At 66.3% G+C, this 113,871-nt stretch carries 105 protein-coding genes, 2 tRNA genes and 1 pseudogene (1 of these 108 cut by a window edge); 68 read left to right on the top strand and 40 right to left on the bottom strand.

The window, feature by feature from the left end; all coding sequences use genetic code 11:
• The first annotated feature begins 494 nt into the window (after positions 1 to 494).
• From LGM56_RS24690 to LGM56_RS24680, 3 genes are read left to right on the top strand one after another with little or no spacing between them, the layout of a single operon-like run.
• The gene (locus LGM56_RS24690) at positions 495 to 1,301 is read left to right on the top strand and encodes a gamma-glutamyl-gamma-aminobutyrate hydrolase family protein (protein WP_226207016.1); all 807 of its coding nucleotides are present in this window, start codon (positions 495 to 497) and stop codon (positions 1,299 to 1,301) included.
• Positions 1,302 to 1,313: 12 nt separating this feature from the next.
• The gene (locus LGM56_RS24685; RefSeq protein ID WP_089431274.1) at positions 1,314 to 2,651 is read left to right on the top strand and encodes a glutamine synthetase family protein; all 1,338 of its coding nucleotides are present in this window, start codon (positions 1,314 to 1,316) and stop codon (positions 2,649 to 2,651) included.
• Between the two features lie 28 nt (positions 2,652 to 2,679).
• The gene (locus LGM56_RS24680) at positions 2,680 to 4,074 is read left to right on the top strand and encodes an aspartate aminotransferase family protein (protein ID WP_089495179.1); all 1,395 of its coding nucleotides are present in this window, start codon (positions 2,680 to 2,682) and stop codon (positions 4,072 to 4,074) included.
• 95 nt (positions 4,075 to 4,169) lie between these two features.
• Here LGM56_RS24680 and LGM56_RS24675 read toward each other — a convergent pair.
• Both LGM56_RS24675 and LGM56_RS24670 read right to left on the bottom strand, forming a co-directional pair.
• Positions 4,170 to 4,244 (bottom strand) — tRNA-Val (locus LGM56_RS24675).
• A gap of 98 nt (positions 4,245 to 4,342) precedes the next feature.
• Complete coding sequence (locus LGM56_RS24670) at positions 4,343 to 5,245, bottom strand: LysR family transcriptional regulator (RefSeq protein ID WP_226207015.1); 903 nt, start codon at positions 5,243 to 5,245, stop codon at positions 4,343 to 4,345.
• A 173-nt stretch (positions 5,246 to 5,418) separates the two neighbouring features.
• On the opposite strand from LGM56_RS24670, the gene LGM56_RS24665 reads away from it, so the two are divergent.
• The 3 genes from LGM56_RS24665 (at position 5,419) to LGM56_RS24655 (ending at position 9,881) form a co-directional block, all read left to right on the top strand.
• Positions 5,419 to 7,170: an acyl-CoA dehydrogenase family protein gene (locus tag LGM56_RS24665; RefSeq protein WP_226207014.1), complete on the top strand. Its 1,752-nt coding sequence runs from the start codon at positions 5,419 to 5,421 to the stop codon at positions 7,168 to 7,170.
• Complete coding sequence (locus LGM56_RS24660; RefSeq protein WP_226207013.1) at positions 7,167 to 8,363, top strand: CaiB/BaiF CoA transferase family protein; 1,197 nt, start codon at positions 7,167 to 7,169, stop codon at positions 8,361 to 8,363. The genes LGM56_RS24665 and LGM56_RS24660 overlap by 4 nt, the downstream gene beginning before the upstream one ends.
• Before the next feature lie 102 nt (positions 8,364 to 8,465).
• Positions 8,466 to 9,881, top strand: coding sequence for an MFS transporter (locus tag LGM56_RS24655; protein ID WP_226207012.1), 1,416 nt, complete (start codon positions 8,466 to 8,468; stop codon positions 9,879 to 9,881).
• Positions 9,882 to 10,045: 164 nt separating this feature from the next.
• Here the strand turns inward: LGM56_RS24655 and LGM56_RS24650 are convergent, their stop codons facing one another.
• Together LGM56_RS24650 and argA are read right to left on the bottom strand one after the other, a co-directional pair.
• Positions 10,046 to 10,321, bottom strand: a complete 276-nt coding sequence (locus LGM56_RS24650) for an oxidative damage protection protein (RefSeq protein WP_006478357.1) — start codon at positions 10,319 to 10,321, stop codon at positions 10,046 to 10,048.
• A 49-nt stretch (positions 10,322 to 10,370) separates the two neighbouring features.
• Positions 10,371 to 11,750, bottom strand: a complete 1,380-nt coding sequence (gene argA / locus LGM56_RS24645; protein WP_089440565.1) for an amino-acid N-acetyltransferase — start codon at positions 11,748 to 11,750, stop codon at positions 10,371 to 10,373.
• Between the two features lie 23 nt (positions 11,751 to 11,773).
• Between argA and hrpA the strand changes: the two genes are divergently transcribed.
• The 5 genes from hrpA (at position 11,774) to LGM56_RS24620 (ending at position 19,891) form a co-directional block, all read left to right on the top strand.
• Positions 11,774 to 15,979, top strand: a complete 4,206-nt coding sequence (gene hrpA, locus LGM56_RS24640; protein ID WP_226207011.1) for an ATP-dependent RNA helicase HrpA — start codon at positions 11,774 to 11,776, stop codon at positions 15,977 to 15,979.
• Positions 15,980 to 16,159: 180 nt separating this feature from the next.
• Positions 16,160 to 17,149, top strand: a complete 990-nt coding sequence (locus LGM56_RS24635; RefSeq protein WP_226207010.1) for a beta-propeller fold lactonase family protein — start codon at positions 16,160 to 16,162, stop codon at positions 17,147 to 17,149.
• Between the two features lie 16 nt (positions 17,150 to 17,165).
• A complete protein-coding gene (locus tag LGM56_RS24630; protein WP_043190403.1) occupies positions 17,166 to 18,140 on the top strand; it encodes a sterol desaturase family protein in 975 nt (324 codons plus the stop codon).
• 111 nt (positions 18,141 to 18,251) lie between these two features.
• Positions 18,252 to 19,079: an EI24 domain-containing protein gene (locus LGM56_RS24625; RefSeq protein ID WP_089461276.1), complete on the top strand. Its 828-nt coding sequence runs from the start codon at positions 18,252 to 18,254 to the stop codon at positions 19,077 to 19,079.
• Positions 19,076 to 19,891, top strand: coding sequence for a competence/damage-inducible protein A (locus tag LGM56_RS24620; RefSeq protein ID WP_089495171.1), 816 nt, complete (start codon positions 19,076 to 19,078; stop codon positions 19,889 to 19,891). Before LGM56_RS24625 ends, LGM56_RS24620 begins: the two co-directional genes overlap by 4 nt.
• 115 nt (positions 19,892 to 20,006) lie before the next feature.
• Here the strand turns inward: LGM56_RS24620 and LGM56_RS24615 are convergent, their stop codons facing one another.
• Positions 20,007 to 20,471 carry a rhodanese-like domain-containing protein gene (locus tag LGM56_RS24615; protein ID WP_226207009.1) on the bottom strand — a complete coding sequence of 155 codons (465 nt, stop codon included), beginning with the start codon at positions 20,469 to 20,471 and terminating at the stop codon, positions 20,007 to 20,009.
• 404 nt (positions 20,472 to 20,875) lie between these two features.
• Here LGM56_RS24615 and glnA point away from each other — a divergent pair, with 404 nt between their 5' ends.
• From glnA to LGM56_RS24595, 4 genes are all read left to right on the top strand, one after another.
• Entirely contained in the window at positions 20,876 to 22,291 is a 1,416-nt protein-coding gene (glnA, locus tag LGM56_RS24610; protein WP_226207008.1) for a type I glutamate--ammonia ligase, read from the top strand.
• A 161-nt stretch (positions 22,292 to 22,452) separates the two neighbouring features.
• Positions 22,453 to 23,595, top strand: a complete 1,143-nt coding sequence (gene glnL, locus LGM56_RS24605) for a nitrogen regulation protein NR(II) (RefSeq protein ID WP_226207007.1) — start codon at positions 22,453 to 22,455, stop codon at positions 23,593 to 23,595.
• Positions 23,596 to 23,641: 46 nt separating this feature from the next.
• Positions 23,642 to 25,159 carry a nitrogen regulation protein NR(I) gene (ntrC, locus tag LGM56_RS24600; RefSeq protein ID WP_226207006.1) on the top strand — a complete coding sequence of 506 codons (1,518 nt, stop codon included), beginning with the start codon at positions 23,642 to 23,644 and terminating at the stop codon, positions 25,157 to 25,159.
• A gap of 89 nt (positions 25,160 to 25,248) precedes the next feature.
• On the top strand, positions 25,249 to 27,363 hold the full coding sequence (locus LGM56_RS24595; RefSeq protein ID WP_226207005.1) for a prolyl oligopeptidase family serine peptidase: 2,115 nt from the start codon (positions 25,249 to 25,251) through the stop codon (positions 27,361 to 27,363).
• A 23-nt stretch (positions 27,364 to 27,386) separates the two neighbouring features.
• Here LGM56_RS24595 and xth read toward each other — a convergent pair whose 3' ends face one another.
• From xth to LGM56_RS24575, 4 genes are all read right to left on the bottom strand, one after another.
• Complete coding sequence (gene xth, locus LGM56_RS24590; protein WP_226207004.1) at positions 27,387 to 28,163, bottom strand: exodeoxyribonuclease III; 777 nt, start codon at positions 28,161 to 28,163, stop codon at positions 27,387 to 27,389.
• Between the two features lie 85 nt (positions 28,164 to 28,248).
• A complete protein-coding gene (locus LGM56_RS24585; RefSeq protein ID WP_226207003.1) occupies positions 28,249 to 28,464 on the bottom strand; it encodes a helix-turn-helix transcriptional regulator in 216 nt (71 codons plus the stop codon).
• 23 nt (positions 28,465 to 28,487) lie between these two features.
• A complete protein-coding gene (locus tag LGM56_RS24580) occupies positions 28,488 to 29,945 on the bottom strand; it encodes a DEAD/DEAH box helicase (protein ID WP_226207002.1) in 1,458 nt (485 codons plus the stop codon).
• Complete coding sequence (locus LGM56_RS24575; protein WP_226207001.1) at positions 29,942 to 30,097, bottom strand: hypothetical protein; 156 nt, start codon at positions 30,095 to 30,097, stop codon at positions 29,942 to 29,944. The genes LGM56_RS24580 and LGM56_RS24575 overlap by 4 nt, the downstream gene beginning before the upstream one ends.
• A 59-nt stretch (positions 30,098 to 30,156) precedes the next feature.
• On the opposite strand from LGM56_RS24575, the gene LGM56_RS37035 reads away from it, so the two are divergent.
• Positions 30,157 to 30,441, top strand: a complete 285-nt coding sequence (locus tag LGM56_RS37035) for a TilS substrate-binding domain-containing protein (RefSeq protein WP_226207061.1) — start codon at positions 30,157 to 30,159, stop codon at positions 30,439 to 30,441.
• Here LGM56_RS37035 and LGM56_RS24565 read toward each other — a convergent pair.
• The 17 genes and pseudogenes from LGM56_RS24565 to LGM56_RS24485 form a co-directional block, all read right to left on the bottom strand.
• A pseudogene (locus LGM56_RS24565) lies at positions 30,339 to 30,578 on the bottom strand (DUF4031 domain-containing protein); the annotation flags it as partial. The gene LGM56_RS37035 and the pseudogene LGM56_RS24565 sit on opposite strands and share 103 nt — an antisense overlap.
• A complete protein-coding gene (locus LGM56_RS24560) occupies positions 30,575 to 31,189 on the bottom strand; it encodes a hypothetical protein (protein ID WP_226207000.1) in 615 nt (204 codons plus the stop codon). The pseudogene LGM56_RS24565 and the gene LGM56_RS24560, both read right to left, overlap by 4 nt.
• A 7-nt stretch (positions 31,190 to 31,196) precedes the next feature.
• Complete coding sequence (locus tag LGM56_RS24555) at positions 31,197 to 31,511, bottom strand: hypothetical protein (RefSeq protein ID WP_226206999.1); 315 nt, start codon at positions 31,509 to 31,511, stop codon at positions 31,197 to 31,199.
• Positions 31,512 to 31,574: 63 nt separating this feature from the next.
• A complete protein-coding gene (locus LGM56_RS24550) occupies positions 31,575 to 31,853 on the bottom strand; it encodes a hypothetical protein (protein WP_226206998.1) in 279 nt (92 codons plus the stop codon).
• 2 nt (positions 31,854 to 31,855) lie between these two features.
• Positions 31,856 to 33,985: a DNA polymerase I gene (locus LGM56_RS24545; RefSeq protein WP_226206997.1), complete on the bottom strand. Its 2,130-nt coding sequence runs from the start codon at positions 33,983 to 33,985 to the stop codon at positions 31,856 to 31,858.
• Complete coding sequence (locus tag LGM56_RS24540; protein WP_413226798.1) at positions 33,982 to 34,230, bottom strand: DNA methyltransferase; 249 nt, start codon at positions 34,228 to 34,230, stop codon at positions 33,982 to 33,984. Before LGM56_RS24540 ends, LGM56_RS24545 begins: the two co-directional genes overlap by 4 nt.
• Positions 34,231 to 34,241: 11 nt before the next feature.
• Positions 34,242 to 34,718 (bottom strand): DNA methyltransferase, encoded by a 477-nt coding sequence (locus LGM56_RS24535; protein WP_226206996.1) that lies wholly within the window; start codon positions 34,716 to 34,718, stop codon positions 34,242 to 34,244.
• A gap of 56 nt (positions 34,719 to 34,774) precedes the next feature.
• A complete protein-coding gene (locus LGM56_RS24530) occupies positions 34,775 to 35,155 on the bottom strand; it encodes a hypothetical protein (RefSeq protein WP_226206995.1) in 381 nt (126 codons plus the stop codon).
• Entirely contained in the window at positions 35,152 to 35,328 is a 177-nt protein-coding gene (locus tag LGM56_RS24525; RefSeq protein ID WP_175813332.1) for a hypothetical protein, read from the bottom strand. The genes LGM56_RS24530 and LGM56_RS24525 overlap by 4 nt, the downstream gene beginning before the upstream one ends.
• Positions 35,325 to 35,672, bottom strand: coding sequence for a hypothetical protein (locus LGM56_RS24520; RefSeq protein ID WP_226206994.1), 348 nt, complete (start codon positions 35,670 to 35,672; stop codon positions 35,325 to 35,327). The genes LGM56_RS24525 and LGM56_RS24520 overlap by 4 nt, the downstream gene beginning before the upstream one ends.
• On the bottom strand, positions 35,669 to 36,040 hold the full coding sequence (locus LGM56_RS24515) for a hypothetical protein (RefSeq protein ID WP_226206993.1): 372 nt from the start codon (positions 36,038 to 36,040) through the stop codon (positions 35,669 to 35,671). Before LGM56_RS24515 ends, LGM56_RS24520 begins: the two co-directional genes overlap by 4 nt.
• Before the next feature lie 214 nt (positions 36,041 to 36,254).
• Positions 36,255 to 36,857 (bottom strand): ssDNA-binding protein, encoded by a 603-nt coding sequence (locus tag LGM56_RS24510; protein WP_226206992.1) that lies wholly within the window; start codon positions 36,855 to 36,857, stop codon positions 36,255 to 36,257.
• 28 nt (positions 36,858 to 36,885) lie between these two features.
• Complete coding sequence (locus LGM56_RS24505) at positions 36,886 to 37,161, bottom strand: hypothetical protein (RefSeq protein ID WP_226206991.1); 276 nt, start codon at positions 37,159 to 37,161, stop codon at positions 36,886 to 36,888.
• On the bottom strand, positions 37,158 to 38,540 hold the full coding sequence (locus LGM56_RS24500) for a DUF2800 domain-containing protein (RefSeq protein WP_226206990.1): 1,383 nt from the start codon (positions 38,538 to 38,540) through the stop codon (positions 37,158 to 37,160). The genes LGM56_RS24505 and LGM56_RS24500 overlap by 4 nt, the downstream gene beginning before the upstream one ends.
• A complete protein-coding gene (locus LGM56_RS24495) occupies positions 38,537 to 39,550 on the bottom strand; it encodes an endonuclease domain-containing protein (protein ID WP_226206989.1) in 1,014 nt (337 codons plus the stop codon). The genes LGM56_RS24500 and LGM56_RS24495 overlap by 4 nt, the downstream gene beginning before the upstream one ends.
• Positions 39,551 to 39,717: 167 nt before the next feature.
• Positions 39,718 to 39,909, bottom strand: coding sequence for a hypothetical protein (locus LGM56_RS24490; protein WP_107313988.1), 192 nt, complete (start codon positions 39,907 to 39,909; stop codon positions 39,718 to 39,720).
• A 150-nt stretch (positions 39,910 to 40,059) separates the two neighbouring features.
• On the bottom strand, positions 40,060 to 40,833 hold the full coding sequence (locus LGM56_RS24485; protein WP_226206988.1) for a LexA family protein: 774 nt from the start codon (positions 40,831 to 40,833) through the stop codon (positions 40,060 to 40,062).
• An 83-nt stretch (positions 40,834 to 40,916) separates the two neighbouring features.
• Here LGM56_RS24485 and LGM56_RS24480 point away from each other — a divergent pair, with 83 nt between their 5' ends.
• The 21 genes from LGM56_RS24480 (at position 40,917) to LGM56_RS24380 (ending at position 63,118) form a co-directional block, all read left to right on the top strand.
• Complete coding sequence (locus LGM56_RS24480; protein ID WP_226206987.1) at positions 40,917 to 41,165, top strand: YdaS family helix-turn-helix protein; 249 nt, start codon at positions 40,917 to 40,919, stop codon at positions 41,163 to 41,165.
• A 161-nt stretch (positions 41,166 to 41,326) separates the two neighbouring features.
• On the top strand, positions 41,327 to 43,882 hold the full coding sequence (locus LGM56_RS24475) for a phage/plasmid primase, P4 family (protein WP_226206986.1): 2,556 nt from the start codon (positions 41,327 to 41,329) through the stop codon (positions 43,880 to 43,882).
• 260 nt (positions 43,883 to 44,142) lie between these two features.
• On the top strand, positions 44,143 to 44,412 hold the full coding sequence (locus LGM56_RS24470) for a hypothetical protein (protein WP_226206985.1): 270 nt from the start codon (positions 44,143 to 44,145) through the stop codon (positions 44,410 to 44,412).
• Positions 44,409 to 45,122, top strand: coding sequence for a terminase small subunit (locus LGM56_RS24465; RefSeq protein WP_226206984.1), 714 nt, complete (start codon positions 44,409 to 44,411; stop codon positions 45,120 to 45,122). Before LGM56_RS24470 ends, LGM56_RS24465 begins: the two co-directional genes overlap by 4 nt.
• Positions 45,123 to 45,254: 132 nt before the next feature.
• Positions 45,255 to 46,676, top strand: a complete 1,422-nt coding sequence (locus LGM56_RS24460) for a TerL (protein ID WP_226206983.1) — start codon at positions 45,255 to 45,257, stop codon at positions 46,674 to 46,676.
• Positions 46,677 to 46,737: 61 nt separating this feature from the next.
• Entirely contained in the window at positions 46,738 to 46,962 is a 225-nt protein-coding gene (locus LGM56_RS24455) for a hypothetical protein (RefSeq protein WP_226206982.1), read from the top strand.
• The gene (locus LGM56_RS24450) at positions 46,959 to 48,608 is read left to right on the top strand and encodes a portal protein (protein WP_226206981.1); all 1,650 of its coding nucleotides are present in this window, start codon (positions 46,959 to 46,961) and stop codon (positions 48,606 to 48,608) included. Before LGM56_RS24455 ends, LGM56_RS24450 begins: the two co-directional genes overlap by 4 nt.
• A complete protein-coding gene (locus tag LGM56_RS24445) occupies positions 48,608 to 48,895 on the top strand; it encodes a hypothetical protein (protein WP_226206980.1) in 288 nt (95 codons plus the stop codon). Before LGM56_RS24450 ends, LGM56_RS24445 begins: the two co-directional genes overlap by 1 nt.
• Positions 48,892 to 49,236, top strand: coding sequence for a capsid staple protein (gene gp10, locus LGM56_RS24440; RefSeq protein WP_226206979.1), 345 nt, complete (start codon positions 48,892 to 48,894; stop codon positions 49,234 to 49,236). Before LGM56_RS24445 ends, gp10 begins: the two co-directional genes overlap by 4 nt.
• A gap of 11 nt (positions 49,237 to 49,247) precedes the next feature.
• Positions 49,248 to 49,592, top strand: coding sequence for a hypothetical protein (locus LGM56_RS24435; RefSeq protein WP_226206978.1), 345 nt, complete (start codon positions 49,248 to 49,250; stop codon positions 49,590 to 49,592).
• Positions 49,593 to 49,626: 34 nt separating this feature from the next.
• On the top strand, positions 49,627 to 50,376 hold the full coding sequence (locus LGM56_RS24430) for a hypothetical protein (protein ID WP_226206977.1): 750 nt from the start codon (positions 49,627 to 49,629) through the stop codon (positions 50,374 to 50,376).
• A 9-nt stretch (positions 50,377 to 50,385) separates the two neighbouring features.
• A complete protein-coding gene (locus LGM56_RS24425; RefSeq protein ID WP_226206976.1) occupies positions 50,386 to 51,378 on the top strand; it encodes a major capsid protein in 993 nt (330 codons plus the stop codon).
• Between the two features lie 62 nt (positions 51,379 to 51,440).
• On the top strand, positions 51,441 to 51,851 hold the full coding sequence (locus tag LGM56_RS24420; protein ID WP_226206975.1) for a Bbp16 family capsid cement protein: 411 nt from the start codon (positions 51,441 to 51,443) through the stop codon (positions 51,849 to 51,851).
• A gap of 63 nt (positions 51,852 to 51,914) precedes the next feature.
• Positions 51,915 to 52,139 (top strand): hypothetical protein, encoded by a 225-nt coding sequence (locus LGM56_RS24415; RefSeq protein ID WP_226206974.1) that lies wholly within the window; start codon positions 51,915 to 51,917, stop codon positions 52,137 to 52,139.
• Positions 52,140 to 52,150: 11 nt separating this feature from the next.
• On the top strand, positions 52,151 to 52,774 hold the full coding sequence (locus LGM56_RS24410; protein WP_226206973.1) for a hypothetical protein: 624 nt from the start codon (positions 52,151 to 52,153) through the stop codon (positions 52,772 to 52,774).
• Positions 52,775 to 52,782: 8 nt separating this feature from the next.
• Complete coding sequence (locus tag LGM56_RS24405) at positions 52,783 to 55,086, top strand: hypothetical protein (protein ID WP_226206972.1); 2,304 nt, start codon at positions 52,783 to 52,785, stop codon at positions 55,084 to 55,086.
• Positions 55,076 to 55,501 carry a GNAT family acetyltransferase gene (locus LGM56_RS24400; RefSeq protein ID WP_226206971.1) on the top strand — a complete coding sequence of 142 codons (426 nt, stop codon included), beginning with the start codon at positions 55,076 to 55,078 and terminating at the stop codon, positions 55,499 to 55,501. The genes LGM56_RS24405 and LGM56_RS24400 overlap by 11 nt, the downstream gene beginning before the upstream one ends.
• Complete coding sequence (locus tag LGM56_RS24395) at positions 55,501 to 56,163, top strand: hypothetical protein (RefSeq protein WP_226206970.1); 663 nt, start codon at positions 55,501 to 55,503, stop codon at positions 56,161 to 56,163. The genes LGM56_RS24400 and LGM56_RS24395 overlap by 1 nt, the downstream gene beginning before the upstream one ends.
• A complete protein-coding gene (locus LGM56_RS24390) occupies positions 56,163 to 58,271 on the top strand; it encodes a hypothetical protein (RefSeq protein ID WP_226206969.1) in 2,109 nt (702 codons plus the stop codon). The genes LGM56_RS24395 and LGM56_RS24390 overlap by 1 nt, the downstream gene beginning before the upstream one ends.
• The gene (locus tag LGM56_RS24385) at positions 58,271 to 60,529 is read left to right on the top strand and encodes a lytic transglycosylase domain-containing protein (RefSeq protein ID WP_226206968.1); all 2,259 of its coding nucleotides are present in this window, start codon (positions 58,271 to 58,273) and stop codon (positions 60,527 to 60,529) included. Before LGM56_RS24390 ends, LGM56_RS24385 begins: the two co-directional genes overlap by 1 nt.
• The gene (locus LGM56_RS24380) at positions 60,530 to 63,118 is read left to right on the top strand and encodes a hypothetical protein (protein WP_226206967.1); all 2,589 of its coding nucleotides are present in this window, start codon (positions 60,530 to 60,532) and stop codon (positions 63,116 to 63,118) included.
• Here the strand turns inward: LGM56_RS24380 and LGM56_RS24375 are convergent.
• Positions 63,115 to 63,552, bottom strand: coding sequence for a hypothetical protein (locus tag LGM56_RS24375; protein WP_226206966.1), 438 nt, complete (start codon positions 63,550 to 63,552; stop codon positions 63,115 to 63,117). The two genes, LGM56_RS24380 and LGM56_RS24375, sit on opposite strands and share 4 nt — an antisense overlap.
• Before the next feature lie 106 nt (positions 63,553 to 63,658).
• Between LGM56_RS24375 and LGM56_RS24370 the strand changes: the two genes are divergently transcribed.
• From LGM56_RS24370 to LGM56_RS24345, 6 genes are all read left to right on the top strand, one after another.
• Positions 63,659 to 65,545 carry an SGNH/GDSL hydrolase family protein gene (locus tag LGM56_RS24370; RefSeq protein WP_226206965.1) on the top strand — a complete coding sequence of 629 codons (1,887 nt, stop codon included), beginning with the start codon at positions 63,659 to 63,661 and terminating at the stop codon, positions 65,543 to 65,545.
• Between the two features lies 1 nt (position 65,546).
• Complete coding sequence (locus LGM56_RS24365; protein ID WP_226206964.1) at positions 65,547 to 65,882, top strand: holin; 336 nt, start codon at positions 65,547 to 65,549, stop codon at positions 65,880 to 65,882.
• Complete coding sequence (locus LGM56_RS24360) at positions 65,882 to 66,160, top strand: holin (RefSeq protein ID WP_226206963.1); 279 nt, start codon at positions 65,882 to 65,884, stop codon at positions 66,158 to 66,160. Before LGM56_RS24365 ends, LGM56_RS24360 begins: the two co-directional genes overlap by 1 nt.
• Entirely contained in the window at positions 66,147 to 66,641 is a 495-nt protein-coding gene (locus tag LGM56_RS24355) for a glycoside hydrolase family protein (RefSeq protein WP_226206962.1), read from the top strand. The genes LGM56_RS24360 and LGM56_RS24355 overlap by 14 nt, the downstream gene beginning before the upstream one ends.
• Positions 66,638 to 67,117 carry a DUF2514 family protein gene (locus LGM56_RS24350; RefSeq protein WP_226206961.1) on the top strand — a complete coding sequence of 160 codons (480 nt, stop codon included), beginning with the start codon at positions 66,638 to 66,640 and terminating at the stop codon, positions 67,115 to 67,117. Before LGM56_RS24355 ends, LGM56_RS24350 begins: the two co-directional genes overlap by 4 nt.
• 314 nt (positions 67,118 to 67,431) lie before the next feature.
• Complete coding sequence (locus LGM56_RS24345; protein WP_226206960.1) at positions 67,432 to 68,106, top strand: SOS response-associated peptidase; 675 nt, start codon at positions 67,432 to 67,434, stop codon at positions 68,104 to 68,106.
• On the opposite strand, the gene LGM56_RS24340 is transcribed toward LGM56_RS24345, so the two are convergent.
• Positions 68,069 to 69,352: a tyrosine-type recombinase/integrase gene (locus tag LGM56_RS24340; protein ID WP_226206959.1), complete on the bottom strand. Its 1,284-nt coding sequence runs from the start codon at positions 69,350 to 69,352 to the stop codon at positions 68,069 to 68,071. The two genes, LGM56_RS24345 and LGM56_RS24340, sit on opposite strands and share 38 nt — an antisense overlap.
• Positions 69,353 to 69,734: 382 nt before the next feature.
• Here LGM56_RS24340 and LGM56_RS24335 point away from each other — a divergent pair.
• Positions 69,735 to 69,811 (top strand) — tRNA-Met (locus tag LGM56_RS24335).
• A gap of 97 nt (positions 69,812 to 69,908) precedes the next feature.
• Here the strand turns inward: LGM56_RS24335 and LGM56_RS24330 are convergent.
• Positions 69,909 to 70,601 carry an aspartate/glutamate racemase family protein gene (locus tag LGM56_RS24330; protein WP_226206958.1) on the bottom strand — a complete coding sequence of 231 codons (693 nt, stop codon included), beginning with the start codon at positions 70,599 to 70,601 and terminating at the stop codon, positions 69,909 to 69,911.
• A gap of 137 nt (positions 70,602 to 70,738) precedes the next feature.
• Here LGM56_RS24330 and dinB point away from each other — a divergent pair, with 137 nt between their 5' ends.
• Complete coding sequence (gene dinB, locus LGM56_RS24325) at positions 70,739 to 71,902, top strand: DNA polymerase IV (protein WP_226206957.1); 1,164 nt, start codon at positions 70,739 to 70,741, stop codon at positions 71,900 to 71,902.
• 61 nt (positions 71,903 to 71,963) lie between these two features.
• On the opposite strand, the gene LGM56_RS24320 is transcribed toward dinB, so the two are convergent.
• From LGM56_RS24320 to fixL, 4 genes are all read right to left on the bottom strand, one after another.
• Complete coding sequence (locus tag LGM56_RS24320; protein WP_226206956.1) at positions 71,964 to 74,051, bottom strand: M3 family metallopeptidase; 2,088 nt, start codon at positions 74,049 to 74,051, stop codon at positions 71,964 to 71,966.
• Between the two features lie 247 nt (positions 74,052 to 74,298).
• Positions 74,299 to 75,159, bottom strand: a complete 861-nt coding sequence (gene folD, locus LGM56_RS24315) for a bifunctional methylenetetrahydrofolate dehydrogenase/methenyltetrahydrofolate cyclohydrolase FolD (protein ID WP_089425766.1) — start codon at positions 75,157 to 75,159, stop codon at positions 74,299 to 74,301.
• A 238-nt stretch (positions 75,160 to 75,397) separates the two neighbouring features.
• Positions 75,398 to 76,036: an oxygen response regulator transcription factor FixJ gene (fixJ, locus tag LGM56_RS24310; protein ID WP_006493245.1), complete on the bottom strand. Its 639-nt coding sequence runs from the start codon at positions 76,034 to 76,036 to the stop codon at positions 75,398 to 75,400.
• Positions 76,033 to 78,549 carry an oxygen sensor histidine kinase FixL gene (fixL, locus tag LGM56_RS24305; protein WP_226206955.1) on the bottom strand — a complete coding sequence of 839 codons (2,517 nt, stop codon included), beginning with the start codon at positions 78,547 to 78,549 and terminating at the stop codon, positions 76,033 to 76,035. Before fixL ends, fixJ begins: the two co-directional genes overlap by 4 nt.
• A gap of 273 nt (positions 78,550 to 78,822) precedes the next feature.
• Here fixL and aceE point away from each other — a divergent pair, with 273 nt between their 5' ends.
• The 3 genes from aceE to lpdA all read left to right on the top strand — a co-directional run bounded on the left by aceE (position 78,823) and on the right by lpdA (position 85,282).
• A complete protein-coding gene (gene aceE / locus LGM56_RS24300; RefSeq protein ID WP_089425765.1) occupies positions 78,823 to 81,519 on the top strand; it encodes a pyruvate dehydrogenase (acetyl-transferring), homodimeric type in 2,697 nt (898 codons plus the stop codon).
• A gap of 68 nt (positions 81,520 to 81,587) precedes the next feature.
• The gene (aceF, locus tag LGM56_RS24295; RefSeq protein WP_226206954.1) at positions 81,588 to 83,237 is read left to right on the top strand and encodes a dihydrolipoyllysine-residue acetyltransferase; all 1,650 of its coding nucleotides are present in this window, start codon (positions 81,588 to 81,590) and stop codon (positions 83,235 to 83,237) included.
• A gap of 278 nt (positions 83,238 to 83,515) precedes the next feature.
• Positions 83,516 to 85,282 carry a dihydrolipoyl dehydrogenase gene (lpdA, locus tag LGM56_RS24290; RefSeq protein WP_226206953.1) on the top strand — a complete coding sequence of 589 codons (1,767 nt, stop codon included), beginning with the start codon at positions 83,516 to 83,518 and terminating at the stop codon, positions 85,280 to 85,282.
• A 202-nt stretch (positions 85,283 to 85,484) separates the two neighbouring features.
• Here the strand turns inward: lpdA and LGM56_RS24285 are convergent, their stop codons facing one another.
• Positions 85,485 to 86,051: a phasin family protein gene (locus LGM56_RS24285; RefSeq protein WP_039364780.1), complete on the bottom strand. Its 567-nt coding sequence runs from the start codon at positions 86,049 to 86,051 to the stop codon at positions 85,485 to 85,487.
• Positions 86,052 to 86,704: 653 nt separating this feature from the next.
• Here LGM56_RS24285 and pbpG point away from each other — a divergent pair.
• On the top strand, positions 86,705 to 87,871 hold the full coding sequence (gene pbpG, locus LGM56_RS24280; protein ID WP_089440510.1) for a D-alanyl-D-alanine endopeptidase: 1,167 nt from the start codon (positions 86,705 to 86,707) through the stop codon (positions 87,869 to 87,871).
• Between the two features lie 92 nt (positions 87,872 to 87,963).
• Here pbpG and LGM56_RS24275 read toward each other — a convergent pair whose 3' ends face one another.
• Positions 87,964 to 88,773, bottom strand: coding sequence for an IclR family transcriptional regulator (locus LGM56_RS24275; RefSeq protein ID WP_034183553.1), 810 nt, complete (start codon positions 88,771 to 88,773; stop codon positions 87,964 to 87,966).
• A gap of 185 nt (positions 88,774 to 88,958) precedes the next feature.
• Between LGM56_RS24275 and LGM56_RS24270 the strand changes: the two genes are divergently transcribed.
• From LGM56_RS24270 to iscX, 12 genes are all read left to right on the top strand, one after another.
• Positions 88,959 to 89,681, top strand: a complete 723-nt coding sequence (locus LGM56_RS24270) for a (Fe-S)-binding protein (RefSeq protein WP_226206952.1) — start codon at positions 88,959 to 88,961, stop codon at positions 89,679 to 89,681.
• Between the two features lie 34 nt (positions 89,682 to 89,715).
• Positions 89,716 to 91,128 carry a lactate utilization protein B gene (locus LGM56_RS24265; protein WP_089440509.1) on the top strand — a complete coding sequence of 471 codons (1,413 nt, stop codon included), beginning with the start codon at positions 89,716 to 89,718 and terminating at the stop codon, positions 91,126 to 91,128.
• A gap of 129 nt (positions 91,129 to 91,257) precedes the next feature.
• Positions 91,258 to 91,485 (top strand): hypothetical protein, encoded by a 228-nt coding sequence (locus LGM56_RS24260; protein WP_089495160.1) that lies wholly within the window; start codon positions 91,258 to 91,260, stop codon positions 91,483 to 91,485.
• A gap of 101 nt (positions 91,486 to 91,586) precedes the next feature.
• Positions 91,587 to 92,069, top strand: a complete 483-nt coding sequence (locus LGM56_RS24255) for a low molecular weight protein-tyrosine-phosphatase (RefSeq protein WP_226206951.1) — start codon at positions 91,587 to 91,589, stop codon at positions 92,067 to 92,069.
• Between the two features lie 114 nt (positions 92,070 to 92,183).
• Positions 92,184 to 92,723, top strand: coding sequence for a Fe-S cluster assembly transcriptional regulator IscR (gene iscR / locus LGM56_RS24250; protein ID WP_009691731.1), 540 nt, complete (start codon positions 92,184 to 92,186; stop codon positions 92,721 to 92,723).
• Positions 92,724 to 92,787: 64 nt separating this feature from the next.
• Positions 92,788 to 94,011 (top strand): IscS subfamily cysteine desulfurase, encoded by a 1,224-nt coding sequence (locus LGM56_RS24245; protein WP_046546057.1) that lies wholly within the window; start codon positions 92,788 to 92,790, stop codon positions 94,009 to 94,011.
• Positions 94,012 to 94,079: 68 nt separating this feature from the next.
• On the top strand, positions 94,080 to 94,487 hold the full coding sequence (gene iscU / locus LGM56_RS24240; RefSeq protein WP_089425757.1) for a Fe-S cluster assembly scaffold IscU: 408 nt from the start codon (positions 94,080 to 94,082) through the stop codon (positions 94,485 to 94,487).
• A gap of 64 nt (positions 94,488 to 94,551) precedes the next feature.
• Positions 94,552 to 94,875: an iron-sulfur cluster assembly protein IscA gene (gene iscA, locus LGM56_RS24235; protein WP_012492710.1), complete on the top strand. Its 324-nt coding sequence runs from the start codon at positions 94,552 to 94,554 to the stop codon at positions 94,873 to 94,875.
• A 97-nt stretch (positions 94,876 to 94,972) separates the two neighbouring features.
• A complete protein-coding gene (gene hscB / locus LGM56_RS24230; RefSeq protein ID WP_089495314.1) occupies positions 94,973 to 95,500 on the top strand; it encodes a Fe-S protein assembly co-chaperone HscB in 528 nt (175 codons plus the stop codon).
• Between the two features lie 54 nt (positions 95,501 to 95,554).
• Positions 95,555 to 97,423: a Fe-S protein assembly chaperone HscA gene (gene hscA / locus LGM56_RS24225; RefSeq protein ID WP_226206950.1), complete on the top strand. Its 1,869-nt coding sequence runs from the start codon at positions 95,555 to 95,557 to the stop codon at positions 97,421 to 97,423.
• 88 nt (positions 97,424 to 97,511) lie between these two features.
• Positions 97,512 to 97,853, top strand: coding sequence for an ISC system 2Fe-2S type ferredoxin (gene fdx, locus LGM56_RS24220; RefSeq protein ID WP_011352558.1), 342 nt, complete (start codon positions 97,512 to 97,514; stop codon positions 97,851 to 97,853).
• 19 nt (positions 97,854 to 97,872) lie between these two features.
• Entirely contained in the window at positions 97,873 to 98,082 is a 210-nt protein-coding gene (iscX, locus tag LGM56_RS24215) for a Fe-S cluster assembly protein IscX (protein ID WP_069621826.1), read from the top strand.
• Between the two features lie 142 nt (positions 98,083 to 98,224).
• On the opposite strand, the gene LGM56_RS24210 is transcribed toward iscX, so the two are convergent.
• The 5 genes from LGM56_RS24210 to LGM56_RS24190 all read right to left on the bottom strand — a co-directional run bounded on the left by LGM56_RS24210 (position 98,225) and on the right by LGM56_RS24190 (position 104,958).
• Positions 98,225 to 98,968, bottom strand: coding sequence for a glycine zipper 2TM domain-containing protein (locus tag LGM56_RS24210; RefSeq protein WP_226206949.1), 744 nt, complete (start codon positions 98,966 to 98,968; stop codon positions 98,225 to 98,227).
• A 347-nt stretch (positions 98,969 to 99,315) separates the two neighbouring features.
• The gene (gene lysS, locus LGM56_RS24205) at positions 99,316 to 100,842 is read right to left on the bottom strand and encodes a lysine--tRNA ligase (protein ID WP_043190322.1); all 1,527 of its coding nucleotides are present in this window, start codon (positions 100,840 to 100,842) and stop codon (positions 99,316 to 99,318) included.
• Positions 100,843 to 100,924: 82 nt separating this feature from the next.
• Positions 100,925 to 102,029 (bottom strand): peptide chain release factor 2 gene (prfB, locus tag LGM56_RS24200; RefSeq protein ID WP_226206948.1). Its coding sequence is split into 2 segments (ribosomal slippage): positions 100,925 to 101,947 and positions 101,949 to 102,029, totalling 1,104 coding nucleotides; the frame shifts between segments, so codons are not numbered across the junction.
• Positions 102,030 to 102,181: 152 nt separating this feature from the next.
• Positions 102,182 to 103,879 carry a single-stranded-DNA-specific exonuclease RecJ gene (recJ, locus tag LGM56_RS24195; protein WP_226206947.1) on the bottom strand — a complete coding sequence of 566 codons (1,698 nt, stop codon included), beginning with the start codon at positions 103,877 to 103,879 and terminating at the stop codon, positions 102,182 to 102,184.
• 14 nt (positions 103,880 to 103,893) lie between these two features.
• A complete protein-coding gene (locus tag LGM56_RS24190) occupies positions 103,894 to 104,958 on the bottom strand; it encodes a regulator (protein ID WP_226206946.1) in 1,065 nt (354 codons plus the stop codon).
• A 162-nt stretch (positions 104,959 to 105,120) separates the two neighbouring features.
• Here LGM56_RS24190 and LGM56_RS24185 point away from each other — a divergent pair, with 162 nt between their 5' ends.
• From LGM56_RS24185 to kdsA, 7 genes are all read left to right on the top strand, one after another.
• Positions 105,121 to 106,374, top strand: a complete 1,254-nt coding sequence (locus LGM56_RS24185; RefSeq protein WP_226206945.1) for a lipoprotein-releasing ABC transporter permease subunit — start codon at positions 105,121 to 105,123, stop codon at positions 106,372 to 106,374.
• On the top strand, positions 106,367 to 107,125 hold the full coding sequence (lolD, locus tag LGM56_RS24180; protein ID WP_372684011.1) for a lipoprotein-releasing ABC transporter ATP-binding protein LolD: 759 nt from the start codon (positions 106,367 to 106,369) through the stop codon (positions 107,123 to 107,125). Before LGM56_RS24185 ends, lolD begins: the two co-directional genes overlap by 8 nt.
• 67 nt (positions 107,126 to 107,192) lie before the next feature.
• A complete protein-coding gene (locus LGM56_RS24175; protein ID WP_226206944.1) occupies positions 107,193 to 107,981 on the top strand; it encodes a TatD family hydrolase in 789 nt (262 codons plus the stop codon).
• A 57-nt stretch (positions 107,982 to 108,038) separates the two neighbouring features.
• Positions 108,039 to 110,522: a DNA internalization-related competence protein ComEC/Rec2 gene (locus LGM56_RS24170; RefSeq protein ID WP_226206943.1), complete on the top strand. Its 2,484-nt coding sequence runs from the start codon at positions 108,039 to 108,041 to the stop codon at positions 110,520 to 110,522.
• A 229-nt stretch (positions 110,523 to 110,751) separates the two neighbouring features.
• Positions 110,752 to 111,597, top strand: coding sequence for an alpha/beta fold hydrolase (locus LGM56_RS24165; protein WP_089495152.1), 846 nt, complete (start codon positions 110,752 to 110,754; stop codon positions 111,595 to 111,597).
• Between the two features lie 181 nt (positions 111,598 to 111,778).
• Positions 111,779 to 113,431, top strand: coding sequence for a CTP synthase (locus LGM56_RS24160; protein WP_046546046.1), 1,653 nt, complete (start codon positions 111,779 to 111,781; stop codon positions 113,429 to 113,431).
• Positions 113,432 to 113,433: 2 nt separating this feature from the next.
• Positions 113,434 to 113,871: the 5' portion of a 3-deoxy-8-phosphooctulonate synthase gene (kdsA, locus tag LGM56_RS24155; protein WP_046546045.1), read on the top strand. It continues 417 nt past the right edge of the window; only the first 438 of its 855 coding nucleotides appear in the window; it begins with the start codon at positions 113,434 to 113,436; its stop codon lies beyond the right edge, outside the window.

Genomic DNA, 113,871 nt, shown 5'->3' with positions numbered 1-113,871 from the left:
ATGTGCGGCGAGACACCTTGCCGACGTGTCGCCGCGCGGCATTGCCGCATGCGCTTGATCGCGACACGTGTCCTGCCTTCATCCGTCAGTCGAGTACGATCGTGAAAGCCGCCAGCCCTTCGATACGCCGGACGCGAAGTCCGTCGGCGGGCGCGCCGCCTCAGGCCGGGCCGTCCCGGCATGCTGATCGCGGCACGTGTGCCGCCTTTTTACGCGAGCCTCGTTTCTTCGCCCTTTCCCATCGCGGCCTGCGCCGCTTCAATCTCGTGTCCGCGCATGTGTTCAGCGCGGTGCAGTGCGACGGCAGCGCATCGTTGTTGCCCTAGCGTCGTTTTCCGTTTCCGTTCCGGGTCGCACCGCCTGTTGCCGCATCGTCCGCGCGGCAGGATCGCGCATGGACATGCGCCGCGTCATGGTGCGCGCGTGCGGCGCCGGCGCGAACCTTCAACGTCCCGCGTGCGAACGAGTCGCGCGCGATTACCGGAGAGCCGCCCATGCATGCGCGCCCGATCGTAGCCGTCACCGCCGACCGCATCCTGCGCGGTGTGCATCCGAACCATACGGCGGGGGAGAAGTACCTGGCCGCGCTCGTCGACGGCGCCGGTGCGCTTGCGTTCGTGCTGCCCGCGCTCGGCGCGCGCCAGCCGGCCGACGCGATCGTCGCGGCAGTCGACGGGTTGCTGTTCACCGGCAGCTATTCGAACGTCGAGCCGCATCATTACGGCGGCGCCGCGAGCGCGCCCGACACGCTGCATGACCCCGCGCGCGATGCGACCGCGCTGCCGCTGATCCGTGCGGCGATCGACGCGGGCGTGCCCGTGCTGGCGATCTGTCGCGGCATGCAGGAGCTGAACGTCGCTTACGGCGGCACGTTGCATCAGCGGCTGCACGCGACGACCGGCTTCGACGATCACCGCGAGCGGCCCGCCGATCCGCTCGAACGGCAGTACGGCCCGGCGCACGTCGTGCGGTTCGCGCCGGGCGGCCTGCTGCAGCGGGTCGCGCGCGGCGCGCACGAAGCGACGGTCAATTCGCTGCACGACCAGGGCATCGCGCAACTCGGCGCGGGGCTCGTCGTCGAAGCCAGTGCGCCCGACGGACTGGTCGAGGCCGTCAGCGTGCGCGGCGCGCGCGCGTTCGCGCTCGGCGTGCAGTGGCATCCCGAATGGCGCTACGCGGAGCAGCCGCTGTCGCGCGACATCTTCGCGGCATTCGGCGCGGCGTGCCGCGCGCGCATGACGCATCGCATTCATGCGGCCGGCGGCGCGATGCCGTCGCCGGCCGCATCCGACGTCGACTGATAGAGGCCGATCATGCAACCCGAACTGAGCGAATTCCTGCGACAGCACCGCATCACCGAGGTCGAGGCGATCATTCCCGACATGGCCGGCATTGCGCGCGGCAAGATCATTCCGCGCAACAAGTTCGAATCCGGCGAATCGATGCGCCTGCCGCAGGCCGTGATGGTGCAGACCGTCACCGGCGACTATCCGGAGGACGGGACGCTCACCGGCGTGACCGACCCCGACATGGTGTGCGTGCCCGATCCGTCGACGATCTGCCTGATTCCGTGGGCCGTCGACCCGACCGCGCAAGTGATCCACGACTGCGTGCACTTCGACGGCTCGCCGGTCGAGATCTCGCCGCGCTATGTGCTGCGACGCGTGCTCGACCTGTACAAGGCGAAGGGCTGGCAGCCGGTCGTTGCACCCGAGCTCGAGTTCTATCTCGTCGACATGAACGCCGATCCCGACTTGCCGCTGCGTCCGCCCGTCGGCCGCACCGGGCGTGCGGAGACCGGCCGGCAGTCGTATTCGATCGAGGCCGTGAACGAGTTCGATTCGCTGTTCGAGGACATCTACGAATACTGCGAGATGCAGGGGCTCGATATCGAGACGCTGATTCACGAGGTCGGTGCCGCGCAGATGGAAATCAACTTCGTGCATGGCGATGCGCTGTCGCTTGCCGACCAGGTGTTCCTGTTCAAGCGCACCGTGCGCGAGGCGGCGCTGCGTCACAACATGTACGCGACCTTCATGGCCAAGCCGATGCAGGACGAGCCGGGCTCGGCGATGCACATCCACCAGAGCCTGGCCGACGCGCGCACGGGGCGCAACCTGTTCTCCAACGAGGACGGTACGGTGTCGCCGATGTTCCACAGCTATCTCGCGGGGCTGCAGAAGTACACGCCCGCACTGATGCCGATCTTCGCGCCGTACATCAACTCGTATCGCCGCCTGTCGCGCTTCATGGCCGCGCCGATCAACGTGCAGTGGGGCTACGACAACCGCACGGTCGGTTTCCGCATTCCGCAGTCAGGCGCGTCGGCGCGCCGCATCGAGAACCGGATCCCCGGCGTCGACTGCAATCCGTACCTCGCGTTCGCCGCGACGCTCGCAGCCGGCTATCTCGGCTTGACCCAGCAGCTCGCGCCGACCGAGCCGATCGCGTCGGACGGCTACAACCTGCCGTACCAGCTGCCGCGCAATCTCGAGGAGGGCATCTCGCTGATGGCGGCCTGCACGCCGCTGGCCGGCATTCTCGGCGACAAGTTCGTGAAAGCGTACCTGGCGCTGAAGGACACCGAATACGAAGCGTTCTTCCGCGTGATCAGCTCGTGGGAGCGCAGGCATTTGCTGCTGCACGTCTGAGCGTGCGGCACGGTTTTCCGGAGGAAACATGACCGATAGAAATGACGCTGTATCGCCGCAATCGACCGCGGATTATCGTGCGCTCGACGCCGCGCACCACATCCACCCGTTCTCCGACATGGGTGCGCTGAACCGCGCCGGCAGCCGCGTGATCGTGAAGGCCGACGGCGTCTACCTGTGGGACTCGGACGGCAACAAGGTGATCGACGGGATGGCCGGCCTCTGGTGCGTGAACGTCGGCTACGGCCGCAAGGAACTCGCCGACGCCGCGTATCGCCAGATCCAGGAACTGCCGTTCTACAACACGTTCTTCAAGACCACGCACCCGCCGGTGATCGAGCTCTCCGCGATGCTCGCGGAAGTCACGCCTGCAGGGTTCAACCACTTCTTCTACTGCAACAGCGGCTCGGAAGGCAACGACACCGTGCTGCGCCTCGTGCACCAGTACTGGCGCGTGCAGGGTCAGCCGCAGAAGAAGTATGTGATCTCGCGCAAGAACGGCTATCACGGCTCGACGATCGCCGGCGGCACGCTCGGCGGGATGGGCTACATGCACGAGCAGATGCCGTCGAAGGTCGAGCACATCGTGCACATCGACCAGCCGTATTTCTTCGGCGAAGCAGCGGCCGGCGAAACGCCGGAAGCATTCGGCCTGGCGCGCGCGCAGCAGCTCGAAGCGAAGATCCTCGAACTCGGCGCGGAGAACGTCGCGGCGTTCATCGGCGAGCCGTTCCAGGGCGCAGGCGGCGTGATCTTCCCGCCGTCGACGTACTGGCCGGAAATCCAGCGGATCTGCCGCAAGTACGACATCCTGCTGGTGGCCGACGAAGTGATCGGCGGCTTCGGCCGCACCGGCGAATGGTTCGCACACCAACACTTCGGTTTCGAACCCGACCTCATCACGATGGCCAAGGGCCTCACGTCGGGCTACGTGCCGATGGGGGCCGTCGGCATTCACGAACGCGTGGCGCGACCGATCATCGACAACGGCGAATTCAACCACGGCCTCACGTACTCGGGCCATCCGGTGGCGGCGGCCGTCGCGGTCGCGAACCTGAAGCTGCTGCGCGACGAAGGGATCGTCGAGCGCGTGAAGAACGATATCGGGCCGTATTTCCAGCGCCGGCTGCGCGATGCGCTGGGCGACCATCCGATCGTCGGGGAGATTGCGGGAGCAGGGCTGGTCGCGGGCGTTCAGCTTGCGCGCGACCGGGAGCGGCGTGAGCGGTTCGGTGCGAACGTCGATATCGGCACGATCTGCCGTGACTTCTGCTTCAACGGCAACCTGATCATGCGTGCGACCGGCGACCGGATGCTGCTGTCGCCGCCGCTCGTGATTCGCGAAGCGGAGGTCGACGAGATCGTCGACAAGGCAAAGCGCGCGTTCGATGCAACGGCGGAGCGGGTGGCGCGCGCGGGGTAAGTAAGCCGGCGCAGCATCGCGTGCTGCGCCGAGGAGCAAGCGCGACGCCAAAACGAAAAGGCCCTGCGTCGTGAGACGCAGGGCCTTGAATTCTTTGGTGGGCGGTACTGGGATCGAACCAGTGACCCCTGCCGTGTGAAGGCAGTGCTCTACCGCTGAGCTAACCGCCCAAAGAAGCTGAAATTATGTCAGGGCTTTGAGGGTCTGTAAAGCACTTTCTGCAAATATTTTTCAGATACCCACGCATACCTGCCAACCGGCCGTGCGCTCAGCCCGCGAGCGCGGGCAGCGCGTCGATCGACGCGCGCACGTAATCCGCGAAGCGCAGCGCAACCGGCTCGATGGTGCCGCTGCGCTTCAGCGCGAGCGTGCGCGATTCGAGCGACGCATCCTTCAGCGGCCGGAACGCGAGCCGCTCGCTCTTTACCTGCTGCAGCACGCGCGGCACGAGCGCGATGCCCATCTCGAACTCGATCATCGACAGGATCGTCTGCCACAGCCGTGCCTCGTGGCGGATCAGTGGACTGAAGCCGGCATTCACGCACTGCGCGATGATCAGGTCGTGGTAGTGCGGCGCCGCTTCGCGCGGGAACAGGATGAACGGTTCCGCGGCCAGTGCGGCGAGCGCGACCTGCTTGCGCTTTGCGAGCGGATGCGCGGCCGGCAGGCAGCACACGAACGGTTCCGCATAAACGGGCGTCGATTCGACCTCGGGCGGGAAGTGGCCCCAGTGCGCGTAGCCGAGATCGATCTGGCCGCGCTGGATCGCCTGCACCTGCGCCTGCGTGTTCATTTCGCTCAGCACGACTTCGACGCCGGGATAGTCGGCCTCGAAGCGTCGCACGGCATCGGGCAGCCCGCGATACAGCATCGAATGAACGAAGCCGATCCGCAGCCGGCCCGCGAGCCCCGACGCGGAGCGCACCGTCAGGCGTTCGGCCTCGGCCGCCTGCAGCAGCAGCCGGCGCGCTTCGCCGAGCAGCACCTCGCCCGCGTTGGTCAGCGCGACGGTCTTGTTGGTGCGCGAGAACAACTGCACGCCGAGCGCATCCTCGAACTTGCGGATGTCGAAACTCAGCGCCGGCTGCGAGATGAACAGGCGCTTCGCCGCGCGCCCGAAATGTAGCTCCTCGGCGACCGCCACGAAGTAGCGCAACTGCCTCAGTTCCATGGTGTCTCCTCGCGGCGTCGGCATCGATAAGCGATATCTATCGTACCGGATAAATCCTGTATTGGACGCTTATCGATCGCACGCCTACGCTCTGCGGAAGGCTTTGCACGGGACTGGCCGGGCGCCGCGGCGCCGCGCCCAGCCGACGTGCAGGTAACCCAGGAGACACACGCATGCACGACACCGCTCGCACGCCGGACACCGGCGCAGCCAATATCCCCGACAGCCGGGGCATCAATTTCTTCACCATCGATCCCGATCTCGGCGCGTTGCTGAAGCTGCATCTCGGCGAGGCCCGCTATGCCGAGCTCGAGCCGCAACTGCGCGCGCTCGGCGCACGCGTGTCGGGCGAACTCGACGAATGGGCGTCGCGCGCGGACAAGCACCCGCCCGTGCTCGAGCATCGCAACCGGCGCGGTGAGGCCGTGCAGCGGATCGACAAGGATCCCGCGTATGTCGCGCTCGAACGCGTCGCGTATGCCGAGCTCGGGCTTGCGTCGCTGAGCCACGGGGCCGAATCGGTGCCGCCGCTCGTCAAGTACGCGCTGACGTTCCTGTTCGTGCAGGCGGAATTCGGGCTGTGCTGCCCGGTCAGCATGACCGATTCGCTGACGCGCACGCTGCGCCGTTTCGGCGATCCGGCGCTCGTCGCGCGTTACATGCCGATGCTCGCGTCACGCGATTTCGACACGCTGTACCAGGGCGCGATGTTCATGACCGAACAGGCGGCGGGCTCCGACGTCGGCCGGATCGCGACGCGGGCGACGCCCGAGACCGGCGCGCACGGCGAGACCGTCTGGCGCCTGACCGGCGACAAATGGTTCTGCTCGAACGCGGATGCCGAACTCGCGATGGTGCTCGCGCGGCCCGACGGCGCGCCGGACGGCATCAAGGGCCTGGCGCTGTTCCTGCTGCCGAAGACGCTGCCGGACGGCACGCGCAACCGCTACCGGATCGTGCGCCTGAAGGACAAGCTCGGCAGCCGTTCGATGGCGAGCGGCGAGATCGCGCTCGAAGGCGCGCAGGCGTACCTGATCGGCGAGATCGGCCGCGGCTTTCACCAGATGGCCGACATGATCAACATGTCGCGGCTGTCGAACGGCGTGCGCGCGGCGGGGCTGATGCGGCGCGCGCTGAACGAGGCGCTGCACGTCGCCGCGCACCGCGAGGCCTTCGGCCGCAAGCTGATCGAGATGCCGCTGATGCAGCGCCAGTTGCTGAAGATGCTGCTGCCGGCCGAGGCCGCGCGCGCGATGTTCATGCAGATCGCGCTGCTGCTGCCGCAGGCCGATGCGGGCGACGAGCAGGCCGCGCGCTGCGTGCGGATCCTGACGCCGCTGATCAAGTTCCGCGCGTGCCGCGATGCACGGCGCGTGACGGGCGATGCGATGGAAGTGCGCGGCGGCACCGGCTACATCGAGGAGTGGAGCGACGCGCGCATCGTGCGCGATGCGCATCTCGGCTCGATCTGGGAAGGTACGAGCAACATCGTCGCGCTCGACGTCGCGCGGGCCGCGCAGCGCGAGCACGCGCTTGATGCGCTGCGCGCGTTCCTCGGCGACCGCCTCGGCGCGGCGCCGCTGCCCGATGCGAGCCGCGCGGCGCTGCGGCGCATCCTCGCGCGCGCCTGCGACGCGCTCGCGCGGGTCGCTGGCGAAGGCGACGACGCGCGCGTGCGGCAGGCCGCGTCCGCGCTGTACTACGCGAGCGCGGCCGTGCTGATGGCGTGCGAGGGCGTGCGGCTCGCGCCGGATTTCCGGCGGCTCGCGCTCGCGCATCTGGTCGTGCGCCACAAGCTGCTGCCAGTCGATCCGCTCGCGCCGGCATCGCGCGACGACGAATCGGCCGCGTACGACGCACTGCTGCGCGGCACGCCGATCGCGCTCGATACCGCGCTCGACCTGCTGCCGGAGGTCGAACGATGAGCACGACGCGTGGTGCACTGGACGGCCTGAAGGTCGTCGACCTGAGCCGCGTGCTCGGCGGCCCGTACTGCACGCAGGCGCTCGCCGACCACGGCGCGACGGTGGTCAAGATCGAGCCGCCGGACGGCGACGAGACGCGCGGCTGGGGGCCGCCGTTCCTCGGCGATACCGCGTGGTATTTCATGGGCGTGAACCGCAACAAGGAAGGGCTCGCGCTCGACCTGTCGCGCGACGAGGGGCGCGAGATCCTGTGGCGCCTGCTTGAAGAGGCCGACGTGCTCGTCGAGAACTTCAAGCCCGGCACGCTCGCGCGCTGGGGGATGGATTACGCGCGCGACCTGCAGCCGCGCTTCCCGCGCCTGATCCACTGCGCGGTGACGGGCTTCGGCGAAGGCGGCCCGCTCGGCGGGCTGCCCGGCTACGACGCGGTGATCCAGGCGATGGCGGGGCTGATGAGCGTCAACGGCGAGCGCGACGGCGACGCCACGCGCATCGGTCTGCCGATCGTCGACATGGTCACGGGCCTCAACGCGTTGGCCGGCATCCTGCTGGCGCTCGCGGAGCGCGAGAAGAGCGGGCAAGGGCAGTCGATCGACATCGCGCTGTACGACTGCGGCGTGTCGCTGCTGCATCCGCACCTGCCGAACTTCTTCGGTTCCGGGCGCGTGCCGGCGCGCAGCGGCAACGCGCATCCGAACATCGCGCCGTACGACAGCTATCGCACCGCGACCGTGCCGATCTTCCTCGCGATCGGCAACGACCGGCAATTCGCGCGGCTCGTCGCGCATCTCGGCGTGCCGGCGCTCGCCGGCGATCCGCGTTTCGTCGACAACCGCAGCCGCTGCGCACACCGTCCCGAGCTGAAGGCCGAACTGGAAGCACGGCTTGCCGAGCACGCCTGCGAGCCGCTCGCGCGCGACCTGATGGCGGCCGGCGTGCCGTGCGGGCCGGTGCGCACGGTGGCCGACGTCGCGCACGATCCGCATGCGCTGCACCGGAACCTGTTCGTCGAGATCGGTGCGTATCGCGGCACGGCGTCGCCGGTGAAGCTGTCGCGCACGCCGGCCACCTATCGTTCGCCGCCGCCCGCACTCGGCGGCGACACGCGCGCGGTGCTCGATCGCCTCGGCGTCGATCCCGCGCTCCAGCAGCAACTGCTCGATGCCGGCGTGCTGCGGGAGGCTCCCGGCTAGGCGCCCCGACTGACACGACGCCGCCGGCCGGCGGCGCGATGCCGGCCACCCGGGAAAGGCGCGCGACAGTCGCGCCCCCGACACACCAACATGGAGACATCGATGAGCCGCCAGCAATCCCCGACCGCCGCGCCGCAACTGCGGCCCGGCCGCGCCGCCTTCGCGGCGTTCGTCGGCACCACGATCGAGTGGTACGACTTCTACATCTACGGCACGGCCGCTGCGCTCGTGTTCGGCAAGGTGTTCTTTGCGAGCACGATGGATCCCGGCGTCGCGACGCTGCTGGCGTTCGTCACGTTCTGGGCCGGCTTCGCCGCGCGGCCGCTCGGCGGCATCGTGTTCGGACATCTCGGCGATCGCGTCGGCCGCAAGACCGCGCTCGTGATCACGCTGGTGATGATGGGGCTGGCGACGACCGGCATCGGCCTGTTGCCCGGCTATGCGCAGATCGGCGTCTGGGCGCCGGCCGGCCTCGTCGTGCTGCGCGTGCTGCAGGGCATCGCGGTCGGCGGCGAGTGGGGCGGCGCGGTGCTGATCGCGAGCGAGAACGCGCCGAAGCATCGCAGCATCCTGTATGCGGCGTTCGCGCAGCAGGGCTCGCCCACCGGCAACCTGCTGGCCACGGCCGCGTTCTTCGCGCTGAGCGCGCTGCCCACCCCGTCGTTCCTGATGTGGGGCTGGCGCATTCCGTTCCTGCTGTCGGCCGTGCTCGTGATCATCGGCATGGTGATCCGGCTGAAGCTCGAAGAGTCGGCCGACATGCAGCGCGTGCTCGCGCGCAAGCGCACCGTGAAGCTGCCGCTGCGCGACGTCGTGCGCGATCACTGGGTCGTCGTGCTGCTCGCGGCCGGCACGCTGCCGGTGATCAACGTCACGTACTTCCGCAGCACGTTCGCGCTGTCGTGGGCGACCAAGGAACTCGGTTACGCGCAGGGCACGTTCCTCGGCATCCTGTCGATCTCGCTCGTCGTGCAGTTCCTGATGCAGCCGGTCGGCGCATGGTTCGTGTCGAAGGTCGACATGCGCCGCGCGATGTGCTGGATCCTGATTCCGGAAATCGTGCTGATGCCCGTGATGTTCCATGCGCTCGCGACGCGGTCGTACTGGGTGGCCGTCGCGGGCATGTGCATCTCGACGATTCCGTCGGCGATGTTCTATGGCGCGGTCGGCGGCGTGCTCGCGCGCGTGTTTCCGGCCAACATCCGCTACACGGGCCTGTCGCTTGCGTACCAGTTGAGCGCGCTCGTCGTCGGCGGCGGCACGCCGGTGCTCGCGCAGGCGATCCTCAATTCGACCGGCAGCATCGTCGGCGTCGCGGTCGCATCGGGGCTTTACGCGCTCGTGTCGCTCGTGTGCATGCTGGCGCTGCTGAATCGCACCGGGTATCGCGCGGACGAACTGTCGACGGCCGAACGCAGCGACGCGGCCGAATGGGGTATGGAAGGCGCCGCCGCCGACACCCCGGCCGGTGCGGTCCCGCCGCCGGACGATCGCGGCACGCTGAAGCCGGTGGGTTGAATCGGGCGGTCGGTGTGACCCAGCGGCCCGGCGGTATCGCAAGCACCGGCTGTGTCGCATCGGTTCGGGTGCGCCAAAAGCAAACGGCACCGTGCGATGACACGGTGCCGTTTGTCGTTTCCCGCGAGGCGACCAGCGCGGCCGGCCGTCGCGAATGATGCCGGTCAGCCTTCCGTCGGCGGCACGTAGCCGGACGCCTGATCCGCGCCGTCGCCGAAGAAGTACTTCTCGGTCTGCTTCATCAGGTACTGGCGCGCGCGCGGGTCGGCCATGTTCAGGCGGTTTTCGTTGATCAGCATCGTCTGCTGCTTCAGCCAGCCTTGCCACGCTTCCTTCGAGACGCTCTCGTAAATGCGCTTGCCGAGTTCGCCCGGCAGCGGCGGGAAATCGAGGCCTTCGGCTTCCTTGCCGAGCTTCGCGCATTGGATCATTCGAGCCATCGTGTACTTCTCCTGTAATCGGACTGGGGGAGGGCAGTCGTGCCTGCGCTCAGAGCTGTTTCATCAGCACGAGCGACTTGCGCTGCCAGTTATAGAGTTTGCGGCGGTCTTCCGGCAGGTCGTCGACGCTGACCTTGACGAAGCCGCGCTTGAGGAACCAGTGCTCGGTGCGCGTCGTGAGCACGAAGATATGCGTGAGGCCGCGCGCGCGGGCACGCTGCTCGATGCGCTTGAGCAGGCGTTCGCCGTCGCCCGAGCCCTGCGCTTCCGGCGCGACCGTCAGGCACGCCATCTCGCCGATCTTCTCCTGCTGGTACGGATACAGCGCCGCGCAACCGAACAGCACGCCATCGTGCTCGATCACCGAGAAGTGGTCGATGTCGCGTTCGATCTGGTGGCGGCCGCGCCGCACCAGCGTGCCGTCCGACTCGAGCGGCTCGATCAGCGACAGGATGCCGCCGACGTCGTCCGGCGTCGCTTCGCGCAGGCTCTCGAGGTTCTCGTACGAGATCATCGTGCCGACGCCGTCGTGCAGGAACAGTTCGAGCAGCATGCTGCCGTCGAGCGATTGCGGGATCAGGTGCGCCCGGGTCACGCCGCCGCGGCACGCGCGGATCGAATGCTTCAGGAAGAATGCGTCGTCGCCCTGGACGTTGCCGGAATCGAGCAGCTCGGCCGCCGCGTCGAGCGACATTTCTCGCACCAGCTCGCCTTCGTCGTCGACGATGCCGGGCGCTTCGGTCAGGAAGATGATCTTGTCGGCGCGCAGCGCGATCGCGGCGGCCGACGCGACATCTTCCATCGACAGGTTGAACGCTTCGCCGGTCGGCGAGAAGCCGAGCGGCGACAGCAGCACGAGCTTGCGGCTCGCGAGCGAATGACGGATCGATTCGGCGTCGATCTTGCGCACGATGCCCGTATGCGCGAAATCGACCCCGTCGAGAATCCCCACCGGCCGCGCGGTCACGAAGTTGCCCGACACGACGCTAATGTGTGCGTGCGCCATCGGCGAGTTCGGCAGACCCTGGCTGATCGCGGCCTCGATGTCGAGACGCACTTCACCGGCCGCCTCCTTCGCGGATTCGAGCGCGCGCGCATCGGTGATGCGCAGCCCGTGCGAAAACTCGGATTCGACACCGTGCAGGCTCAGCTGCTCCTCGACCTGCGGCCGCGAGCCGTGCACCAGCACGATCTGGATACCCATCGCCTGCAGCAGCGCGATGTCGGACACGAGCGCATTCAGCAGCCCCTGCTGCACCACCTCGCCGCCAAACCCCACGACGAACGTGCTGTTGCGGAACTTGTGGATATAGGGCGCGACGGAGCGCATCCAGTCGACGAACTGCGCGTGACTGGCGGCCGAGTCGTCGGCAACCGGCGGCGTCGTGGCGCCGGTCTGGGCGGGAGGGAGGTCGGTTTGGGAATTCATGGGCGGGATTATAATGCGCCCCCATGTCGAATGTACCTAAAAGTCCCGCGCCGACGCGGGCCAAAGCGCCGTCGGCCCGGCACCCAAATGGTGCGGCCGATGCACGCCAGCAGCAGGGCCAGCCGCCGCGCCGGCCGCAGGAACAGCAGGCGGGCAAACCTGCACACGGGCCGCGCGGGCCGCGTGGCGACGCATCGCGCGACGCGCGCCAGCCGGCCGCGAAGGATGCGTCCGCTGCGACGGGCGAGCGCGCGCCGCGCCGCGAGCGTCCGCTGCGCGCGGTCGTCGCGCCGAACCCGGTCCCGCCGATCACGTATCCCGAAAGCCTGCCCGTGTCGGGCAAGCGCGACGAAATCGCGCGCGCGATCGCCGGTCATCAGGTCGTCATCGTCTGCGGCGAAACCGGCTCCGGCAAGACCACGCAGTTGCCGAAGATCTGTCTCGATCTCGGCCGCGGCCTCGGCGCCGGCGGCACGGGCCTGATCGGCCATACGCAGCCGCGCCGCCTCGCCGCGTCGTCCACCGGCCGCCGGATCGCCGAGGAACTCGGCACGCCGTTCGGCGAAGTGGTCGGTTACAAGGTGCGCTTTACCGACAATCTCGCGCCGGGCGCGTCCGTGAAGCTGATGACGGACGGGATCCTGCTCGCCGAGACGCAGACCGACCCGTTGCTGAAGGCGTACGACACGCTGATCATCGACGAGGCACACGAGCGCAGCCTGAACATCGACTTCCTGCTCGGCTACCTGAAGGAAATCCTGCCGAGGCGGCCGGACCTGAAGCTGATCGTCACGTCCGCGACGATCGACGCCGATCGCTTCGCGCGCCATTTCGGCACCGACGCGCATCCCGCGCCCGTGATCGAGGTGAGCGGGCGGCTGTATCCGGTCGAGATGCGCTACCGGCCGGTGGCCGAGGATCGCCCGGCCGTCAAGCACGCCGAAGGCACGGGCGGCCGCGACCGCGTGAAGACCGCGCGCGAAGCCGAGCGCGACCTGATGGACGCGATCGTCGACGCGGTCGACGAGCTGTGCCGCGAAGGCCCCGGCGACGTGCTGGTGTTCCTGCCCGGCGAGCGCGAGATCCGCGAAGCGGCCGAGGCGCTGCGCAAGCACCATCCGCCGCACACCGAGATCCTGCCGCTGTTCGCGCGGCTCTCGGCGGCCGACCAGGACAAGGTGTTCAAGGCGTCGAACGCGCGCCGGATCGTGCTCGCGACCAACGTGGCCGAAACCTCGCTGACGGTGCCGGGCATCCGTTACGTGGTCGATACGGGCCTTGCGCGCGTGAAGCGCTATTCGTACCGGAACAAGGTCGAGCAGCTGCAGGTCGAGTCGATCTCGCAGGCGGCCGCGAACCAGCGCGCAGGCCGTTGCGGCCGCGTGGCCGACGGTGTCTGCATCCGCTTGTACGAGGAAAGCGACTACCAGGCGCGTGCGCGCTTCACCGATCCGGAAATCCTGCGCTCGTCGCTCGCGTCGGTGATCCTGCGGATGAAGTCGCTGCATCTCACCGCGATCGAATCGTTCCCGTTCCTCGAGCCGCCGCCCGGCCGCGCGATCGCGGACGGCTACCAACTGCTCAACGAACTCGGCGCGGTCGACGACGACAACGCGCTGACGCCGCTCGGCCGCGAACTCGCGCGGCTGCCGCTCGACCCGCGCGTCGGCCGGATGATTCTTGCCGCGCGCGACCAGCAGTCGCTGCGCGAAGTGCTGATCATTGCGAGCGCGCTGTCCGTGCAGGATCCGCGCGACCGTCCGATCGAAGCGCAGGAGCAGGCCGACCAGGCGCACCGCCGGTTCGCCGACGAGCGTTCCGAGTTCCTGCAGTGGCTGAAGATCTGGGCGTGGTTCGAAGAGGCGGTCGCGCACAAGAAGTCGAACCGCCAGCTGATCGACGCGTGCCGGCAGAACTTCCTGTCGCACCTGCGGCTGCGCGAGTGGCGCGACGTCCATTCGCAGCTGCTGACCGTCGTGCGCGAGCACGGCTGGCGGCTGAACGAAGTCGAGGCGACCTACGAACAGGTCCATCTGGCCCTGTTGACGGGCCTGCTCGGCAACCTCGGCCTGAAGGCCGACGACGATCCGCACTATCTCGGCGCGCGCGGGATCAAGTTCTACCTGTGGCCGGGCTCCGCGCTCGCGAAGAAGGCCGGCCGCTGGGTGATGGCCGCCGAGCTCGTCGAGACGAGCCGGCTGTACGCACGCTGCCTCGCGAAGATCGAGCCCGAATGGGTCGAGAAGATCGGCGCGCATTTGCTGAAGAAATCGCTGTCGGAGCCGCACTGGGAAAAGCGCCCGGCGCAGGTCAGCGCGTACGAGCGCGCGACGCTGTACGGGCTGCCGATCTACCACCGCCGGCGCGTCGCGTTCGGCAAGCAGGATCCGTCGAGGGCGCGCGAGCTGTTCATCCGCGGCGCGCTGGTCGAGGGCGAGTTCGACACGAAGCTCGCGTTCTTCGCGCACAACCGCAAGCTGCTCGCCGACATCGAGCAGCTCGAGCACAAGTCGCGCCGGCAGGACGTGCTGGTCGACGACGAGCTGATCTACGCGTACTACGACCAGGCGATTCCGGAAGGGATTCACACGGGCGCCGCGTTCGAGCGCTGGTATCGCGACGAGGTGAAGAAGGGCGGCCAGCCCGAGGACAAGCTGCGGCTGCTGTACCTGTCGCGCGACGACCTGATGCGCCACGAGGCGGCCGGCGTGACGACCGAGCTGTTCCCGAAGCGCGCGACGATGGCCGGCGTCGAGATGGCGCTCACGTATCACTTCGAGCCCGGCACGCCGCGCGACGGTGTCACGCTCGCGGTGCCGCTGTATGCGCTGAACCAGGTCGACGCGCGCCGCTGCGAGTGGCTCGTGCCCGGGATGCTGAAGGAAAAGGTGCAACTGCTGCTGAAGTCGCTGCCGCAGAAGCTGCGCCGGCATTGCGTGCCGCTGCCCGAGTACGCGGCCGGCTTCGTCGAGCGGATGGGCCGCGAGCGCTTCGGCGCGGGCGGGCTCGTCGAGGCGCTGATCGCCGACGTGCGGGGTGAAACGCAAATCGCGATGAAAACGGCCGACTTCAAGCTGGAAACGCTCCCCGCGCACCTGTTCATGAACTTCAAGGTGATCGACGAGCACGGTCGCCAGCTCGCGATGGGGCGTAATCTCGCGCAGCTTCGTCAGGAGCTGGGCGCGCAGGCGCAGCAGCAGTTCCAGAAGATCGCGGCGGCGTCGACGATCGCGGCCGGCGGCGATGGCGACGCTGGCGAGCCGATCGGCCAGGCGCCTGCCACGGTCGCGACGACTGGCACCGCCGGTCGTGGCGCGAAGGCCGGCAAGGGCGCGGCGCCGCAGACGGCCGCGCCGGCGGAAGCCGGTGCGACCGCGCTGTACGAGAACCTGACGACGTGGAATTTCGGCAAGCTGCCCGAGCTGCTGGAGATCCGCCGGCGCGGCCAGACGCTTTACGGCTACCCGGCGCTCGTCGATCGCGGCACGCATTGCGACGTCGAGGTGTTCGATTCGCCGGAGGAGGCCGCGCGCATCCACCGGGCCGGCCTGCGGCGGCTGTTCGCGCTGCAGCTGAAGGAGCCGATCAAGTTCCTCGAGAAGAACCTGCCGGGCCTGCGCGAGATGGCGATGCAGTACATGTCGCTCGGCACGCAGGACGAGCTGCGCGACCAGCTGATCGACACGGCGCTCGACCGCGCGTGCCTGCTGGATCCGCTGCCCGACGACGACGCGAGCTTCCACGCGCGCCGCGACGAGGGCCGGAGCCGCCTGAACCTGCTCGCGCAGGAAATCGCGCGGCTGGTCGGGCAGATCCTGGCCGAATACGCGGGGCTCGTGAAGAAGCTCGCGCAGGCGAAGCCGTTCGCACAGGCGCATGCGGACCTGCAGCAGCAGCTCGCCGCGCTGGTCGGCAAACGCTTCGTGATCGACACGCCGTACGCGCAACTCGCGCACTTCCCGCGCTACCTGAAGGGCATCGCGCTGCGGATCGACAAGCTGAAGGCCGACCCGGCGCGCGACGCGAAGCAGTCGGCCGACCTGTTGCCGCTTGCCCAGCAGTACCAGCGCGCGGTGTCGCAGCGCGGCGGCGTCGCCGATGCGCGGCTCGCGGAATTCCGCTGGCTGCTCGAGGAACTGCGGATTTCGCTGTTCGCGCAGGAACTGCGCACGCCGATGCCTGTCTCTGTCAAGCGTCTGCACAAGGTCTGGGAGTCGATGCAGCGCTAGCGCAACATCGGTTTCCCGGGCCGGCACCGGCGGCCGGCCCCGGCCGGCCGCGCGGCGCCTGCCGCGCCGGCCGACCGGGCCGCCGCGGCGTGCGTCGAAGTGGCGCAATGCCGGCTTCGGTCAACCGGCCGGCCCGGTTGAACGTTTTACAATGACGGTTGTTCCTCGACGTGAGTCTTCATGCGCACTTTCCTTTCCCTCGGCCGCACGCTCGCGCTGGCCGCCGCCGTGCTGGCGCCCGCCGCACACGCGAATAACGTGATCATCCTCAATTCGGCCGAAGCGACGCTGTCCCTGATCGACCAGCAGACCCGCGAAGTCGTCAGCACGATGCCGACCGGCAAGGAACCACATCACCTGATGGCGACGCCCGACAATTCGTCGCTGATCGTTGCAAATTCGGTCTCGAACAGCCTGATGTTCCTCGATCCGAAGACGGGCAAGCTGCAGCGCACCGTCGAAGGGATCGACGATCCGTACCAGCTCGGCTTCTCGCCCGACCGCAAATGGTTCGCGGCGGCCGGCCTGCGGCTCGACCGCGTCGACATCTACGGCTACGACGGCCGCGACCTGAAGCTCGTGAAGCGCGTGCCGCTCGCGGTGATGCCGAGCCACCTCGCGTTCACGAAGGACAGCAAGACGCTGCTCGTGTCGCTGCAGGTCTCCGGTGAGATCGCGGCGATCGACCTGCCGACGCAGACGGTCAAGTGGAAGATGAAGGTCGGCAAGGTGCCGGCCGGCCTGTGGCTCACGCCGGACGACAAGTACCTGCTCGTCGGGATGACCGGCGCGGATTACGTCGCGGTGGTCGACTGGCGCACCCAGAAGGTCGTCAAGCAGATCTACACCGGCAAGGGCGCGCACAACTTCCGCTCGCTCGCCGACGGCACGCACGTCGCGGTGACGAACCGGGTCGCGAACACGATCAGCATCATCGACGAGAACACGCTCACCAACGTCGGCGATATCACCGGCCTGCTGCCGGGCCCGGACGACATGGAGCTGTCCGCCGACAAGAAGACGCTGTGGGTGACGTTCCGCTTCGCGAAGAAGGTCGGGATCATCGACCTGGCGTCGCGCAAGCTGGTGCAGACGATCGCCGTCGGCCGCTCGCCGCACGGCATCTATTTCTACGACCGCGCGCCGTGGCGCGCCGCGAACGGCGCGTGACGGGCAGGGGAGAACGATGCTGCACCTGATCGATGCATTCGTCTCGGACATCCAGACCTGGCTGTACGTCGACGTCGTGCAGCCGCTCCTCTTCAAGTTCAACCTGATGGACTATGACGAGGACACCTACGACGCGCTGTACTGGGTGATCGTCGGGGCGCTGCAGATGGTGCTGATGTTCGTGCTGCTGCGCCCGCTCGAGGCGCTGCTGCCCGTCGAGCGCTGGACGAACCGCCGGGCCGTGCGGGTCGACGTGATCTACACGGCGATCGCGAAGCTCGGCATCTACTCGCTGTTCTTCTTCTTCGCGCTGCAGCCGCTGTTCGACAACTTTCAGGCGTGGCTGCGCCTGCACGGCGTCGCGAACCTGAACCTCGACTATCTGTGGCCGGGCGTGACCTCGAAGCCGATCGTCACGTTCGCGATCTATCTCGTCGTGCTCGATTTCGCCGGCTACTGGTATCACCGCTGGCAGCACAAGTTCGGCATCTGGTGGGAGCTGCACGCCGTGCATCACAGCCAGCGCCAGATGTCGTTGTGGTGCGATGACCGCAACCACGTGCTCGACGACGTGATCCAGTCGTGCTTCTTCGCGGCGATCGCGCTCGTGATCGGGGTGACGCCGTCGCAGTTCGTCGTGCTGACCGCGTTCACGAACTTCATGCAGAGCATTCAGCACACGAATGCGCGGCTGCCGTTCGGCTGGCTCGGCGAGCGCCTGCTCGTGAGCCCGATCTTCCATCGCCGCCACCACGCGGTCGGCTACGGCCACGAAGGCACGAAGTACGGCTGCAACTTCGGCGTGCTGTTTCCGTGGTGGGACATGATGTTCGGCACCGCGTCGTGGAACCGCACGGTCGAGCCGACCGGCATCCGCGACCAGGTCGAGGGCGTGTCCTACGGCGAAGGCTTCTGGGCGCAGCACGGCCTCGCGTTCGTGCGGATCTTCCGGCGCCTGTTCCCCGCCAAGCGCGGCGCGGCATCGGCCTGATCCGGCCGTTCCCACGTTGAGCGGCTCTCCCACGCGGCCCGCATGTGCTTTGGCGCATGCGGGCCGCGTGGTTTATCCTTTCCCCGTTTTTCTCCGTCGATACAGGCTCGCATGAACGACTTGCTGCGTTCCTTCGTCCGCGCATTGGCGAGCGCACTGCATCCGCGCATGCTGTGGCTCACCCTGATGCCGTTTCTCGTCTCGGCCGTCCTGTGGGGCGTCGTGCTGTGGTTCTCGTGGCAGTCGCTGCTGGACCTCGCACGCGGCGCGCTCGACGGCTTCGTGCTGACGGCCATGCTGTATCGTGCGTTCGACGCGATCGGCATGTCGCAGTTGCATGCGGTCGTCGCACCGTTCGTGGTCGTGTCGCTCGCGATTCCGCTGATCGTGCTGACCGTGCTGCTGCTGATCGCGACGATTTCGATGCCGGTCGTGATCAAGCACCTCGCGAACCGGCAGTTCGCGGCGCTCGAGGCGAAGCGGGGCGGCACCTTCTTCGGCAGCGTGTTCAATTCGCTGGGGGCGGCGCTGGCCGGCGTCGTCGTGCTGGTCGTCACGATCCCGCTGTGGCTGATTCCGCCGTTCTTCGCGCTGCTGCCGCCGGTGATCTGGGGCTGGCTCACCTACCGCGTGATGACCTACGACGCGCTCGCGCTGCACGCGAGCCGCGACGAGCGCCGGGCGCTCGTGCGGCGGCATCGCTGGCCGCTGATCGGCATCGGCGTCGCGACCGGGCTGCTCGGTACCGTGCCGACCTTCGTGTGGGTATCGTCGGTCTGGATGATGGTGCTGTTTCCGTTCGTCGCGGCGGCCATGATCTGGGTATACGCTTTCATCCTCGTCTTCTCGGCGCTGTGGTTCGGGCACTATTGCCTGCGCGCGCTGGAGGACCTGCGTGCGAGTTCGCGCGCCACCGCAATCGACATGGGGCAGGCATGAGCATCGGCATCATCATCATCGGCGACGAAATCCTTTCGGGCCGCCGGCAGGACAAGCATCTGGCGAAGGTCATCGAGCTGCTCGGCGCGCGCGGCCTCACGCTCGACTGGGCCGAATACGTCGGCGACGATCCGGCGCGCATCACGGCGACCCTCGCCCGCGCGATCGCGTCGGGCGACATCGTGTTCTCGACGGGCGGCATCGGCGCGACGCCGGATGACCACACGCGCCAGTGCGCGGCCGCCGCGCTCGGCGTGCCGCTCGAGCTGCATCCGGAAGCGAAGGTGCTGATTTCGGAGCGGATCCGCGAAACGCATACCGATCCGGCCACGCCGGTCGATTTCGAGTCGCCGGAGAACCAGCACCGCTTCAACATGGGCGTGTTCCCGGTGGGCGCGACGATCATCCCGAACGGCTACAACCGGATTCCCGGCTTCTCGGTCGGCGACCTGCACTTCGTGCCGGGCTTCCCGGTGATGGCGTGGCCGATGATCGAATGGGTGCTCGACACGAAGTACGCGCACCTGCATCACGCGACGCCGCACGCGGAGCGCTCGCTGTACGTGTTCGAGCTGCCGGAATCGACGCTCACGCCGCTGATGGAGCGCATCGAGCGCGATTTCCCGGGCGTGCGCGTGTTCAGTCTGCCGAGCGTCGGCGATGCGGAGCGCGGCGGGATCTATGCGCGCCGCCACATCGACCTCGGCGTGAAGGGTGAGCCGGAAGCGGTCGCAGCCGCATACGTGAAGCTGCGTGAAGGCGTGCACCTGCTCGGCGGCGACGTCGTCGAACCCGATACGCCGCGCGCCTGAGCGGCCCCTCGATCAGCCGTACAAAAACCACGGGCCGCGCAACGCGGCCCGTCATCGGCATGTCATCGCCCGGCTCGACGATGGGGTTGTCGCGACCGGTGGGAGCGGCGTGCCGTCAGGCGCCGATCCACGGCAGTTTCCGGAAGCACCAGCCTTCGACCGTCTTGCGGTGGCCTTCGGCGTCCTTCGCGCCCTCGAAGCCTTCGAGCAGGTCGAAGGCCTTCGTGAAGCCGGCCTCGGTGGAGGCGATCGCGGCGAGCTTCGAGCGCGCGGCGCTGCGGCACAGGAACAGGATAGGCGTATCGGCCGGGAGGGCCGCCTTCAGTTCGTTGACGAATTCGGCGTTCGGCACGCCGCCCGGGTAGCGCGTCCATTCGAGGTGCAGGTACTGGCCGTCGCCGACGAGCGGGCGGCCGATCCAGTCGAGTTCGGCGCGGGTGCGCACGTCGACGAGGCGCGCCGACGGATCGAGCTGCAGCAGTTCGAAGGCCTCGGCCGGCAGCAGCGCCCCGGCGTAGTTGAGCGCGGCTTGTGCGCGGCGTTCGTCGGCCTTCGCGTAAAGCTGGTCGAGCGTACTCATGGCAGGGAGTCTCCTATCGGTCAAACGAACATTCTAGCGCGGCGTCGCGGCACGGATGTCCGCGTGGGGGACGGTGCGCGCTCCCACACGCGCTCACCAAAAGAGTGCAGAATGGCGCGCATGCACCAAGATGATTCCGGGGATGGGGCGCGTCGCGACGATTGCACCATCGCGGTGCTTTCAGTTGGCAGGCGGCGGGCAGCCGAGCCCCGGAATTGCGCAGCACAGCCCCGTCGCGACGAGCGCCGGCGCGATTCGCGCCCCTCTCGCGCATAGGTGGCACGGAAGCTGCTTTATAGGATTCGGTCGAATCGGGGCGCGCTGCGCCAAAGCAAGACCCCGGTCAGCTCGATAAACGAGGCGGTTCCCAGTCCGCCGGAATTGTTCAATCAGGAGAAGAGGTTATGAGTAAAACCGTCGCCGACGTCATGCAGCTCGTGAAGGACGAGGACGTCAAGTTTGTCGATTTCCGCTTCACGGATACGCGCGGCAAGGAACAGCACGTGTCGGTGCCGGTTTCGGCGTTTGACGAAGACAAGTTCGAAAGCGGTCATGCGTTCGACGGCTCGTCGATCGCGGGCTGGAAGGGCATCGAGGCGTCGGACATGCTGCTCATGCCGGACCCGACCGCTGCCTTCATCGACCCGTTCTACGAAGAGTCGACCCTGGTGCTGACCTGCGACGTGGTCGAGCCGGCCGACGGCAAGGGCTACGAGCGCGACCCGCGTTCGCTCGCGAAGCGCGCGGAAGCGTACCTGAAGAGCACGGGCATCGGCGACACGGCCTACTTCGGTCCGGAACCGGAATTCTTCATTTTCGACTCGGTCCAGTGGAACACGGACATGTCGGGCTGCTTCGTGAAGATCAACTCGGAAGAAGCACCGTGGTCTTCGGCCAAGGAATTCGAAGGCGGCAACACGGGCCACCGTCCGGGCACGAAGGGCGGCTACTTCCCGGTCGCGCCGGTCGACACGTTCCAGGACATGCGTTCGGAAATGTGCCTGCTGCTCGAACAGCTCGGCATCCCGGTCGAAGTGCACCACCACGAAGTGGCGGGCCAGGGCCAGAACGAAATCGGCACGAAGTTCTCGACGCTGGTCCAGCGCGCCGACTGGACGCAATGGTCGAAGTACATCATCCATAACGTCGCGCACTCGTACGGCAAGACGGCAACCTTCATGCCGAAGCCGGTCGTCGGCGACAACGGTTCGGGCATGCACGTTCACCAGTCGATCTGGAAGGACGGCCAGAACCTGTTCGCGGGCAACGGCTACGCCGGCCTGTCGGAACTGGCGCTGTTCTACATCGGCGGCATCATCAAGCACGCCCGTGCACTGAACGCGATCACGAACCCGACGACGAACTCGTACAAGCGTCTGGTCCCGCACTTCGAAGCACCGGTCAAGCTCGCCTACTCGGCACGCAACCGTTCGGCATCGATCCGCATTCCGCACGTGTCGAACCCGAAGGGCCGCCGTATCGAAACGCGCTTCCCGGATCCGATGGCGAACCCGTACCTGTTGTTCTCGGCACTGATGATGGCCGGCCTCGACGGGATCCAGAACAAGATCCATCCGGGCGAAGCCGCGGACAAGAACCTGTACGACCTGCCGCCGGAAGAGGATGCAAAGATCCCGACCGTCTGCGCGGGCCTCGACCAGGCAATCGAAGCGCTCGACAAGGATCGCGAGTTCCTGACCCGTGGCGGCGTATTCACGGACGGCATGCTCGACGCGTACCTCGCGCTGAAGGAGCAGGAGCTGGCGAAGTTCCGCATGACGACGCACCCGATCGAGTTCGAGATGTACTACTCGCTCTAATCGGCGATGGCGCTTCGATTCAGCGCCGTCATGCCGGTTCGTTCCCGTCGCGCGGCCTGCGGCGGGAACGGCGGAGTCTGAAAGGGGCGGCGTCGAGCCGTCCCTTTTTTGTTCCGGTGATTTTTCCTTTTCTGGCCCGTTGAGGCGCGACAAGCACGCAGATGGTTCTGAAGAATCTGATCAAGGCGAAAACGGGGCAGCCCGAGCGACTGACGGACGACGAGCGGCTCGCACGCTCGGGCCTGCTGGCGGGGCTGGAAGCGCTGCCGACGGTCGTGATCGTGCTCGACCGCAAGACGCTGCGGATCGCGTTCGCGAACCCGTCCGCGGAGGCGATGCTCGACATCTCGCGCCGGCAGCTCGCGCAGCGGCCGTGGGGCGAGATTTTTCCGAATGCGAACGAGTTGGCATCGACGATCACCGCGATCGGCGAGGAACGCTTTCACGCGACGCACCTCGATACCGTGCTCGACCGGCCCGGCCGCGAACCGCTGCATGTGCATGCGATCGTCGGCTTTCTCGAGACCGCGCCGGATTTCGTGCTCGTCGAGCTGTTCGAGAACGAGCGGCAGTCGCGCACCGATCGCGAGGAACGCATCCACGACCTGACCGCGGTCAACAAGCAACTGATCCGCAACCTCGCGCACGAGATCAAGAACCCGCTCGGCGGCATTCGCGGCGCAGCCCAGCTGCTCGAATTCGAGCTCGGCGAGCGCGAGCGCGGCGAGTTGCGCGAATACACGCAGGTGATCATCAAGGAGTCCGATCGCCTGCAGACGCTCGTCGACCGGTTGCTGGAGCCGCACCGGCACCCGCACATCGTCGGCGACGTGAACATTCATGAAGTATGCGAACGCGTGCGCGCGGTGATGCTCGCGGAATTCCCGCGCGGGCTCACGATCGAGCGCGACTACGACGTGAGCGTGCCGGACCTGCGCGGCGACAAGGAGCAACTGATCCAGGCGCTGCTCAACATCGTGCGCAACGCCGCGCAGGCGCTGCGCGAACGCATCGCGCAGGGCGACGCGAAGATCGAGCTGCGCACGCGCATCGCGCGCAAGGTGACGATCGCGAAGCGCCTGTACCGGCTGGCACTGGACTTGCACGTGATCGACAACGGGCCCGGCATTCCGGAGGAAATCCGCGACCGGATCTTCTACCCGCTCGTGTCCGGGCGCGACGACGGCAGCGGCCTCGGCTTGACGCTCGCGCAGACGTTCGTGCAGCAGCATGACGGGACGATCGAGGTCGAAAGCCGGCCCGGACGTACCGAATTTCAGATCCTGCTGCCGCTCGACCATTGAGTGGCGGCATGGCGATTCACCGGATTTACCCATATCTGACCGACCTATGAAGCCGATCTGGATAGTAGACGACGACCAATCGATCCGCTGGGTGCTCGAAAAGGCGCTCGCCCGGGACAGCTTCGCGACGAAGAGCTTCGCGAACGTGCGTGACGCGCTGGCCGCGCTCGACCACGAGACCCCGCAGGTGCTCGTATCCGACATCCGGATGCCGGGCGGCTCGGGCCTCGAGTTGCTGCAGGCGATGCACGAGCGCCTGCCGGGCCTGCCCGTCATCATCATGACGGCGTTCTCCGATCTCGACAGCGCCGTCGCGGCGTTCCAGGGCGGCGCGTTCGAATATCTCGCGAAGCCGTTCGACGTCGACAAGGCGGTCGAGCTGATCCGCCGCGCGGTGGAAGAAAGCCTGCGCGGCGGTGCGCCGCAGGACGAGCGCGTGGCCGAGGCGCCCGAGATGCTTGGCCAGGCGCCCGCGATGCAGGACATGTTCCGCGCGATCGGCCGCCTGTCGCACTCGGCCGCGACCGTGCTGATCACCGGCGAATCGGGCACCGGCAAGGAGCTCGTCGCGCGTGCGCTGCATCGTCACAGTCCGCGTGCGAACGGGCCGTTCATCGCGCTGAACACCGCGGCGATTCCGAAGGACCTGCTCGAATCCGAGCTGTTCGGCCATGAGCGCGGCGCGTTCACCGGCGCGCAGACGACGCGGCAGGGCCGCTTCGAGCAGGCCGAGAACGGCACGCTGTTCCTCGACGAAATCGGCGACATGCCGTTCGACCTGCAGACGCGCCTGTTGCGCGTGCTGTCGGACGGGCAGTTCTATCGGGTCGGCGGCCACAACCCGCTGCGCGCGAACGTGCGCGTGATCGCCGCGACGCACCAGAATCTCGAATCGCGCGTGCGCCAGGGGCTGTTCCGCGAGGACCTTTACCACCGCCTCAACGTGATCCGGCTGCGCCTGCCGCCGCTGCGCGAGCGCAGCGAGGACATCGCGCTGCTCACGCGCCACTTCCTGCAGAAGAGCGCGCGCGATCTCGGCGTCGAGCCGAAGCGCGTGTCCGACGAAGCGCTGGCTTACCTCACGTCGCTGGCGTTTCCCGGCAACGTGCGCCAGCTCGAGAACCTCGCGAACTGGCTGACCGTGATGGCGCCCGCGCAGACGGTCGAGATCAAGGACCTGCCGCCCGACCTCGTGCCGGCCGGTGCGCCGGTCGCGGCGACGGGCGACGGTGCGGATGCGCACGGCGGCGGTGGCGAGACGGCGCTCACGCAACCGGCGATCGGTGCGCTGCCGGCGGTGTCCGCGCCCGTCGCGGCCGCGCCGAACGGCGGCGCGCCGGCTGGCTATCCGGTCTGGGAGCATGGCTTGCGTACCGAGGTCGCACGGCTGTTGCGCGAGAACTCGGCCGACGTGATGGACGAACTCGCACGCCGCTTCGAGGCAGCCGTGATCCGCGAGGCGCTCGACTTCACGCGCGGCCGCAAGGTCGAGGCCGCGGAGCGGCTCGGCATCGGCCGCAACACCATCACGCGCAAGATCCAGGAACTCCATCTGGAGCCCTGAGCACGATTTGCGGCATGCGCGGGCATCGCGCATGCCGCGATCGGACATAATCGCGGTTTGCACGCCGTTTGCCATTCCGCCGATCCTCAATGTCCGATTCCTTCCGCTGGCCCGCCGGGGCCGACCCGTTCCGTTTCCTCGAAGCGCTCGACAGCAAGCGCGCCCGCACATGGGTCGACGAGCAGAATGCGCGCACGCGCGCCGCGCTGCGTGACGACGACGCGTATCGCGCGCTGACGGCGCGCCTCGCCAAAGCGTACCTGCCGCGCGAGCGCCCGGTGATTCCGACGCGCTGGCGCGACTGGGCCTACGACCTGTGGCAGGACGATCTCCATCCGAAGGGGCTGTGGCGCCGCACGCGCTGGGACGACTGGCGCGCGGGAAAACCGGCGTGGGAAACGCTGCTCGACGTCGACGCGCTCGGTGCGGAGGAGGGCGAGTCGTGGGTGTTCGAGCAGGACGCGATCCTGTACCCGGACGGCGATCGCGCGCTGCTGTCGCTGTCGCCGGGCGGCGCCGACGCGGTCGTCGTGCGCGAATTCGATCTCGTCGAACGCCGTTTCGTCGACGGCGGTTTCACGATCGACGAGCCGGGACATCACACGGTGGGCTGGATCGATCGCGATACCGTCTACGTGAGCTGGGATCGCGGCGAAGCGCATGCGACCGCGGCCGGCTATCCGTATGAAGCGCGGCGCTGGGTGCGTGGCACCGCGCTGGCCGATGCGCCCGTCGTCTTCCGCGGCGAACCCGACGACATCAGCGCGGGTGCGGGGTTCGATCCGATCGACAACCGTCACGTCGCGTGGCGCAGCGTCGATTTCTTCGACGCCCATGCGTACCGCTTGACGGAAGCGGGCGAGTGGGTGCGCTACGACGTGCCGACCCATGTCGAGGTCGGGTTCTGGGAAGGCTGGCTCATGCTGGAGCCGCGCCTCGACTGGGATTGCGACGGCGTGCGCCATGCGGGCGGCTCGCTGCTCGCGATCCGCGAGCAGGCGTTCCTCGCCGGGTCGCGCGAACTCACGACGCTGTTCGCGCCGCAACCGTCGACGTCCGCGTGCACGTGGACGCACACGCGCACGACGCTGATCGCGAGCTGGCTCGACGACGTGCACAACCGCACGATGCTGTGGCAGCCGAGCCAGGCCGACGACGGTACGTGGACGTGGGATGCGAGGCCGTTCGAGTGGCCGGGGCCGGGCGATGCGCAGATCGACGTCGAGCCTGTCGAGTCGACGCTGAACGACGAGATTTACGTGGACGTCGACACCTGTCTCGATCCGCCCGAATGCTGGCTGGCCGACCTTGCGGATCGCGCGGACGATGCGCCGTCGCGCCGCGTGCTGCTCGACCGGCCGCCGGTGCAGTTCGACGCGGTCGGGCTCGTCGTGCGCCGCGCCAGCGCACGCTCGCAAGACGGCACGATCGTGCCGTACACGCTGATCGGGCCGCGCGATGCACTCGACGTGGCCGACGGTGCCACGCGTGTCGCGCGGCCGTGCCTGCTGTCGGGCTATGGCGGCTTCGCGATTCCGAACCTGCCGGGCTACAGCGATGCGTTCGGTATCGGGTGGCTCGAGCGCGGCGGCGTGATGGCATTCGCGCACATCCGCGGCGGCGGCGAGTTCGGGCCGCGCTGGCACGTCGATGCGCAGCGCGAACACCGCCAGCGTTCGTTCGACGATTTCATCGCGGTGGCCGAGGATCTGGCCGCGACCGGCGTGACGACTGCCGCGCAGCTGGGCATCGAAGGCGGCAGCAACGGCGGGCTGCTGGTCGCCGCGTGCATGGTGCAGCGGCCGGAGTTGTTCGGCGCGGTGCTCTGCCGCGTGCCGCTGCTCGACATGCAGCGTTATCCGAAGCTGCACGCGGGCGCCGCATGGCTCGACGAATACGGTGACCCGGACGATCCGCACGAAGGTGCGGCGCTAGCCGCGTACTCGCCGTATCACCGTGTGCGCGAAGGCGTCGCGTATCCGCCGCTGCTGCTGACGACGTCGACGCGCGACGACCGCGTGCATCCCGCGCATGCACGCAAGATGGCTGCGCGCATGCACGCGCTCGGTCATGAACGGGTGTGGTACTGGGAGAACACCGACGGCGGCCACGGCAGCGCCGACGATCTGGAACGCGCGGAGGCCGATGCGGCCGAATTCGGGTTCCTGTGGGCCCATCTCGGGCCGGCGCCCGCGCGGCGCTGAACGCGCGCGGGCTGCCCGGGAGATCAGCCGACGACCGCGACGACGGGCGTGTGGTCGGACGGCTGTTCCCACGTGCGCGGCGTGCGATCGACTTCGCACGACGTGCAGGTTTCGGCCAGCGCCGGCGACAGCAGCACGTGGTCGATGCGCAGCCCCGCGTTGCGGCGGAACGCCATCATCCGGTAGTCCCACCACGTGAAGGTTTTCTCCGGCTGTTCGAAGCGGCGGAACGCATCGACGAAGCCGAGCTCGATCAGTTGCGCGAAGTGGGCGCGCTCCTGCGGCGACACGAGGTTCTGGCCTTCCCATTTCGCCGGGTCGTGCACGTCGCGGTCTTCCGGCGCGATGTTGTAGTCGCCGAGCAGCGCGAGCTTCGGGTAGCGCTGCAGCTCGGTGCGCAGCCATGCCTGCAGCGCGTCGAGCCATTGCATCTTGTAGACGAACTTGTCGGAGTCGGGCGCCTGGCCGTTCGGGAAATACGCGGACACGATGCGCACGCCGTCGACCGTCGCGGCGACCACGCGCTGCTGCGGATCGTCGAAACCGGGGATGTTGCGCACGACGTCCGATTCGTCGACGGACAGCGTGTCGCGCGCGAGGATCGCGACGCCATTGTAGGTCTTCTGGCCGGTGAACCAGCTGCGGTAGCCGACCGCCTCGAGCTCGGCGCGCGGGAATTTCTCGTCCGGCAGCTTCAGTTCCTGCAGGCACAGCACGTCGGTTCCGCTTTGCGCGAGCCAGTCGAGCACGTGCTGCTTGCGGACGTTGAGCGAGTTGACGTTCCAGGTGGCAATCTTCATTAAATCCTCTTCGCCTTATCTGGCGCGGGTTTGCTGGCGATGGGTAGCTGAAAAACGGTTTTGACTACCCATCTAGCTACCCGATTCAATTTGTGTTGTTAGGGCGCGACACAAGCGCCTCCAAACTGGTCGACGTGATGCCGCTCGAACGCTTGCCGATCTTGACGAGCGTGAGCTTGCCGTCGCGCACCAGATTGTAGACGGTGGCCCGGCAGACGCCGAGCATCTTCGACACTTCGGCGACGCGGTACAGCTTCACGGGCGGCGTCGGAGCCGGCGGGGATTGAAAGGGGGTGTGCATGGTGGGTGCTCCTGGTCTGCGCGTCAGCGGCCCGCGCGGCGTTTCATGGCGTCGAGCAGGATGTCCTGCACGGCGCGCTTCGTTTCACGGCGCTCCATGACGTCTTCGTCGACGGTGTCGCGCGCGATGATCGGATGGATGAAAACAGGTCGGCGGCGGCCGGCCTGCATCTGGCGCACCGGGCCGATGCGCTCGATGATCTGCAGGTATTCCTCGAGGTTCCACCAGTTGCCGAAGAACGTGATGATGTTCGAGTGCTCCTGCAGCCCGTCGACGCCGTGGCCGAGACTGGCGGGATGCGCGAGCCATAGCCGCCCCTTGCCTTGCTTCGCTGCCCGTAGCGCGTCGTCGTTGCTCAGGTCGAGCGCGCCGGGAAACGCCTTCATGACGCGGGCGAGATCCGATTTGAAGTGGTACGCGACGAGCACCGGCATGCCTGCTGCTTCCTCGACGATTTCATCGAGCGCCTGCAGCTTCACGTCGTGCACCTCGTGCCACGGCGCCGTGTCGGTGCCGTCGTCCTCCTGCTTATAGACGGCGCCGTTCGCGAGCTGCAGACACTTCATCGTCTTGCTCGCGGTATTCATGGCCTCGATCGGGTTGTTGCCGATCTCCATGAACATGTGGCGTTCCATGTCGCGGTACAGCCGACGCGCGGCCGCCGGCAGTTCGACATAGACCGGGCGCATGATCGGTGCTTCAAGGTCGAACCAGTCGGCCGGGTCGAGGGAGATCGTGCAGTCAGCGAGCACTTTTTGAATCTCGTCCTGCGCATGCGCGAGCGGGCGCTTTTTGTTGTACCCATCGCCGCCGCGTACTGACTGGAACCATCGGTCCTCGAACGCCAAATAGCTGCGCCCGAGCCGCTGGCCGCCGTCGACGAACCACTGCTGCCCCCAGAGATCCTGCAACCCGTTCGGCGAGGGCGTGCCGGTCAGGTTCACCCACCGGTGCACCTTCGTATGGGCAATATCCGCGAGCGCGCGGCCACGTACGCTGCCGCCCGACTTCTTCACGAACTCCTTGTCTTTCTTGCTCTTCTGGTTCGACACGCGCGTCGATTTCAGCTTCGTCGACTCGTCGGCGATCACCGTGCCGAACGGCCACGGGCGCGGGTTGTGCTTGAACCAGTCGATCAGCCACGGCAGGTTTTCGTAGTTGATCGAGAAGACGGGCGCATCGCGGCGCAGTTGCATCGCGCGCCGAGTCGGATCGCCGAGGATCGGCACGACTTCCATACCGGACAGGTGCTCCCACTTGCCGCATTCTTCGGGCCAAGTGAATTTCGCAACGCGCTTCGGCGCGACGACGAGCGTCGGCATCGACTCGATCCCGAAGTGGTAGTTCGTTTCGAGCGCCGAGAGCGTGCTGACTGTCTTGCCGAGGCCCATGCCGGCCCACACGTTCGAGCGCGGGATTTCGAGCTGGTGCTCGATGATGAGGCCCTGGTACTCCCACGGAGTGAATACGCGGCGTGTCATCGGCGTGGCTCCGTAGCGACGTGCAGCACGCAGCGGAAGTACAGCGCGAGCGCGCCGTCGAGCGTCGAGTCGAAAGCGGTGATACCGCGGCGGTCGGTCACGTACCAGGCATGCGCGCCGAGCGGACGCGCGCGGGGCTTGATCGTCTGCATCACGTGCCGTACCCCGCTGCGTAGCATTCGACGGCGGTCAGGCCGTAGTACAGGCGGAAGTGGCCGATGCCGAGCGCGCCGGCGAGGCAGAGCGTCATGACGACGGCGCCGATGCAGGCGAGGGCGTAGATCGCGGCTTTCATGCTGCCTCTCCCGTACGGCGCCCGAACGCATTGCGCCACGCTTCGGCGTCCGCGGGTTCGCCAAGCCGCCCCTCGATGCGCCGACGGGCACACATGGCGGAACACTGGCGCAGCGTGATCGGTACCGCGCCGGCGGCCAGTGCCTGCTCGCGCTTGCTCTTTGCGATGTCGAAGTGCTCGGCCGCGTCGCCGGAGTGTTGAAGCCAGCGCACCGGTACGCCGATGCGCCGCGCCATGCCGAGCAGTTCCTCGGTCGTGTCCGCGATCATGTGGCTCATTCGCATCCGGCCGTAACGCCCCATGTCGTACTGGAACATGTCGTCGACGTAGACGGTCATGCCGCACCTCCCGTACGGCGCAGATCCTGAGCGCGGTCGATGTTGCGCTCGCACTGACCGCACGAATTCCAGTGATCCGGTTTCTCGGGGGTCTGCTCTGCCACGTCGCGTACGAACGCCGCGCACGAGCATTCGTTTTCGTACTCGTTGCACTCCGGGCAATGGTTCTCGACGTGGTTGCCGTCGTACGGTGGCTGTACGGTCGCCTCAAGCGCAGCGCACAGCCGGCGCAGCGCGGATCGGATCGGTTTCGCCTGCGGTTGGTCGAAGTCGTCATCGAACTGGCCAAACTTCGAAGCCTCGACGAGCAACGCGCGGTCGTCGCCGATCAGTTGCTCGCGGACCTTCTGCACGAATGTGTCGACAGCTTCGCGGCTGTCGATCACGCGCACGTCGCAGCCGAGCGCGCGCAGGCGCTCGTGCTCGCGCAGCTGGCCCTTCGTCACTACGCCGCCGGGCCGTTTCAGCTCGACGAAATAGATGCGCGCCGGCGGGAAGATAACGATGCGGTCGGGCACGCTCACGCGCGCCGGGCTGCTGAATTTGTAGGCGTCGCCGCCCGCTGCGCGGACGCGGTCGACGAGGTAGGTTTCGACGGTCTTTTCGAGCATGGCCGCCTCACGCTTCCGCTTTGCGGAGCGACGACGCAAGCCGTGCTTCGCCGACACGTTCGATCAGACGCTGCAGTTCGCTGAGCGCAGCGACCTTGTAATCGCCGGCGGCGGCCTGGATCGCGATGAAGGGGATCGACGCGACGCGCAGGCCGCTCGCGCGATGGGTCAGCGACGGTGTTACTTCATGCGGCAGTTGTGTGACGACGAACCGGAACTGCTGCTGATTGATGTAGTGAGCGAAGGTCGCTAGTTGCTTCGCTTCGAGGGATAGTGAGCCGTTCGTACCTGAAACCTTGAACGTCTTCGGGGCGGGCGTCATGTGGTGCTCCGTTCGTGTTAGGTGTGGCTGTACAATACACCTAACACGAACGTACAGCAATGCCTAACAACGAGAATTTTCGGCGGGGTCGATCACGTCGAAATCGTCCTCCGACGGCGGGTTGCATTCGTGCCGTAGGTACTGGTTACGATCGCCGCGTTCGCGCTCGTAAAGCCGCCAGCCGGTATCGTCTTCGCGCCACTTCAACCCGCCTTTGCCGCAGCGCTCGCACGTGCGGTCGAAGCCCGGCCGGTAGGGCGCGCGCCGCGTGAAAAAGCTGTCCTCGTCGTCGAACATGCGGTCGAACATGCGGTCGAGGTGGTCGTCGGCAATCTCGCCCATGATCAGTCCTTCTTGTAGCGGTATGCGGAGAACCCGGCGGCGGCCAGCGGCATGCCTTCGGCCCATGCCGGCGGGGTCGCGATCAGGCTCGACAGTTCGGCGGCCGAGTATTCGTCCGTGTCAGGCGCTTCTGTAATCAGCTCGTCGTGGATCGAAAGCACGATGTCGTAGCCGGCGGCCTCGACAGCGGGTGCGTTGTAGAACAGCACATCGCGCGCGACGGCTTGGCACAGGTTCTCGAAGATCTTCCCGCCGTACGTCTTCGTGCGCTGCCACTTCCGGGTGTACTGGTTCACACCCATGTAGCTGATCTCGCCGTCGTCGCTCACGCGCGGCGCGAGGTAGCAGAGCTGGCGTTTGCTCGGCAACTGCACGCGCAGCCACTCGCCGTCGCGTCGCATGATCACGCGCCGGGCGTGCACGGTCTTGCCCGGCGAGCTGATCGCGAGGATCGCCGCGTCCTTCAGCTCACCCCAATAGCTCGAGATCTGCGGGTGCGCGGCGCGCCATGCGCGCTTCAGGATGTCGCAGGCGATGAACACGTCTTGCGGCAGGCCGAGCGTGCGCCGCTTCTTCACCGCCCAATCCCACATGCCGCGCGCGCCGCGCACAACTTCCGGATCGACGGTATCGAGCGCCGCGAACACGGCCGCGCGGATGTCGTCCAGGTCCATCTTGTAGGTCATCGTGAACGTGACGAACGCACCGACACCTCCCTCGTACGCGAGCGCGAGCTCCTGCACCTTGCCGAGCTGGCGGCGCTCCTTCGTCACGTCCGCGATGTCGACGCCGAACGAGCGTGCGTACGCGAGCTTGTACAGGTCGGGCCCGGTGCCGGCGTCGTAGTCGCGGAACGCCTGTAGCTTCCAGTCCTCGCGCGCCAGCCACGCCGCGTCACGCCCTTCGATGTTCGACAAGTCGGACACGTACAGGCGCTTGCCATCCGGCGCGATGATCGTGCCACGCACGACGTTCGCCGTCAGCCCGATGACGTTCTCGAACACGAGATCAGCGCAGCCGGTTTTCAACGCCTCGATGCCGAGCTCCGTGTAGCGCTCGGCGTCGCCGTCTGAGAACTTCGGCAGGCCGAGCTCGCGCGCCATCAGGCCGACGTCCGGGCGCGGCATGTTGCCGGGCTGGAACAGCCGGTGCGCGACGCGGCCCGTGCGCTGCGCGCCGCAAAACTGCATCAACCCGCGCAGACGTCCGTCGGCCGACACGCCGCGCAGCAGCGTTTTGTATTTCGACGAGCTGGTCATCGTCGCTTCGAGCCGGATCGCCAGCAGTTCGCGCAGCGCGTCCGGCAGATCCGGATCGTTGATGCGGCGTTCGAGCGTCGACTTCTTCATGTCGGGCAGGTCGACGTCGTACTCGGCGAGCAGGTGTGCGAGCAGCTTGTCGCGCTGCGTGGCCTTCGCGACTTCGCCGTCGGTCAGCTCGACCGTGCGCGCGGCGAGATCCTTTTGCGCGCGATCGATGGCGCGCACCGCGGCCTCGGCCAACTCAACGTCCATCTGCATGCCGCGCATGTTGATGCGCTGGTCTTGATGCCAGAGCGCGAGCTCGGTCGCGTTGTTCGGGTAGTTCCAGCGCGGCATCGCCTTGTGCACGGCGCGTTCAGCCGTGATGTCGTTGCCCGCATACTCGAGAAACTTCGCCCACTGCTCGGGGTGTGTCTCGCGCGTGGCGCGGCGCAGGCCGCTGTTCGCCGGCCGCGGCTTGCAGAACAACTGGATCAGCTGCGCACCTTCCTTATCCTTCGCCTGGTCGGTCGGAACGTTGAAGATCTCGCAGAGCAGGGCGAGCTTGCCGGGCAGGCCGTGCGCATATGCCTGCACCATCGTGTCGCGCCACTTGTGCTCGGGCATGCGCGCGTAGATCGCGGGCGCCGCGTGTTTCAGCACGACGCGATCGAATTGCCCACCGTTCTGCCACCAGTATTCGTCAGCCGCATCGATCGCCTCGTCGAGCTCGGCCGGCATCGGCGCGCCGGTGGTCACGTCCCACGTGCCGACCGGGCCGTCGTCGATGGCCCACGTCCAGATCATGATCTCGACGCGCTCGGCGTAGCGGTGCGTGCCGTGGTTCAGCGGAGTAGGGCTGAAAGTTTCAGTGTCGAGCCAGAGCTTCATGCGAGGTCCGCTCCGTAGGCGTGGGCGAGGCGCTCGCCGGCAATCGCAGCGAAGTCGGTGCGCAGTTCGATCCCAACGAAGTCGCAGCCAAGCTGCGCTGCCGCGACGCCGGTCGTACCGCTACCCATGAACGGATCGAGCACACGGCCGCCCGGCGGGCAGGAATATTCGATGAGCGGCGCGATTATCTCGACGGGCTTTTGCGTAGGATGCACGGCGCTGCCGTGCATCGAGCGGCAGAACATGACTGAACGCATCAGCCGCGGGCCGCCGTCGACAGACACATACGACGCGGAGCCGATGTCACCCCACTGCGCAGGGCGTGCTTTACGGCGGACGACGCGCGCGCGCGGGCATCGTGCGTGAACAGCGGTTTCTTGTAGACGTCGCGCCACGCGCCGCGGTAGGCGTGAATAGCGTGCTCGTGGACACGACGGAATCGGTCCTTGAATGCGTTCGTGCCGTTGTGCTTCTCCCACACGGTGTCCTGTGCGATCGTCCAGTCGGCAAAGTCCTTCGCGCGCTCCATGAAAAAGCGCAGCGATCCGAAGCACCACAGCGAGCCGGTTGGTTTCAACAGCCGCGCGGCTTCTGCCGTCCAACCCGAGACGTGCCGATCCCAATCGAGCGACGTTTCGCCGTAGGGCGGGTCGGTGATGATCGCGTCGAAGGACGCCGCTGGCAGGGTACGCATCACGTCGATGCAGTCGCCGGTGAACAGTTCGAATTCCATCAGGGCAATCCTGTACAGGCGATAGACTGTATCCGTCCGATACAGCCTGTGGGTTGTTAGAAAAGGGTGATCTGTTCGAACGGCATATCCGGCCACGTGTGCCAGGCTTTCACCGCGTTCTCGCGCCAGTGCGTGACGCGCATGTTCCAGGGCACATGCAGCCCGCACACCAGCTTTCCGTCGAGCGGCACGATGTGATCGACGACGTGCTGCTCGCCGGACAGGCGCGTCATCGTCGCGGCGAGCAGGTAGAGCGAGCCGATCGCGAGACGCTGCAGCGGCGATAACCACGGCGGGGTCGCGCGACGCTCGCGTGCACGCCTACGCTTGCCGGCCATCAGGCCCGAGGTGATCAGCGGCGCGCGGCGCTTCACGGGCACGAACAGCGGGCCGACGTGATGGCCGCCGCGCAGGTCGAGGGATTGCTGCGTGTTCATTGGTCCACCTCGCAAGCGACGTAGGTGAGCGCGAGCAGGCCGGGCAAACCATAGTCCTCGACCGCTTCGCGGATACGCTCCCGCGCCTCGCGGAATTTGCGCTGATCGTCTTCCAACATGCGCGACACGCTGCCGTCGATGATCAGCATCGTCACTTCGCCTTCGGCGCTCATGCGCTCACCTCGTCGGGTTCATAGTTCGGGTCCAGATAGTCGGCGTCGCCCGGCTTGCGTTCCTCACCGTTGCGCCGGAAGAAGCAGCCAACCGTGCCGCGGCGGTGCTTCGTGCATTCGTAGCGGCCGGTCGAGCCTGTCCAGATGAACGCGCCGCACTGGCACTCGGTCGCGCCGTGCTCCTTCGGGAAATTCTTGATCTCGCGAAACCGCGTCCCGCCGCAGCCTGCGCACTTCCATCCGCGCACGTACTCGTCGGGGTGCTTCGGCAGCGTGTAGCGCCGTTTGCACTTCTCCCGACTGCAGCGGATGTGCACGCGCCGGCGCGGCAGGATCAGGCTCATTTCGCGGCGCGACGGTCGATCTGCTCGATCGCGGCGAGGATCAGCGCGCCGGCTTTTACGAGCATCTGGCGCGGCGTGCCGGGCTTCAACAATTCGAGCGGCCACGGGAGCGTGCTTGGACCTCCCGTGTAGGTAGTGGCCGCGAGAACTGAGGCATCGCCAAGTAAATCCTTGTCGCCACGCTCGGGCGTGAAGCCTTCCACCTCGACTCGCCGGCGATGCTCGGCGAGCACGTCGCGTGCAGCGTCCGTCAGTACCGGTGCGGCGTAGAGATTCATTCCGACAAGCTCGACCCAATGTGTTGACCACTGCAGCATCGGGCCGTACTCATCGGCTCCAGTAATTTTCGCGACGGGTTCGCGTTGCATTTCAATCTCCTGATAAGTAGTCCGAATGTCCGGCGTCCCGATCTTTCCGCTGTCTGATTTCAGCGCTCGCGGTTTGCGCATTCCGTCGCCGTGCGGCTGACCTGCGGGCGACGACGGGTAGCGAGAAAGGGTTTTGTGCCGTGGCGCCGGCCACGGCTGGAGACGAGCGCCCCGCGTATCAGAGTGCGGCCGGGCGCAAGGCCCGGCGCTGCAATCAGTCGAGCTCGTCCTCGGTTTCCGGAGCGGCGGCCTCGAAGTCGTCTTCGTTCGCGCGGCTCGCGCCCGAGAAGCTGTCGCCCGGCGCATGGAACTGCACGCCCATCAGGCCGCAGCGGATGCCCGGGTTGTTCTTCGTCTGCGCGTAGATGTCGATCGTCGCGTTCACGTAGCAACCGGCGTAGATGCGGCCTTCTTTGCCGGGCAGCCATTCGCCGTTCGCGTCGATGAGGCGCGCCGGTTTGTTGGTTTCCGGATCGGCGATGTTGTCGAGCAGCAGCGGGCGGCCGTCGTCGCGCTTGCGGTGCGCGGCGATGTACATGTTCCCTTCGAAGCCGTCGAAGTCCTTCAGGTCGCCGTTCTGGTAACAGAACTTGTTCGCGTTGTTGCGGAAGCTTTCGAGCATCGCGTCGGCCTTCTTGGCCCAGCCCTCGACGGCTACCGCCTTGATCGCGGCCTCGATAGCCTTGTCGTTCGCGCTGCCTTTCTCGACGAGGAACGTCGCGCTGTAGCGGAACTTGCCGTCGCCCGGCTCGAATTCGGCGGCCGTGCGCAGGTTGTTGATGAAGGCGATACGAACGTTGGTGAGCTTGACTTTCATGGGTGGTGCTCCTTCGGTGGAATAGGGGTTACAGGTTGTGCGCGAGCATGTGGCGCGTGGCGCCGACCATGCAGCGTTCAAGGCGCATGTCGATCGCGTTCGGCGTCCGCTGGTGGATCGCGACGAGCAAACGGAACGGCGCGCCGCGCGTGTACGCGTCGAGAAGATCGAAATCCTCTTTGTCCGTCCAGCGGCAGCCCTGGCGGATGGGCTCGGGCGAGCCGGGCACACCGTTGACGTAACGGCCGGCCGACGACCAACCACGAGCAGTCGCGCGGAAGCGCTGAGACAGGACGGGTGTCATGCGAGGTCGCTTCCGTCGTCTTCCGCCGTCGCGACTTCGAAGTCATCTTCGGGCGGTTGGATTTCGAGGGCGGGGCGCGGATCGGAATCCGGCGCGACCGACGGGCGGCCGTCGCGCTGCACGATCTCGGCCTCGACCTTTTTCCAGCGTCGGGGCGACTCGGTGCGCAGCAGCTTGTCGGCCTGCGTGGGGCTGATGAGCTTGAAGTTGTACATCTGGTCTTGCTTCAGGCGCATCGACTTCAACAGCGCTTCGGCCTTCTCTGCGTCGCTCCACTGGCGCGCGCCGCGGCGGCCGGCCACGAGCTTCACACCGGGCACCGGGCGTGCCTGCAGCAGCTCGTGCTCGATGCGGCCACGCACGGCCTTCGCCCACGAGTCGATCAGGTCGAGCGAGGTGTAAATCACGCCGAGGCGCTCGTTATCGAGCAGGTCGACGTTCGTCACGCTCGTGACATACGTCGCGTCCGGGCCGTTGATGCCGACGTCCAGCGTGTCGAAATCAGCGCCGATGGTCTGCTCGACGTGCGCGGCGAGCGCCGGACATACAGCCTTGGCCTTGCAGAACTTGCACTGTTTCTCGCCCGGGTTGAAGTCGCTCGGGCTGAGCGGGGCGAGCTCGACGCTGTCGACGTACAGCAGCGCGCGCTCGGCGGCCGGCTTCGCGGTGTCGGAGATCCAGGCGTGCAGCTCGGCGGGCGTGATCGCCCATTCGCTCGGCTTCTCGTTCACGCGCGGCTGGTGGATCACGATGTTGATGCGCTCGAAGTCGTAGAACGCGCTGTGTTCCTCGTGCGCCGCGTCGGCGTAGATCATGGCCTGATAGTTGCGCTCGGCGGCGACCGCGACGCCGCGCCCGTACTTCAGGTCGCGCACCTCGATCTCGGCTCGGCCGTCCGGCCACACGGCGATGATCACGCAATCGCTCGTACCCTTCGCGCCGGGCTCGCCGGTGATGTGCTCGATCGACAGCCGTTGCTCGACGAGCAGCGCCACCTCGGCGCCCGCCAGTTCCAGTGCCTCGACGCGCTCGCGCACGCCGTCGACGTACAGCTGCACGTAGGCGGCCATTTCCTCGTCGACTTCGAACGTGCGGCGCGGCTCGGTGATCAGCTCGCCCGATTCCTCGTCACGGCGCGTCACCGTGCCGACCGGGATCACCGTGCCGATGAACTCGTCGGCGTATCGGCGCTGTTGCAGGCACCACTTCCCGAGTTCGTGCGCGGCGGTGCCTTCGTCGGCGTACTCGCTCGACTCGTCCGGCTGGCCGATCTGCGCAGCGGTCGACGCCGCGCACTCGATCCAGGTGTAGGCCGACGAGGGGGACAGGAGCGCATGCTCCTGATCCTCGACGACGGCCGCGATGGCGGTCTGGTTCATGCTGCCGCCTGTTCCGAATCGCGCGGGTCGAGCTCGCCGGCGAGCACGCGCAGGCCGTACGCGAGCACGTCCGGGTACTGGTCCGCGCTCAGGCCCTTCTTGCCGGGCTTCTCGCTGACCGCGTTCGCACCAAAGCGCGCGAGCACGGCCTCCGCGATCGCGCGGCCGTCGCCCGGGATCTTCTGGTTGATGCCGAACACGATCAGGCGCTTGACGTTCTCCTGCGTCGGCTCGGCGTCCTTCAGTTCGGCGTAGATCTCGGCCGTCTTGTCAGCCCACGGCTTGCGCTCGGCGCTCGGCGGCTCGTCGTTGGATTTCGCGGGAGTCGGTGCAGACGTCGCGCCAGACGGCTTCGATTCGGTCGCGGTCTGCGCGGAGCCGGAGGCATCGGCGGCAGTCGCATCCGCTACCGTGCCCGACGTCTGCTTTTTTGCGGTGTCGGCTTCCTTCGCGTTCAGCTCACGCTGCGCGGCGGCGACGGCCTGTACGCCGGGCGCGGAATGGAGCGCGGCGCTTGCCTGCGCGGTTTGCAGGGCGCCGGCTGCGAGCAGGGCGGCGGTGAGTTCACGGAGCATTGCGGTGTTTGCTTCGACCGCGGCTTTCAGTTCATCGATTTTGGGTTCCAGCACGATTACCTCCTTCGAAGGTGGTTTAGCCAAGTAGTTGATTGCGGCCGACAGCAGGGCCGGTGAATCTTTGAAGACGCCAAGCCCGAGATTGCAGTTCTTGCACAGCACGCCGCGGGCTTCGCCCGTGCTGTGATCGTGGTCCGCGTGCACATACTTCGACGGCAGCGAATCGAACGGTGTGCGGCAGATTGCGCATGCGCGCCCCTGCAGCGCTGTCGTGATAGCGAAGCGATCCTCGGTGAAGCCTGCTCGCCGGCGGCTGCGGTTTCTGCCGTATGCGGTGACGCGCTCGCGGTTGGCGGAATTCCATGCGCGCTGGATCTCGCGCACCTTTTCCCTGTGCCGCTCGCGGTAGCGTTTGCTGGCTTCCTTCGAACCCACGGTGTAAAGCACTCCTTAACGGTTGTGCGGCTCAGGGGCCGCGGCGGGCGATGCGAAAATGCGGTCAGTGCAGGTGGTGCTCGTCTCGACCGATTCGGCGGATGCCGTCGAGCAGCACTGCAACTGCTGCAGCGGCGATCGCGAGGCCGATCAGGATGATTGCCATTTCAGTAGCCGAGCCAGTCGCGGGCGGCTTGACGCGTCGCCGGGATCGACGAGCGCTCGATCGACACGCTGTTGTCAGCGGCGACCACTTCGCACGCGACGGTCAGCGTGCCGTCGCCGTTGTCGATCACACGCTCGGGAAGGTGATGGGTTTCAATCCAGCGGATCAGGTCCGCGGTGGATTCGTCGCACATTGCAATCTCCGGTTCGGTAGGCGCGCTGCGTTAGGCAACGCTGTACACGAATCGTAGGCGACGCTGTACGTGAGTGTCAAGCGACACTGTACAGAAAGTGCGAAAAAATACCCGCTCGCGGCGGGTACCTGTTTGGCGGGGCGGGGCGGCTTACACGAGCGGGCGCCACTGGCCGGTGACGACGCCGATGATCTCGGTGTGCTTGTCGAGCGGGATATAGCGTCTCGGCCAGTTCGGATTCAGCGCGAACAGCATCGGGCCGTCGTTCTCGTCGATCAGCAACTGCTTGAAGGTCGCTTTTTCGCCGTTGTGGCGCGCGATGACCAGGCTGCGGTGCTTGGCTTCCCAATCAGGATTCACGCTGATGAAGTCGCCTTCGCGGAACGACAGGTCGCCGCCCGGGTTGTACATGCTATCGCCGACCACGCGCAACACGAAGCCGTGTCTACCGCTCGGGAACGGGCATGCGATCCATTCCTCGGCGTCCCCCGGTTGAAAATTATCCACTATCTCGCTCCAGTCTCCGGCTTGCACCCACGAAATGAGGGGCAGCTTTCCGACTGGCCATTCTGTAATGTTGCTTTCGGAATTGTCAACGATGTCAGGAGATTGTTTCGCGGCTTCGTCTACTGCGGCGCGCAACGTTGCGGGGTTTCGTGCCATGTAGGCAAGATCCGCTTCCCGCTTTGCCCCGCCCACAAGTCGCAGCGACGTCTTTTTCCCAGCGAGCAGGTATTCAACGGTTGTGCTGAGCGTGTCAGCGAGTTTCAGAAGTCGGCCCGGATCAGGGTTCGTACGCCCATTTTCCCACTCGGATACGGCGCCGCGCGAGATACCGAACACATCGGCCAGCTGCTGCAGCGTCATGCCTTTCGCCTTTCGCAGTTCGCGGATGCGGGTGCCAATGTGTTGAGCTTCGATCACGACAATCTCCTAACTTTCAGTTGACTGTACGGCAGCGCATAACTACCATGTACAGTGATGCCTAACATTAATGCGGGGATACCATGTCCATTGTTAAGGACGCAGTAACCAAGGCTGGCGGAGCGCGCGTGGTTGCGGAAGCGTTCGATATCTCACGCGGATCGATCTACGAATGGATCGTCAACGGTCGCGTGCCGGAAAAGCGGGTATTGCCGCTGGCCAAGCTGACGCAATGGGTATTCACGCCACATCAACTTTCACCGACGTTGTACCCCAATCCGCACGATGGATTGCCTGCGCACATCCAGCTGAAAGTGTTAGGTAAAACCTGACACGGGCCGAACATTAACCGATAAATCAGGCACATACGGGAATACCCGTGCTGCCTGTGTGGGTATTCGTCCATGCAAAACGCACCCGAATCTGCAAATTGGGTCGGTATCGCGAGCACCCGCCGACACTCCCATCTTCGCGCGTTCCGCGCACATTTCCTATGAACAATGAGACTCTGGTCGCGGCGCTCGCGCCGATCGTTTCGCGCGTCGTCACTTCGCACTGCTGGGTAAAGCGCGACGGGCCGCCGTCGCACATTCGCAAGCCGCTGACCGCCGATCGCCTCGCGCATCACGTGAACGGTGGGCCGGCCTACGGTGCGGCGCAGATCGAGCCCGGCGCGTCGACGACGCGCATCGCGTGCCTCGACCTGGATTCGCACAAGGGCGAGACGTCGTGGTATGACATGCAGGCCGCCGCGCTGCGCGTGATGGCGCAGCTCGAGACTCGGGGCATGCGGCCGATCCCGTTCCGCTCGTCCGGTGGGGCGGGGCTTCACATTTACATGCTGTGGGACGAGCCGCAGGACGCGTACAGCGTGCGGTGCCTGCTGCGCGACGCGCTCGCTGCGTGCGGGCTGCGCGACGGCGTCAAGGGCGTGGCCGCCGGCCAGGTCGAGATCTTCCCGAAACAGAACAGCGTGCCGACCGACGGTTTCGGCAACATGTTCGTGCTGCCGCTGGCCGGCAAGTCGGTGCCGCTCGACTCGTTCGAGCTGGACGACATGCCGAAGGCGTTCGCGGCTGAGATGGATTGGCCGACGAGCGCTGACGTGCCGCGCGTCGAGCGCGAAGAGATCGTGATGCCGGGCGCGGTCGACGTGCCGGTCGAGCTCGAAACGTTGAAGTCGGCGCTCGACATGATCCCGAACGCCGGTGACGACGAGCTCGACTATGAAGAGTGGCGCAACGTCGTGTTCGCGATCCACCACGCCGCGCGCGGCAGCGACGACGGCCTCGCGCTCGCGCACGCGTTCTCGGCGCGATCGAGCAAATACAACCCGCAGTTCCTCGACGAACGCGTGTGGCCGCACATCGGCAAGACGTCGAGCGACGAGCGCGCGCCGATCACGGGCCGCACGGTGCTGCACCTGGCGCGCGCGCACGGCTGGCAAGAGCCGATCGAAGACGACTTCGAGGTCGCCGCCCGCGTCGAAGCGATCGCCGTCGGCGCGCCGCGCGGCGCGCCGGCGGTCGAGGCTCGCGATGACGCGCCGTTCGATGTTGACGACGTGATCTTCATCACCGACACCCCGCCGGCGAAGCCGCAGCACGCGCCGAAGAAGAAACGCGACGGCGACGAGCCACCGAAGGGCTACCGCGCGCGCACCGAGTTCGGCAACGCCGAGCGCATGCTCGACCGCTTTGGCGCGGGCCTGATGTACGTGCCCGAGCTCGAAGCCTGGTACGCGTGGACCGGCGTCTACTGGCGCCGCGCCGTGCAGGTCGAGCTCGAGAACATGGCGAAGGAAACGATTCGCGCGCTCGTGGACGAGGCCGAGGATCTGCAGACGGCCGAGGAACGGATCGAGTTCTTCAAGTTCTGCGCCGCGTGCCAGAAAGCCGCGATGGTGTCGAACATGATCCGCCTGGCCGCATCCGACCCGCGCGTCGTCGTGCCCGTCACCGAGCTCGACAAGCACACGCACCTGCTTGGTGTAGGGAACGGCGCCGTCGACCTGCGCACCGGCGAGCTGCTGGCGCCGGACAAGGAACACCGCATCACCGTCGTGACGCCGGTCAAGTACGCCGCGCATGCCGCCGCGACGCTGTTCGAGCAGACGGTGCGCGACGTGTTTTTCGATGACGACGAGCAGGTCGAGTTCTTCCAGCGCCTCATCGGCTATTCGCTGCTCGGCACGCCGCGCGAGGATCTGCTCGTGATCCCCCACGGCACTGGCTCGAATGGTAAGTCGACGGTACTCGGCAAGATCCGCGACGCGCTCGGCGCGCACGCAAAGTCGGCCAGCGCCGAGACGTTCCTGTCAGCCAGTGGCGGGCAGGGCGCGGCAGCCGGCGCGGCCCGCGAGGATCTGCTGCGCCTGCGCGGCGCACGGTTCGTCTACGTCGGCGAGCCGGACGAGGGTAGCGAGCTGCGCGAGGGGCTGATCAAGGCCATGACGGGCGGCGATCCGATCCCGGCGCGCGGCCTCTGGGCGAAGACGACGATTGAGGTTGTGCCGACGTGGGTCGCGTTCATGCCGACCAACCACAAGCCGATCGTGAAGGGCGACGACCACGCCATCTGGCGGCGGCTGATGCTCGTGCCGTTCACCCGGAATTTCGACGACGACAAGACGATCAAGAAAGACCCGACGCGCGCCGAGCGCCTCGCGGCTGAGTTGCCCGGTGTGCTCGCGTGGTGCGTGCGCGGCGCACTCGCTTATCAGCAGCACGGCCTGCGGCCGACGTCGAGCGTCGCCGCGGCGCGCGATGCGTACAAAGCGGACATGGATCTGCTCGCCGACTGGATCGACGAACGCTGTCGCGTGGGTCGCGATGCCGCCGCGACGAATGAGGACTTGTGGCGATCCTGGCGCGCATTCGCAGAGCAACGGGGCGAATTGCGATTTATTGCGAATTCGCGCGCGCTGGCCCGCCGCATTGCTGCGCGCGGTTTTTCACAGATTAAGAACACGTACGGGATTCGCGGGCGCGGATTTGCAGGAATTTGCGTGAATGATGACGTTGATTTCGAGGGCAGCGACCTCGCGTGAGTGAACGCGCAGAAATTTGCACGTTGTTAGCGGGCGCGGGGCCGAATTTGGGACGATAGGGACGATAGTTTGGCTTTTTTCCCTATCTTTTTTATCACTATATAGAGAAGCAAAAGATAGGGAAAAAACGGGTTTTATCGTCCCTATCGTCCCAAACAGAAACACGCTGAAAATTACACGTTAAGTTGTACTTATTTACGAGTTTGACTTTACCGGAGCGATGAACAATGCTCCGGTCAACGATGAAGGAAGGGCAAACCATGACCCAAAGCGGAATTGATTGGCGCGAGGTGCTGTTTGACCTGCGGCGCCTCGGATTGACGCCGGTAGGCGTTTCTCGCGCGCTGATGGGCACTATCCCGGAGTCGACATTGCGCGACTACACCGAGGAAGTGGCCGAGCCATCGCACGTGCGCGGCGAGCTGATCCTCGATCTCTGGTGCGAGAAGACGGGCAAGCGCCGCGAAGACGCGCCGCGCCGGCCGCTGTTGCTGCGCTCGAACCCTCTGGCGCGGGTGGTGCGGGCATGAGCAAGCTGACAGCAAAACAGCAGCGATTCGTCGACGAGTACCTGATCGACTTGAATGCGTCGGCCGCCGCACGGCGCGCCGGATACAGCGCAAAGTCCGCCGGCCAGATGGGCGACGAGAACCTGAAGAAACCGCAAATTGCTGCGAAGATCGAAGCGGCGATGAAGGCGCGCGGCGAGCGCACGCGGATGACGGCCGACCAGGTGCTGAAACTGGCCGAGTCGATGCTGCTCGCCGATGTGAATCAGCTGATCTCGTACCAGCATCGTTGCTGCCGGCATTGCTGGGGCATCGGGCACGCGTACCAGTGGAAGAACCAGCGCGAGCTCGCACACGCGATGAACAGCCACCTGCGCGCAATCGCGGCGGCGGAGAAAGCCAAGGTGCCTGCGGATGCGTGGCCCGCGCCGCCGGACGAATCAGGCGGCCTTGGCTTCGATCCGCGCCGCGACCCGAACCCCGAGTGCCCGGAGTGCTTCGGCGAGGGCGTGCAGCACGAGGTGATCGCCGACACGCGCAAGTTGCCGCCCGCAGTGCGCGCGCTCTACACGGGCCTGAAGCGGACGAAGGAAGGGTTCGAGATCAAGACGCAGTCGAAGGATCGCGTGCTCGAACTGATGTTCCGGCACCACGGTTTGCTGAACGACAAGCTCGAACTGACGAAGCCGCGTGTGCGCGTGAAGGATCTGACGGGCCGAAAGAAGAATTGAAATACTCATTGGCGATCTAAACACAACCGGCAAAGCCTTGCGTATAAACGTCCGGAAAGGATCGCCACCGAATCCGCACCGCGTAGCTACCCACGTAGCTACCTTTTCGACGGGCGCGACGCCCGGTTTTCCATGAGCGAAATCGAATTCCACTACAAGCCGCAGGGCGAGACGCTCGAACGCTACATCCTGTCCCGCGCGTCGCGCTCGTTCATCATGGGCCCGCTCGGCAGCGGCAAGACGAACGCCAGTTGCTGGAAGGCATTCCGGATCATGTGCGAGCAGGAGCCTGACGCTGACGGCGTGCGGCGCTCGCGCGGCGCGGCCGTGCGGAACACCTATCCCGATCTGCTGTCGACGACCGCGAAAGACTGGCTCGACATGTTCGGTGATCTCGGCCGGTGGGTGGGTGGCGGCCTCGAACCGCCGACGCACTACCTGTCGTTCGAGCTCGAGGACGGCACGAGCGTCGAAGCCGAAATGGTGTTCATCGCGCTCGATCGCCCCGAGCACGAGCGCAAGCTGCGCGGCATGCAGCTCACGTTCGCGTGGCTCAACGAGGTGAAGGAGCTCGCGAAGCCGATTCTCGACATGCTCGACCTGCGCGTCGGCCGCTATCCGAAGGACGTGCACCCGACCTGGTACGGCATCTTCGGCGACACGAACGCGCCCGATTCGGACCATTGGTACTACGTGCTGGCCGAGGAAACGAAGCCGGAGGGCTACGCGTTCTTCCGACAGCCGGGCGGCGTCGTGCGCGACGGCGATCGGTGGATCGTCAATCCGCTTGCGGAGAACATCGACAACCTGCCGGCGGGCTACTACGAGCGCGGCATGCAGGGCAAGAAATTCGACTGGATCAAGGTGAACCTCGGCAACGACTACGGGTTCGTCGTCGACGGCAAGCCGGTGCATCCGGACTATGCGGACTCGCTGCACTGCAAGCCGTTCGAGCTGTCGAAGTCGCTGCCGCTCTGGATCGGCATGGACTTCGGCCTGACGCCGGCCGCGGTGATCGGGCAGCGCAAGCCGATGGGTGGCTGGCGCATCCGGTCGGAGGTCGTCGCGACGAGCATGGGCGCGCGTAAGTTCGCGATCGAGCTCAAGCGGCACCTCGCCGAGATCTACCCGGGCTTCGAGGTGGCGGGCATCTACGGCGATCCGGCGGGCGACCAGCGCTCGCAGGCCGACGACGAGGACACGCCGTTCCGGATCCTGCGCGCCGCCGGATTCGAGGCGCGGCCCGCGCCGACGAACGACACGGCGCTGCGCTACGGCGCTGTCGACGAGGCGCTGACGCGGATCATCGACGGCGAGCCTGGCATTCTCGTGCATCCCGACTGCCGCACGCTGCGCAAGGCGCTGTCCGGCGGCTACTGCTTCCGCCGCATGGCCGTGAGCGGCGAGCGGTACGCGGACAAGGCGGACAAGAACATGTATTCGCACGTGGCCGAGGCGGGGCAGTACCTGCTGGTCGGCGCCGGCGAGCATAAGCACCTGGTGCGCGTGAATCGTACGGGCGGCAAGCGGCCGAGCCGCGCGACGACCGACTGAAAATCGCGAGATTCCGCGAGCGTGACGGCCTAGCCTCTTCGGGAATTCTCCGGAGAGATCCATGGCAAGTCTGTTCAGCGGCACACCCGACATCCCCATGCCGCAATCGCCGACGCCGGCCGCGACGACGGACACGTCGGCCGCCGCGAATGACGCCGCCGCGAAGCTGCGCAAGCGTCGCGGCACCGCCTCGACCATCCTTGCCGGCGACTCGACGTCTGTCGCTTCCTCGTCCGTCAATGCGCCTGCGGCCAGTGCCGCGGGCAAAGCCATGCTCGGCCAATGACGAACGACGACGCGAAGATCCTCGAGGCACTGAACGCCGACCACGGCCGCATGAAGGAAAAGCGGCAATCGTACGAGGCAGTGTGGAACGACGTCATCGACTTCCTGATGCCACGCCTCGACAAGTTCGGCCAGTTGCCGCGCCCGGACAGCGAGAAGGGGCGCGAGCGCTCGCAGAAGATGTTCGACTCGACCGCGCCACTCGCGCTGCGCAATTTCGTCGCCGCGATGGATTCGATGATCACGCCAGCCACGCAGCTTTGGCACCGGTTGAAGACGGGCGATGACGCGCTGAACGAGATCGCATCCGTGAAGGCGTACCTGCAGGCTGTCGTGCGCATGCTGTTCGCCGCGCGCTACCGCTGGCAGGGCGGGTTCGTCACGCAGATGGGCGCGACCTACCAGAGCATCGGCCTGTTCGGGCCCGGCGCGCTGATGATCGAGCACGACGTCGGCCGCGGCATCGTCTACCGCAATGTGCCAATGCAGCGCCTCTGGTTCGCCGAGAACAATTCGGGCCTCATCGACAAGACGCACGTGCAGTGGGAACTGACGTTGCGCCAGGCGTCGCAGCGCTTCGGTCGCGAGAACCTGTCACCGTCCATGCAGTCGATGCTCGAGCGCGACCCCGAGAAGTCGGCGATCTTCTATCACGCCGTCGAGCCGCGCGCCGACCGCGATACGCGCAAGCTCGACGGCCGCAACATGCGATTCGCGTCGTACTGGCTCGACGAGGGGCGCGAACGCATCGTGCAGAACAGCGGCTTTCGCACGTTCCCCTTCGCAATCGGGCGCTTCTACGTCGGCACCGACGATGTGTACGGCGGCAGCCCGGCCTACGACGCCATGCCGGATATCCGCATGGCGAACGACATGGCGAAGACCAACATCCGCGGTGCGCAGAAGCTGGTCGACCCGCCGCTGCTCGCGAGCGAGGATGGCGTGCTCGAAGGCTTCGACTTGCGTTCCGGCTCCCTGAACTGGGGCGGCCTGAACGAGAAGGGCGAGGAAATGGTGAAGCCGCTGCTCACGGGCAAGCAGGCGCAGATCGGCATCGAGTTCGCGCAGGACACGCGGCAGACGATCAACCAGTGGTTCTACGTCACGTTGTTCCAGATCCTCGTCGACAGCGGCGACATGACGGCGACGGAGGTGTTGCAGCGCGCGCAGGAAAAGGGCGTGCTGCTCGCGCCGACGCTCGGCCGCACGCAGTCGGAACTGCTTGGACCGATGATCGCGCGCGAAGTCGACATCCTGGCCGAGGCCGGCCAGCTGCCGGACATGCCGCAGGAGCTGATCGATGCCGGCGCGGATGTCGACGTCGAGTACGACAGCCCGCTGAACAAGTCGATGCGCGCCGGCGAAGGCGCAGCGATCCTGCAGTGGCTGCAGCAGCTCGGCATCGTCGCGCAGTTCGACCCGAACGCCGCGAAGGTGCCGAATGGCGCGCGCATCGCACGCCTGCTCGCCGACTACGGTGGCGTGCCGGTCGAGGCTTTGAGTACCGACGAGGAACTGCAGGCGCAGCAAGCCGCCGAGGCGCAGGCCGCGCAGATGCAGCAGATGCTTGCGGCCGCGCCCGTGGCCGCCGGCGCGATCAAGGATCTCAGCGACGCGCAGACCGCTGCGCAGACGGCGAGGGTCTGATGGGCGCGCGCTTTCTTCGATTCTGGAATCGTCGCGAGCAATACCGGCGGTGCTTTTGCGACGAGCGCGGGAAGCTGACGGCGGCCGGCGAGGCCGTGCTCGCGGATCTCGCGCAGTTCTGCCGCGCCAATCAGTCGACCGTGATCACGTCTCCCGTGCAACGCACGATCGATCCGCTCGCGACGATGGTTGCCGAGGGCCGGCGCGAGGTGTTCGTGCGCCTGATACAGATCCTCGGGATGGACGATGAACAGCTCAACTCTCTGAAGGACGAGGCCCCCGAATGAATCTCGTATCGATGAAGCTCACGCCCGACGAGGCGAAGACCGAAGCTAACGAAGGCACGGCAATGGCCGCGCCGGAAGACCAACCCGCATACCCGTGCGGGCTGTCGATCTACCTGGACGACGAGGTGCTCGCCAAGCTCGGCATGACCGCACTGCCCGATGTCGGCGCGCCGCTGACGCTGATGGCGCGCGTCGAGGTGTGCAGCAAGAGCCAGTACGAGAACCAGAAGGGCACCGACACGAGCCTGTCGCTGCAGATCACCGACATGGCGCTCGCACCCGAGACGCAGTCGCCCGAGCAGCGCGCGGCGAAGTTTTACGCCAACACCCCGACTACCTGACAGGAACGAGCGTGGACAACCAACACAAGCACATCAAGGGCTACCGCGATCTGTCACCGGCCGAAATCGACCTGATGAATCGGATCAAGGCGAAGGGCGCAGAGCTGATTGCGCTGCAGTTCGAGTTGAAGAACCTGCTCGATACGCAGTGGGAAACGAAGCGCGCCGATGCGACGCAATCGCTTGCCCGGCCTGCGGGCGCCGGCGTTTCGATCTACCAGGGCGCGACCGACGAGTGTCGCGAGCTTCAACGCTTCACGGCGGCCGAGCCGCACCGGTGGGCCGAGATCGGCAAGACCGACATCCAAACCGGCGTCATGGCGCTCGTTCGCGCCGTGGCGCAACCGGCTATCTAAGCCGGACAAGTAACCAACCGATTCAGGAGGTTCCATGTTTTTCCGCATGTTCCGCAAATTCCGACTGCTCGAAGGCGAAACCACCACAACCGGCGAACCGGCCGGGGGTGCGTCGGCTGCAGCAACCGGTGCGACGACCGCTGATCCGGCTACATCCGCCACGACGCAGACCGATGGCACGTCGGTTGACGGCGCAGAGACGCGAGATTCCGCGACGACCTGGCTGCAATCTATCGCCGACGCTGACCTGCGCCAGTTCGTCGAAGCCAAGGGCTTCAAGGACGTGGGCGAGGCGGTGAAGGCGATGCGCGAGTTCGAAGCGAAGCATGCGGCGCCGGCAACCGCCGAGGAATACCAGCTCGGTGACACCGATTTCGCGAAGACCGCTTCGGCGTGGTTTCACGAGGCTGGTATTCCGGCCGAGGCCGCGAAGGCGCTGGCCGCGAAGTGGGATGTGTACGTGAAGGACCAGACGACGGCGGTCGAGTCGGCACGTATCGCGAAGGGTGATGCCGAACTCACTGCGCTGAAAAGCGAGTGGGGCGACAGCTACGACAAGAACGTCGAGCTCGGCCGCCAGGCGATGCGCAAGTTCGGTGTGTCGGGCGAGGTGATCGACAAACTCGCCGGCGCATCTGGTGACGCGGCAACGATCAAGGTGTTCTCCCAGATCGGCGCGTCGCTGAGCGAAGGAACGTTGAATCCGGGTGGTGCTGGTGGTAGCGGCGCGGCACTCACCGACGAGCAGCGCGCTGCGAAGTTCTATTCGAACACGAAAACGTAAGGAGCATTCATGGTCACTCTTGCTACCAATAACCCGACCCTCGCCGACGTTGCGAAGGGACTCGACCCGGACGGCTCGGTCGCGCAAACGATCGAGATCCTGAATCAGCAGAACGAGATTCTGCTCGACGCGACGTTCATCGAAGGCAACCTGCCGACGGGCCATCGCACGTCGATTCGCACGGGCCTGCCGCAGCCGACGTGGCGCAAGCTGTACGGTGGCGTTCAGCCGACGAAGTCGACGAAGACGCAAGTCACCGACAATTGCGGCATGCTCGAAGATTATGCCGAAGTCGACAAGGCGCTCGCCGACCTGAATGGCAATACGATGTCGTTCCGCCTTTCGGAAGACAAGGCGCACATCGAGGGCATCAACCAGGAAGTCGCGCAGACGATGATGTACGGGAACGAAGGTTCGGCGCCCGCCGAATTCACGGGCCTGTCGCCGCGCTTCAACTCGCTGGCCGCGCAAAACGGCGACAACATCATCAACGCAGGCGGCACGGGCGCCGACAACACCTCGATCTGGTTGGTCGTGTGGGGGCCGAATACGGCGCACATGATCTACCCGAAGGGCTCGAAGGCCGGCCTTGCTGTCGAGGACAAGGGCCAGGTGACGGTCGAGAACGCTGACGGCGCGGGTGGCCGCATGGAAGCCTATCGCACCCACTACAAGTGGGACATCGGCATGACCGTGCGCGACTGGCGCTATGTGGCACGTGTCTGCAACATTGACGTGTCGGACCTGAACACGATCGGGAACACGAAGAACATCATCAACTGGATGATCCAGGCTTCGGAGCGTATCCCGGCCTTTGGCATGGGCCGTGCCGCGTGGTACGTCAACCGCAACATTCGCGAAAAGCTGCGTCTCGGGATCCTCGAGAAGACCGCCTACAACCTCACGTGGGAAACCGTCGCTGGTCAGCGCGTGATGATGTTCGACGGCATCCCGGTCCGCCGTACCGACGCGCTGCTGAATACCGAGTCGGTCGTCAGCTAATCGGCAGGGGCGGCGCTGTAGCGCCGCTCGTTCTCTCCGAACCCACTCGAAAGGACATCGCAATGTACATCGACTCGCTTCTCGAATTCTCGCGTGCGCAGGCGCTGACAGCGTCCGGCGCGTCGCAGAACATCATCGATCTCGGCAGCGACCGTGACATCGGTCCCGGCCGCCCGCTTTGGATCGTAGTCGCCGTGGCTGCGGCTGCTGTCGGCACGGGCACGTATCAGATCGATCTGGAAACCGACGACAACGCAGGCTTCGCATCGCCGACGAAAATCGCTTCGGTTTCGCCCGCCGCTGCCGCACTGGCGGCCGGCGCTCGTCTCGTGATCGGCATGCCGTTCGCGAACGAACGCTACCTGCGCCTGAACTACACCCTCGGCGGAACGACGCCGGGTGTGACGCTCAACGCGTTCCTTACCGATCAGGATCCGGCCTCGTGGCAGGCATACCCGGACGGTATCGCGTAATCCGCGCGGGCTGATCGATGGGCGGCGGCTGCCGCCCGTTCAACTTACATCACGAGGTAAATCATGCCGATGGTCAAGGCGATTCAAACGGGCTTCTACAAGGGCACCCGTAAGCGCGTAGGCGCGGTGTTCGAAGTCGCGAAGGGCGAGAAGGCGAAATGGTTCGTTCCGACTGACGAGGCGGCCGACGGCCCAAAAGCCCGTGGTCGCAGCGACAGCACGTCGAGCACGGAACAGAAGAATGGTTCCGGCTCGTCCGGCGAGCAGGCCGGCGACGATCTGCAGTAACGGACTGACGAATGGCGTCGCAAGTCGGAATCTGTAACCGCGCGCTGACGAAGCTCGGCGACAAGCGCATCACGTCGCTCGACGAGGATTCGAAAGCCGCGGCTACGCTCAACTCGATGTACGACGACGTGCTCGACGCATGCCTACGTGAGCACGTCTGGTCGTTCGCAAAGACGCGCGCGCAACTCCCCGCGCTAGCTGATGCGCCGCTGTTCGGGTTCGGTTACCAATACCGGCTGCCGACTGACTTTATCCGTCTGATCCAGGTCGGTCAGTTCCTTGTATACCCGCGCACGGACACGCGCGGGCTGTTCAGCATCGAGAACGGCAACATTCTCACCGACCTGACGGCGCCACTGTATATCCGGTACGCGAGACGCGTCATTGATCCGAATGTGATGGACCCGCTGTTTCGCGAGGTGTTCGCGTGCCGCTTGGCGGCCGAATCCTGCGAAAGCCTGACGCAGAGCACGACGAAGCGGCAGGCCGCATGGGCCGAGCACGAGCAGGCGGTCGCGAGGGCGATCCGCGTCAACGCGATCGAGCGCCCGTCGCAGCCGATCGGCGACGACACGTGGCTCGAATCGCGTAACGGTGTCCCGTTTCCGGGCGAAACGCCGATCATCCGCCGGTAGGAGGGCGCATGCCGAAGGCAGCACCGCAGCAGGTTTCGTTCGACGCCGGCGAGCTTTCACCATTGCTTGGCGCACGTGTCGATCTGGCGAAGTATCCGAACGGTTGTCAGGTGATGGAGAACTTCATCGCCACGGTGCAAGGCCCGGCGATCCGTCGCGGCGGCAAGCGATTCGTTGCGCCGATCAAGGATTCGACGAAACAGGCATGGCTGCTGCCGTTCATCGTCGCCGATGGCATCGCGTACATGCTCGAGTTCGGCGATCGCTACATTCGTTTCTTCGTGAACCACGGGCAGCTCGTCAACGCCGGCACGCCGGTTGAGATCGCGACACCGTATGCGCTCGCTGATCTGACCACCGAGGACGGTACGTTTGCGATCCGCGCGACCCAGAGCGCGGACACGATGTACCTATTCCACGGCAGCTATCCGACGCAGAAGTTGCTACGTACGAGCGCGACGACGTTTTCGTTGCAGGCTGTTACGTTCGTGTCTGGGCCTTTCCAGACGGTGAACAGCGACGAGAGTGTGACGGTTCGCGCGTCAGGGCAGACCGGTAGCGTGGATTTGACCGCGAGCGCCGCGGTGTTTTCGCAGGCGGACGTCGGGACGCTGTTCTACCTTGAGCAGAACGACAGCATGTCCGTGCCACCGTGGGCCGTACACGGCACCATTCTGTCGACGGGTCTATTGCGCCGTGTCGGTGATCGCACATACATCAGTACTGCGATCGGCCCGACTGCTCCGCAGGTTACGGGCAACGAAACACCCACGCATACGCGTGGGCGCCGATATGACGGCGACTTGACCGATCTGGGCGGGGACAATTTCGGCACTATCGGCATTGAGTGGGAGTATCAACATTCCGGGTATGCGACCGTGTTGATTACTTCCGTATCGGACGGGCAGCATGCAGTTGGAACCGTTACGACGAATAATCCTGCAGATCCCTGCATGATTCCGCAGTCGATCGTTGATGCGGGCACCTACAAATGGGCGCATGCGCTTTTCAATGCCGGCGATGGCTACCCCCAAATGGGAACGTTCTGGCGTAACCGGCTGTGGATGATGCGGGATCGGTGGCTTGTCGGCAGCGTGTCGGCTGATTTCGAGAATTTCGCCTCAAAAGACGCCGACCAGCAAACCGACGATTCGGCGATCGTGCAGCAGCTTAACGCGCGGCAGTTGAACAAGTTGGCGTGGATGGTCGAATCTGACAGCTTGCTGATCGGCATGACCGGCGACGAGTGGGTTATCGGTCCCGCAAACGCGTCGCAGCCGGTCAGCGCCACGAACCTGAACGCCGCACGTCGCACGTCTTATGGCTCGAAGCGGATCCAGCCGGTGCAGGTCGGCGGCACGATCATGTTCGTGCAGAAGGCCGGCCGAAAGCTGCGCGATTTCAAATACGACTTTTCGTCCGACAACTACGTGTCGACGGATGTCACGAAGATCGCCGACCACGTCACGCGCGGCCGCGCCGGTACGAACAACGGAATCATGTCGCTCTGCTTCCAGCAAGAGCCACATTCGGTCGTGTGGGCGGCCCGCGCCGACGGGCAGCTGATCGGTTGCACGTACGACGAAGAAGCCGGCCGCAGCGACGTCTACGGCTGGCACCGGCACCCCGATGCGAACGGTTTCGTCGAGTGCGTCGCGTCGATGCCCGCGCCCGATGGTGCGTCCGACGACCTGTGGGTGATCGTGCGTCGCCAGGTCAACGGGCAGACCGTGCGATATGTCGAATATCTGAATCCGGCGCTACAGGACGATGAGCCTCAATCGTCGGCTTTCTATGTGGACGCCGGCATCACGTACCGTGGTACCCCGACGACAACAGTCACGCGGCTCGGGCACCTCGAAGGTGTCGTGGTCGCGGTGTTGACCGACGGGGCCGTGCACCCATCGCGCACGGTTACGGCCGGCGCGATCGCGCTCGACTGGCCGGCATCGGTCGTGCATATCGGAGTTCCGACGAAATGTCGCATTCAAACCATGCAACTGAGCGCCGGCGCCACAAACGGGACAGCGCAAGGAAAGACAAAGCGCGTCACGAACATCGCGACGCGCTTCTCGCGGAGCCTGGGCGGCGTCGTTGGGCCGACGTTCGACGACGAAGATCTCGAGCAGCTGAATTTCCGTAAGCCGTCAAATGCAATGGACCGGGCGGTTCCGCTGTTCGATGGTGATATGGAATCGAACTGGCGCGGCGGTTACGAGGGGCAATCGTGGATTTGCTACCAGAATGACCAGCCGCTGCCGGTGACGCTGCTCGGTTTCTTCCCGATTCTGGACACGCAAGATGATCGCTGAACCGCTGCGCCCCGAGCACATCCTATCGGTGCACCTACAGCCGGCGCAGATGACGTCGGCCGGCCTGCTCACGCCCGACTACGCGCAGCTGCTCTGCTTGTCGACGCAGATCGGCTGGACGCTCGTCGAGGATGGCGTTGTGCTCGGGTGCGGTGGTCTGGTCGAGTGCTGGGAGAACCGCGCGCAGGCGTGGACGTTGATTTCCACGCCACTGCTCAAACGCTTCCGCACGGCGCACCGGCTCGTGCGCGCGAAGCTCACCGAGGCACCGTGGCGGCGTATCGAAATGGACGTCGACACTGAGCACAAAGCTGCGATCGCATGGGCTGAACATTTAGGCTTTGTCGCCGAAGGCGTGCGACGGAAATATACGGTCGACGGCCGCGACATGATTCTTTTTGCGAGGGTTCGATAATGGCGTTTCTACCTCTGCTCGCGGCTGCGGGCTCGGCCGCGGCAGGCAGCGCGGGCACGCTGAGCCTAATCAGCGCTGGCGTGAGTGCGGCCGGTGCGCTGGCATCCGGCGTCGCGAAGTCGTCCGCTGAGAGTCAGCAAGCGGCGATCATGGATCGAAACGCGCAACTAGCAGACAACCAGGCAACACAGGTTTATGCGCAGGGCGTGAACCGGGAAGAGGCGCAACGCCAGCAATCCGACCAGCAACTCGGCGCGCAACGCGCAGCGACCGCCGAATCAGGCTTCAACCCGAATGCAGGTTCGGCCCTCGACACGCAGGTGCAGAGCGTGCGAAATGCGGAGCTCGACGCGCTGCAGACGCGGTATCAAGGCATTCTGCAGGGCCAGTCGCTCGAGGATCAGGCGACGCAGGACCGGTTCGCCGCGCGCACGGCGCGCGCGAGCGCGCGCAACAGCATGATCGGCAGTGGAATTTCGGCGGCCGCGTCGCTGCTCGGTGGGGTGGGTTCGTACGCCAAGGCAGGTGGCAGCCTGTTTTCGAGCGGCGCGGGCGGCTCGTTCTCGACGCTCGGCGGCCTGTCGTCGTTCGGTAGCCCAGGCAACTTCACGGCGGGGCTTACGTCCGGCGTCAACAAATTCGGCTTCACGGGGGGCCTGTAATGTCGATCAAGATCCCCGTCTACGAACGACAGGTCACGCCCGCGCTGCAGACGTCCGGCGCACGCACGCCGCTGGCGACCGTCGACGACGGCACGGGCGCCGCGCTGCAGCAGGTCGGTGCGTCGCTCGGTCAGGTCGCGGACGTGCTCACCGCGCAGAAACGCCAGGACGAACAGGCCGCCGTCGCGCGCCAGATCGGCAACGATCGCGTGACGTGGTTGCAGAACATGCAGACAGCGAAGGACAGCGCCGCGCCCGGCGCGCCGGATTTCACACCGAACCTGATTCGGGGCTTCGACGACTACGCGCAGCAGCAGCTGCAGCAGCTGCCGGACGGCCCCGCGAAGCGCTTCTATACGATGCAGCTCGGCGACCTGCGCACGTCGCTCGCCGGGCAGACCGTCACATGGCAGGCCGAGCAGCACCGCGCGTACAACGTCAGCCAGTATCAGCAGGGCAACGACACGGCCGCGCGCGCGATCGCGATGGACCCGAGTCTGTACGGTTCGACGCGCGCCTCGCAGCTGGCGCTGATCGACACCGCGCAGCTCGACCCGCAGACGAAGACGAAGCTCGTCGAAAACTTCAAGGATGTGGCGTCGACGGCAGCGGGCATGCGCATGGTGTCGGCGGATCCGGCCGTCGCGCTAGGCGTGATGACGCAGAAGCCCGACCAGCCTTTGCCAGCCGGCTACGAGTGGGTCGGCGATCTGCCGCCGCACAAACTCGTCGCGCTGCAGGGGCATGCACGCACGCTCGTTGCGCAGCAGCAGAACGCGGCCGAGCGCGACGCGCTGCAGCGCGAAAACGCAGCCGTCGACCTGCACAATCAGGCGTTGACCCTCGTGAACGAGGGAAAGCAGCTGAGCCCGGAATTCACGAACCAGTTGCTCACCAGCACGCAAGGTACAGCCGTGGCCGGCGCGGTGCGCGAGCTGATCGGTATGGCGGGCCAGCGCGCGGGGTTCGCGAGTGCGACGCTACCGCAGCAGGCCGCTACGCTGCAGCAGTACCAGACAGAGGCGGCGACCCGTGGCACTGATCCGGATCAGGCCGCGGCCACGAAGCAGCTCGAGCAGATCCACACGGCGAGCGTCGCCGCGTACAAGGCGGACCCGTGGAACGCGGCGCTCGATCGCGGCGTGCTGCAGGGCGTGCCGAAGGTCGACACGTCGAGTGTGCCGAGCCTCGTCGCGTCGCTGACCGGCCGTGCGCAGGCGGCCGGCGGGGTCGAGGCTGCGGCTGGCCGGCGTGTGTCGCTGCTGACGCCCGACGAGGCGCAGACCGTACTGAGCGCTGTCGACGCTCTGCCGATCGACACGAAGGCCCAGGCGCTGAACCAGATCGGCCAGGCGTACGGCAATGCAGGTCGCATCGCCGATCTCGCTGCACAGTGGAAGGAAAAGAGCCCGGCGATGGCGCTCGCACTGAAAGCCGGCGCGGCGGACGCTGGCGGAAAACCGCTGCTGACGACAAGCGGCGCGCCGCTCAGCACGTTCATTCTGACGGGGGCGCAGGCGCTGAAGGACAAGACGGTCAAGATCGACGACGTGGCCGGCACGGGTATGCGCGCCACGATCGCGAACGCAATTGGCGATTCGCTGCCGCCCGAGCAGGCCGACGACGCGAAGGAGGCCGCATATTTCATCGCGGCAGGCAGCGCGGCGCGCGGTGGGCGCACGCAGCCGAGCAGCACCGACGTGCAGAACGCGATCAGCGGCGCGACGGGCGGGATCTCGACGACCGGCGGCCAACAGATCAACGGCAAGCCGAACATCGTCGCGATGCCGTATGGCTGGCGCGAGGAAGATTTCCAGAGCGCCGTGAAGTCGGTGACCGCCGCGAACATCGAAAACCCGGGCGTCGACAGCGTGCTCGCGAACGGGCACGAGATTCCGGTTGCTGACTTCGTGAAGCAGTTCTCGAGCTACCGCCTCGTGCGCGTCGGCGTGCGCGGCACGTACGCGGTGTCGACCGGATCGAAGTTCGTTACCGACAAGACCGGCGCGCCGGTCACGGTGCACCTGACGTTCCCGACGAAGAACGCACAGACCGGCGCGGCGCCGGCCGGACAATCTCCGACCATGCCGTTCCCGGGAGGTATGTAATGCCGGTCGATTCGCTGTACGCCGACCAGACCGCCAGTTTCCTGAGCGGGCAGAACCAGATTGATGTGCCCGAGCCGCGCACGTATCCGTCGACGTCGATCACCTCGATCGCGCGCGCGGTCGGGCGCGGGCTCGGGCAGGGCGGCACCGCGTTGTTCGGCGCGGCGTCGGATCTTGCCGCCGGCCTGAGCCAGATCTACGTCGACCCCGACACGCTCACGCTGAACCCGCAGGCGCAGGCTGACGCGGATAAGCAGGTCAACGCGGCGATCGCGAAGCAACGCGCTGGGCACCTGTTCGAGTCGCCGCTCGGCACGCGCGCGTACGATTTGTCCGACACGTTCAAGCCCGACCCGACACGTACGACAGCGATCGACCAGACCGTGCAGGGCGTGATGTCGGGCCTCACGCAGATCGTGCCCGCTGCAGTGCTCGGCGGTCCGCTGGCCGGCGCGGCCGTCGGCGGAACGTCGATCGGCATGTCGCGTGCGGAAGACCTGAAACGCCAGGGCGTCGACGTCGGCACGCGGACAGCAGTCGGCGCGGTCGAGGGCGCAATTACGGCTGCCGGCGCCGTGCTGCCCGTGGCCGGTTCGACTGTCGCGCGCACGGCGGGGCTCGTCGCGGCGGGCGGCCCGGGTGCCGCCATTGCGCAGGCGACGATCGAGAAGGCGATTCTGCGCAATGCGGATTACGACCACCTCGCCGATCAGATCGACCCGCTGGATCCGGTGAATATCGCCGCCTCGACGCTGATGGCGGGAGCGTTCGCCGGCGCGCACACCGCCGTGACGGCGCGCGCAGCGCGGCAGACAGCGGCAGCCGCCGCGCTGCCGCTACAGTCGCTCGCAATCGACGCGCGACGCGCACTACCGTACAACTCGCCGCAGCTCGACGCCTATGCAGTGCAGGCCGCGCAGGCGGCTGGCGTGCCGCCTGAGCTCATGCTCGCGTTGAAGAACGCGGGCGAGAAGTCGAATTCGGGGCAGGTGTCTCTGAAGCGCGCGGCGGGCGTGTCGCAGATGATGCCCGAGAACCGGATCAAATACGGCGTGACCGATCCGACGGACCCGGTGCAGGCGCTCGACGGTATGGCGAAGTATTTGGCCGACACGCAGAAGCAGTACGGCGGCAACCTGCAGGCGATGATCGCCGACTACAACGGCGGCCCGAAACAGGCGGCTGCGGTGCTGCGCGGCGAGCGGCCGCCAGCGGACGAGACGGCCGCGTACCTCGACCGCGTGAACGAATACCTTGCGACGCGCGGCATCGACTCGGCGACGTTCCGCGTGACGCCCGAGCAAGTCGACGCGGCGTTGCTCGCGCGCGGGCAGCGGATCGTCGATGACGCTTACGTGTTCGGGCGGCCGGATGACGTCGCCGCGATGTCCGCGCATCAGGACGCGTTCGAACTGGCCGCGCGCCAGATGGATGCCGGCCAGTTCCCGGACGTCGCGCGGTTCGTGACGGGCGACGACTCGGCGCGCGCTACCGCGCTCGACTCGCTGATCGCGGAAGCAGAGGCGCAGCGTACTGACGTCGCGCAACAGGCATCCGGGCTTGCCGATCAGGGCGCTGTATCGCAGATGCGCGCCGAACTCGACCAGCTTACCGCCGCGCGGCCCGACGATTCCGCCGCCGGCGTGAAGGAGCTGACGCGCCAACTGCAGGACCAGGGCATGAAGTACAAGGCCGCGGCCGCAAAGGCGCAGAAGCAGATCGACGCGGCGATCGCCGATCATGAGGCGCAAATACAGCGGCTGCGCGGCGCGATCGAGGAAAACGCCCGCGCGCAACAGGCGCACCAGCAGCTCGGCGCGCTCGATGCGCAACTGGCGGATCTGCGCAGCGCACGTGCCGGGATCGATGCCCCAGCCACGCGCCGCACGCCGCTGTCGCGCTTCGTCGAGGACGTCGTGCGCGCGCAGACGCGCCGCGACCCGGTGACGTATCGGCCGCCGCAGGAGCCTATTCTGCAGGCGGCCGATACGATTTCTGCCGGAACTGCGCCGCGCACGGCCAATGGTGAAACGCTTTCCGGCGCAAGTGCGCCGAGTGCACGTGCGATCGAAGCGAACATGCGCGACACCGCCGCGTTGCGGCCTGACATGCAGGTGACGATCGACACACCGGCCGGCGAGCGCACGGGCACCGTTGCCGAGCTGCTGCTGCAGATCGACGACGAGCACGCCATGAACACGCAGGACGCCGGCCTGTTCGAAGTCGCCGCGAACTGCTTCATCAGCCTGGGAGGCTAAATGCACCAGAAGTGCGTCAACGCGGTCGAGGCGGCCGCCGGCCGCAAGCTCACGCAGGCCGAGATCGACGGCATCGAGAACCGCGTGCGCGCGGGCATGCGCTCGACGGCGCGACAGGATCCGGCCGCGTGGTCGTCGATGTCACAGGCCGATCGCGTCGCGGCGGGCGCCGAGTGGGCGCGGCAGCAGCTTGTGCACGAGGCTGAGCTCGACCGGGCCCGCAAGCAGATGCAGATCGCCAAGCAGATTGAGACGACCGACCGGATTCAGGAAGCGCTGTATTCCGATCCCGAAAACGCTCACCGTAAGCGTGCGCGCGAGACGATCGTGAAACACGACATCGAGCAGACGTACGTGCTGGCCGGCGCGATCAAGTCGGATTACATGCGGCAGACGATGGGCGCGATCGACGCGATGAAGGTCGGACAGAACTTCCTCGCGCGCGCATTCGACGTCGACAATCCGGCGATGGAGCGCGACATCATCCGCGAGGTGTACCGCGGCGCGGACGGCTCGACGGGCAACGAGGTGGCGAAGGCCGCGGCCGAACAGATCGGGAAGACGACGGGCGCGATGCGCGAGCGCTTCAATCGCGCCGGCGGCAACGTCGGCGAGCTCGATTATGGCTATGTGCCGATCCGCCACGCGCAAAGCAAGGTGCTCGGCAACGGATCGGATGCGCAGCGTCACGCGTGGGCCGACGCCGTGATGCCGCTGCTCGATCGCTCGCAATACCTCGACGATGCCGGGAACCCGCTGAGCGACGTCGATCTGCGCAAGGTGCTGGTCGGCGAGGATCGCGAGGCGTGGGAACGCGCGAACGCGGCCGCGCGCGGCAACATCGCGCCGCGCAAGCAGGGTGTGTGGGACACGATCGCGTATGGCGGGGTCAACAAGATCGTGCCGGGCGAGACGTCCGGCAACGCCGCGCGCGCGAATGCCGGATCCGCGCACCGCGTTCTGCACTTTCGCGACGCTGACGCGCACATGCAGTACAACCGCCAGTATGGCGAGGGCTCGCTGCTCAACGCGCTGGTCGACCACGTCGGCGGCATGGCGAAGAACATCGCGCTCGTCGAGCGCTACGGCCCGAACCCGACGCGCAACATGAAGACGCAGATGCAGCTGACGGCCGTGCACGACGGCACCGAAATACGCACGCTCGAAGGTGGCATGACGTCGGTCGGGGCGTATTGGAACTACGTGACCGGCGCGACGAACACGCCCGTCAATCCGGCGCTCGCGCGCAAGATGGAAACGCTGCGCACGACGGTCAGCGCCGTGAAACTGCAGGGCACGATCCTCGCCGCGCTCGGCGACGTTGGCACGATGTTCGTGACGGCCGGCTACAACAAGGTACCGTTCTTCAAGACGCTTGGCACGGCCGCGCGGCTGATGGCGCCCGGCTCGAAGGACTTCCGGTCGTGGCTGTCGTCGCAGGGGCTGATCGCCGAATCGCTCGAGCACGGACTGAATCGGTGGGGCACGGACAACCTCGCGACGACATGGGCCCGCAACCTGTCCGCCGCGACGATGAAGTTCGGCGGCGTCACCGGCTGGACGGACGCATTGCGCACGGCGTTCCAGTCGCACATGATGCGCGGGCTCGCGGACATTGGCCGAACCGACTGGAACAGCCTGACCGAATGGGACCGCCGCGCGCTGACGCGTGCCGGACTGACCGCTGACGATTGGGCGATCGTGAACAAGGCGACGCCGGGCAAGTACGGGGATGCCGAATACCTGACGCCGGATGCGTTGTACGCGACCGGTGAGGCGCGCGCGGCCGACGTCGTGCCGAAGCTACTAGGCATGATCCGCGAGGAGGGCGAGTTCGCCGTACTGAACCCGGACCTGCGCACAAAGGTGATCGCCTCGGCCACGCCGGGCACCGTCACGGGTGAGCTGAAAAAATCATTCATGCAGTTCAAGTCGTTCCCGATGGCGATGATCTCGCGGCATTGGGGGCGCATCGGCGATATGCGGCGTTCGGGCGACTTTCGCGTCGACGGCGCGCCGGCGCTCGCGAACCCGATGGCCTACGCGGCGGCACTCGTTGTGAGCACGACGCTGATCGGCGCTATCTCGACGCAGGCGAAGAACCTGCTCGCCGGCAAGGATCCGGAACCGATGTTCGACGACGTGAAGCACGCGGGCGGCTTCTGGACGCGGGCGTTCTCGGTCGGCGGTGGCGCAGGCTTCGCCGGCGACATGCTGGTCGCGGCGTTCGAGTCGGCCGACTACGGTTCGCTGCTCGGCAGCGCGGTCGGCGGTCCGCTGCTGTCGACGCTGTTCCAGCCGCTGCGGGCGATCTCATCGAACGTGCAGGATGCCGCGCAGGGCAAGGACACACACGTCGGGGCCGACCTGCTCAAGATCGCGCAGTCGAATACGCCGCTTGTGAATCTCTGGTTCTGGAAGACGGTATGGAACCGCCTGATCTGGGATAACCTCGCCGAGAACCTGTCGCCGGGTGTCACGCAGCGAAACATGAACAGGTCGCGCACGCAGTACCACAACGACTATTACTGGTCGCCTGGTACGGGCGAGCCGCAGCGCGCGCCGAATCTCGCGGCCGCGCTCGGTTAGTTCACGCCGAGCGATTCGCGGTAACGATTCAGGGCTTTGATGTACGAGCTGCAACCGCCGATGTTGCCAGAGTACTGATAGCCCTGAATAACCCCGCCCGGCCCGATGGCGAGATCGATATCGCAGTTGAAATTCATCGGCACATATTGCATGGATGTGGACGCCCCGGTGTAGCTGAACGGCGTCGTGCCGACTGTACCGAATCCGCTATTTTGGCCGTACGATGTAAGCGGCATCAGGCCGGTTTGCTGGCGACCCCAATGCACGATCTTCATACCGGCGGCTTCACGCTCGCCCGCCGGATAGCCGAGTACCTGGACGGCGGTCGACACAGGCTGATTGCGGAGAGCGTCAAGTCCTTTCTCCATCTGCCCGAAAGAAACGCAACCAACAAGCGTGCACGTGCTCACGGCCATCGCAACGATCTTCTTCATTTTGTCCCCCGTTTCGTGGTGCCGCCGATCCTAGCATAGACGGAAAGACGCGAGATTCCGCGATGCGCGTTTGGCAGCATGGCGCAGTCTCCTACAGGGCTGTGCCATGACTGTTGCCTCGGACGTTCAGGACGTCACCTACGCTACCGACGGAGCGACCGTCGAATTTCCGATTCCGTACTATTTTCTGCGTAACGGCGACGTGCGCGCGGATCGAATCGATGCGTCAGGCGCGGCAGTGCCGCTGGTCTTCGGCACAGACTTTTCCTTGGCCGGCGCGGGCGATCCCGCAGGTGGCGCACTGACAACGTTCGACGCAATCGCGGCCGGCTACACGTTGCACATTTATCGCGACGTGCCTGCGACGCAGGAAACGCAGTATCAGCAGAACGACCCGTTCCCTTCCAAGACGACTGAGCGCGCCCTTGACAAGCTGACGATGTTGATTCAGCGCGCGTTCGGGCTGATCGCGACGGGTGTTCGATACCCGTTCTCCGAATTCGGGATGAACGCCGTACTGCCGACGGCCAGCAAGCGGGCGCGCAAAGCACTTGTGTTCAAGAGCAACGGCGAAGTCGGGGTATCACAGCAGGACTGGCGGGAACCGCAGGCGATCCTCGACGATGCGAAAAGGACCGCCGAGCAGATCACTGCGGGTGCGCAGGGTGCGCTCGGGACTTTCATTCAGGACGGCCCGGGTTCGGTCCCGCTCACGTTTCAGCAGAAGATGCGCGACAACGTCGGCATCGGTGACAAGGGACCGCTAAACGCCAACGGCATCGACGACGACACGGTCCCCGTCAACAACGCGATCGCGACGGCGCCCGTCGGCGGCGTTGTGAATCTGGCGGGCAAGTCGATGCGCGTAACGGGCGTCGACAACCAGTATGGGATCGAGTTCGAGGGCGGCGGTGAACTGCTGATCGCCGCGCCGCAGGGGGGCGTCTACGCGCAGAACTCCTACGGCGACCGCTTCCAGCGCTTCATCGGCAAAGAATACCTCTACCGTCTGTTCCTGCGTCTCCAGGTGGGCGGCACGCTCACGATGTTCATCTATGGCGATTCGACGGCCGCTACTGCTGCCAACGGCGGCGGCTATGCTGGGGCGGCATTCGAGCCGCAGCAGTTGCTGACCGACTACATGATTCGCGTGAAAGGGGTGCGCAATCCGATCGCCTGCACGAACCGCGCCATCGGCGGCACCCGTGTCGCCCAAATGAACGCGATTCCGGATATCGACGAGGTTGGCGGCACGACGGACGTGTTCTGGATCAAGTACGGCATCAACGATATTCAGGACGGACTCGAAGGGTTCAAAGACAATCTGCGTGCCAAGCTGGCCGAGATCCGCGCGCAGCCGCACGGTACGGTCGACCAGCTTTCGATCGTCCTCGTGGGCCCGAACGCGATCTACGATCCGCAGCACTTCCGCTCGTCGCAATGGATGGAGAGGATTCGCGGCATCTACGTGGCCGCCGCGCGCGACTTCAAGTGCGCGTACTTCGACGCCTATGGCGCGATGCGCGACGCCAACTGGATGCCGGGTACGATGCTGTCCGACGACTTCGGCAACAAGCAGGGCGTGCATCCGCGGAGCATCTTTCAAAACATGATCTGGGGCAAGCTCGTCGACGAGATCATGGGCGATGCCGAAATGCTCCCATATTCGAGCAACGTCTGGCAGGCGCTCACGCCGCTCAATGGCTGGTCGTATTACGGCGGCAGCACGCCGGGCTATTACGCGAGCATGAGCCGTGATGGCTGGGTAGACGTGCGCGGCACGATGCAGGGTGGCACAGTCGGCGCGAACGTGAAGGTCGCGCAGCTGCCCGCCAGTATGACGCCCCTCTATACGCAGATCTTCGGGTGCGGTGGCGCAAACGGGCCGTGCCTGCTGCGCGTCAACCTGGACGGATCGATCGACCAGGCCGATACGAATGCCAGCGCGACGTATATCGATCTGTCCGGCATCCGTTTCCAGATCCGGGGGTGACATGGCAGAACCGACTACCAGCGCCATCGCAGCGGCAGGCGCGCTTCTCGCGAAGACCGTGCCGGGCGCAGTCGGCTCGCTGATCGCGCTGCGCTTCATCGGCGACGGGCTAACTGGCCGGCAGAAAGCCGTGTCGTTCCTGTCCGGCGCTGCGATCGCGTACTACGGCGGGCCAGCTGCCGTGTCGTGGTTCGCGATCACCGACAGCGGCGCGCAGCAGGCGATCGGCTTTCTCGTCGGCCTGTTCGGTCTGGCAGTCACGAAAGAGCTGTTCAAAGAAATCAACAACGCAGACTTCATCGGGGCCCTCAAACGACGCATCTTCGGAGGTCCGTGATGGTCACGATTTTCGTTTTCGCAAACCTCGTCATCCTCGCGTTCTGCATTTGGATCGCCGTCAGCGACGCGATCGTAACGGGGTGGTGGGGCACGGTCGGGTTCTCGATCATCGGTATCGCGGCCGCCGTCAACGTCCTGAAGCCGATCCGCATGCTGCCGGCGATCGACCTGCCCGAAACGCTGATGATGGTCGGCATGGCGATCGTGTGCCTGTGGGTGATGGGGCGCAAGGCTTACTGGTGGACGAAGGAGCACAAACACAATGGCGCGCATTGACGTAGCAACGGCGGGCGGCAAGAACCGTATCGCCTTCCTCGACATGATTGCCGCGAGCGAGATCACGCCCGCGCTGCTCGCAAAGTCAGACGATGGTTACAACGTGCTGGTCGGTGCGACGCCGGCGCGGCCGCTGTTGTTCTCCAGCTACGCAGCGCACCCGAACGTGCTCAACCGCAATATCCCTGTTCCGTCGACAGCGGCCGGCCGCTACCAGATCCTGTACCGCTGGTGGCGCATCTACCAGGCACAGCTGCAGTTGCCCGACTTCGGCCCGGCATCACAGGACCGATACGCGCTGCAGCAACTGCGCGAGCACGGCGCGCTTCCGCTGATCGACGCCGGCCGTTTCCGCGAGGCTGTCGCGAAGGTGTCGAATGTATGGGCGAGCCTGCCGGGCGCGGGCTACGGGCAGCACGAGAACGACATCGAGCGCTTGCTCGACGCGTACCGGGCGGCCGGCGGCCAGGTGGCGGCATGACGATCCTCGACCCGCGCCTCTGGCTGGCCTTCATCATCGCGCTCGCGATCACGGCCGGCGCCTGCTACTTCAAGGGGCATGCCGACGGCGTGCGCGAGACGACGGCCGGCGCGCAGAAAGCGCAGCTCGCCGCGGTGGATGCGGCCCGTGCCGAAGAACAACGCCGCACCGCGGCCCAATCGGAGATCGCAAAAGATGCGAACAAACAACGCACGGCCGCGCTCGCAGATGCTTTTGCTGCTCGTGCTGCCGCTGGCAGCCTGCAGCAGCGTGTCGACCAGCTCGTTGCGGCCGCCCGCCATCGCGCCGCTACCGCCGGAAGCCCGGCAACCGGCGACGCCCTCGATCTGCTTGCCGACGTGCTCGGCCGCGCTGACCAGCGCGCGGGCGAGCTGGCAGAGTACGCTGACCGTGCCCGCATCGCCGGCCAGCAATGCGAGCGCGACTACGACGCGCTGACGGTACTCGCGAAATAGCGCTGCGCGAGCGCGTCGCAGGTCTCATCGTCCAACTCATCGAGGCCCGTCGCTCGCACCCAGCAGGAGCACCCGTGGTTTGGTCGCACCCGCATGGGTGAGCATCGCGGGTGCGTGCAGTGCGCGATACCGGCGCCGGGCTCTGCGGTTCCGGCCCAATGCTCGCATGTCCAACACGTGCACATGACCGTGCGGATGTGCAGTCCGATATATGGGGTCGCTTTGGTTTCCACGATGCAAGGCGGCACTGTATGGATATACAGTGTATCGCGGGGTAAGATGGGGCCGTCAAGAACGAAAATAGGGGACGGTCGATGTGCACCAATTACCGCGCGCCCGGCGAGGAATCGGGCCTGAGCGAGTTGAAGATCGACAATTTCAGCGACCTCTACCGCCGCGCGCCGTGGAAGGACGAGATCTGGCCGGATTATCTCGCGCCGATCGTGCGCGCGGCCGGCGACGGCGCGGAGGCCGTCGTCGCCAATTTCGGGATGATGCCGAAGACGTTCCAGCCAGCGGGGAAGAAGTTCATGACCGTCAACGCACGGTCGGAGACGGTGGGCGAGAAGCCGGCGTATCGAACAGCATGGCGCGCAGGCCAGCGCTGCCTGATTCCGGTGAAATGGGTCTACGAGCCGAACTGGGAGACGGGCAAGCACGTGCGCTATCGGATCGGGGTCGGCGACTGGCGCCCGTATTGCGTCGCGGGTGTCTGGCGCGCGTGGCGTGGTGCAGACGGAGCCGAGACGCTCGCGATGGCGATGCTTACGGTGAACGCAGACGAGCACCCCGTGATGAAGCACATGCACCGGCTCGGCGATGAGAAGCGATCCGTCGTGATCCTGCGGCCGGAAGACTACGACGAGTGGCTGCACTCGACGAGCATCGACGCGGCCCGTACGATGCTGCAGCTTTACCCGGCCGACGAAATGGTGACCGAGCCGGCGCCGGCTACGCCGCGGCAATCAATGGCTGGCGAATCGGGATGATCTCGGCCTCGCGGCCGTCTGCGCACGCGCCGACAAACTCGGCCCACTTTTCGAGCGCGGCACGCCGCTCGGGGATCTCCTGCCGCACGTCGTAGATCCCTTCCATCCCCCGCAGCTTGTGGTTCAGCGCGATCTCGGTGATCTCCTTCGGGATACCCATGTTCATCATGTGCCCCTTGGCCGTGCTGCGCGTGTCGTGCGGCGTGAAGCGCCGAGCCTCGAGATCGCCGCGCAGGAACGCGCGGTCGATGGCCGCCCACAGCGTCGTGTTCCCGACGTGCGTATCACCGAGCCGGCTGATACGTTGCCGACCGCGCGCGGGCAGCAGCCACGGCGAGTCACCGGACAGCGCGAGCAGTTCCTCGAACCACGTCGCGACGCGCGGCACGAGCGGCACGAGAAAGCCAGTCCGCGTCTTGACCGCTTCGTCAGGGACAAACCACGACCCGTGCGCCAGGTCGATGAATTCCTTGCGGGCTTTGACGAGCTCGTTCGTGCGCACGCACGTCGCGAGCAGGATGCGCAGCATCAGGCCGTTCTCGCGGCCGATCGTGTCGTCGATGCCGGGCAGGATCTTCGCCAGCTCGTCGACAGCCAGCATCACGCGCGGCCTGACCTTCGGCCGGGCGCCCATGATCGCGGTCAGCTTCACGCCGGCGCACGGGTTCGCCGCGATGATCTTGCGGCCGCACGCGTGGTCGAATACCTGCGTCACGGTGGTGAGAATCCGCTTCGACATTGTCCAGCCACGGCCGGCATCCTCGATCGCCTGGATGACGTCCAGCGACGTGACCTTCCGCACTTCGAGCGAACCGAGCTTCGGCTTCACGACGTTGTCGAGATCCCACGTGCGGTAGTAAATCGTGCTGGCCGACAGCGGCTTCTCGATGTCCTGCGCGAATCGCTTCGCGCGGAAGTCGGCGACCAGGTCGTTGACCGTCCATGCGGCGGCTGATGCCGCGCGCTCGGTCTTCTTTGCGACAGCCGGATCGGCGCCGTTGTCGATCGCGACGCGGTGCGCGCGGGCCGCCTTGCGCGCGGCCGCGAGCGACAGGTCGGGGTAGTTGCCGAGGGTCAGCTCGCGCCGGCGGCCGCCGGCCAACCGGTAACGCAGGATCCACGCCGCAGTGCCGCCGGCGGAAAGGGTGAAGGTGAGCCCGTCGCCGTCGGACTTTGCGACCGGTTTCCCGGCGGCGATCCAGCGCCGCAGCTGCATGTCGTCGAGCACATTCGTTTGCCTAGCCATATCGTTCCTCGTGGGTAGTCAGGCGATAGTGCCAGCGAATTAGCTACCCGCCTAGCTACCCAAATTTCCGTAGCCACCCTTGGATTTTGTTAGACGCTATTTGTCTAAAACCCTTGATGGGATTGGGGTTGCGGGCGATCGGGTAGCCGTTCTTAGATAGGCTTAGACGTTAATGAAAATAGCAGGTGGCGATTTTCATGAACGGGAGTGTGCGTGCGGGGTGAATACGAAGGCCGCCATCTTACCGCGAGCACGGGGCGCGAACGCGCGCTTCGTGCGAGGCGGGGGAGGCGCCGCGCGCGGCCGTTTCGATGAATCGGGAAGAAATTGTGACAAAAGTATTGACGTGAGTACTCCCTCACCCTATAATTTATTTCTCTGACGCGGGGTGGAGCAGTCTGGCAGCTCGTCGGGCTCATAACCCGAAGGTCGTAGGTTCAAATCCTACCCCCGCAACCAAGCACACCAGACGATGTGCAGCGCAAGTGACCGATGCGCGCTTCGTCGACAGGAACCCGGCCCCGTGCCGGGTTTTTTGTTTTCCGCGCGGCAGCGATCAGCGCGCCGCCCACTCGACCGCCGCCTTCGCATGCAGCGCGGTCGTATCGAACACCGGCAGCGGCGAGTCGTCCGCGCCGATCAGCAGCGTGATTTCCGTGCAGCCGAGGATCACGGCCTGCGCACCGCGCCGGGCCAGTTCCTCGATGATCGTCACGTACGTCGCGCGCGATTCCGGCGAGACGATGCCGTGGCACAGCTCGTCGTAGATGATCCGGTGCACGTCGTCGCGCCCGCGTTCGTCCGGCACGAGCACCTCCATCCCGAACTTCCCGCGCAGCCGCTCCGCGTAGAACGGCAGCTCCATCGTGTAGCGCGTGCCGAGCAGCGCGACGCGCTCGACGCCCGCATCGCGCAGCGCGGTGCCGGTCGGATCGGCGATGTGCAGGAACGGCAGCGTCACCGCGGCTTCGATCGCATCGCAGACGCGGTGCATCGTATTGGTGGTCAGCACGACCAGATCGGCGCCGGCCGCCTCGAGCTGTCGCGCGGCGCCGGCCATCCGTTCGCCGAGCGCGGCCCAGTCGTGCGTGCGCTGCAGCGCTTCGATCTCCGCGAAATCGACCGTGACCAGCACGCTCTTCGCGTTGTGGTGTCCGCCGTGCAACGCCTTCGAATGGCGATTGATCATCCGGTAGTACTCGGCCGACGATTCCCAGCTCATCCCGCCGATCAGTCCGATTGTCTTCATGCGTCACCTTTGCGTTTCGTGTCTCGCGGCAGACGAGTATAGGCGCGGCTGTTCGTGCCCGGCCGGTACGATCCGCGCAAAGCGGGCCAGTACGGCGCCGCCGGGCCCGGCCGCACGCGACAGTTGAAACCGGCACTGTGTTTTTGTACAGTATCGGCACCGTGAACCCGACCATCATTCCGCCTGCCGATTCGCCCGCGCCGCCGCCGGGCGATGCGCAGCCGCGCATGCGCAAGATCATTCACTGCGACTGCGACTGCTTCTACGCGTCGGTCGAGATGCGCGACGACCCGTCGCTGCGCAACCGGCCGCTCGCGGTCGGCGGCCGGCCCGACCAGCGTGGCGTGATCGCGACCTGCAACTACGAGGCGCGGCGCTACGGCGTGCATTCGGCGATGTCGTCGGCGCTGGCGATGCGCAAGTGCCCGGACCTGCTGATCCTGCCGACCGCGATGGACAAGTACCGCGCGGCATCGCGGCAGATCATGGCGATCTATCGCGACTACACGCCCGACGTCGAGCCGCTGTCGCTCGACGAGGCGTACCTCGACGTCAGCGGGTCGGAGCGGTGCCAGGGCAGTGCCACGCTGATTGCGCGGGAGATCCGCCAGCGCGTGTTCGACACGGTCGGCGTGACCGTGTCGGCCGGCGTTGCGCCGAACAAGTTCATCGCGAAGATCGCGTCCGACTGGAACAAGCCCGACGGGCTGTTCGTCGTGCGGCCGCACGAGATCGACGCGTTCGTCGCGGCGCTGCCGGTGCGCAAGCTGCACGGCGTCGGCAAGGTGACGGCCACGCGGCTCGACCGGCTCGGCATCCAGACCTGCGCGCAGTTGCGCGACTGGCCGCTGATCGACCTGCACCGTGAATTCGGCGCGTTCGGGCGGCGGTTGTACGAACTGTCGCGCGGGATCGACGAGCGGCGCGTGCAGGCCGACCAGGAGCGCAAGTCGGTCAGCGTCGAGACGACCTACGTGACCGACCTGACGACGCTCGAGCAGTGCGCGGAGGAAATCCGCCGCCTCGTCGTGCAACTCGACGCGCGGATCGAACGGGCGGGCGCCTCGCGCTCGATCCGCAAGCTGTACGTGAAGATCCGCTTCGCCGATTTCCAGCGCACGACGGTCGAGTGCGTGGCCGATGCGACGAATGCGGACACGGCCGTCACGCTGCTCGCGAAGGGGCTGCAACGGCGTGCGCAGGCGGTGCGGCTGCTCGGCGTCGGCGTACGCATCGACGAAGATACCGCCGAGCGCCACGGACAGTTCTCGTTGTTCGACGACGAGTCCCCCGCGCCATGAAAAAAGGCACCGCCGAAGCGGTGCCTTTGCTCACATGCAACCGAACGCACTGGCGGCCCGCTCAGTGCGTGGGCGCCGCCATCCCGTTATGGCGCAGCAGCGCATCGATCTGCGGCTCGCGGCCGCGGAACGCCTTGAACGAATCCATCGCCGGGCGGCTGCCGCCGACCTCGAGGATTTCACGGCGATAGCGCGTGCCGGTCGCCGCGTCGAGCACGCTGCCGCTTGCGGCAGCTGCCTCCTCGAATGCCGCGTACGCATCGGCCGACAGCACCTCGGCCCACTTGTAGCTGTAATAGCCGGCCGCGTAGCCGCCCGCGAAGATATGGCTGAACGTGTTCGGCCAGCGCGAGAACGCGGCTTGCGGGATCACGTGATAGCGCTCGTTGATCTCGCGCGCGAACGCGGTCACGCCGGTGGCGCCCGCCGGGTCGAAGTCGACGTGCAGCAGCATGTCGAACATCGAGAACACGATCTGACGCAGCGTGCCGAGCCCGCTCTGGAAGTTCTTTGCCGCGATCATCTTGTCGAACAGCTCGCGCGGCAGCGCGGCGCCCGTGTCGACGTGCGACGACATCGACGACAGCACGTCCCATTCCCAGCAGAAGTTTTCCATGAACTGCGACGGCAGCTCGACGGCATCCCATTCGACGCCGTTGATGCCCGACACGCCGAGTTCGTCGACGCGCGTGAGCATGTGGTGCAGCCCATGGCCGAACTCATGGAACAGCGTGATGACTTCGTCGTGCGTGAAGCAGGCGGGCTTGCCGCCGACCGGCGCCGAGAAGTTGCAGGTGAGATAGGCGACCGGCGTCTGCACGCTGCTGCCGCGCTTCGCGCGCGAACGCGCGTCGTCCATCCATGCGCCGCCGCGCTTGCCTTCGCGCGCGTACAGGTCGAGATAGAACTGCGCGACGAGCGAGCCGTCGCGATTCTCGACGCGGAAGAAACGTACGTCCTTGTGCCACACCGGCGCGTCGTCCGGCTTGATCTGCACGCCGAACAGCGTCTCGGTGACGGTGAACAGGCCCTTCAGCGCGGCCGGCTCCGGGAAGTACTGCTTGACCTCGTTTTCCGAGAACGCGTAGCGCTGCTGGCGCAGCTTTTCGGCCGCGAATGCGACGTCCCACGGCGCGAGTTCGGCGAGGCCGAGTTCCTTGGCGGCGAACGTGCGCAGCTCGTCCCAGTCCTTGTCCGCGTGCGGGCGCGCGCGCGTGGCGAGATCCTCGAGGAACGCGATCACCTGCTGCGGCGATTCGGCCATCTTCGGCGCGAGCGACACTTCGGCGAAGTTGCGGAAGCCGAGCATCAGCGCCTCTTCGCGGCGCAGCTTCAGCGCATCGGCGACGATCGTCGTATTGTCCCATTCGGCCTTGCCGTCACCGTACTGCGGCCCGAGTTCCGACGCGCGCGTCGCATAGGCGCGGTAGAGCGTCTCGCGCAGTGCGCGGTTGTCCGCGTATTGCAGCACCGGGAAGTACGATGGGAAGTGCAGCGTGAATTTCCAGCCTTCCTTCGCATCCTTTTGCGCGGCTTCGCGGGCGGCCTCGATCGCGTCGCCGGGCAGGCCGGCCAGGTCGGCCTCATCCTGCACGAAATACGCGTACGCGTTGGTCGCGTCGAGCACGTGATCGGAGAAGGCCTTCGACAGCGCGGCCTGCTGTTCCTGCAGTTCGGCGAAGCGCGGCTTCTGGTCCTCGGGCAGCTCGGCGCCCGACAGGCGGAAATCGCGCAGCGCGTTGTCGAGAATCTTCTTGCGTTCGGTGGACAGCGTCGCGTATTCGGCGCTTGCGGCGATCGCCTTGTATTTCTCGTACAGCGCGAGGTTCTGGCCGACGCTCGACCAGAATTCGGTCACGCGCGGCAGATTCGCGCCATAGGCGGCCCGCAGTTCGGGCGTATCGGCAACCGCGTTCAGGTGGCCGACGATGCCCCACGCGCGACCGAGCGGCTCCGTCGCGCACTCGACCGTCTCGACGACGGCTGCCCAGGTTGCCGGCGTCGCGGCCGCGCTGGCCGTCTCGACCGCGCGGTTGGCGTCATCGAGCAGCGTGTCGAGCGCGGGCGTCACGTGTTCCGGGCGGATCTCGCCGAAGCGGGGCAGGCCCGAGAAATCGAGCAGCGGGTTGGTGTTGGCGCTGGCGGACATAAGACTCCCTGTCTGTTGCCGGATGAACCGGAGTGAAAAGGGTAGGCGCGCAAGGCAACGCGGCGCCCGATATCGACATTATTGGGGCGCATCGCGCGCTTTCCAATCGTTAGTTTCTAACGACGCGATTGACGCGGGGTCGGATGCGGGGTGGAGGCGTTTGATGGCGCGGCCGACGCGGTGGGTGCGGTGCGGCCGGCGAGGCGCCGGCGTGCGGAACCGCACGCCGGCTGAACGGGGCGGGCGCTCAGGCGGCCGCGTCGGCGGCGCGCTCGGCGGCTTCGATCGTGTTGATCAGCAGCATCGTGATGGTCATCGGGCCGACACCGCCCGGCACCGGCGTGATGTGGCCGGCCACTTCCTTCACGCCCGCGAAGTCGACGTCGCCGCACAGCTTGCCCGCGTCGTCGCGGTTCATGCCGACGTCGATCACCGTCGCGCCGGGCTTCACCATGTCGGCGGTCAGGATGTTGCGCTTGCCGACCGCGGCGACCACGATGTCGGCCTGCCGCGTGTGCGCGGCGAGGTCGCGCGTCTTGCTGTGGCAGATCGTCACGGTCGCGCCGGCGTCGAGCAGCATCATCGCCATCGGCTTGCCGACGATGTTCGAGCGGCCGATCACGACCGCGTTCGCGCCCTGCAGCGGGATGTCATGCGCCTCGAACATCTTCATCACGCCGTACGGTGTGCACGGGCGGAACAGCGGCTTGCCGGTCATCAGCGCGCCGGCGTTCGCGACGTGGAAGCCGTCGACGTCCTTTTCCGGTGCGATCGCCTCGATCACCTTGTGGCTGTCGATGTGCTTGGGCAGCGGCAACTGGACGAGGATGCCGTGGATCTTCGGATCGCGGTTCAGCGCGTCGATGTGCGCGAGCAGGTCGGCTTCCGACAGCGTGTCCGGGTACGCGTCCTTCAGCGAGAAGAAACCGTTGTCCTCGCACGCCTTGATCTTGTTGCGCACGTAGACTTCGCTTGCCGGGTTGGCGCCGACGAGGATCACCGCGAGACCGGGCTGGTGGCCGCGTGCGGTCAGGGCGGCGGCGCGTTCGGCGGCCTGTGCGCGCAGGGTCTTCGAAAGGGCGTTGCCGTCGATGAGGAGGGCTGTCATGGTGGTGGTCCTGCCGGGAAGTTGGAATGCGATCGTGCGGCGCCCGAAGCGTCGCAGCAAAGCACGCGATTATACCAACCGCCTGCCGCCGTCCGACAGCGAATAAGCAGGAAGCGTCATGGCCGCGGCGCTCGCGCGCCGGGAGAAAGGCCGCCGCCGCGCGAGTGGGCCGCATCGCGCGGGGCGGCCAGGGCTGGCTGCGGGCCGGGCGGGCAGCGCCGCCGCGGCCGGCGCGCGCTCAGGCCTGCTTCTTCGACAGCGCGAGGCGCAGCAGGTCGGCCACCGTGTTGACGTTGAGTTTTTCCATGATGTTCGCGCGGTGCGCCTCGACCGTCTTGATGCTGATGCCGAGATCGTCGGCGATCTGCTTGTTCAGGCGGCCCGCGATGATCCGCTCGAGCACCTGCTGCTCGCGCGCGGTCAGCTTCGACAGGCGTTCGCTCGCGGCACGCTGTTCCTGGACGCTCTTGCTTTCGCTTCGGGCCTTGTCGAGCATCCGCTCGACGAGCTTGCGCAGCTCGGCTTCGTCGAACGGTTTCTCGATAAAGTCCATCGCACCCTTTTTCATCGTCGAGACGGCCATCGGCACGTCGCCGTGACCCGTGACGAAGATGATCGGCAGCGCGGCATTGTCGGCAATCAGGCGCTCCTGCAGTTCGAGGCCGCTCATGCCCGACATCCGGACGTCGAGGATCAGGCACGCGATCTGGCCGGCCTGCTGCGCAGGCTGGTAGGCATCGAGGAACTGCTCGGCGCTCGAGAAGCATTGCACGCGATAGCCGTTCGCCTCCAGCAGCCAGCGCAGCGAGTCCCGTACGGCCTCGTCGTCGTCAACGACAAAGACGGTTTCCTGAGTGGTGGTGACAGGGCTATTCATAGTTCTCCCGTAACGGTATGTGATGCCGATGCCTCGCGCCCCCCTTGGCCGAGATCAGCGGGTTCCCCAATGGGCAGGCTGCAGTGGAACGTTGCGCCGGAAATGCGGCCATCCGGCTCGACGTTGTTGACCACCCACAGACGCCCCCGATGCGATTCGATGATCGAACGGCAGATATTCAGCCCCATGCCCATTCCATCGGACTTGGTGCTGTAAAACGGTTCAAACAGGCGCTCGGCGGTCGCTTCGTCGACGCCCGGGCCCTGGTCGATCACGCGGATGTCGACGAAGCCCGCCTCGATGTCGGCGACGACGCGGATCACGCCGTCCGCCGACGCCGGCTTCACGTCGGCCATCGCCTCGGCCGCGTTCTTCATCAGGTTCACGAGCACCTGCTCGATCAGCACGGGGTCGACATAAATAATAGGCATTCTTGCGAGGATTTCCGTGACGATCCGGATCCTGCGCTTCCTGGCCTCGATTTCGGCGAGCCCGACCGCGTCGGCGACGATGTCCGCGACCCGAGCCGGCTGGCGCTTCGGCTCGCTGCGCTTCACGAATTCGCGGATCCGCTTGACGATCATCCCCGCGCGCAGCGCCTGCTGCGCGGTCTTTTCCAGCGCGGGCTGCAGCGTCTCCGGCGTGCCGCGGCCGCTCTTCACGAGCGCGAGCGTGCCCGAGCAATAGTTGTTGATCGCGGCGAGTGGCTGGTTCAATTCGTGAGCAATCGACGACGCCATTTCACCCATCGTCATCAATCGGCTCGTGAACTGCAGCTTCTCTTCCTGCTGGTGCGCGAGTTCCTGCGCCTTCTTGCGGGTCGTGATGTCGGTCGCGATCTGCATCTGCGCGAGGTGGCCGTCCACCCACTGGATGTACTGGCGGCGCACCTCGAACCACTTCTGGATGCTCTCGACGTACACCTCCTGCGCGTCCGCCGTGCTGCTCGTCAGCGCGGCGGCCGGCAGGCCCGCGAACGCGTCGACCATGTCGATCGAGTCGGACGAGGCCTGCGCGCGGTCGAAGCCGCCGCCCGACAGCTCGAGATGGCCGTCCGGACGAATGCCGAACAGGTGGCGGTAGTAGCGGTTCGCGAACAGCAGCTCGGCCTCGTCGGCGGCCAGCACCGACACCGCGGCGTCGAGGCTTTCGAGCACCGTCGTGAAGCGCTCGTGCGCGGCCGCGAGTTCCTCGCGCGCCCGCTTCGGCTCGGTGATGTCGGTCATCGACGACATCCAGCCGGTCTGGCGGCCCGAGCTGTCGATCAGCGGCGACACGTACAGGCGCGCATGGAACAGCGTGCCGTTCTTGCGCCGCACGCGCAGCTCGAAGCCCGAGCTCGGCGCCTTGCCGCGCAGCGTCATGTCGAGCTGGCGCTGCATTTCCGGGTACGCGTCGCGCGGCCAGTAAGGGAACGGCGCGACCTTGCCGACGAGGTCGGTTTCGTCCCAGCCCGTCATCCGGCAGAACGCGGGGTTCACGTGCGTGATGCGGCCGTGCATGTCGAGCACGCGCATGCCGATCAGCACCGAGTTTTCCATCGCGCGGCGGAAGAACGCTTCTGCGTACAGCGCCTGCTGCGCCTCGAAGCGCTGGCGCGTGTGCTTCCACAGGCTCCAGAGGCTCCACAGCACGAAGCACGACAGGCCTGCGACGAGCCACACGAGCGTGTTGTTGGTCAGGTTCGTGAGCTGCGGGAATGCGTACACGCGCACGGTCAGCCCCTGGCCGGGCGGATCGAGCGGCAGGTCGTAGTGCGAGTCGCGCGGCAGGCGCGGGCGCGTCGACGTGGACGACAGCTCGCGGTTGTTCGCGTCGGTGATCGAGATCTTGTACTTCGACGACAACTCCTGCGGGATGTCGTGCTTCAGGATGCCTTCGACCGAGAACACCGCGGCGATCGAGCCGAGGTACTCGCGGTCGCCGCGCATCACGGGTGTCTGCAGCGTGATGAAGCCGTTGCCGAAGTCGTCGTAGATCAGCGGCGAATAGGCCTGGCGGCGCGTGCTGCGCGCCTCGTCGTACGCGCCGCGCACGGCGTCCTGCATCTGCGCTTCGCCGGGCTTCGCGAGCCGCTGGCCGAGCAGCGGCGGATGCACGGTCGGCCAGCGCTGCACGCCGGGCGACGTGTACCAGTTCAGGTAGAGGATTTCCGGATGCGTTTGCATCACGTCCGCGACGGCCATCTGGAACGCGTTCTGATCGAGCCGGCCGGAGGCGAGATCGCGCGACAGCGCCTGGAGCTGTTCCTGCGCGCCCGTCATCGACAGGCGGATCTGCTGCTGCGCCCAGGCGACGTTACGGAAGAGGGTGTCTTCCTGCTGCTGCTGTTCGCGGCGATTGAGGCTCCACAGGATGAGGCTCATCACTACCAGGAACACCAGGATCGACAGCAGGGGCGTCAGCAAATAGGAATTGGACCACCACGGTCCGTGGTGCCAACGGGACGGCTGCGACTCCGCCGGCGGGCCCGACGGTCGCGCCGAGCGTGCGAAAAGCCGATCGGTCAACATGGCAGGATTGTAGCGCAGCGCAATACATGGAAAACCTATACCGGATATGTTGAACGGAAACGGATTTGTTCAGCCGCGACGCGCTGGAGAGCCCCGAAATATGGGTGCAGCGCAGCAATATTCCGCATTGCGAGAAAAGATCTCACAATTCGAAAATTTTGTTGCGCAGGCCCGCGCACGCTCATTACAATCCGTCGGAGCTTGCCCGCAGCCGGTCGCGTCGCGTCGTCTGCACGAGAGCGATCCTCACATTCCAGGACCCAGGAGACGAGAATGTCCGCTGTACCGAACGAAGTGATGAAATATGTCGCCGCCGAACATGACGACGACCCGCAGGAAACCGTCGAATGGCTCGAGTCGCTCGACGGCGTAATCTCCTCCGTGGGCACTGGCCGCGCGCACTACCTGATCGAAAAGCAGATCGAATTCGCCCGCATGCACGGCGAACACCTGCCGTTTTCCGCGAATACCCCGTACATCAACACGATCCCGGTCGCCGCGCAGGCGAAGATCCCGGGTGACCAGGACATCGAGCACCGCATCCGTTCGTACACGCGCTGGAACGCGCTGGCGATGGTGCTGCGCGCAGGCAAGGACACGAACGTCGGCGGCCACATCGCATCGTTCGCATCGGCCGCGACGCTCTATGACGTCGGCTACAACCACTTCTGGCACGCAGCGTCCGAGCAGCACGGCGGCGATCTCGTGTTCGTGCAGGGCCACTCGTCGCCGGGCGTCTACTCGCGCGCGTTCCTGCTCGGCCGCCTGAAGGAAGAGCAGCTCGACAACTTCCGCCAGGAAGTCGACGGCAACGGCATTTCGTCGTACCCGCACCCGTGGCTGATGCCGGACTTCTGGCAGTTCCCGACCGTGTCGATGGGCCTCGGCCCGATCATGGCGATCTACCAGGCCCGCTTCATGAAGTACCTGGAAGCGCGCGGCATCACGAAGACGGAAGGCCGCAAGGTGTGGGCGTTCCTCGGCGACGGCGAGACGGACGAACCGGAATCGCTCGGCGCGATCGGGATGGCGAGCCGCGAGAAGCTCGACAACCTCGTGTTCGTGATCAACTGCAACCTGCAGCGTCTCGACGGCCCGGTGCGCGGCAACGGCAAGATCATCCAGGAACTCGAATCGGAATTCCGCGGTGCCGGCTGGAACGTGATCAAGGTCATCTGGGGCAGCCGCTGGGACGCGCTGTTCGCACGCGACAAGTCGGGCGCGCTGATGCGCCGCATGATGGAAGTCGTCGACGGCGAGTACCAGACGTACAAGTCGGAATCCGGCGCGTTCGTGCGCGAGCACTTCTTCAACACACCTGAACTGAAGGCGCTCGTCGCCGACTGGTCGGACGACGACATCTGGGCGCTGAACCGCGGCGGCCACGATCCGCACAAGATCTACGCGGCTTTCCACGAAGCCACGAACACGAAGGGCGCGCCGACCGTCATCCTCGCGAAGACCATCAAGGGCTACGGGATGGGCGAGTCGGGCCAGGCGATGAACATCACGCACCAGCAGAAGAAGCTGCCGGTCGAGCAACTGAAGAAGTTCCGTGACCAGTTCCGCCTGCCGATCACCGACGAACAGATCGCCGACGTGCCGTACCTGAAGTTCGAGGAAGGCTCGAAGGAACTCGAATACATGCGCAAGCAGCGCATGGACCTCGGCGGTTACCTGCCGCACCGCCGCGAGAAGGCGACGTCGCTGCCGGTGCCGGCGCTCGACGCGTTCGAGCCGCTGCTGAAGGGCACGGGCGAAGGCCGCGAGATCTCGACGACGATGGCTTTCGTGCGGATCCTGAACATCCTGCTGAAGGACAAGGCGCTCGGCAAGCGCGTCGTGCCGATCGTCCCGGACGAATCGCGTACGTTCGGCATGGAAGGCCTGTTCCGCCAGATCGGCATCTGGAACCAGCAGGGCCAGAAGTACGTGCCGGAAGATTCCGACCAGCTGATGTTCTACAAGGAATCGGAAACCGGCCAGATCCTGCAGGAAGGCATCAACGAAGCGGGCGGCATGTGCGACTGGATCGCGGCGGCGACGTCGTACTCGACGCACGGCGAGATCATGGTGCCGTTCTACATCTTCTATTCGATGTTCGGCTTCCAGCGGATCGGCGACCTGGCATGGGCCGCGGGCGACATGCGTTCGCGCGGCTTCCTGCTGGGCGGCACCGCGGGCCGCACGACGCTGAACGGCGAAGGCCTGCAGCACGAAGACGGCCACTCGCTCCTGTGGGCGGCATCGGTGCCGAACTGCGTGAGCTACGACCCGACCTTCGGCTATGAGCTCGCCGTGATCGTCCAGGACGGCCTGCGCCGCATGGTGGCGGACCAGGAAGACGTGTACTACTACATCACGGTGATGAACGAGAACTACGAGCACCCGGCGATTCCGCAGGGCGAGCACGTGGCGGCCGACATCATCAAGGGCATGTACGCGTTCAAGAAGGCCGACGCCGACAAGAAGGCGCCGCGCGTCCAGCTGCTCGGCGCGGGCACGATCTTCAACGAAGTGATCGCTGCCGCCGACCTGCTGAAGAACGACTGGGGCGTCGCCGCCGATCTGTGGAGCGTGCCGAGCTTCACCGAGCTCGCGCGTGAAGGCCATCAGGTCGAACGCTGGAACCTGCTCCATCCGACCGAAGAGCGTCGTCTGTCGCACGTGCAGAAGTGCCTGAAGGACACGCAGGGCCCGGTCATCGCATCGACCGACTACGTCCGTGCGCTGGTCGACCAGATCCGCGGCCAGATCGATCGGCGTTTCGTCGTGCTGGGCACGGACGGCTTCGGCCGCTCGGATACCCGCGAGAAGCTGCGTCACTTCTTCGAAGTCGACCGTCACTGGGTCACCGTCGCCGCGCTCAACGCGCTGGCCGACGAGGGCACGATCGAACGCAAGGTGGTCGCGGATGCGATCGCCAAGTACAACCTCGATCCGTCGAAGCCCAACCCGATGACCGTTTAACGCACACGCCGTGTGATGCCGCGCGCCGCTCCCGCGAGGGGCGCGCGCGGCCATGGAGACAGAAACAGATGAGTCAAGCGATCGAAGTGAAGGTGCCGGATATCGGCGATTACAAGGACGTGCCGGTGATCGAGATCGGCGTGAAGGTCGGCGATACCGTCGAGCCGGAGCAGTCGCTCGTCACGCTCGAGTCGGACAAGGCGACGATGGACGTGCCGAGCCCGGTCGGCGGTGTCGTGAAGGAAATCAAGGTCAAGGTGGGCGATTCCGTCTCGGAAGGCTCGCTGATCATCCTGCTCGAAGGCGCCGCCGCGGCGCAGGCGAACGGCGCGGCCGCGCCCGCTGCTGCTCCGGCTCCGGCAGCAGCGCCGGCACCGGCTGCTGCAGCACCGGCGGCCGCACCGGCAGCAGCCGGCGGCACGCTCGAAGTGAAGGTCCCCGACATCGGCGACTACAAGGATGTGCCGGTGATCGAGATCGGCGTGAAGGTCGGCGACACGGTCGAGAAGGAGCAGTCGCTCGTCACGCTCGAGTCGGACAAGGCGACGATGGACGTGCCGAGCCCGGCCGCCGGCGTCGTGAAAGAGATCAAGGTGAAGGTGGGCGATTCGGTGTCGGAAGGCACGCTGATCGTGCTGCTCGAAGCCGCAGGTGCCGCTGCTGCCGCACCGCAGGCGAGCGCACCGGCTCCGGCCGCTGCCGCTCCGGCGCCGGCATCTGCCGCCGCACCCGCGAAGGTCGCCCCGGCCCCGGCTGCTGCTGCACCGGCACCGGCCGCTGCACCGTCGGGCGAATACCGCGCCAGCCACGCATCGCCGTCGGTGCGCAAGTTCGCACGTGAGCTCGGCGTCGAAGTCGCACGCGTGCAGGGTTCAGGTCCGAAGGGCCGCATTACGAAGGAAGACGTCACGGGCTTCGTGAAGGGCGTGATGACCGGCCAGCGTGCAGCACCGGCCGCGGCAGCCGCGCCGGCAGGCGGCGGCGAGCTGAACCTGCTGCCGTGGCCGAAGGTCGACTTCTCGAAGTTCGGCCCGTTCGAAGCGAAGCCGCTGTCGCGCATCAAGAAGATCTCGGGCGCGAACCTGCATCGCAACTGGGTGATGATCCCGCACGTCACGAACAACGACGAAGCGGACATCACCGAGCTCGAAGCGCTGCGCGTGCAGCTGAACAAGGAGCACGAGAAGGCGGGCGTGAAGTTCACGATGCTCGCGTTCGTGATCAAGGCGGTCGTCGCCGCGCTGAAGAAATTCCCGACGTTCAACGCGAGCCTCGACGGCGACAACCTGGTGTTCAAGCAGTACTACCACATCGGTTTCGCCGCGGACACGCCGAACGGTCTCGTCGTGCCGGTGATCCGCGATGCGGACAAGAAGGGTCTCGTCGACATCGCGAAGGAAATGGCCGAGCTGTCGAAGGCCGCACGCGACGGCAAGCTGAAGCCGGACCAGATGCAGGGCGGTTGCTTCTCGATCTCGTCGCTCGGCGGGATCGGCGGCACGAACTTCACGCCGATCATCAACGCGCCGGAAGTGGCGATCCTCGGGTTGTCGCGCGGGCAGATGAAGCCGGTGTGGGACGGCAAGCAGTTCGTGCCGCGGCTCACGCTGCCGCTGTCGCTGTCGTATGACCATCGCGTGATCGATGGCGCCGAAGCCGCGCGGTTCAATGCGTATCTCGGCGCGTTGCTCGCCGATTTCCGTCGCATCATTCTTTGATGAGCGGGGGGGCTCGCGGGGGCGTGGGGTTTTTGTTCGTTATCCACGCTCTGTCGTTGAACCTGTTTTGCTAACGGTCTATTAGCGTCGCCCCTGCGCGGGGCGGCGGTCACTTTTCTTTGTCTTCCAAAGAAAAGTAACCAAAAGAAAGGCGCGTCCTTGGGCGGACGGCAAAGGTGGTCCTGCCCAGGTTCGCGTTTTCTTGTCAGGCCGTAGTCTTGGGTTCTTGCGCGGGTTTCTCCCCCCTCTGTCTGCAGCTAATCAAGAAGGGGACAGTAATGAGTCTCATCGAAGTCAAGGTTCCGGATATCGGCGATTTCAGCGGCGTCGATGTCATCGAAGTCAACGTCAAACCCGGCGACGTGATCGAAAAAGAGCAGACGCTCATCACGCTCGAATCCGATAAAGCCTCCATGGAAGTGCCCAGCGACGTCGCCGGCACCGTCAAGGAAATCAAGGTCAAGGCCGGCGAGAAAGTCTCGCAAGGCACCGTCATCGCCATCGTCGAAGCCTCGGCAGGCGCAGTCGCACCCGCGAAAGCACCGGAACCGGCTAAGCCCGCAGCGGCTGCACCCGCACCGGCCGCAGCCGCGCCGGCACCCGCGCCGCAAGCCGGCACCTACGCGGGTGCCGCCGACATCGAATGCGACATGCTCGTGCTCGGCGCCGGCCCCGGCGGCTACTCGGCCGCGTTCCGCGCCGCCGACCTCGGCATGAAGACGGTGCTCGTCGAACGCTACTCGACGCTCGGCGGCGTGTGCCTGAACGTGGGCTGCATCCCGTCGAAGGCGCTGCTGCATACGTCGCTGGTCGTCGAGGAGGCCGCGGCGCTCGCGTCGCACGGCATCACGTTCGGCAAGCCGGAAGTCGATCTCGACAAGCTGCGCGACTTCAAGGGCGGCGTCGTCAAGAAGCTGACGACGGGCCTCGCCGGCATGGCAAAGGCACGCAAGGTCGAAGTGGTCACGGGCGTCGGCGCTTTCGTCGATCCGTTCCACATGGAAGTGCAGGGCGAAAACGGCAAGAAGGTCGTGAAGTTCAAGCAGGCCATCATCGCCGCGGGCTCGCAGGCCGTGAAGCTGCCGTTCATGCCGGAAGACCCGCGCGTCGTCGATTCGACCGGCGCACTCGAACTGCGCCAGCTGCCGAAGCGCATGCTCGTGATCGGCGGCGGCATCATCGGCCTCGAAATGGCCACGGTGTACTCGACGCTCGGCGCCGAGATCGACGTCGTCGAAATGATGGACGGCCTGATGATGGGCGCGGACCGCGATCTCGTGAAGGTCTGGGAAAAGTACAACGCGAAGCGCTTCGGCAACGTGATGCTGAAGACCAAGACGGTCGGCGCGGAAGCGAAGGAAGACGGCATCTACGTGAAGTTCGAGGGCGAGAAGGCCCCGGCGGAAGCGCAGCGCTACGACCTCGTGCTCGTCGCGGTGGGCCGCAGCCCGAACGGCAAGAAGATCGGCGCCGACAAGGCGGGTGTCGCGGTCACGGATCGCGGCTTCATCGACGTCGACAAGCAGATGCGCACGAACGTCCCGCACATCTTCGCGATCGGCGACATCGTCGGCCAGCCGATGCTCGCGCACAAGGCCGTGCATGAAGGCCACGTCGCAGCGGAAGCCGCGCACGGCGAAAAGGCGTACTTCGACGCACTGCAGATCCCGTCGGTGGCGTACACCGATCCGGAAGTGGCGTGGGCCGGCAAGACGGAAGACCAGTGCAAGGCCGAAGGCATCAAGTACGGCAAGGCCGTGTTCCCGTGGGCCGCATCGGGCCGCGCGATCGCGAACGGCCGTGACGAAGGCTTCACGAAGCTGATCTTCGACGAGGAAACCCATCGCGTGATCGGTGGTGCCATCGTCGGCCTGAACGCGGGCGACCTGATCAGCGAAGTGTGCCTCGCCGTCGAGATGGGCGCGGACGCGGAAGACATCGGCAAGACGATCCATCCGCACCCGACGCTCGGCGAATCGGTCGGCATGGCCGCCGAGCTGTACGAAGGCGTCTGTACCGACCTGCCGCCGCAACGCAAGAAGTAACGCGGCCGGCTCGGCCGGCAGTGTGCCGGCCGTGAAAAAACGCCGCCTCCCGGGTGATCCGGGCGGCGGCGTTTTCTTTTGTTGGCGGCCGATGCTCAAACGACCGTTCGAGCATGGTCGGCAACGCGCCGGTTCCAGCATGTTCCGGCGCCAGAAACGAAAAAGCCGCGCTGGGCGCGGCTCTTTCAGGAGCAGGGGACGCTTACGCGGCCGGCTTGCTCGTACGACGTGCAGCAGCGGCGGTAGCAGCCTTCGTTGCGACGGCAGCAGCAGCGTTGAAGTTCGTTTCAGCGATTTCGACGGCTTGCTTCGTGGCCTTCTGAACCGTTTCGTACGTGGTGTTCGCAGCGTTCAGTGCCGACTTCAGTGCAGCGACAGCCGTTTCCGAACCGGCCGGGGCGTTCTTCGCGACGTTGTCGACGAGTGCCTGGACCTTCTTGTTCTGCTCTTCGAATTGCGCTTCGGCAACCTTCGCGAACTCGGCTTGCGTCGACGATGCGATTTCATACAGGTGACGGCCGTACGACAGCACCTTTTCCGCGACCGGCTGCGACAGGCTGGCTTGCAGCGCGATCAGTTCCTGTGCGTCCTTCACCGACAGCAGACGCTGTGCGTTTTCCTGGCCTTCGGCCAGCGTCGACTTCACGACCTGCAGATTGAGTTCGATCAGCTTTTCGACGCCTTCGAACGCCTTGGTCGTCAGACCGAACAGGCTTTCGAGGTTGGCTTTCTGGGCGGCGGCGATTTGCTCGGGGGTCAGCAAGGACATGTCAAGCTCCTGAAAAGCGATCGCGTCGATCGCAGGGTAAAGGGCACTACGCTGGGGAACCTCGGATGCGCGTGCTTTGTGCAACGCAGCAATGAGGCTTATTTTAGGGCAGAGAAAACCAATGTCAAGTATTTTTTGTGCGTTGCACAATCGCGACAAATTATCGATAAAACAACGAGTTATCGTGCCTGTTCGGAATCGGTTTCATGCCGCGATCCCAGATGGTGCGCACGGCTGAGGGGCAGGCGCGGCGCACCATGATCATGCACAGGTAAACCTGACAGGCCTGTGGAACGTTATCCTTCTGTTCCTGTCGAAAACGCGCCGTTTCGATACGTGTCCCGTGGCGACGTGCCGCCGCCACGGCCGAGACCGGCGCCCCTGGCACCCCGAGCGCCGGATACGTAGTTTCCCCGCTTTAAATTGCCTCTGAAGTGACGTTATCTCAATTAACCGTGTGTAATCGGGAGACGGGTACTGTCGGGCAGCGCACCCCATCGATTTTTTCGATGGGAGCGGGAGGGTTCATTGGTCAGAGGTTGGCCGACCCTTACATTCCGGTTTAACGACGATCGGTAAGTGCCTAATATTGCTCTTTTTTTCAGCTTTAACTACACTTGCGGAAACCTCCCGCCCGCTTTGTCCAGACCCCAATGAAAGCCGAATCGTTTTCACCGCGCAGATTGTTGCAGAGCATGACGCTCGGCACGGCTGTGTCGGTCGCAGTCGCCTTGCTGGCGACCACTGCGTCCGTCGCGCCGGCTGACGCCTTTGCCGCCACTGCGAAGACCCAACAAGCCGCCAAGAAAAAGGCTGTCGCTCCTGCTTCGTCCGCGAAGAAGAAGTCGGCCAAGGCCAGTTCCGACAAATCCGCGAAGGTCGCGGCCGCCGACGCGCCGCGCGCGAAGGCGTCGCGCAAGCGCGTGACGCTCGCGTCGAACGTGCATGGCGGCCATCACGGCGCAGTCCGCAAGGTCGCGTTCCAGCCGCGCCGGCCGACCGTCGGCCAGGCGTTCGGCCTGCACGACACGCCGGACGCGCTCGCGCTGCGTTCGAGCGTCGCGTACGTCGTCGACCAGAATTCGGGCGAGCCGCTGTTCGACAAGAATTCGCACGCCGTCGTGCCGATCGCGTCGATCTCGAAGCTGATGACGGCGATGGTCGTGCTCGATTCGAAGACGCCGATGACCGACCAGCTCGAAGTCACGGACGAAGACCGCGACTACGAGAAGGGCACGGGCTCGCGCCTGTCGGTCGGTTCGGTGCTGTCGCGTGAAGACATGCTGCACATCGCGCTGATGGCGTCGGAAAACCGCGCGGCCGCCGCGCTGTCGCGTTACTACCCGGGTGGTCGTCCGGCGTTCATCGCCGCGATGAACGCGAAGGCGAAGTCGCTTGGCATGACCGACACGCACTTCGAGAATTCGACGGGTCTGTCGAGCTCGAACGTGTCGAGCGCACGCGACCTCGTGAAGATGGTCAATGCGGCGTACCAGTACCCGATGATTCGTCAGTTCTCGACCGATCGCACCTACGAGGTGTACACGGGCAAGCGCAACCTGGTCTACAACAGCACGAACGCGCTGATCCGCGGCAATGGCTCGTGGGACATCGGTCTGCAGAAGACGGGTTTCATCAACGAAGCGGGCGAGTGCCTCGTGATGCAGGCGACGATCCACGGCAAGCCGATGGTGATGGTGCTGCTCGATTCGTTCGGCAAGTATTCGCGCTTCGCCGATGCGGCGCGCCTGCGCAACTGGCTCGATGCCGGCGGCGGCGAGCGCCTGACGGCGGCCAACACGCCGAGCGGCGGGACCTGATCGCACGATGGCGCGGCGGTTCGCGGCCGCGCCGATGGCTGAAAAAAAGCCCCGCAATCGCGGGGCTTTTTCATTGGGCGAGCGGGAGCCGCTTATGCCTGCCGCTGCAGCCCGTCCGCATCCTTCGCGGGCGCCGGCCGGTAGCCGAGCGATTCCGAAATGGTGAGGGCCGTGCGGCTCAACTGGCCGAGCCACGCATCCTGGAGGCGATCGGCCGGCGCCGACAGCGACAGGCCCGCGACGAGCTTGCCCGAATCGTCGTAGATGCCGGCCGCGATACAGCGCACGCCGAGCTCCAGTTCCTCGTTGTCGCGCGCGCACGATTGCTGGCGCACGATCGTCAGCTCGCGCTCGAGCTTCGCGATATCGGTGATGCTGTTCTGCGTATGGCCGGACAGCCCAGTACGCGTCGCATAGGCGCGCACGCGTGACGTTTCGTCGGCCGCGAGGAACAGCTTGCCGACCGACGTGAGGTGCAGCGGCGCGCGGCCACCGATCGCACGAACGACCTGCATCCCCGAGCGCTCCGAATACGCACGCTCGATGTAGACGATCTCGTCGCCCTGGCGTACCGACAGGTTCACGGTCTGCCCGGTGAGGCGGTGCAGTTCGCGCATCGGCATCAGCGCCGCGTCGCGCACCGACAGGCGCGCCTTCACGAGGTTGCCGAGCTCCAGCAGCCGCATGCCGAGGCGGTACGTGCCGGGATCGGAGCGGTCGACGAGACGGCAGGTCACCATGTCGTTGAGGATGCGGTGCGCGGTCGACGGGTGCAGCTCCGTCCGCTGCGCAAGCTCCTTCAGGCTGACAGGGTCACTGTGCGCGGCGAGCGCGTCCAGCAACCGCATCATGCGTTCGATCACCTGGATCGACGTTTTTGAATCCGGGGTGGGTTGGCTCATGTCGGGGGGGAGAAATCGGTTGACGCGTCAAGCGGTGTTGGGACGATTGTATCTCGTATTGTGAAAAAAGCGAACGCCGTTCGAGGAAGTCCTCGTTTCGCGCCGTGCGGGCTTGCATGAGCGCCGGCGTTGGTCTTGCTGGCCAAACGGCGGATAATGAGAGCCGTTTTCTCGAAGGAGCACGTATGCGAGTCGGTTTGTTCGTGACCTGCCTGGTCGATCTGATGCGCCCCGAAATCGGTTTTTCGGCGCTCAAGCTGATTCGCGACGCCGGCTACGAGGTGATCGTGCCGCCCGCGCAGACTTGCTGCGGCCAGCCGGCCTACAACTCGGGCGACCGTGCGCTCGCGCGCGATCTCGCGGAAAAGACGCTGCGCGAGTTCGAGCAGTTCGATTACGTCGTCGCGCCGTCAGGTTCGTGCGGCGGGATGATTCGCGCGCACTACGGCAACCTGTTTCGCGACGACCCCGAACTGATGGGGCGCTACACGCGGTTCCAGCAGAAAGTCTACGAACTGACCGATTTCCTGGCGAACGTCGCGAAGGTGTCGCTCGCGCCGGGCGAATTCACGGGGCCCGTCACCTACCACGATTCGTGCTCGGGCCTGCGCGAGCTGGGCGTGAAGGCGCAGCCGCGCGCGCTGCTCGCGCAGCGCGGCATCGCCGTCACCGAAATGAAGGACTGCGAGCACTGCTGCGGCTTCGGCGGCACGTTCGCGGTCAAGTACGGCGACATTTCGGCCGCCATCGCGGACGAGAAATGCGCGAACGTGCGCGCGTCCGGCACGGGCGCCGTCGTGCTCGGCGATCTCGGCTGCATGCTGAACATCGAAGGGCGGTTGCGCCGCACCGGCGACCGCGACACGCGCGTGCTGCACGTCGCGCAGGTGCTGGCGGGCGACGTCTGACGCCCGGTTCCGCTCACTTTTCCCCGATACCGCGATGCAAGTCCAATCGATGCATTTCAAGGCGCGCGCCGGCCAGAAGCTGGCCGACCAGCGCCTGCAGCAGAACCTGAAGAAGCTGTCGACGAAGTTCGTGTCCGCGCGCGCCGATGCGATGACCGCGATCGACTTCCCGGCCACGCGCGCCGCGCTGAAAGCCCGCCGCAACCGCGCGCTGGAGAACCTCGACGTGTGGCTCGAGGCGTTCGAGCGCGAGGCGACGCGGCGCGGCACGACGGTGCTGTTCGCCGAAACGACCGAGGATGCCGCGCGGCTCGTGGCCGACATCGCGCGCCGTCACGACGTGAAGAAGGTCATCAAGACCAAGTCGATGGTGTCGGAGGAAATGCGCCTGAACGCGGTGCTCGCGGAAATGGGCGTGCAGTCGATCGAGACGGATCTCGGTGAGTACATCCTGCAGATCAACGACAACGAGCCGCCGAGCCACATCATTGCGCCCGTCGTGCACAAGGACAAGGACGAGATCGCCGACCTGTTTGCGCGCACACATCATCGCGAGCGGCTCACCGAGATTCCGGACATGACGCGCGAGGCGCGCGAGGTGCTGCGCCCGCATTTCATGTCGGCCGACATGGGCGTGACGGGCGGCAACTTCGTGATCGCCGAGACCGGTTCGGTCGCGATCGTGACGAACGAAGGGAACGAGGGGATGTGCACCGTGATGCCGCGCGTGCATGTGGCGGTGACGGGCATCGAAAAGGTGCTGCCGACGCTCGAGGATCTCGCGACCGCGATGCGCCTGCTGCCGCGCTCCGCGACCGGGCAGAAGACGTCGAACTATTTCTCACTGCTGACCGGGCCGCGCGGGCCGGGCGACGAGGACGGCCCCGAGCATAACTACGTGGTGCTGGTCGACGGCGGCCGCACGGGGCTGATCGGCGGCGAATTCCAGGAGATGCTGCGCTGCATCCGTTGCGGCGCATGCATGAACCATTGCCCGGTGTACCAGAAGGTCGGCGGCCACGCGTACGGCTGGGTGTACCCGGGGCCGATGGGGTCCGTACTGACGCCGAGCTACGTCGGGCTCGACCGCTCACTCGATCTGCCGCAGGCCGCAACACTTTGCGGGGAATGCGACAGCGTGTGCCCGGCCGGGATTCCGTTGTCGCACCTGTTGCGCACGCTGCGCGAGAAGCAGGTCGAGCGACACCTGCGGCCGTGGCGCGAGCGGGCGGCGCTCGCCGCATGGGGTTTCTTCGCGCGCCGGCCGATGCTGTACGCGCTCACGACCAAGCTCGCCGTGCGCATCCTCGAGCGGCTGGGCGGCAGCGGCGGCACGCTGCGGCGCCTGCCGATGATGGGCGGCTGGATGGATACGCGCGACATGCCGACGCCGACCGGACGCACGTTTCGCGAGCTGTACGCGGCGTCGCAAAGCCACCTCGGCTGACGACTGTTCATTCGGCGACAACAGTGCGTTCGCTATTTGCATATTTATCTCGATAGATGCGGTCTATAGAATCCTGTCTGTAGTCCCCGGAATTGGGTTTCGGGGTGCGAGGTCAAGGAGGTCCGCATCATGAAAAAGACAATATCGATGTACTGGCCGCTGGCAATCGTCGTTCCGCTGGCCGCGGCTGCCTATCTGCATGCGATGGCAGAGGCGCCGTCGCGTGGCCCGCTTGCCGTTCACCAGGCATCCGCCGAGCTGGCGCGTGCGGTGTCGTTCGGGCTGGTCGACGATACGGCGAAGCCGCTGCCGGCGGCGTCCGGCGACGTCGTGCTCGCCGTGCCGAAGGCGCTGTAAGGCATGGCGCCGTCGCTTTGCGCGGCGGCGCGATTTCGGCCGCCTTTGTATAATGGCGGGCTGTTCTCCCACGCGGCCCGCCGCGGCTTTCCGATAGTGTGATGACCCGCGTTTCGATCTGTTTCGTCTGTCTCGGCAACATCTGCCGTTCGCCCACCGCGGAAGGCGTGATGCGTCATCAGGTCGACGCGGCCGCGCTGGCGGACCGGATCGAGATCGATTCGGCCGGCACCGGCGACTGGCATGTCGGCGAGCCGCCCGATACGCGTGCCCAGGCGGCCGCTCGCGGCCGCGGCTACGACCTGTCGGCGCTGCGTGCACGACAGGTGAGCGCGGCGGATTTCGAGCGCTTCGACCTGTTGCTCGCGATGGACGAGGCGAATCTCGCGGAGCTGCGCCGCCGCTGCCCGCCGCAGCATCGCGACAAGGTGCGCCTGCTGATGGAATTCGCGCCGGATTCGGCCGAGACCGAGGTGGCCGACCCCTATTTCGGCGGTACGCAGGGCTTCGAGCAGGTGCTCGATCAGGTCGAGCGCGCGTGCGCGGGCCTGCTGGAGACGCTCAGGGCTCGTACGGAGCGCTGATCATGCGGTTTTCAGCGATCTGCGAATACCCTTTCAAAGACATGGATACTTGACTAAAAACGTCAAATATTTATACTTGACCAAAATCGTCAAGATTGCAGTCCCCTAGACACCATGAGACTCACCACCAAAGGCCGTTTCGCCGTCACGGCGATGATTGACTTGGCACTGCGCCAGGAGCAGGGCCCGGTGACGCTTGCAGGCATCAGCCAGCGCCAGCGGATTTCGCTCTCGTATCTCGAACAGCTGTTCGGCAAGCTGCGCAGGCATGAAATCGTCGAATCCGTGCGCGGCCCGGGCGGCGGCTACAACCTCGCGCGTCGCGCGCAGGACGTCACCGTTGCCGACATCATCATCGCGGTCGATGAACCGCTCGACGCCACGCAGTGCGGCGGCAAAGGCACGTGCGACGGCTCGAAACAGCCAGACGGCCATTGCATGACGCACGAGCTGTGGTCGACGCTGAACCAGAAGATGGTCGAATACCTCGATTCGGTGTCGCTGCAGGATCTCGTCGATCAGCAGCGCGCTCGCGAGGGCGCACCAGCGGTGCTGCGCGACCGGCGGACGCCGGAGCCCGTTGCGGCACCGGCCGAGCCGGTTCGCACGATGCCGCTCGGCCCCAATTCGGTGTTCAACATCGCGAGTTCGTGAGCGCGAAGGCGCCGCCATACCCCATAACGCACATAGTCCCTGCACAGAATTCCCGGAGCGACAGATGACCCAAGACACTCTCCACCTGCCCATCTACATGGATTACAGCGCGACGACGCCGGTCGACCCGCGCGTGGTCGACAAGATGGTGCCGTATCTGCGCGAGCAGTTCGGCAACCCGGCGTCGCGCAGCCACGCGTATGGCTGGGACGCGGAGCGTGCGGTCGAGGAGGCGCGCGAGAACGTGGCCGCGCTCGTGAACGCGGATCCGCGCGAGATCATCTGGACGTCCGGCGCAACGGAATCGGACAACCTCGCGATCAAGGGTGCCGCGAACTTCTACAAGGGCAAGGGCAAGCACATCATCACGGTGAAGACCGAGCACAAGGCCGTGCTCGACACCTGCCGCGAGCTCGAGCGCGACGGGTTCGAAGTCACCTACCTCGACGTGAAGGATGACGGCCTGATCGACCTCGACGTGTTCAAGGCCGCACTGCGCCCGGACACGATCCTCGTGTCGGTGATGCACGTGAACAACGAGATCGGCGTGATCCAGGACATCGAGACGATCGGTGAGATCTGCCGCGAGAAGGGCATCGTGTTCCACGTCGACGCCGCACAGTCGACCGGCAAGGTCGCGATCGACCTCGCGAAGCTGAAGGTCGACCTGATGTCGTTCTCGGCGCACAAGACCTACGGCCCGAAGGGCATCGGTGCGCTGTACGTGCGTCGCAAGCCGCGCGTGCGCATCGAAGCGCAGATGCACGGCGGCGGCCACGAGCGCGGCATGCGTTCGGGCACGCTGGCGACGCACCAGATCGTCGGCATGGGCGAAGCGTTCCGTATCGCACGCGAAGAAATGGCGACGGAAAACGAGCGCATCCGCATGCTGCGCGACAAGCTGCTGCGCGGCCTGTCGCAAATCGAGGAAACGTACGTGAACGGCGACATGGAGCGCCGTGTCCCGCACAACCTCAACATCAGTTTCAACTTCGTCGAAGGCGAGTCGCTGATCATGGCGATCAAGGACGTCGCGGTGTCGTCGGGCTCCGCATGCACGTCGGCGTCGCTGGAGCCGTCGTACGTGCTGCGTGCGCTCGGCCGCAACGACGAACTGGCCCACAGCTCGATCCGCTTCACGGTCGGCCGCTTCACGACGGAGCAGGAAGTCGACTTCGTGATCAACCTGCTGAACAGCAAGATCGCGAAGCTGCGCGAACTCTCGCCGCTCTGGGAAATGCACCAGGAAGGCATCGATCTGTCGACGATCGAATGGGCCGCACACTGAGCGCCGGATTGAACATACCCGCGGGCGGATTCGCGCACGCAGACGTAACGAGTCAAGGAGTCTGAGTCATGTCTTACAGCAACAAGGTTCTGGATCACTACGAAAACCCGCGCAACGTCGGTTCGTTCGCGAAGGACGACGACACGGTCGGCACGGGCATGGTCGGCGCGCCGGCCTGCGGCGACGTGATGAAGCTGCAGATCCGCGTCGGCGCGGACGGCGTGATCGAAGACGCGAAGTTCAAGACCTACGGTTGCGGTTCGGCGATCGCATCGAGCTCGCTCGTCACCGAATGGGTGAAGGGCAAGACGCTCGACGAAGCACTGTCGATCAAGAACACGCAGATCGCGGAAGAACTCGCGCTGCCGCCGGTGAAGATTCACTGCTCGATCCTCGCGGAAGACGCGATCAAGGCAGCCGTGGCCGACTACAAGAAGCGTCACGACACCACGGCAGGCGATCAGGCAGCAGCCTGAGCGGCATCGAGCGGCTTCAGAAGGAACGCGGCGGGCCCCGGTGGCGCGCCGCGGCAAGGACATCATGGCAATTACACTGACCGAAAAAGCAGCACAGCACGTCCAGAAATACCTCGTCCGTCGCGGCAAGGGTATGGGTCTGCGGCTTGGCGTTCGCACGACCGGGTGCTCGGGGCTCGCGTACAAGCTCGAGTATGTCGACGAGCTCGCTCCCGAGGATCAAGTGTTCGAGAGCCATGGCGTGAAGGTGATCGTCGATCCGAAGAGCCTGGCCTACATCGACGGCACCGAGCTCGACTTCGCACGCGAAGGCCTGAACGAAGGGTTCAAGTTCAACAACCCGAACGTGAAGGACGAGTGCGGCTGCGGCGAATCGTTCCGCGTGTGATCACGCGGGTCTCCGCGCGATGCGGGCAAGAGGCGGCACGGGCCGCCTTTTTAATGTGCGGCGTTTGCCGCGCGACGAAACGGAATTGAACGCGACGATGGTCTCGCTGAAAGACAGCCATTTCGACCTGTTTCACCTGCCGGCGCAATTCGCGCTCGACGAGACGGCGCTCGACGCCGCGTATCGGACGGTGCAGACGCAGGTGCACCCGGACCGCTTCGCGGCGGCCGGCGACGCGCAGAAGCGCATCGCGATGCAATGGGCCACCCGCGCGAACGAAGCGTATCGCACGCTGCGCGATCCGCTGAAGCGCGCGTCGTATCTGTTGTCGCTGCGCGGTGTCGACATCGGCGCGGAAAACAACACCGCGATGGAGCCTGCGTTCCTGATGCAGCAGATGGAGTGGCGCGAGGGCATCGAGGATGCCGCGGCCGCCCGCAACGTCGACGCGCTCGACGTGCTGCTCGCCGAGTTGCGCGAAGAGCGGCGCGTGCGGGTGGAGCGCCTCGGCACGCTGCTCGACAGCGGTGCCGATCAGGCGGCCGCCGAGGCCGTGCGCCAGCTGATGTTCATCGAACGGGTCGCGTCGGAAGTGGGCGCGCAGATCGAGCGCCTCGAAACTTAACCGCGTGCCTTGCGGCACGCGCAGCAAACGGGCCGAGCGCCCGAACGAACCAAGATGGCTTTACTGCAAATTTCCGAACCGGGCATGGCGCCGGCGCCGCATCAGCGGCGACTCGCCGTCGGGATCGATCTCGGCACGACGAATTCGCTCGTCGCGGCCGTGCGCAACAGCGTGCCTGAAGTCCTGCCGGACGAAACGGGCCGCGTGCTGCTGCCGTCGGTGGTCCGCTACCTCGAGAAGGGCGGCCGCCGCATCGGCCACGAGGCGAAAGAGCAGGCCGCCACCGATCCGCGCAACACGATCGTGTCGGTCAAGCGCTTCATGGGCCGCGGCAAGGCCGAGGTCGAAGGCGCGGCGAACGCGCCGTACGAATTCGTCGATGCGCCGGGCATGGTGCAGATCCGTACCATCGACGGCGTGAAGAGCCCGGTCGAGGTGTCGGCCGAGATTCTCGCGACGCTGCGTTATCGCGCGGAAGATTCGCTCGGCGACGACCTGGTTGGCGCGGTGATCACGGTGCCCGCGTATTTCGATGAAGCGCAACGCCAGGCGACCAAGGATGCGGCGCGCCTCGCGGGCCTCAACGTGCTGCGCCTGCTGAACGAACCGACCGCCGCCGCGATTGCCTATGGGCTCGACAACGGGGCCGAAGGCCTCTATGCGGTGTATGACCTCGGCGGCGGCACGTTCGACCTGTCGATCCTGAAGCTGACGAAGGGCGTGTTCGAAGTGCTGGCCGCGGGCGGCGATTCCGCGCTCGGCGGCGACGATTTCGACCATGCGCTGTTCGATCACGTGCTCGCGCAGGCCGGCATCGACGCGAAGACGCTCGCACCCGAGGACGTGCGCCTGCTGCTCGACCGTGTGCGCGTGCTGAAGGAAGCGCTGTCGTCCGCACCGGAGGCGTCGCTCGACGTCACGCTGTCGGGTGGCGCGCACCTCGTGCAGACGATCTCGCACGACACGTTCGCGTCGCTCGTCGAGCCGCTCGTGCAGCGCACGCTCACGCCGACCCGCAAGGCGCTGCGCGACGCGCAGGTCACGCCGGCCGACATCAAGGGTGTCGTGCTCGTCGGCGGCGCGACGCGCATGCCGGTGATTCGCGACGCGGTTGCGAAGTACTTCGGCCAGCCACCGCTCGTGAACCTCGATCCGGATCAGGTCGTTGCGCTCGGCGCGGCGATCCAGGCCGACCTGCTCGCAGGCAATCGCGGCACCGGCGACGACTGGCTGCTGCTCGACGTGATTCCGCTGTCGCTCGGTGTCGAGACGATGGGCGGCCTCGTCGAGAAGATCATTCCGCGCAACTCGACGATTCCGATCGCGCGCGCGCAGGAATTCACGACCTTCAAGGACGGCCAGACCGCGATGGCGATCCACGTCGTGCAGGGCGAGCGTGAACTCGTCGCCGATTGCCGGTCGCTCGCGCGCTTCGAGCTGCGCGGCATTCCGCCGATGACGGCTGGCGCCGCGCGCATTCGCGTGACCTACCAGGTCGACGCGGATGGCCTGCTGTCGGTGTTCGCCCGCGAGCAGCTGTCGGGCATCGAGGCGTCGGTCGTCGTGAAGCCGTCGTACGGTCTTGCCGACGACGACATCGCGAAGATGCTCGAGGACAGCTTCAAGACCGCCGAGATCGACATGCGCGCCCGCGCGCTGCGCGAAGCGCAAGTCGAGGCCGAGCGGATGCTCGAGGCGACGCAGGCCGCACTGGCGGCCGACGGCGAACTGCTCGACGCGAGCGAGCGCGCGCAAGTCGACACGCTGGCCGCCGCGCTGCGCGCGGTCGCGCAAGGCGACGATACGAACGCGATCGAAGCGGCGACCAAGGCGCTGGCCGACGGCACCGATGAATTCGCGGCGCGCCGGATGGACAAGAGCATCAAGCGTGCGCTGTCGGGCCGCCGGCTCGACGAGATCTGAACTCACGAACTGCGCATCGGCCGGCAACGGCCCGCGCGACAATGAACCGTGCGGCGCCTGGCGCCGCACCCTGACTGACGGAACGGACATGCCTCAACTGGTAGTGCTGCCTCACGTCGAACTGTGCCCGGATGGCGCGGTGATCGACGCGACGCCCGGCAAGAGTATCTGCGACAACCTGCTCGAACACGGGATCGAGATCGAGCATGCATGCGAGAAGTCGTGCGCGTGCACGACGTGCCACGTGGTGATCCGCGAAGGCTTCAACGATCTGACGCCGTCCGAGGAGGACGAGGACGATCTGCTGGACAAGGCGTGGGGCCTCGAGCCGACGTCGCGCCTGTCGTGCCAGGCGATCGTGAAGGAAGATTCGGACCTGGTGGTCGAGATTCCGAAGTACTCGATCAACCACGCGAAGGAAAACCACTGACAGGAACCGGAGGCAGGCGATGAAATGGACCGATTCGCGTGAAATAGCCATTGCGCTGGCGGACAAGCACCCGGACATCGACCCGCAGCGGATCAACTTCGTCGACTTGCGCCAATGGGTGCTCGAGCTCGACGGCTTCAACGACGATCCGGCGCACTCCGGCGAGAAGATCCTCGAAGCGATCCAGGCCCACTGGATCGACGAATCGGACTTCGACGACGAAGACTGACCGATGGGCACCGTGTGCGCCGCATGGGCGCGCAGGGCGCAATGAAAAAACGGCTCGTGAGATTGCTCACGAGCCGTTTTCGTTTTCAGGCCGCCTGCCCGCGCACGACATGCGGGCAGGGGGAGCCGACGCGATCTGGCGATTACGCGCCGACCAGCGTGCCGTTCTCGATCCGTACGCGCTGGCCCTGGCCGAACGGCGGCGGGTTGTGGTACGTGAACGTGCGCGTCGCGCCGTTCTCCATCTGCACTTGCACCTGATAGTCGGTTTCCGCGCGCACCTGCTTTTCGACCTGGTTGCCGGCGAGGCCGCCACCCAGCGCGCCGATGATCGTCATCGCGGTGCGGCCGTTGCCGTGACCGAACTGGTTGCCGAGCAGGCCGCCGGCTGCAGCGCCGCCCACGGCGCCGATCCCCGAGCTCTGGCCCGGCGTGCGCGTCTGCGAGATCGCGACGACCGTGCCGCAGCTCTGGCAGTAGCTCTGGGCCGGCGCCGACGGCTGCTGCGCGTATTGCGGCGGCTGCGGTGCCGTCGTACGACGGCGATGCGGTGCGGCCGGGCGCGGCGCGGGCTTCGGTTCAGCCTGCGCGACGGCAGCCTTCTGCTCGGCAGCCTTTTGCTGCGCGGCGGCCTGTTCGGCCGCCTGCTGCTGGGCTTGCGCGGCCAGCGCGGCGCTGGCGGCCGCGGCCGTATCGACGGCCGGCTGCGACGCGATCAGCGCGGCCTGGGTCTGACCGTTCTGTGCATTGTTGCTGTTGGCCTTCGGGAAGATGCCCGTGATCGCTGCCGTCGCCGCGAGGCTGGCGACGATGACGGCGCCGGCGGCGGTGGCGATGAGCGGGTGGAGGCGTTGCTTTTGCGGCGTGGTCTGATTCTGGTTGTCCATTTTGTTCTCCAATGTCGATCCGGATCGGCGTGCTGCGCCGGAGCAGGATCCCACGCTCGGGAGCGAGCAGACTCGGCGTTCCGGCGCCTCGTTCTGGTCCCGTGGTCATGCGTGGTGACGCAACAGGAGTGTCGTCCACGGCCCAGCGGCGCGCCGTATCAAGGTGTAACGAATTGCAGCGGAGCGCCGGAAGCCATGACAGGGAAAACCCGGAGCAGGCCGTCGCGACGAGGGGATAAAATGGGGGAGGATCGAAAGCCGGCGGACGCCGGCTGGCGGGATTTACGCGTCGTTACAAAGCTGACGCGTGCGCACCGCAGGGCGCGGCGCACACGCGGGCGCAGCGTTCAGTCTTCGCGGCGCAGGTGCGGGAACAGCAGCACGTCGCGGATCGTCGGGCTGTCGGTCAGCAGCATCACGAGACGGTCGATGCCGATCCCGCAGCCGCCGGTCGGAGGCATCCCGTATTCGAGCGCGCGGATGTAGTCGGCGTCGAAGAACATCGCTTCCTCGTCGCCTGCGTCCTTCTGTTCGACCTGCTTCTTGAAGCGCGCGGCCTGGTCTTCCGGATCGTTCAGCTCCGAGAAGCCGTTCGCGATTTCGCGGCCGGTCATGAACAGCTCGAAACGCTCGGTGATGCCCGGCACCGTATCCGATGCGCGTGCGAGCGGCGACACCTCGACCGGGTAGTCGATGATGAAGGTCGGCTCCCACAGCTGCGCTTCGGCCGTTTCCTCGAACAGCGCGAGCTGCAGCGCGCCGATGCCTGCGTTCAGGAACGCCGGCTGCGACACGTCGACGCCGAAGCGCTTCAGTTCGGTGCGCAGGAACGCGTCGTCCGACAGCTGGCCGTCGGTGTAGTCCGGTGCGTACTTCTGGATCGCCTGCGTGATCGTCAGGCGGTGGAACGGCTTCGCCAGGTCGAGCTCGCGGCCCTGGTACTGGATCGTCGCGGTGCCAAGCGCATCGATCGCCGCCTGGCGGATCAGCTGCTCGGTGAAGTCCATCAGCCAGCGGTAGTCGGTGTACGCGGCGTAGAACTCCATCATCGTGAATTCCGGGTTGTGACGCGGCGACACGCCTTCGTTCCGGAAGTTACGGTTGATTTCGAACACGCGTTCGAAGCCGCCGACGATCAGGCGCTTCAGGTACAGCTCCGGCGCGATGCGCAGAAACATCTGCATGTCGAGCGCGTTGTGATGCGTGACGAACGGCTTCGCGGCCGCGCCGCCCGGGATCGGGTGCAGCATCGGCGTCTCGACTTCCATGAACTCGGCGTTGTCCATGAACTTGCGGATCGACGCGATCGTCTTGGTGCGGGCGCGGAACGTGTCGCGCGTTTCCGGCGTGACGATCAGGTCGACGTAGCGCTGGCGGTAGCGCATTTCCTGGTCCGACAGGCCGTGGAACTTGTCCGGCAGCGGGCGCAGCGCCTTCGACAGCAGGCGCAGTTCCTTGCACTGGACCGACAGCTCGCCCTTGTTGGTGCGGAACAGCACGCCGCGCGCGGCGACGATGTCGCCGAGGTCCCACTTCTTGAATGCGTCGTAGGTTTCCGCGCCGACGTCGTTCGGCGTCACGAAGAACTGGATCTGGCCCGAACCGTCCTGCACCGTCGCGAAGCTTGCCTTGCCCATCACGCGCTTGAGCATCATGCGGCCGGCGACCGACACCTCGACCGGGTTCGCTTCGAGCGCGGCCTTGTCCGAGTCGGCGAATTTCGCCTGCAGATCGGCTGCGTGATGCTCCGGGCGGAAATCGTTCGGGTAGGCGACGCCTTGCTCGCGCAGGGCGCGCAGCTTCTCGCGGCGCTCGGCGATGATCTGGTTTTCGTCCGCGGTGACGGCGGGCTGCGTTTGGGTCGGTTCGGTCATGATGGTCGGAATTCGGATTGGGTGCGGCAACGCAAACGGGAAGGGCAAGGGGGCGCGACCCGGCAGGGTCGCGCCGCGGCGCTTACACGCCCTGTTTGAGGCTCGCGCTGATGAAGTCGTCGAGGTCGCCGTCGAGGACGGCGCGCGTGTTGCTCATTTCGACGTTCGTGCGCAGGTCCTTCACGCGGCTCTGGTCGAGCACGTACGAACGGATCTGGTGGCCCCAGCCCACATCGGTCTTGCTCGATTCGAGCTTGTCCTGTTCGGCCTGGCGCTTGCGCATTTCAACTTCGTACAGGCGCGATTTCAGCATCGCCATCGCTTCGGCGCGGTTGCGGTGCTGCGAGCGGTCGTTCTGGCACTGCACGACGATACCGGTCGGCATGTGCGTGATCCGCACCGCGGAGTCGGTCTTGTTGATGTGCTGACCGCCCGCGCCCGATGCGCGGTACGTGTCGATGCGCAGGTCGGCCGGGTTGATCTCGACTTCGATCGAATCGTCGATTTCCGGGTAGACGAACACCGACGAGAACGACGTGTGGCGGCCGCCCGACGAGTCGAACGGCGACTTGCGCACGAGGCGGTGGATGCCCGTTTCGGTGCGCAGGAAGCCGTACGCGTATTCGCCCGAGACCTTGACCGTCGCGTTCTTGATGCCGGCGACGTCACCGTCGGACTCTTCGAGCACTTCGGCCTTGAAGCCCTTGCGTTCGCAGTAGCGCAGGTACTGGCGCAGCAGCATCGATGCCCAGTCGCACGCCTCGGTGCCGCCGGCGCCGGCCTGGATGTCGATGAAGCAGTTGTTCGGGTCGGCCGGGTTCGAGAACATCCGGCGGAACTCGATGTCGCCCACGCGCGCCTCGAGCTTTGCGGCGTCTTCTTCCGACGCGACGAGCGTGTCCTCGTCACCTTCCTCGCGGGCCAGCTCGAACAGGTCGAGCGCGTCGCGCAGGTCGCCATCGAGCGCGGTGAGCGTCATGACGACGCCCTCGAGCAGCTTCTTCTCGCGACCGAGCGCCTGGGCGTTCTTCGAATCGTTCCAGACGTTCGGGTCTTCGAGTTCCTTGTTGACTTCGGTCAGACGCGCAGCTTTGGCGTCGTAGTCAAAGATACCCCCGGAGCTCGCCCGCGCGGTTGCGCAGGTCGAGCAGGGAGCTTTCGATCGCGTTGAGACGTTCCGCTTCCATGATCGTTCGCTATTCTTGCTTCGTAAAAAAGCGGAATTATAGCCGATCGGCGGGGTTGCCCGGTGACGCAAACGGTGCTCGCACGCGCGCCGCGGCCCCGTCCGGCGCGGCGTGCATGCATCGGCGGGCAATGCGGGCGGGGCAGCCCGCGCTCAGCCGGCCGCGTGTTCGACGATCAGCTGGACGCGCGTGACGCCGTTCCACGTGTCGGCGACGAGGCGGTAGGCGACCAGTGCGCTTTCCGGCAGCGGCTCCGTGTGGTTGAACCAGATCGCATTGAAGCGCTGCCGGCCGCGCGCCAGTTGCAGCTTCAGGTGCTTTTCCTTCACGAGCGACTGCGACACGACGTCGAATTCACCGGAGAAAAGCGGGGCCGGAAAGCCTTGTCCCCAGACGGCCTCGTCGAGCAGCCCGACGAACTGCGGCGTGAAGTACGCATCCTCGAGTTCGCCGTCGGTCTCGATCACGCGGGCGAGCGCGTCGTCGGACAGCCATTCGCGCGCGACGGCCTCGAACGCGGCCGCGAAGCGCGGCACGTTCTCGGTGTCGAGCGTGAGGCCGGCCGCCATCGCGTGGCCGCCGAACGCGACGATCAGGTCCGGTTCGCGTTTCGACACGAGGTCGAGCGCGTCGCGCAGGTGGAAGCCGGGAATCGAGCGCCCCGAGCCCTTGACCCGCTTGCCTTCGTCGTCCGCGTGCGCAAACGTGAACGACGGGCGGTGGAATTTTTCCTTGAGGCGGCCGGAGACGATGCCGATCACGCCCTGGTGCCACTCGGGGTTGAAGAGGGTGATCGTGCACGCGTCGGCCGGATCGACGTCGGCGAGATCGGCGAGCGCCTGCTGCTGCATGCCGGCCTCGATCTCGCGGCGTTCGCGGTTCATCACGTCGAGCTGCTGCGCGAGATCCCACGCGCGGCCGATGTCGTCGGTGATCAGGCACTCGATGCCGAGCGACATGTCGGACAGCCGTCCGGCGGCGTTCAGGCGCGGGCCGAGGCCGAAGCCGAGGTCGAAGCCCGAGGCCGTACGCGCTTCGCGCGCGGCCGCGCGGAACAGCGCGGCGACGCCCGGCTGCATGCGGCCGTTGCGGATGCGCTGCAGCCCCTGCGCGACCAGCACGCGATTGTTGCCGTCGAGCCGTACGACGTCGGCGACGGTGCCGAGCGCGACGAGGTCGAGCAGGCCGTCGAGGCGCGGCTCGGCTTCCTTGCTCGCGAACGCGCCGCGGCGGCGCAGCTCGGCGCGCAGCGCGAGCAGCACGTAGAACATCACGCCGACGCCGGCGAGGTGCTTGCTCGGGAACGCGCAGCCCGGCTGGTTCGGGTTGACGATCGCGCGCGCGGCGGGCAGCGCGTCGCCGGGCAGGTGGTGATCGGTCACAAGCACGTCGATGCCGCGCGCGTTCGCGGCTTCGACGCCCGTGACGCTCGCGATGCCGTTGTCGACGGTGATCAGCAGGTCGGGCTTGCGCGCGGCGGCGAGTTCGACGATCTCGGGCGTGAGGCCGTAGCCGTATTCGAATCGGTTCGGCACCAGGTAGTCGATCTGCGCGCCGAACATCCGCAGGCCGCGCACCGCGACCGCGCATGCGGTTGCACCGTCGCAGTCGTAGTCGGCGACGACGAGCAGGCGCCGCTTGTCGGCGATCGCGTCGGCGAGCAGCGAGGCAGCGTCGGCGCAGCCTTTCAGCTCGGTGGGCGGAACGAGTCGCGCCAGCGCGGTCTCGATGTCGGCGGGGGACTGCACGCCGCGCGACGCGTACAGGCGTGCAAGGACGGGATGCAGGCCATGGCGCGCGAGCACTTCGGCGTCGGCGGGCGCGACGGGACGGGTAACGATCCGGGTCATACGGGTCTGCTTTGTTATTCGAACAGGGAGGCCAGCGCGCGGCGGCGCCAGAACTTGCGCAGGTCGCCGCGCGTCGCGTGCAGCGTCACGGAACTCGTGTCGCCGCACAGCGTGAAATCGACGCTCGCGAGCTCGCCGTTCTGCACCGCGGCAAGGGCCGGCGCGAACCAGTCGCGCTCGAGCGCGGCGAGTCCGTCGTGCCAGCGCGCCCAGTCCTGCTCGATGAACGGGGTGGTCAGCGCGGGCAGTTCGACGAGCGTCGCGCCATCGGCGGCGGGCAGCGTGCCGAACGCGGCCGGCGGCGCGCCGGCGTCGGCGTGCGCGGCGCGCGCGAGGCCGAGCGCCGCGGGCGACGCGGACAGCACGCGCGCGAACGGCTTGCCGACCGGCTTCAGCGTGCCCTGCGCATGGAACCAGATCGAATTGACGGCCGGCAGGCCGCGCGCCTCGCGGGCCTCGTTGACCGGATGCTGGAACCAGGCCATCTGCACCTCGTTCTGCAGCTTCATCCACATCCGCGAGCGTTCGCCCGTATGGGCCTCGTGCGGCAGCCAGATCTCGATGTTGCGGCCGCTCGCGCGCAGCGGCGCGGCGCCGGCGAGGCGGGCGAGCTGCTCGCTCGACAGGTACCAGCGTGACGGGTTCGGCGCCTCGAGCCGGACGCCGAGCTCCTCGATCAGCGGCCGCGCGACTGCGAGCAGCGCGGCGGCGTCGCCTTCGTCGAGCGCGAGGGCCGCCGGATCGACGAGCACCAGGTGATCGTGCGCGATTTCGACGTGGACGGGCTCGACGCAGGCCCACGCTTGCGCGCCGGGGTCGCCGCCGTCCGCCAGCAGCATGTAGGGCGCGAGCGGTGCCTCGTCCGCGGCGTTGCCCTGGGTGGCGCCGAACTGGCGGGCCAGCCAGCGCTCGTGCGGCAGCGTGCGCTGGAAGTCCTCACCGGCCACGCGCTCGACGAGGCTGGCGCGGGCGAGCAACTTTTCGAGCGCGGGGCTGTCCAGCGTGTGCAGGGACGAGGCCGCATCGGCCGCCGACGGCAGCGCGAACGGAACGAGAAAATGGAGGCGTCGGTCGTGCATGATGGTGCGCATTGTATGGCAAACTGCGCGCGTGATCGGGCCGGCTGACGGCCCGTTCGCGTCCGGCGGCCGTTTTTCGACCGTGCCCGGGCCGGTGGCCGCCACCGGGCGGCGGTCCGGCCGCGGGGCGCCTCCCCGCCGTAACCAGCAGAAAGGATTCGCTTGAAACTTCCGTACGAATGGCAGATCGGCTGGCGCTACACGCGCGCCGGCAAACGCACGACCGGTAACGGCTTCATTTCCTTCATCGCGCTCGTGTCGATGCTTGGGATCGCGCTCGGCGTCGCGGCGCTGATCGTCGTGCTGTCGGTGATGAACGGCTTCCAGAAGGAAGTGCGCGACCGCATGCTGTCGGTGCTCGCGCACGTCGAGGTGTTCTCGCCGACGGGCTCGATGCCCGACTGGCAACTCACCGCGCAGGAAGCGCGCCGCAATCCGTCGGTGATCGGCGCGGCGCCGTACGTCGACGCGCAGGCGCTGCTCACCCGCCAGGACGCGGTGAGCGGCGTGATGCTGCGCGGCGTCGAGCCGGCGCTCGAGCCGCAAGTGTCGGACATTGGCAAGGACATGAAGGCGGGCCAGCTCGGCGCGCTGGTGCCGGGCCAGTTCGGCATCGTGCTCGGCGATGCGCTCGCGGGCAACCTCGGCGTGACGGTCGGCGACAAGGTCACGCTGGTCGCGCCGGAAGGATCGATCACGCCGGCCGGCATGATGCCGCGGCTGAAGCAGTTCACGGTCGTCGGCGTGTTCGAGTCCGGCCACTACGAATACGACAGCACGCTCGCGATGATCAACATCCGCGACGCCGAGGCGCTGTTCCGGATGGCCGCGCCGACCGGTGTGCGGCTGCGGCTGAAGGACATGCAGAAGGCGCCGGACGTGGCGGTCGAGCTGTCGCATACGCTGTCGGGCAGCCTGTACATCCGCGACTGGACCCAACAGAACAAGACGTGGTTCTCGGCCGTGCAGATCGAGAAGCGGATGATGTTCATCATTCTCACGCTGATCATCGCGGTGGCCGCGTTCAACCTCGTGTCGTCGCTCGTGATGACGGTGACCAACAAGCAGGCCGACATTGCGATTCTTCGCACGCTCGGCGCGCAGCCGGGGTCGATCATGAAGATCTTCGTCGTGCAGGGCGTGACGATCGGCTTCGTCGGCACGGCGTCGGGCGTCGCGCTCGGCTGCCTGATCGCGTGGAGCATCCCGTGGCTGATCCCGATGATCGAGCACCTGTTCGGCGTGCAGTTCCTGCCGCCGTCCGTGTACTTCATCAGCGAGCTGCCGTCCGAACTCGTCGCGAGCGACGTGATCCGGATCGGGCTGATCGCGTTCGCGCTGTCGGCGGTCGCGACGCTCTATCCGAGCTGGCGCGGCGCGAAGGTGAAGCCGGCGGAGGCGCTCCGCTATGAATGATCGCGCGACCGCATTCGCGGATGCAAAACAACACAACAGACAGGATTCGGCCGGTATGCAGGAATACGTGCTTCAGGCGCGCGGGATCACGAAGGCGTTCGTGCAGGGCGGCTTCAACGTGCAGGTGCTCAACAATACCGAGCTGACGGTGCGGCGCGGCGAGAAGCTCGCGGTCGTCGGCGCGTCGGGTTCCGGCAAGAGCACGCTGCTGCACGTGCTGGGCGGGCTCGACGAGCCGAGCGCGGGCGAGGTGTCGTTGCTCGGCAAGCCGTTCACGCAACTCGCCGAGCGCGAGCGCAACGAGCTGCGTAACCGTGCGCTCGGCTTCGTCTACCAGTTCCATCACCTGCTGCCCGAGTTCACCGCGCTCGACAACGTCGCGATGCCGCTGCGCATTCGCCGGATGACGACCGAGGACGCGCGCGAGCAGGCGCAGGCGATGCTCGAACGCGTCGGTCTCGGCCCGCGTGCGAAGCACCGGCCGGGCGAGCTGTCGGGCGGCGAGCGGCAGCGCGTCGCGATCGCGCGCGCGCTGGTGACGAAGCCCGCGTGCGTGCTCGCCGACGAGCCGACCGGCAACCTCGACGGCACGACGGCCGATACGGTGTTCAACCTGATGCTCGAGCTGTCCGAGACGCTCGAAACGAGCTTCGTGATCGTCACGCACGATCCCGATCTCGCCGCGCGCTGCGACCGCATCATGCGGCTGCGCGACGGCGTGCTGCACGAGGAGCCGGCGCTGCCGGTGTAAGAAGCGAACGCGCTTGGCCTGCTGCCGGGATGGTCCCGGTGCGGCGCCAGCGCGCAGGACTGCCGCCATGTGGATCGACACGCACTGCCATCTCGATGCCGCCGAGTTCGACGCCGACCGCGACGCGGTCGCGCATGCGGCGCGCGCGGCCGGCGTGTCGCGCATCGTGATCCCGAGCGTCGGGCGCGATAACTTCACGACGGTGCGCGAACTCGCGCAACGCACGCCGGGCGCGGTCTACGCGCTCGGCATCCACCCGATGTATACGCCACGCGCACGCGACGAGGATCTCGACCGGCTGCGCATGGAGATCGAGGCGAGCCTCGACGATCCGCGCTTCGTCGCGATCGGCGAGATCGGGCTCGACTATTTCGTGCCGGGGCTCGACGAAGACCGGCAGCAGTTCTTCTACCAGGGGCAACTGAAGCTCGCGCGCGAATTCGACCTGCCGGTGCTGTGCCACGTGCGCAAGTCGCAGGATCGCGTACTCGCCGGGCTGCGCCGTTTCGGCGTGCGGCGCGGTATCGCGCATGCGTTCAACGGCAGCTTCCAGCAGGCTGAAGCGTATCTCGCGCATGGGCTGCATCTCGGCTTCGGCGGCAACGTGACCTTCACGCGTGCGCTGCAGATCCGCCGGCTCGCGGCGCAGTTGCCGCTCGAGGCGATCGTCGTCGAGACGGACGCACCCGACATCGCGCCCGAATGGGCGTACAAATCCCGCAACACGCCCGACCAGGTGCCGCGCATCGGCGACGTGCTCGCCGAACTGCGCGGGATCGACACCGGCGCGGTGTCCCTATGCACTTCGGCTAACGCGCTCGCCGCTCTGCCGCGACTCGCACTTTCATCCGCATAATCGTTGCCCTGAGGCGTCGCATGCTCGATGGCGGCGCCGGGTCGACGAGGAGGGGCGATGCGCGTGTGGTGGATCGCGTTCGCGCTCGGCGTGGCCGTACTGCAGCGGCAGGCGGCGCTGCCGGGTGCGCTCGCATGGACGATCGGTGTGGCCGTGCTCGCGGGCTGCGCGGTGTTGAGCGTGTGGTGCATGCGTCGCCAGCGTACGCGCACGACCGCCATGTTCGGATGGATGCTGTGTGCGCTCGCGGCCTGCGATGCAGGGTTCGGCTATGCGGCCGCGCGGGCCGAATGGCGGCTGCGCGACAGCCTGCCCGTCGAGTGGGAAGGGCGCGACATCATCGTCACCGGCGTGATCCGCGGGCTGCCCGTGGTCGACGAGACCGGTGCGCGGCTGCTGTTCGCGGTCGAGTCGAACGATGCGGGGCTGGCCCGTTTTCCGCCGTTGATCCGGCTGTCGTGGCGCGCCTATGGCGCATCGGCGGCACGCGATCCACTTCCCGACCTGCGCGCCGCACAGCGCTGGCGTTTCGTCGTGCGCCTGAAGCGCCCGCATGCCGAGGCCAATCCCGGTGTGCGCGACAGCGAGGCGGCGTGGCTGGCCGCAGGCATTCGCGCGATCGGGTATGTGAGCGCGCCCCGGCGGGCGGAGTTGCTCGATGCGCGCGCCGCGGGATGGCGTGCGTCGATCGATCGGCTGCGCGATGCGCTGCGCGCGCGTATCGACGAGTCGCTCCGCAGCGACGCGGACCATCGCGGCATCGTCGCCGCGCTCGCGATCGGCGACCAGTCGGGCATCGGCGACGATGACTGGCACGTGCTGCGCAGCACGGGTACGAGCCACCTCGTTGCGATTTCGGGCCTGCATGTCGGGCTCGTCGGCGCGATCGCGGGCGGGCTCGTGTCGATGGTCTGGCGCCGCCTGCGCTGGCGCACACGGGCCGCAACGCTCGTGTTTCCGGCGCCGTACGCGGCCGCGCTCGCCGCGCTGGCAGCTGCGGCCGGCTATGCGGCGCTCGCGGGCTTCAACGTGCCGGCGCAGCGCGCGTGGTGGATGATCGCGGCCGGCGGCATTGCGTACCTGGCCGGGCGCAGCGTGCCGACTTCCGCGGTGCTGTGCGCGGCGCTCGGCGGCGTGCTGCTTGCCGACCCGTGGGCCGTGCTGTCGGCCGGGTTCTGGCTGTCGTTCGGGGCGGTCGCCGTGATCCTGCTGGCCGTCGCAGGCTGGCGTGGCGTGCGTGAGGTTGAGACGGAAAACGAGGAGGGCGACGGCGCGGCCGGCTTGTCGAGCCGGTTGCGCGCGTGGGGTGCCCGCGCCGGGCGTCGGATCGCCGAGGCCACGCGCGTGCAGTACGCGGTGACGATCGGTCTCGCACCGCTCACGGCCGCCTGGTTCGCGCAGATATCCCTGTCGGGCCCGTTCGGCAATGCGTTCGCGATTCCGTGGGTCAGCTCGGTCGTGACGCCCGTCGTGCTGGCCGGCATCGCGCTGCCCGCGCCGCTCGATGCGTACGCGTTCCGGCTTGCGCACGCGGCGCTCGAACCGATGATGACGCTGCTCGGATACCTCGCCGGCTGGCCGGCCGGCGTGTTCTGGCTGCGCATGCCCGACTGGCCGGTGCTGGTGCTGGCCTGCGTGGGCGTCGCATGGGCGCTGATGCCGCGCGGCTGGCCGGTGCGCTGGGCGGCCCCGCTCACGTGGCTGCCGCTCGTCGCGCCGGCAGCCGACGCGCCGCCGCCGGGCGGCTTCCGGCTGACCGTGCTCGACGTCGGGCAGGGCGCGTCGGTGCTGGTGGAGACCGCGCGGCGCACCTTGCTGTTCGATGCGGGGCCGGGCGCGGAGTCGACCCACGCCGGCGCGCGGATCGTCGCGCCGGCGTTGCGTGCACGCGGCATCGCGGTGATCGATTCGCTCGTGCTCAGTCACGCGGATGCCGATCACGCGGGCGGTGCGCCGGCCGTCTACGCGGCAGCCGACGTGCGCCAGCTGCTGGCCGGCATCGTGCCGAACAGCCGGTTGTGGCGCGATGCGGCAGCCGCCGGCGTCGCCGACCGGCTGTCGTGCGCGGCCGGGCAGCGCTGGACCTGGGACGGCGTCGCGTTCACGATGCTGTGGCCGCAAGGCGGCCTGGGCGCGGGCTCGTCGAACGGGCGGTCGTGCGTGCTGCGCATCGATGCGGGCGAGACGTCCGCGCTGCTGACGGGTGATGTCGATGCGCGCGGCGAACGCCGGCTCGTGGACGCTGCGCCCAACGCGCTGGCCGCACAGATCCTGGTCGTTCCGCACCACGGCAGCCGCACGTCGTCGGTCGAGCCTTTCCTCGATTCGGTCGGGCCGCGCGTCGCGGTATTTCCTGTAGGCTATCGCAATCGTTTCGGACATCCGCACCGGACGGTTCTCGCCCGTTACGAGGCGCGTGGGATCCCGGTGCCGCGCACCGATCGCGACGGCGCCGTGCGGTTCGACGTCGCGCCGGCCGACGGCGGGTTTGCCTTCGAGCGTCATCGCGACGTTTGGCGACGGTACTGGATGGATCGGTGAGCGCGGCGAAAGCCGGCGTATCAATAAAGATGGCCCGGGATCCGCGCTCAATGCCGAAGCGTGGGCCCCGGCAGAACGCGAAGCATGAGACTGGAGAAGTTGACTCCGGCCGACCGCCAAGCATGGGGCCGGAGTAGGCGCTGAAGCGCCTACTCGGGTCGACCGCGAAGCATGGGACCGGAGTAGGCGCTGAAGCGCCAACTCCGGTCGACAAAGGAGACATCGGCGTTTGAAGGACATCCTCCACTTCTCGCATGCGAACGGCTTTCCGGCATCGACGTACCGCACGATCTTCGCCGAACTGGCCGACGACTACGAGCTGCGCTACATCGAACGGATCGGCCACGACCGCCGCTACCCGGTGACGCGCGACTGGCCGCATCTCGTCGAGCAACTGCTCGACGACATCGGCAGCCGCTACGAGCGTCCCGTCTGGCTCGTCGGCCATTCGCTCGGCGGCTACCTGTCGCTGATGGCCGCGCTGAAGAAGCCGCAATGGGTGCGCGGCGTCGTGATGATCGATTCGCCGATCATCGCGGGCTGGCGCGCCGGCGCATTGCGCGCGAGCCAGTGGGCGGGGCTCGACGAGCGGCTGTCGCCCGCCGCCGCGACGCGCAACCGGCGTACGCACTGGGTCAGCCGTGACGAAGTCTGGCGGCACTTCCGCGAGAAACCGGCGTTCGCCCGCTGGGACGAACGGATGCTGGCCGACTACATCGACTACGGGATCCCGCAGGTCGGCGCCGACGGCGAGCGCTCGCTCGCGTTCGACCGGCAGGTCGAATACCTGATCTACCGGACGCTGCCGCATACGCTCGGCCCGCGGCTCGCGCACGGCGCGCCGGTGCCGCTCGGCTTTCTCGCCGGCACGCGTTCGCGCGAGGTGCGCCAGGTCGGGCTCGATGCGACACGCCGCGCGGCGCGCGGCCGCGTCGAATGGCTGGAAGGCAGCCACCTGTTTCCGATGGAGCGGCCGCTCGAGACCGCGCGCGCATTGCAGCGGATGCTGAATTCGCTGAGGGCGGCCGAGGGCGATGTGTCACATGCAGTCACCCCGCTCGCGAAGCGCGCCTGACGCAGGGTTTGGCGGCCGGGGCGCCGCCTCCGGCACGCGCGGTTGCACCGGCCGGCGGGCGGCTGCGTCCCGGCGCGCACGGCTGGTGCGAGGCGGCGCGAAAGGGCGCGATCATCGAGTCAATTGCTGAGAGAAGGGCGGGCTTTACGGTATAATCCGTTTTTCCCGCGAGCATCCAGCGATGACCAAATATGTTTTCGTCACCGGCGGCGTAGTTTCTTCCCTTGGCAAGGGTATTGCCGCCGCTTCCCTCGCCGCGATCCTTGAATCGCGCGGTCTGAAAGTCACCCTCCTCAAACTCGATCCGTACATCAACGTCGACCCCGGCACGATGAGCCCGTTCCAGCACGGCGAAGTGTTCGTGACGGAAGACGGAGCGGAGACCGACCTCGACCTCGGCCACTACGAGCGCTTCATCAGCACGAAGATGCGCAAGGCCAACAACTTCACGACCGGCCAGATCTACGAATCGGTGATCCGCAAGGAACGCCGCGGCGACTATCTCGGCAAGACCGTGCAGGTCATCCCGCACATCACGAACGAAATCCAGGCGTTCATCGAGCGCGGGGCCGCGTCGGCCACCTGCGGTGAGCCGGACGTCGCGATCGTCGAGATCGGCGGCACGGTCGGCGACATCGAATCGCTGCCGTTCCTCGAAGCCGCGCGCCAGATGAGCCTGCGCCTCGGCCGCAACAGCGCGTGCTTCGTGCACCTGACGCTGGTGCCGTACGTCGCGACCGCCGGCGAACTGAAGACGAAACCGACCCAGCACAGCGTGCAGAAGCTGCGCGAGATCGGCATCCTGCCGCACGTGCTGCTGTGCCGTGCGGACCGCCGCATTCCGGACGACGAATCGAAGAAGATCTCGATGTTCTCGAACGTGCCGGAAGACGCCGTGATCTCGGTGTGGGACGCCGATAGCATCTACAAGATTCCGCAGATGCTGCACGACCAGGGCCTCGACCGCATCATCTGCGAGGAACTGAAGCTGTCGCCGAAGGACGCGGACCTGACCATGTGGTCGGAGCTGGTCGAGAAGCTCGAGAACCCGAAGCACGAAGTGACGATCGGCATGGTCGGCAAGTACGTCGACCTGACCGAGTCGTACAAGTCGCTGATCGAGGCGCTGCGCCACGCATCGCTGCACACGTCGACCAAGGTCAACATCGAATACATCGACTCGGAAGAGATCGAGACGAACGGTGTCGACAGCCTGAAGCATCTCGACGCCGTGCTGGTGCCGGGCGGTTTCGGCCGTCGCGGCACGGAAGGCAAGATCGCGGCGATCCGCTATGCGCGGGAAGCCAAGGTGCCGTATCTCGGCATCTGCCTCGGCATGCAGCTCGCGGTGATCGAGTTCGCGCGCGACGTCGTCGGCCTGAAGCAGGCGAACAGCACGGAATTCGAGCCGGACACGCCGGAGCGCGTGGTCGCGCTGATCACCGAGTGGTACGACCGCGACGGCAAGGTCGAGACGCGTACCGAGGAATCCGATCTCGGCGGCACGATGCGCCTGGGTTCGCAGCGCTGCCCGATCAAGCCGGGCACGATGGCGGAAGAGATCTATGGCAAGGACGTGAACGAGCGCCATCGCCACCGTTATGAAGTCAATAACCGCTTCGTGCCCCAGCTCGAAGCCGGCGGCCTTATCATCAGCGCCCGTACCCCGAGCGAGGATCTGCCGGAAATGATGGAACTGCCGCGTTCGATGCACCCGTGGTTCGTCGGCGTCCAGTTCCACCCGGAATTCACGTCCACGCCGCGTGACGGTCATCCTCTCTTCAAGTCGTTCGTCGAAGCTGCGCTTGTCAACAAGCAAGCGCGCGGAGTGTAAGCATGAAGCTGTGCGATTTCGAGGTCGGTCTCGACAAGCCTTTCTTCCTGATCGCGGGTACCTGCGTCGTCGAATCGGAGCAAATGACGATCGACACGGCCGGCCGCCTGAAGGAGATCTGCGCGAAGCTGAACATTCCGTTCATCTACAAGTCGTCCTACGACAAGGCGAACCGCAGCTCGGGCAAGTCGTTCCGTGGCCTCGGAATGGACGAGGGCCTGCGGATCCTGTCCGAGGTGAAGCGCCAGCTCGGCCTGCCGGTGCTGACCGACGTGCATTCGATCGAAGAGATCGAGCAGGTCGCGTCGGTCGTCGACGTGCTGCAGACGCCGGCGTTCCTGTGCCGCCAGACCGATTTCATCCATGCGTGCGCGCGCTCGGGCAAGCCCGTCAACATCAAGAAGGGCCAGTTCCTCGCGCCGCACGACATGAAGAACGTG

Source organism: Burkholderia sp. AU38729, assembly GCF_020419725.1.
Classification (GTDB): Bacteria; Pseudomonadota; Gammaproteobacteria; order Burkholderiales; family Burkholderiaceae; genus Burkholderia.
This window is presented reverse-complemented; position numbering and strand designations above follow the sequence as displayed.

Coding starts and splice junctions, on each gene's coding strand:
- LGM56_RS24545 (WP_226206997.1), bottom strand. CDS start 33,985: ATGAAGCTCTGGCTCGACACTGAAACTTTCAGCCCTACTCCGCTGAAC.
- LGM56_RS24415 (WP_226206974.1), top strand. CDS start 51,915: ATGCCGATGGTCAAGGCGATTCAAACGGGCTTCTACAAGGGCACCCGT.
- LGM56_RS24330 (WP_226206958.1), bottom strand. CDS start 70,601: ATGAAGACAATCGGACTGATCGGCGGGATGAGCTGGGAATCGTCGGCC.
- ntrC (WP_226207006.1), top strand. CDS start 23,642: ATGAAGCCGATCTGGATAGTAGACGACGACCAATCGATCCGCTGGGTG.
- fdx (WP_011352558.1), top strand. CDS start 97,512: ATGCCTCAACTGGTAGTGCTGCCTCACGTCGAACTGTGCCCGGATGGC.
- LGM56_RS24520 (WP_226206994.1), bottom strand. CDS start 35,672: ATGAGCCTGATCCTGCCGCGCCGGCGCGTGCACATCCGCTGCAGTCGG.
- LGM56_RS24535 (WP_226206996.1), bottom strand. CDS start 34,718: ATGGAATTCGAACTGTTCACCGGCGACTGCATCGACGTGATGCGTACC.
- LGM56_RS24170 (WP_226206943.1), top strand. CDS start 108,039: ATGCGCGTGTGGTGGATCGCGTTCGCGCTCGGCGTGGCCGTACTGCAG.
- LGM56_RS24345 (WP_226206960.1), top strand. CDS start 67,432: ATGTGCACCAATTACCGCGCGCCCGGCGAGGAATCGGGCCTGAGCGAG.
- LGM56_RS24385 (WP_226206968.1), top strand. CDS start 58,271: ATGCCGGTCGATTCGCTGTACGCCGACCAGACCGCCAGTTTCCTGAGC.
- LGM56_RS24410 (WP_226206973.1), top strand. CDS start 52,151: ATGGCGTCGCAAGTCGGAATCTGTAACCGCGCGCTGACGAAGCTCGGC.
- LGM56_RS24470 (WP_226206985.1), top strand. CDS start 44,143: ATGACCCAAAGCGGAATTGATTGGCGCGAGGTGCTGTTTGACCTGCGG.
- LGM56_RS24360 (WP_226206963.1), top strand. CDS start 65,882: ATGGTCACGATTTTCGTTTTCGCAAACCTCGTCATCCTCGCGTTCTGC.
- LGM56_RS24420 (WP_226206975.1), top strand. CDS start 51,441: ATGTACATCGACTCGCTTCTCGAATTCTCGCGTGCGCAGGCGCTGACA.
- iscU (WP_089425757.1), top strand. CDS start 94,080: ATGTCTTACAGCAACAAGGTTCTGGATCACTACGAAAACCCGCGCAAC.
- LGM56_RS24425 (WP_226206976.1), top strand. CDS start 50,386: ATGGTCACTCTTGCTACCAATAACCCGACCCTCGCCGACGTTGCGAAG.
- LGM56_RS24490 (WP_107313988.1), bottom strand. CDS start 39,909: ATGTGCGACGAATCCACCGCGGACCTGATCCGCTGGATTGAAACCCAT.
- glnA (WP_226207008.1), top strand. CDS start 20,876: ATGAGTAAAACCGTCGCCGACGTCATGCAGCTCGTGAAGGACGAGGAC.
- folD (WP_089425766.1), bottom strand. CDS start 75,159: ATGACAGCCCTCCTCATCGACGGCAACGCCCTTTCGAAGACCCTGCGC.
- LGM56_RS24375 (WP_226206966.1), bottom strand. CDS start 63,552: ATGAAGAAGATCGTTGCGATGGCCGTGAGCACGTGCACGCTTGTTGGT.
- LGM56_RS24350 (WP_226206961.1), top strand. CDS start 66,638: ATGACGATCCTCGACCCGCGCCTCTGGCTGGCCTTCATCATCGCGCTC.
- LGM56_RS24320 (WP_226206956.1), bottom strand. CDS start 74,051: ATGTCCGCCAGCGCCAACACCAACCCGCTGCTCGATTTCTCGGGCCTG.
- LGM56_RS24400 (WP_226206971.1), top strand. CDS start 55,076: ATGATCGCTGAACCGCTGCGCCCCGAGCACATCCTATCGGTGCACCTA.
- LGM56_RS24530 (WP_226206995.1), bottom strand. CDS start 35,155: ATGAACACGCAGCAATCCCTCGACCTGCGCGGCGGCCATCACGTCGGC.
- LGM56_RS24190 (WP_226206946.1), bottom strand. CDS start 104,958: ATGCACGACCGACGCCTCCATTTTCTCGTTCCGTTCGCGCTGCCGTCG.
- LGM56_RS24525 (WP_175813332.1), bottom strand. CDS start 35,328: ATGAGCGCCGAAGGCGAAGTGACGATGCTGATCATCGACGGCAGCGTG.
- aceE (WP_089425765.1), top strand. CDS start 78,823: ATGTCCGCTGTACCGAACGAAGTGATGAAATATGTCGCCGCCGAACAT.
- LGM56_RS24655 (WP_226207012.1), top strand. CDS start 8,466: ATGAGCCGCCAGCAATCCCCGACCGCCGCGCCGCAACTGCGGCCCGGC.
- hrpA (WP_226207011.1), top strand. CDS start 11,774: ATGTCGAATGTACCTAAAAGTCCCGCGCCGACGCGGGCCAAAGCGCCG.
- LGM56_RS24585 (WP_226207003.1), bottom strand. CDS start 28,464: ATGCACACCCCCTTTCAATCCCCGCCGGCTCCGACGCCGCCCGTGAAG.
- LGM56_RS24210 (WP_226206949.1), bottom strand. CDS start 98,968: ATGGACAACCAGAATCAGACCACGCCGCAAAAGCAACGCCTCCACCCG.
- argA (WP_089440565.1), bottom strand. CDS start 11,750: ATGAATTCCCAAACCGACCTCCCTCCCGCCCAGACCGGCGCCACGACG.
- LGM56_RS24670 (WP_226207015.1), bottom strand. CDS start 5,245: ATGGAACTGAGGCAGTTGCGCTACTTCGTGGCGGTCGCCGAGGAGCTA.
- LGM56_RS24160 (WP_046546046.1), top strand. CDS start 111,779: ATGACCAAATATGTTTTCGTCACCGGCGGCGTAGTTTCTTCCCTTGGC.
- LGM56_RS24550 (WP_226206998.1), bottom strand. CDS start 31,853: ATGGGCGAGATTGCCGACGACCACCTCGACCGCATGTTCGACCGCATG.
- fixJ (WP_006493245.1), bottom strand. CDS start 76,036: ATGAATAGCCCTGTCACCACCACTCAGGAAACCGTCTTTGTCGTTGAC.
- LGM56_RS24255 (WP_226206951.1), top strand. CDS start 91,587: ATGACCCGCGTTTCGATCTGTTTCGTCTGTCTCGGCAACATCTGCCGT.
- LGM56_RS24650 (WP_006478357.1), bottom strand. CDS start 10,321: ATGGCTCGAATGATCCAATGCGCGAAGCTCGGCAAGGAAGCCGAAGGC.
- LGM56_RS24510 (WP_226206992.1), bottom strand. CDS start 36,857: ATGAAAGTCAAGCTCACCAACGTTCGTATCGCCTTCATCAACAACCTG.
- LGM56_RS24390 (WP_226206969.1), top strand. CDS start 56,163: ATGTCGATCAAGATCCCCGTCTACGAACGACAGGTCACGCCCGCGCTG.
- LGM56_RS24680 (WP_089495179.1), top strand. CDS start 2,680: ATGACCGATAGAAATGACGCTGTATCGCCGCAATCGACCGCGGATTAT.
- xth (WP_226207004.1), bottom strand. CDS start 28,163: ATGAAGATTGCCACCTGGAACGTCAACTCGCTCAACGTCCGCAAGCAG.
- LGM56_RS24465 (WP_226206984.1), top strand. CDS start 44,409: ATGAGCAAGCTGACAGCAAAACAGCAGCGATTCGTCGACGAGTACCTG.
- hscB (WP_089495314.1), top strand. CDS start 94,973: ATGGTCTCGCTGAAAGACAGCCATTTCGACCTGTTTCACCTGCCGGCG.
- LGM56_RS24580 (WP_226207002.1), bottom strand. CDS start 29,945: ATGACACGCCGCGTATTCACTCCGTGGGAGTACCAGGGCCTCATCATC.
- LGM56_RS24275 (WP_034183553.1), bottom strand. CDS start 88,773: ATGAGCCAACCCACCCCGGATTCAAAAACGTCGATCCAGGTGATCGAA.
- LGM56_RS24505 (WP_226206991.1), bottom strand. CDS start 37,161: ATGACACCCGTCCTGTCTCAGCGCTTCCGCGCGACTGCTCGTGGTTGG.
- iscA (WP_012492710.1), top strand. CDS start 94,552: ATGGCAATTACACTGACCGAAAAAGCAGCACAGCACGTCCAGAAATAC.
- LGM56_RS24690 (WP_226207016.1), top strand. CDS start 495: ATGCATGCGCGCCCGATCGTAGCCGTCACCGCCGACCGCATCCTGCGC.
- LGM56_RS24575 (WP_226207001.1), bottom strand. CDS start 30,097: ATGCAGACGATCAAGCCCCGCGCGCGTCCGCTCGGCGCGCATGCCTGG.
- LGM56_RS24625 (WP_089461276.1), top strand. CDS start 18,252: ATGAACGACTTGCTGCGTTCCTTCGTCCGCGCATTGGCGAGCGCACTG.
- LGM56_RS24265 (WP_089440509.1), top strand. CDS start 89,716: ATGCAAGTCCAATCGATGCATTTCAAGGCGCGCGCCGGCCAGAAGCTG.
- LGM56_RS24560 (WP_226207000.1), bottom strand. CDS start 31,189: ATGCTCGAAAAGACCGTCGAAACCTACCTCGTCGACCGCGTCCGCGCA.
- hscA (WP_226206950.1), top strand. CDS start 95,555: ATGGCTTTACTGCAAATTTCCGAACCGGGCATGGCGCCGGCGCCGCAT.
- lysS (WP_043190322.1), bottom strand. CDS start 100,842: ATGACCGAACCGACCCAAACGCAGCCCGCCGTCACCGCGGACGAAAAC.
- LGM56_RS24635 (WP_226207010.1), top strand. CDS start 16,160: ATGCGCACTTTCCTTTCCCTCGGCCGCACGCTCGCGCTGGCCGCCGCC.
- pbpG (WP_089440510.1), top strand. CDS start 86,705: ATGAAAGCCGAATCGTTTTCACCGCGCAGATTGTTGCAGAGCATGACG.
- LGM56_RS24475 (WP_226206986.1), top strand. CDS start 41,327: ATGAACAATGAGACTCTGGTCGCGGCGCTCGCGCCGATCGTTTCGCGC.
- LGM56_RS24285 (WP_039364780.1), bottom strand. CDS start 86,051: ATGTCCTTGCTGACCCCCGAGCAAATCGCCGCCGCCCAGAAAGCCAAC.
- LGM56_RS24445 (WP_226206980.1), top strand. CDS start 48,608: ATGGGCGCGCGCTTTCTTCGATTCTGGAATCGTCGCGAGCAATACCGG.
- fixL (WP_226206955.1), bottom strand. CDS start 78,549: ATGTTGACCGATCGGCTTTTCGCACGCTCGGCGCGACCGTCGGGCCCG.
- LGM56_RS24405 (WP_226206972.1), top strand. CDS start 52,783: ATGCCGAAGGCAGCACCGCAGCAGGTTTCGTTCGACGCCGGCGAGCTT.
- LGM56_RS24660 (WP_226207013.1), top strand. CDS start 7,167: ATGAGCACGACGCGTGGTGCACTGGACGGCCTGAAGGTCGTCGACCTG.
- LGM56_RS24620 (WP_089495171.1), top strand. CDS start 19,076: ATGAGCATCGGCATCATCATCATCGGCGACGAAATCCTTTCGGGCCGC.
- iscX (WP_069621826.1), top strand. CDS start 97,873: ATGAAATGGACCGATTCGCGTGAAATAGCCATTGCGCTGGCGGACAAG.
- LGM56_RS24340 (WP_226206959.1), bottom strand. CDS start 69,352: ATGGCTAGGCAAACGAATGTGCTCGACGACATGCAGCTGCGGCGCTGG.
- LGM56_RS24430 (WP_226206977.1), top strand. CDS start 49,627: ATGTTTTTCCGCATGTTCCGCAAATTCCGACTGCTCGAAGGCGAAACC.
- LGM56_RS24355 (WP_226206962.1), top strand. CDS start 66,147: ATGGCGCGCATTGACGTAGCAACGGCGGGCGGCAAGAACCGTATCGCC.
- LGM56_RS24380 (WP_226206967.1), top strand. CDS start 60,530: ATGCACCAGAAGTGCGTCAACGCGGTCGAGGCGGCCGCCGGCCGCAAG.
- aceF (WP_226206954.1), top strand. CDS start 81,588: ATGAGTCAAGCGATCGAAGTGAAGGTGCCGGATATCGGCGATTACAAG.
- LGM56_RS24555 (WP_226206999.1), bottom strand. CDS start 31,511: ATGACGCCCGCCCCGAAGACGTTCAAGGTTTCAGGTACGAACGGCTCA.
- LGM56_RS24460 (WP_226206983.1), top strand. CDS start 45,255: ATGAGCGAAATCGAATTCCACTACAAGCCGCAGGGCGAGACGCTCGAA.
- lolD (WP_372684011.1), top strand. CDS start 106,367: ATGAATGATCGCGCGACCGCATTCGCGGATGCAAAACAACACAACAGA.
- LGM56_RS24370 (WP_226206965.1), top strand. CDS start 63,659: ATGACTGTTGCCTCGGACGTTCAGGACGTCACCTACGCTACCGACGGA.
- iscR (WP_009691731.1), top strand. CDS start 92,184: ATGAGACTCACCACCAAAGGCCGTTTCGCCGTCACGGCGATGATTGAC.
- LGM56_RS24260 (WP_089495160.1), top strand. CDS start 91,258: ATGAAAAAGACAATATCGATGTACTGGCCGCTGGCAATCGTCGTTCCG.
- glnL (WP_226207007.1), top strand. CDS start 22,453: ATGGTTCTGAAGAATCTGATCAAGGCGAAAACGGGGCAGCCCGAGCGA.
- LGM56_RS24595 (WP_226207005.1), top strand. CDS start 25,249: ATGTCCGATTCCTTCCGCTGGCCCGCCGGGGCCGACCCGTTCCGTTTC.
- LGM56_RS24175 (WP_226206944.1), top strand. CDS start 107,193: ATGTGGATCGACACGCACTGCCATCTCGATGCCGCCGAGTTCGACGCC.
- LGM56_RS24270 (WP_226206952.1), top strand. CDS start 88,959: ATGCGAGTCGGTTTGTTCGTGACCTGCCTGGTCGATCTGATGCGCCCC.
- LGM56_RS24245 (WP_046546057.1), top strand. CDS start 92,788: ATGACCCAAGACACTCTCCACCTGCCCATCTACATGGATTACAGCGCG.
- LGM56_RS24685 (WP_089431274.1), top strand. CDS start 1,314: ATGCAACCCGAACTGAGCGAATTCCTGCGACAGCACCGCATCACCGAG.
- LGM56_RS24500 (WP_226206990.1), bottom strand. CDS start 38,540: ATGAACCAGACCGCCATCGCGGCCGTCGTCGAGGATCAGGAGCATGCG.
- LGM56_RS24455 (WP_226206982.1), top strand. CDS start 46,738: ATGGCAAGTCTGTTCAGCGGCACACCCGACATCCCCATGCCGCAATCG.
- LGM56_RS24615 (WP_226207009.1), bottom strand. CDS start 20,471: ATGAGTACGCTCGACCAGCTTTACGCGAAGGCCGACGAACGCCGCGCA.
- LGM56_RS24395 (WP_226206970.1), top strand. CDS start 55,501: ATGGCGTTTCTACCTCTGCTCGCGGCTGCGGGCTCGGCCGCGGCAGGC.
- LGM56_RS24665 (WP_226207014.1), top strand. CDS start 5,419: ATGCACGACACCGCTCGCACGCCGGACACCGGCGCAGCCAATATCCCC.
- LGM56_RS24450 (WP_226206981.1), top strand. CDS start 46,959: ATGACGAACGACGACGCGAAGATCCTCGAGGCACTGAACGCCGACCAC.
- LGM56_RS24480 (WP_226206987.1), top strand. CDS start 40,917: ATGTCCATTGTTAAGGACGCAGTAACCAAGGCTGGCGGAGCGCGCGTG.
- LGM56_RS24365 (WP_226206964.1), top strand. CDS start 65,547: ATGGCAGAACCGACTACCAGCGCCATCGCAGCGGCAGGCGCGCTTCTC.
- lpdA (WP_226206953.1), top strand. CDS start 83,516: ATGAGTCTCATCGAAGTCAAGGTTCCGGATATCGGCGATTTCAGCGGC.
- gp10 (WP_226206979.1), top strand. CDS start 48,892: ATGAATCTCGTATCGATGAAGCTCACGCCCGACGAGGCGAAGACCGAA.
- LGM56_RS24515 (WP_226206993.1), bottom strand. CDS start 36,040: ATGCAACGCGAACCCGTCGCGAAAATTACTGGAGCCGATGAGTACGGC.
- LGM56_RS24540 (WP_413226798.1), bottom strand. CDS start 34,230: ATGTTCTGCCGCTCGATGCACGGCAGCGCCGTGCATCCTACGCAAAAG.
- LGM56_RS24630 (WP_043190403.1), top strand. CDS start 17,166: ATGCTGCACCTGATCGATGCATTCGTCTCGGACATCCAGACCTGGCTG.
- recJ (WP_226206947.1), bottom strand. CDS start 103,879: ATGACCCGGATCGTTACCCGTCCCGTCGCGCCCGCCGACGCCGAAGTG.